109 protein-coding genes and 3 tRNA genes (1 of these 112 only partly in view) are annotated in these 108,402 nt (G+C 69.1%); 56 read left to right on the top strand and 56 right to left on the bottom strand.

Going from position 1 to position 108,402, the window contains the following annotated elements:
- A protein-coding gene (locus ACIBEJ_RS39185; protein WP_397188015.1) for an HAD family hydrolase crosses the window boundary here: on the top strand, positions 1–795 show its 3' portion. Its footprint begins 3 nt before the window's first position; the window shows 795 of its 798 coding nt (coding positions 4–798); the start codon falls outside the window, past its left edge; its stop codon occupies positions 793–795.
- Here the strand turns inward: ACIBEJ_RS39185 and ACIBEJ_RS39180 are convergent.
- Positions 786–1,298 (bottom strand): bacterial proteasome activator family protein, encoded by a 513-nt coding sequence (locus ACIBEJ_RS39180; RefSeq protein ID WP_397188014.1) that lies wholly within the window; start codon positions 1,296–1,298, stop codon positions 786–788. The genes ACIBEJ_RS39185 and ACIBEJ_RS39180 overlap by 10 nt on opposite strands.
- A gap of 5 nt (positions 1,299–1,303) precedes the next feature.
- Complete coding sequence (locus tag ACIBEJ_RS39175) at positions 1,304–2,260, bottom strand: NAD(P)H-quinone oxidoreductase (RefSeq protein ID WP_397188013.1); 957 nt, start codon at positions 2,258–2,260, stop codon at positions 1,304–1,306.
- Positions 2,261–2,421: 161 nt separating this feature from the next.
- Here ACIBEJ_RS39175 and ACIBEJ_RS39170 point away from each other — a divergent pair, with 161 nt between their 5' ends.
- Entirely contained in the window at positions 2,422–4,566 is a 2,145-nt protein-coding gene (locus tag ACIBEJ_RS39170) for an AAA family ATPase (RefSeq protein ID WP_397188012.1), read from the top strand.
- 1 nt (position 4,567) lies between these two features.
- Here ACIBEJ_RS39170 and ACIBEJ_RS39165 read toward each other — a convergent pair.
- Positions 4,568–4,654 (bottom strand) — tRNA-Ser (locus ACIBEJ_RS39165).
- A 58-nt stretch (positions 4,655–4,712) separates the two neighbouring features.
- Between ACIBEJ_RS39165 and ACIBEJ_RS39160 the strand changes: the two genes are divergently transcribed.
- Positions 4,713–5,030 (top strand): STAS domain-containing protein, encoded by a 318-nt coding sequence (locus ACIBEJ_RS39160; protein ID WP_397188011.1) that lies wholly within the window; start codon positions 4,713–4,715, stop codon positions 5,028–5,030.
- Positions 5,027–5,929, top strand: a complete 903-nt coding sequence (locus ACIBEJ_RS39155) for a BtrH N-terminal domain-containing protein (protein WP_397188010.1) — start codon at positions 5,027–5,029, stop codon at positions 5,927–5,929. Before ACIBEJ_RS39160 ends, ACIBEJ_RS39155 begins: the two co-directional genes overlap by 4 nt.
- On the opposite strand, the gene ACIBEJ_RS39150 is transcribed toward ACIBEJ_RS39155, so the two are convergent.
- From ACIBEJ_RS39150 to ACIBEJ_RS39125, 6 genes are read right to left on the bottom strand one after another with little or no spacing between them, the layout of a single operon-like run.
- A complete protein-coding gene (locus tag ACIBEJ_RS39150; RefSeq protein ID WP_397188009.1) occupies positions 5,922–6,767 on the bottom strand; it encodes an NUDIX domain-containing protein in 846 nt (281 codons plus the stop codon). The two genes, ACIBEJ_RS39155 and ACIBEJ_RS39150, sit on opposite strands and share 8 nt — an antisense overlap.
- A gap of 12 nt (positions 6,768–6,779) precedes the next feature.
- Positions 6,780–7,520 (bottom strand): M15 family metallopeptidase, encoded by a 741-nt coding sequence (locus ACIBEJ_RS39145; RefSeq protein ID WP_397188008.1) that lies wholly within the window; start codon positions 7,518–7,520, stop codon positions 6,780–6,782.
- 23 nt (positions 7,521–7,543) lie between these two features.
- Positions 7,544–8,002 carry a universal stress protein gene (locus tag ACIBEJ_RS39140; protein WP_397188007.1) on the bottom strand — a complete coding sequence of 153 codons (459 nt, stop codon included), beginning with the start codon at positions 8,000–8,002 and terminating at the stop codon, positions 7,544–7,546.
- A 13-nt stretch (positions 8,003–8,015) separates the two neighbouring features.
- Positions 8,016–8,258, bottom strand: coding sequence for a hypothetical protein (locus ACIBEJ_RS39135; RefSeq protein WP_397188006.1), 243 nt, complete (start codon positions 8,256–8,258; stop codon positions 8,016–8,018).
- Positions 8,255–8,641: a hypothetical protein gene (locus ACIBEJ_RS39130; protein WP_397188005.1), complete on the bottom strand. Its 387-nt coding sequence runs from the start codon at positions 8,639–8,641 to the stop codon at positions 8,255–8,257. Before ACIBEJ_RS39130 ends, ACIBEJ_RS39135 begins: the two co-directional genes overlap by 4 nt.
- Positions 8,638–10,416 (bottom strand): MDR family MFS transporter, encoded by a 1,779-nt coding sequence (locus ACIBEJ_RS39125; RefSeq protein WP_397188004.1) that lies wholly within the window; start codon positions 10,414–10,416, stop codon positions 8,638–8,640. Before ACIBEJ_RS39125 ends, ACIBEJ_RS39130 begins: the two co-directional genes overlap by 4 nt.
- A 102-nt stretch (positions 10,417–10,518) precedes the next feature.
- Here ACIBEJ_RS39125 and ACIBEJ_RS39120 point away from each other — a divergent pair, with 102 nt between their 5' ends.
- The 4 genes from ACIBEJ_RS39120 to kstD all read left to right on the top strand — a co-directional run bounded on the left by ACIBEJ_RS39120 (position 10,519) and on the right by kstD (position 14,220).
- Entirely contained in the window at positions 10,519–11,088 is a 570-nt protein-coding gene (locus ACIBEJ_RS39120) for a TetR family transcriptional regulator (RefSeq protein WP_397188003.1), read from the top strand.
- 53 nt (positions 11,089–11,141) lie between these two features.
- Positions 11,142–11,477, top strand: coding sequence for a hypothetical protein (locus ACIBEJ_RS39115; protein ID WP_397188002.1), 336 nt, complete (start codon positions 11,142–11,144; stop codon positions 11,475–11,477).
- A complete protein-coding gene (locus ACIBEJ_RS39110; RefSeq protein ID WP_397188001.1) occupies positions 11,468–12,397 on the top strand; it encodes a hypothetical protein in 930 nt (309 codons plus the stop codon). The genes ACIBEJ_RS39115 and ACIBEJ_RS39110 overlap by 10 nt, the downstream gene beginning before the upstream one ends.
- An 89-nt stretch (positions 12,398–12,486) precedes the next feature.
- The gene (kstD, locus tag ACIBEJ_RS39105; RefSeq protein WP_397188000.1) at positions 12,487–14,220 is read left to right on the top strand and encodes a 3-oxosteroid 1-dehydrogenase; all 1,734 of its coding nucleotides are present in this window, start codon (positions 12,487–12,489) and stop codon (positions 14,218–14,220) included.
- Between the two features lie 390 nt (positions 14,221–14,610).
- Here kstD and ACIBEJ_RS39100 read toward each other — a convergent pair whose 3' ends face one another.
- The 6 genes from ACIBEJ_RS39100 to ACIBEJ_RS39075 all read right to left on the bottom strand — a co-directional run bounded on the left by ACIBEJ_RS39100 (position 14,611) and on the right by ACIBEJ_RS39075 (position 20,288).
- On the bottom strand, positions 14,611–15,009 hold the full coding sequence (locus ACIBEJ_RS39100; RefSeq protein WP_397187999.1) for an SsgA family sporulation/cell division regulator: 399 nt from the start codon (positions 15,007–15,009) through the stop codon (positions 14,611–14,613).
- A gap of 124 nt (positions 15,010–15,133) precedes the next feature.
- Positions 15,134–15,529, bottom strand: a complete 396-nt coding sequence (locus ACIBEJ_RS39095; RefSeq protein WP_397187998.1) for a hypothetical protein — start codon at positions 15,527–15,529, stop codon at positions 15,134–15,136.
- Between the two features lie 416 nt (positions 15,530–15,945).
- Complete coding sequence (locus ACIBEJ_RS39090; protein ID WP_397187997.1) at positions 15,946–16,275, bottom strand: cupin domain-containing protein; 330 nt, start codon at positions 16,273–16,275, stop codon at positions 15,946–15,948.
- Positions 16,276–16,907: 632 nt separating this feature from the next.
- Positions 16,908–17,579: a class I SAM-dependent methyltransferase gene (locus ACIBEJ_RS39085; protein ID WP_397187996.1), complete on the bottom strand. Its 672-nt coding sequence runs from the start codon at positions 17,577–17,579 to the stop codon at positions 16,908–16,910.
- Positions 17,580–19,494: 1,915 nt separating this feature from the next.
- Positions 19,495–19,587: transfer RNA gene (locus ACIBEJ_RS39080), tRNA-Ser, on the bottom strand.
- 140 nt (positions 19,588–19,727) lie between these two features.
- A complete protein-coding gene (locus tag ACIBEJ_RS39075) occupies positions 19,728–20,288 on the bottom strand; it encodes a YceI family protein (protein WP_397187995.1) in 561 nt (186 codons plus the stop codon).
- An 89-nt stretch (positions 20,289–20,377) separates the two neighbouring features.
- Between ACIBEJ_RS39075 and ACIBEJ_RS39070 the strand changes: the two genes are divergently transcribed.
- Entirely contained in the window at positions 20,378–20,875 is a 498-nt protein-coding gene (locus tag ACIBEJ_RS39070) for a MarR family winged helix-turn-helix transcriptional regulator (RefSeq protein ID WP_397187994.1), read from the top strand.
- Here ACIBEJ_RS39070 and ACIBEJ_RS39065 read toward each other — a convergent pair.
- The gene (locus tag ACIBEJ_RS39065) at positions 20,829–21,338 is read right to left on the bottom strand and encodes a SigE family RNA polymerase sigma factor (protein ID WP_397187993.1); all 510 of its coding nucleotides are present in this window, start codon (positions 21,336–21,338) and stop codon (positions 20,829–20,831) included. The two genes, ACIBEJ_RS39070 and ACIBEJ_RS39065, sit on opposite strands and share 47 nt — an antisense overlap.
- A gap of 200 nt (positions 21,339–21,538) precedes the next feature.
- Here ACIBEJ_RS39065 and ACIBEJ_RS39060 point away from each other — a divergent pair, with 200 nt between their 5' ends.
- Together ACIBEJ_RS39060 and ACIBEJ_RS39055 are read left to right on the top strand one after the other, a co-directional pair.
- Positions 21,539–22,486, top strand: coding sequence for a hypothetical protein (locus tag ACIBEJ_RS39060; protein ID WP_397187992.1), 948 nt, complete (start codon positions 21,539–21,541; stop codon positions 22,484–22,486).
- A gap of 6 nt (positions 22,487–22,492) precedes the next feature.
- Complete coding sequence (locus ACIBEJ_RS39055) at positions 22,493–23,275, top strand: MauE/DoxX family redox-associated membrane protein (RefSeq protein ID WP_397187991.1); 783 nt, start codon at positions 22,493–22,495, stop codon at positions 23,273–23,275.
- Positions 23,276–23,378: 103 nt separating this feature from the next.
- Here the strand turns inward: ACIBEJ_RS39055 and ACIBEJ_RS39050 are convergent, their stop codons facing one another.
- Entirely contained in the window at positions 23,379–24,560 is a 1,182-nt protein-coding gene (locus tag ACIBEJ_RS39050; RefSeq protein ID WP_397187990.1) for an AAA family ATPase, read from the bottom strand.
- A gap of 272 nt (positions 24,561–24,832) precedes the next feature.
- On the opposite strand from ACIBEJ_RS39050, the gene ACIBEJ_RS39045 reads away from it, so the two are divergent.
- Genes ACIBEJ_RS39045 through ACIBEJ_RS39035 form a run of 3 tightly spaced genes read left to right on the top strand, consistent with a single transcriptional unit; the run spans position 24,833 to position 27,033 of the window.
- Positions 24,833–25,288 (top strand): MaoC family dehydratase, encoded by a 456-nt coding sequence (locus ACIBEJ_RS39045; protein ID WP_397187989.1) that lies wholly within the window; start codon positions 24,833–24,835, stop codon positions 25,286–25,288.
- Between the two features lie 39 nt (positions 25,289–25,327).
- Positions 25,328–25,804, top strand: a complete 477-nt coding sequence (locus tag ACIBEJ_RS39040; RefSeq protein WP_397187988.1) for a SigE family RNA polymerase sigma factor — start codon at positions 25,328–25,330, stop codon at positions 25,802–25,804.
- Positions 25,801–27,033, top strand: a complete 1,233-nt coding sequence (locus ACIBEJ_RS39035; protein ID WP_397187987.1) for a hypothetical protein — start codon at positions 25,801–25,803, stop codon at positions 27,031–27,033. The genes ACIBEJ_RS39040 and ACIBEJ_RS39035 overlap by 4 nt, the downstream gene beginning before the upstream one ends.
- A gap of 30 nt (positions 27,034–27,063) precedes the next feature.
- Here the strand turns inward: ACIBEJ_RS39035 and ACIBEJ_RS39030 are convergent, their stop codons facing one another.
- Complete coding sequence (locus ACIBEJ_RS39030; protein ID WP_397187986.1) at positions 27,064–27,696, bottom strand: response regulator; 633 nt, start codon at positions 27,694–27,696, stop codon at positions 27,064–27,066.
- Positions 27,693–28,823 (bottom strand): sensor histidine kinase, encoded by a 1,131-nt coding sequence (locus ACIBEJ_RS39025; RefSeq protein ID WP_397187985.1) that lies wholly within the window; start codon positions 28,821–28,823, stop codon positions 27,693–27,695. Before ACIBEJ_RS39025 ends, ACIBEJ_RS39030 begins: the two co-directional genes overlap by 4 nt.
- A gap of 136 nt (positions 28,824–28,959) precedes the next feature.
- Between ACIBEJ_RS39025 and ACIBEJ_RS39020 the strand changes: the two genes are divergently transcribed.
- Positions 28,960–29,035 (top strand) — tRNA-Arg (locus tag ACIBEJ_RS39020).
- A 67-nt stretch (positions 29,036–29,102) separates the two neighbouring features.
- On the opposite strand, the gene xerC is transcribed toward ACIBEJ_RS39020, so the two are convergent.
- From xerC to ACIBEJ_RS38985, 7 genes are all read right to left on the bottom strand, one after another.
- Complete coding sequence (gene xerC / locus ACIBEJ_RS39015; protein WP_397187984.1) at positions 29,103–30,374, bottom strand: tyrosine recombinase XerC; 1,272 nt, start codon at positions 30,372–30,374, stop codon at positions 29,103–29,105.
- Entirely contained in the window at positions 30,374–30,559 is a 186-nt protein-coding gene (locus tag ACIBEJ_RS39010) for a helix-turn-helix domain-containing protein (RefSeq protein WP_397187983.1), read from the bottom strand. The genes xerC and ACIBEJ_RS39010 overlap by 1 nt, the downstream gene beginning before the upstream one ends.
- Positions 30,556–31,782 (bottom strand): replication initiator, encoded by a 1,227-nt coding sequence (locus tag ACIBEJ_RS39005; RefSeq protein WP_397187982.1) that lies wholly within the window; start codon positions 31,780–31,782, stop codon positions 30,556–30,558. The genes ACIBEJ_RS39010 and ACIBEJ_RS39005 overlap by 4 nt, the downstream gene beginning before the upstream one ends.
- A 169-nt stretch (positions 31,783–31,951) precedes the next feature.
- Positions 31,952–32,275, bottom strand: a complete 324-nt coding sequence (locus tag ACIBEJ_RS39000) for a hypothetical protein (protein WP_397187981.1) — start codon at positions 32,273–32,275, stop codon at positions 31,952–31,954.
- Complete coding sequence (locus ACIBEJ_RS38995) at positions 32,272–32,919, bottom strand: DUF2637 domain-containing protein (protein WP_397187980.1); 648 nt, start codon at positions 32,917–32,919, stop codon at positions 32,272–32,274. Before ACIBEJ_RS38995 ends, ACIBEJ_RS39000 begins: the two co-directional genes overlap by 4 nt.
- 15 nt (positions 32,920–32,934) lie before the next feature.
- Positions 32,935–34,248 (bottom strand): FtsK/SpoIIIE domain-containing protein, encoded by a 1,314-nt coding sequence (locus ACIBEJ_RS38990; protein WP_397187979.1) that lies wholly within the window; start codon positions 34,246–34,248, stop codon positions 32,935–32,937.
- On the bottom strand, positions 34,241–34,570 hold the full coding sequence (locus ACIBEJ_RS38985; RefSeq protein WP_397187978.1) for a hypothetical protein: 330 nt from the start codon (positions 34,568–34,570) through the stop codon (positions 34,241–34,243). Before ACIBEJ_RS38985 ends, ACIBEJ_RS38990 begins: the two co-directional genes overlap by 8 nt.
- 96 nt (positions 34,571–34,666) lie before the next feature.
- Between ACIBEJ_RS38985 and ACIBEJ_RS38980 the strand changes: the two genes are divergently transcribed.
- The 3 genes from ACIBEJ_RS38980 (at position 34,667) to ACIBEJ_RS38970 (ending at position 36,714) form a co-directional block, all read left to right on the top strand.
- On the top strand, positions 34,667–34,999 hold the full coding sequence (locus tag ACIBEJ_RS38980; RefSeq protein WP_397187977.1) for a GntR family transcriptional regulator: 333 nt from the start codon (positions 34,667–34,669) through the stop codon (positions 34,997–34,999).
- 500 nt (positions 35,000–35,499) lie between these two features.
- Positions 35,500–36,234 (top strand): helix-turn-helix domain-containing protein, encoded by a 735-nt coding sequence (locus ACIBEJ_RS38975; RefSeq protein WP_397187976.1) that lies wholly within the window; start codon positions 35,500–35,502, stop codon positions 36,232–36,234.
- 3 nt (positions 36,235–36,237) lie between these two features.
- Positions 36,238–36,714 (top strand): NUDIX hydrolase, encoded by a 477-nt coding sequence (locus tag ACIBEJ_RS38970; RefSeq protein WP_397187975.1) that lies wholly within the window; start codon positions 36,238–36,240, stop codon positions 36,712–36,714.
- On the opposite strand, the gene ACIBEJ_RS38965 is transcribed toward ACIBEJ_RS38970, so the two are convergent.
- The 5 genes from ACIBEJ_RS38965 to ACIBEJ_RS38945 all read right to left on the bottom strand — a co-directional run bounded on the left by ACIBEJ_RS38965 (position 36,702) and on the right by ACIBEJ_RS38945 (position 39,751).
- Positions 36,702–37,364, bottom strand: a complete 663-nt coding sequence (locus ACIBEJ_RS38965; RefSeq protein ID WP_397187974.1) for a DUF6000 family protein — start codon at positions 37,362–37,364, stop codon at positions 36,702–36,704. The genes ACIBEJ_RS38970 and ACIBEJ_RS38965 overlap by 13 nt on opposite strands.
- A gap of 7 nt (positions 37,365–37,371) precedes the next feature.
- The gene (locus ACIBEJ_RS38960) at positions 37,372–37,932 is read right to left on the bottom strand and encodes an HD domain-containing protein (protein ID WP_397187973.1); all 561 of its coding nucleotides are present in this window, start codon (positions 37,930–37,932) and stop codon (positions 37,372–37,374) included.
- A gap of 26 nt (positions 37,933–37,958) precedes the next feature.
- A complete protein-coding gene (locus ACIBEJ_RS38955; protein WP_397187972.1) occupies positions 37,959–38,462 on the bottom strand; it encodes a GntR family transcriptional regulator in 504 nt (167 codons plus the stop codon).
- 5 nt (positions 38,463–38,467) lie between these two features.
- On the bottom strand, positions 38,468–38,875 hold the full coding sequence (locus ACIBEJ_RS38950; RefSeq protein ID WP_397187971.1) for a hypothetical protein: 408 nt from the start codon (positions 38,873–38,875) through the stop codon (positions 38,468–38,470).
- A 513-nt stretch (positions 38,876–39,388) separates the two neighbouring features.
- Positions 39,389–39,751, bottom strand: a complete 363-nt coding sequence (locus ACIBEJ_RS38945) for a hypothetical protein (RefSeq protein ID WP_397187970.1) — start codon at positions 39,749–39,751, stop codon at positions 39,389–39,391.
- Between the two features lie 141 nt (positions 39,752–39,892).
- On the opposite strand from ACIBEJ_RS38945, the gene ACIBEJ_RS38940 reads away from it, so the two are divergent.
- The gene (locus ACIBEJ_RS38940; protein WP_397187969.1) at positions 39,893–40,627 is read left to right on the top strand and encodes an XRE family transcriptional regulator; all 735 of its coding nucleotides are present in this window, start codon (positions 39,893–39,895) and stop codon (positions 40,625–40,627) included.
- A gap of 322 nt (positions 40,628–40,949) precedes the next feature.
- On the opposite strand, the gene ACIBEJ_RS38935 is transcribed toward ACIBEJ_RS38940, so the two are convergent.
- From ACIBEJ_RS38935 to ACIBEJ_RS38925, 3 genes are all read right to left on the bottom strand, one after another.
- Positions 40,950–41,447, bottom strand: coding sequence for an HAD family hydrolase (locus ACIBEJ_RS38935; protein ID WP_397187968.1), 498 nt, complete (start codon positions 41,445–41,447; stop codon positions 40,950–40,952).
- A 545-nt stretch (positions 41,448–41,992) separates the two neighbouring features.
- Positions 41,993–43,153 (bottom strand): hypothetical protein, encoded by a 1,161-nt coding sequence (locus ACIBEJ_RS38930; RefSeq protein WP_397187967.1) that lies wholly within the window; start codon positions 43,151–43,153, stop codon positions 41,993–41,995.
- Positions 43,150–43,656 (bottom strand): DUF4365 domain-containing protein, encoded by a 507-nt coding sequence (locus ACIBEJ_RS38925; protein WP_397187966.1) that lies wholly within the window; start codon positions 43,654–43,656, stop codon positions 43,150–43,152. Before ACIBEJ_RS38925 ends, ACIBEJ_RS38930 begins: the two co-directional genes overlap by 4 nt.
- 1,558 nt (positions 43,657–45,214) lie before the next feature.
- Between ACIBEJ_RS38925 and ACIBEJ_RS38920 the strand changes: the two genes are divergently transcribed.
- Positions 45,215–45,985 (top strand): transposase family protein, encoded by a 771-nt coding sequence (locus ACIBEJ_RS38920; protein WP_397187965.1) that lies wholly within the window; start codon positions 45,215–45,217, stop codon positions 45,983–45,985.
- 470 nt (positions 45,986–46,455) lie between these two features.
- On the opposite strand, the gene ACIBEJ_RS38915 is transcribed toward ACIBEJ_RS38920, so the two are convergent.
- Together ACIBEJ_RS38915 and ACIBEJ_RS38910 are read right to left on the bottom strand one after the other, a co-directional pair.
- The gene (locus ACIBEJ_RS38915; protein WP_397187964.1) at positions 46,456–46,740 is read right to left on the bottom strand and encodes a hypothetical protein; all 285 of its coding nucleotides are present in this window, start codon (positions 46,738–46,740) and stop codon (positions 46,456–46,458) included.
- Between the two features lie 488 nt (positions 46,741–47,228).
- Positions 47,229–48,515, bottom strand: coding sequence for a TIGR04013 family B12-binding domain/radical SAM domain-containing protein (locus ACIBEJ_RS38910; protein WP_397187963.1), 1,287 nt, complete (start codon positions 48,513–48,515; stop codon positions 47,229–47,231).
- Positions 48,516–48,571: 56 nt separating this feature from the next.
- On the opposite strand from ACIBEJ_RS38910, the gene ACIBEJ_RS38905 reads away from it, so the two are divergent.
- Both ACIBEJ_RS38905 and ACIBEJ_RS38900 read left to right on the top strand, forming a co-directional pair.
- Complete coding sequence (locus ACIBEJ_RS38905; protein ID WP_397187962.1) at positions 48,572–49,360, top strand: MerR family transcriptional regulator; 789 nt, start codon at positions 48,572–48,574, stop codon at positions 49,358–49,360.
- 91 nt (positions 49,361–49,451) lie between these two features.
- Positions 49,452–49,814 (top strand): helix-turn-helix domain-containing protein, encoded by a 363-nt coding sequence (locus ACIBEJ_RS38900; protein ID WP_397187961.1) that lies wholly within the window; start codon positions 49,452–49,454, stop codon positions 49,812–49,814.
- 9 nt (positions 49,815–49,823) lie between these two features.
- On the opposite strand, the gene ACIBEJ_RS38895 is transcribed toward ACIBEJ_RS38900, so the two are convergent.
- The gene (locus ACIBEJ_RS38895; RefSeq protein WP_397187960.1) at positions 49,824–50,258 is read right to left on the bottom strand and encodes a hypothetical protein; all 435 of its coding nucleotides are present in this window, start codon (positions 50,256–50,258) and stop codon (positions 49,824–49,826) included.
- 146 nt (positions 50,259–50,404) lie between these two features.
- On the opposite strand from ACIBEJ_RS38895, the gene ACIBEJ_RS38890 reads away from it, so the two are divergent.
- The 6 genes from ACIBEJ_RS38890 to ACIBEJ_RS38865 all read left to right on the top strand — a co-directional run bounded on the left by ACIBEJ_RS38890 (position 50,405) and on the right by ACIBEJ_RS38865 (position 59,100).
- Positions 50,405–51,001: an RNA polymerase sigma factor gene (locus ACIBEJ_RS38890; RefSeq protein ID WP_397187959.1), complete on the top strand. Its 597-nt coding sequence runs from the start codon at positions 50,405–50,407 to the stop codon at positions 50,999–51,001.
- Positions 50,994–52,082: a CU044_5270 family protein gene (locus tag ACIBEJ_RS38885; protein ID WP_397187958.1), complete on the top strand. Its 1,089-nt coding sequence runs from the start codon at positions 50,994–50,996 to the stop codon at positions 52,080–52,082. Before ACIBEJ_RS38890 ends, ACIBEJ_RS38885 begins: the two co-directional genes overlap by 8 nt.
- Complete coding sequence (locus ACIBEJ_RS38880; protein WP_397187957.1) at positions 52,063–52,887, top strand: CDP-alcohol phosphatidyltransferase family protein; 825 nt, start codon at positions 52,063–52,065, stop codon at positions 52,885–52,887. Before ACIBEJ_RS38885 ends, ACIBEJ_RS38880 begins: the two co-directional genes overlap by 20 nt.
- 141 nt (positions 52,888–53,028) lie before the next feature.
- Positions 53,029–54,966, top strand: a complete 1,938-nt coding sequence (locus tag ACIBEJ_RS38875; RefSeq protein WP_397188304.1) for a GTP-binding protein — start codon at positions 53,029–53,031, stop codon at positions 54,964–54,966.
- Positions 54,967–55,013: 47 nt separating this feature from the next.
- Positions 55,014–57,110 carry an NAD-dependent DNA ligase LigA gene (gene ligA, locus ACIBEJ_RS38870; RefSeq protein WP_397187956.1) on the top strand — a complete coding sequence of 699 codons (2,097 nt, stop codon included), beginning with the start codon at positions 55,014–55,016 and terminating at the stop codon, positions 57,108–57,110.
- Between the two features lie 184 nt (positions 57,111–57,294).
- Positions 57,295–59,100: an MFS transporter gene (locus ACIBEJ_RS38865; protein ID WP_397187955.1), complete on the top strand. Its 1,806-nt coding sequence runs from the start codon at positions 57,295–57,297 to the stop codon at positions 59,098–59,100.
- On the opposite strand, the gene ACIBEJ_RS38860 is transcribed toward ACIBEJ_RS38865, so the two are convergent.
- Both ACIBEJ_RS38860 and ACIBEJ_RS38855 read right to left on the bottom strand, forming a co-directional pair.
- Positions 59,061–61,028 (bottom strand): tetratricopeptide repeat protein, encoded by a 1,968-nt coding sequence (locus tag ACIBEJ_RS38860; RefSeq protein ID WP_397187954.1) that lies wholly within the window; start codon positions 61,026–61,028, stop codon positions 59,061–59,063. The genes ACIBEJ_RS38865 and ACIBEJ_RS38860 overlap by 40 nt on opposite strands.
- A gap of 238 nt (positions 61,029–61,266) precedes the next feature.
- Positions 61,267–61,443: an FXSXX-COOH protein gene (locus tag ACIBEJ_RS38855; protein WP_397187953.1), complete on the bottom strand. Its 177-nt coding sequence runs from the start codon at positions 61,441–61,443 to the stop codon at positions 61,267–61,269.
- A gap of 289 nt (positions 61,444–61,732) precedes the next feature.
- On the opposite strand from ACIBEJ_RS38855, the gene fxsT reads away from it, so the two are divergent.
- On the top strand, positions 61,733–64,237 hold the full coding sequence (gene fxsT / locus ACIBEJ_RS38850; RefSeq protein WP_397187952.1) for an FxSxx-COOH system tetratricopeptide repeat protein: 2,505 nt from the start codon (positions 61,733–61,735) through the stop codon (positions 64,235–64,237).
- Here fxsT and ACIBEJ_RS38845 read toward each other — a convergent pair.
- The 3 genes from ACIBEJ_RS38845 to ACIBEJ_RS38835 form a co-directional block, all read right to left on the bottom strand.
- Entirely contained in the window at positions 64,234–65,460 is a 1,227-nt protein-coding gene (locus ACIBEJ_RS38845; protein WP_397187951.1) for an FxsB family cyclophane-forming radical SAM/SPASM peptide maturase, read from the bottom strand. The genes fxsT and ACIBEJ_RS38845 overlap by 4 nt on opposite strands.
- A gap of 81 nt (positions 65,461–65,541) precedes the next feature.
- Positions 65,542–65,730: a hypothetical protein gene (locus ACIBEJ_RS38840; protein WP_397187950.1), complete on the bottom strand. Its 189-nt coding sequence runs from the start codon at positions 65,728–65,730 to the stop codon at positions 65,542–65,544.
- A gap of 43 nt (positions 65,731–65,773) precedes the next feature.
- Entirely contained in the window at positions 65,774–66,232 is a 459-nt protein-coding gene (locus ACIBEJ_RS38835; RefSeq protein WP_397187949.1) for a MarR family winged helix-turn-helix transcriptional regulator, read from the bottom strand.
- Positions 66,233–66,310: 78 nt separating this feature from the next.
- Here ACIBEJ_RS38835 and ACIBEJ_RS38830 point away from each other — a divergent pair, with 78 nt between their 5' ends.
- The 6 genes from ACIBEJ_RS38830 to ACIBEJ_RS38805 all read left to right on the top strand — a co-directional run bounded on the left by ACIBEJ_RS38830 (position 66,311) and on the right by ACIBEJ_RS38805 (position 70,909).
- Complete coding sequence (locus ACIBEJ_RS38830) at positions 66,311–66,820, top strand: VOC family protein (protein ID WP_397187948.1); 510 nt, start codon at positions 66,311–66,313, stop codon at positions 66,818–66,820.
- A 69-nt stretch (positions 66,821–66,889) separates the two neighbouring features.
- Complete coding sequence (locus ACIBEJ_RS38825; RefSeq protein ID WP_397187947.1) at positions 66,890–67,138, top strand: hypothetical protein; 249 nt, start codon at positions 66,890–66,892, stop codon at positions 67,136–67,138.
- An 87-nt stretch (positions 67,139–67,225) separates the two neighbouring features.
- Entirely contained in the window at positions 67,226–67,882 is a 657-nt protein-coding gene (locus ACIBEJ_RS38820; RefSeq protein WP_397187946.1) for a DUF998 domain-containing protein, read from the top strand.
- Positions 67,883–67,945: 63 nt separating this feature from the next.
- Complete coding sequence (locus ACIBEJ_RS38815; RefSeq protein ID WP_397187945.1) at positions 67,946–70,081, top strand: nitrate- and nitrite sensing domain-containing protein; 2,136 nt, start codon at positions 67,946–67,948, stop codon at positions 70,079–70,081.
- Positions 70,078–70,455 carry a DUF742 domain-containing protein gene (locus ACIBEJ_RS38810; RefSeq protein ID WP_397187944.1) on the top strand — a complete coding sequence of 126 codons (378 nt, stop codon included), beginning with the start codon at positions 70,078–70,080 and terminating at the stop codon, positions 70,453–70,455. Before ACIBEJ_RS38815 ends, ACIBEJ_RS38810 begins: the two co-directional genes overlap by 4 nt.
- A gap of 10 nt (positions 70,456–70,465) precedes the next feature.
- On the top strand, positions 70,466–70,909 hold the full coding sequence (locus ACIBEJ_RS38805; protein WP_397187943.1) for a DUF4331 family protein: 444 nt from the start codon (positions 70,466–70,468) through the stop codon (positions 70,907–70,909).
- Here the strand turns inward: ACIBEJ_RS38805 and ACIBEJ_RS38800 are convergent.
- From ACIBEJ_RS38800 to ACIBEJ_RS38785, 4 genes are read right to left on the bottom strand one after another with little or no spacing between them, the layout of a single operon-like run.
- Positions 70,906–71,478 carry a GTP-binding protein gene (locus ACIBEJ_RS38800; protein ID WP_397187942.1) on the bottom strand — a complete coding sequence of 191 codons (573 nt, stop codon included), beginning with the start codon at positions 71,476–71,478 and terminating at the stop codon, positions 70,906–70,908. The genes ACIBEJ_RS38805 and ACIBEJ_RS38800 overlap by 4 nt on opposite strands.
- Positions 71,459–71,815, bottom strand: a complete 357-nt coding sequence (locus ACIBEJ_RS38795; protein ID WP_397187941.1) for a DUF742 domain-containing protein — start codon at positions 71,813–71,815, stop codon at positions 71,459–71,461. Before ACIBEJ_RS38795 ends, ACIBEJ_RS38800 begins: the two co-directional genes overlap by 20 nt.
- Complete coding sequence (locus tag ACIBEJ_RS38790; protein ID WP_184958917.1) at positions 71,812–72,219, bottom strand: roadblock/LC7 domain-containing protein; 408 nt, start codon at positions 72,217–72,219, stop codon at positions 71,812–71,814. Before ACIBEJ_RS38790 ends, ACIBEJ_RS38795 begins: the two co-directional genes overlap by 4 nt.
- Positions 72,216–74,327, bottom strand: a complete 2,112-nt coding sequence (locus ACIBEJ_RS38785) for a nitrate- and nitrite sensing domain-containing protein (protein ID WP_397187940.1) — start codon at positions 74,325–74,327, stop codon at positions 72,216–72,218. Before ACIBEJ_RS38785 ends, ACIBEJ_RS38790 begins: the two co-directional genes overlap by 4 nt.
- Before the next feature lie 153 nt (positions 74,328–74,480).
- Between ACIBEJ_RS38785 and ACIBEJ_RS38780 the strand changes: the two genes are divergently transcribed.
- Positions 74,481–75,248 (top strand): SDR family NAD(P)-dependent oxidoreductase, encoded by a 768-nt coding sequence (locus ACIBEJ_RS38780; protein WP_397187939.1) that lies wholly within the window; start codon positions 74,481–74,483, stop codon positions 75,246–75,248.
- Here ACIBEJ_RS38780 and ACIBEJ_RS38775 read toward each other — a convergent pair.
- On the bottom strand, positions 75,229–76,068 hold the full coding sequence (locus ACIBEJ_RS38775; protein ID WP_397187938.1) for a PrsW family intramembrane metalloprotease: 840 nt from the start codon (positions 76,066–76,068) through the stop codon (positions 75,229–75,231). The genes ACIBEJ_RS38780 and ACIBEJ_RS38775 overlap by 20 nt on opposite strands.
- Positions 76,065–78,035: an NAD(P)-binding protein gene (locus ACIBEJ_RS38770; protein ID WP_397187937.1), complete on the bottom strand. Its 1,971-nt coding sequence runs from the start codon at positions 78,033–78,035 to the stop codon at positions 76,065–76,067. Before ACIBEJ_RS38770 ends, ACIBEJ_RS38775 begins: the two co-directional genes overlap by 4 nt.
- Before the next feature lie 133 nt (positions 78,036–78,168).
- On the opposite strand from ACIBEJ_RS38770, the gene ACIBEJ_RS38765 reads away from it, so the two are divergent.
- The 4 genes from ACIBEJ_RS38765 to ACIBEJ_RS38750 all read left to right on the top strand — a co-directional run bounded on the left by ACIBEJ_RS38765 (position 78,169) and on the right by ACIBEJ_RS38750 (position 80,597).
- Positions 78,169–78,369: a hypothetical protein gene (locus ACIBEJ_RS38765; protein ID WP_379611183.1), complete on the top strand. Its 201-nt coding sequence runs from the start codon at positions 78,169–78,171 to the stop codon at positions 78,367–78,369.
- A 9-nt stretch (positions 78,370–78,378) separates the two neighbouring features.
- Positions 78,379–79,431, top strand: coding sequence for an SPFH domain-containing protein (locus tag ACIBEJ_RS38760; protein ID WP_397187936.1), 1,053 nt, complete (start codon positions 78,379–78,381; stop codon positions 79,429–79,431).
- Between the two features lie 268 nt (positions 79,432–79,699).
- Positions 79,700–79,852, top strand: a complete 153-nt coding sequence (locus ACIBEJ_RS38755; protein WP_397187935.1) for a hypothetical protein — start codon at positions 79,700–79,702, stop codon at positions 79,850–79,852.
- Between the two features lie 106 nt (positions 79,853–79,958).
- Complete coding sequence (locus ACIBEJ_RS38750; protein ID WP_397187934.1) at positions 79,959–80,597, top strand: hypothetical protein; 639 nt, start codon at positions 79,959–79,961, stop codon at positions 80,595–80,597.
- A 213-nt stretch (positions 80,598–80,810) separates the two neighbouring features.
- Here the strand turns inward: ACIBEJ_RS38750 and ACIBEJ_RS38745 are convergent, their stop codons facing one another.
- Together ACIBEJ_RS38745 and ACIBEJ_RS38740 are read right to left on the bottom strand one after the other, a co-directional pair.
- Positions 80,811–81,236 carry a MarR family winged helix-turn-helix transcriptional regulator gene (locus ACIBEJ_RS38745; RefSeq protein WP_397187933.1) on the bottom strand — a complete coding sequence of 142 codons (426 nt, stop codon included), beginning with the start codon at positions 81,234–81,236 and terminating at the stop codon, positions 80,811–80,813.
- Positions 81,237–81,305: 69 nt separating this feature from the next.
- Positions 81,306–82,157, bottom strand: a complete 852-nt coding sequence (locus ACIBEJ_RS38740; RefSeq protein WP_397187932.1) for an SDR family oxidoreductase — start codon at positions 82,155–82,157, stop codon at positions 81,306–81,308.
- A 103-nt stretch (positions 82,158–82,260) separates the two neighbouring features.
- On the opposite strand from ACIBEJ_RS38740, the gene ACIBEJ_RS38735 reads away from it, so the two are divergent.
- From ACIBEJ_RS38735 to ACIBEJ_RS38715, 5 genes are read left to right on the top strand one after another with little or no spacing between them, the layout of a single operon-like run.
- The gene (locus tag ACIBEJ_RS38735) at positions 82,261–83,130 is read left to right on the top strand and encodes a helix-turn-helix transcriptional regulator (protein ID WP_397187931.1); all 870 of its coding nucleotides are present in this window, start codon (positions 82,261–82,263) and stop codon (positions 83,128–83,130) included.
- A gap of 48 nt (positions 83,131–83,178) precedes the next feature.
- Positions 83,179–83,979 (top strand): DUF1206 domain-containing protein, encoded by an 801-nt coding sequence (locus ACIBEJ_RS38730; RefSeq protein ID WP_397187930.1) that lies wholly within the window; start codon positions 83,179–83,181, stop codon positions 83,977–83,979.
- Positions 83,980–84,024: 45 nt separating this feature from the next.
- A complete protein-coding gene (locus ACIBEJ_RS38725; RefSeq protein WP_397187929.1) occupies positions 84,025–85,581 on the top strand; it encodes a phospholipase D-like domain-containing protein in 1,557 nt (518 codons plus the stop codon).
- Positions 85,581–86,288: a phosphatase PAP2 family protein gene (locus tag ACIBEJ_RS38720; RefSeq protein WP_397187928.1), complete on the top strand. Its 708-nt coding sequence runs from the start codon at positions 85,581–85,583 to the stop codon at positions 86,286–86,288. Before ACIBEJ_RS38725 ends, ACIBEJ_RS38720 begins: the two co-directional genes overlap by 1 nt.
- On the top strand, positions 86,281–86,904 hold the full coding sequence (locus ACIBEJ_RS38715) for a phosphatase PAP2 family protein (protein ID WP_397187927.1): 624 nt from the start codon (positions 86,281–86,283) through the stop codon (positions 86,902–86,904). The genes ACIBEJ_RS38720 and ACIBEJ_RS38715 overlap by 8 nt, the downstream gene beginning before the upstream one ends.
- Here the strand turns inward: ACIBEJ_RS38715 and ACIBEJ_RS38710 are convergent.
- Both ACIBEJ_RS38710 and wecB read right to left on the bottom strand, forming a co-directional pair.
- Positions 86,897–88,936, bottom strand: coding sequence for a glycosyltransferase (locus ACIBEJ_RS38710; protein WP_397187926.1), 2,040 nt, complete (start codon positions 88,934–88,936; stop codon positions 86,897–86,899). The two genes, ACIBEJ_RS38715 and ACIBEJ_RS38710, sit on opposite strands and share 8 nt — an antisense overlap.
- 74 nt (positions 88,937–89,010) lie before the next feature.
- Positions 89,011–90,141 (bottom strand): non-hydrolyzing UDP-N-acetylglucosamine 2-epimerase, encoded by a 1,131-nt coding sequence (gene wecB, locus ACIBEJ_RS38705; RefSeq protein WP_397187925.1) that lies wholly within the window; start codon positions 90,139–90,141, stop codon positions 89,011–89,013.
- 57 nt (positions 90,142–90,198) lie between these two features.
- Between wecB and ACIBEJ_RS38700 the strand changes: the two genes are divergently transcribed.
- The 10 genes from ACIBEJ_RS38700 to ACIBEJ_RS38655 all read left to right on the top strand — a co-directional run bounded on the left by ACIBEJ_RS38700 (position 90,199) and on the right by ACIBEJ_RS38655 (position 100,512).
- Entirely contained in the window at positions 90,199–91,863 is a 1,665-nt protein-coding gene (locus tag ACIBEJ_RS38700; RefSeq protein ID WP_397187924.1) for a glycosyltransferase family 4 protein, read from the top strand.
- Positions 91,864–91,978: 115 nt separating this feature from the next.
- Complete coding sequence (locus ACIBEJ_RS38695) at positions 91,979–93,241, top strand: nucleotide sugar dehydrogenase (RefSeq protein ID WP_397187923.1); 1,263 nt, start codon at positions 91,979–91,981, stop codon at positions 93,239–93,241.
- Positions 93,242–93,259: 18 nt separating this feature from the next.
- Positions 93,260–94,348 carry a glycosyltransferase gene (locus tag ACIBEJ_RS38690; RefSeq protein WP_397187922.1) on the top strand — a complete coding sequence of 363 codons (1,089 nt, stop codon included), beginning with the start codon at positions 93,260–93,262 and terminating at the stop codon, positions 94,346–94,348.
- A 49-nt stretch (positions 94,349–94,397) separates the two neighbouring features.
- On the top strand, positions 94,398–96,194 hold the full coding sequence (locus ACIBEJ_RS38685) for a DUF4434 domain-containing protein (protein WP_397187921.1): 1,797 nt from the start codon (positions 94,398–94,400) through the stop codon (positions 96,192–96,194).
- 10 nt (positions 96,195–96,204) lie between these two features.
- Positions 96,205–96,861, top strand: coding sequence for an NUDIX hydrolase (locus tag ACIBEJ_RS38680; RefSeq protein ID WP_397187920.1), 657 nt, complete (start codon positions 96,205–96,207; stop codon positions 96,859–96,861).
- Between the two features lie 403 nt (positions 96,862–97,264).
- Positions 97,265–97,630, top strand: coding sequence for a hypothetical protein (locus ACIBEJ_RS38675; RefSeq protein WP_397187919.1), 366 nt, complete (start codon positions 97,265–97,267; stop codon positions 97,628–97,630).
- 211 nt (positions 97,631–97,841) lie between these two features.
- A complete protein-coding gene (locus ACIBEJ_RS38670) occupies positions 97,842–99,092 on the top strand; it encodes an ATP/GTP-binding protein (protein ID WP_397187918.1) in 1,251 nt (416 codons plus the stop codon).
- Entirely contained in the window at positions 99,092–99,706 is a 615-nt protein-coding gene (locus ACIBEJ_RS38665) for an RloB family protein (protein WP_397187917.1), read from the top strand. Before ACIBEJ_RS38670 ends, ACIBEJ_RS38665 begins: the two co-directional genes overlap by 1 nt.
- A gap of 46 nt (positions 99,707–99,752) precedes the next feature.
- Entirely contained in the window at positions 99,753–100,208 is a 456-nt protein-coding gene (locus ACIBEJ_RS38660; RefSeq protein ID WP_397187916.1) for a GNAT family N-acetyltransferase, read from the top strand.
- 10 nt (positions 100,209–100,218) lie between these two features.
- On the top strand, positions 100,219–100,512 hold the full coding sequence (locus tag ACIBEJ_RS38655) for a hypothetical protein (protein ID WP_397187915.1): 294 nt from the start codon (positions 100,219–100,221) through the stop codon (positions 100,510–100,512).
- On the opposite strand, the gene ACIBEJ_RS38650 is transcribed toward ACIBEJ_RS38655, so the two are convergent.
- Genes ACIBEJ_RS38650 through ACIBEJ_RS38640 form a run of 3 tightly spaced genes read right to left on the bottom strand, consistent with a single transcriptional unit; the run spans position 100,509 to position 105,476 of the window.
- Positions 100,509–102,251: an ABC transporter ATP-binding protein gene (locus tag ACIBEJ_RS38650; RefSeq protein WP_397187914.1), complete on the bottom strand. Its 1,743-nt coding sequence runs from the start codon at positions 102,249–102,251 to the stop codon at positions 100,509–100,511. The genes ACIBEJ_RS38655 and ACIBEJ_RS38650 overlap by 4 nt on opposite strands.
- Entirely contained in the window at positions 102,248–104,788 is a 2,541-nt protein-coding gene (locus tag ACIBEJ_RS38645) for an ABC transporter ATP-binding protein/permease (RefSeq protein WP_397187913.1), read from the bottom strand. The genes ACIBEJ_RS38650 and ACIBEJ_RS38645 overlap by 4 nt, the downstream gene beginning before the upstream one ends.
- 1 nt (position 104,789) lies before the next feature.
- Positions 104,790–105,476, bottom strand: a complete 687-nt coding sequence (locus ACIBEJ_RS38640; protein ID WP_397187912.1) for a TetR/AcrR family transcriptional regulator — start codon at positions 105,474–105,476, stop codon at positions 104,790–104,792.
- A 107-nt stretch (positions 105,477–105,583) separates the two neighbouring features.
- On the opposite strand from ACIBEJ_RS38640, the gene hisC reads away from it, so the two are divergent.
- Positions 105,584–106,639 (top strand): histidinol-phosphate transaminase, encoded by a 1,056-nt coding sequence (hisC, locus tag ACIBEJ_RS38635; RefSeq protein ID WP_397187911.1) that lies wholly within the window; start codon positions 105,584–105,586, stop codon positions 106,637–106,639.
- 248 nt (positions 106,640–106,887) lie between these two features.
- Here hisC and ACIBEJ_RS38630 read toward each other — a convergent pair whose 3' ends face one another.
- A complete protein-coding gene (locus tag ACIBEJ_RS38630; protein WP_397187910.1) occupies positions 106,888–107,757 on the bottom strand; it encodes an alpha/beta fold hydrolase in 870 nt (289 codons plus the stop codon).
- Positions 107,758–108,402: the final 645 nt, after the last annotated feature.

The following is a 108,402-nucleotide window of genomic DNA, read 5'->3' as shown; positions in this document are numbered from 1 at the left end:
AACACCCCTCGCCTTGTCGCCACCGACCTCGACGGAACCGCCCTGCGCTCCGATGGAACGGTCTCTCCCCGTACCGCTGCTGCCTTCGCCAGGGTAGAGGAATCCGGAGCTGTGCTGGTACTCGTCACGGGCCGCCCGCCTCGGTGGATGAGCGAGGTGGCGGAGGTCGTCGGGCACCGTGGCGTGGCGATCTGCGCGAACGGGGCGCTTGTCTACGATCTACACACCGAACAGATTCTTGAATCCCACCTGATCCAGGCCGACGTGCTCGTGGAGGTCGTGGATCAGCTAAGAGCGAACATCCCCGGACTGGCATTTTCGGTCGAGTACGAAGGTGGTTTTGCGCACGAGTCAGATTTCCGGCTGGGCGGTCTGGACCGACGGGCCGGGGGCGCGGGGGTGGTCGCGCCGGGGATCCTCACCTCGCGGCCGTGCGCCAAGTTGCTCGCCCTGCACCCGCGGATGGACCCCGACCGCTTCCACGGCGCCGTGCACGACCTCGTGGGGCATCTGGTGACCGCGACCCACTCCAGCCGCAGCGCGCTGGTCGAGATGAGCGCGCACGGCATCACGAAGGCCACCGCGCTGGCGGCGCTGGCCAGAAGGCACGGGATCGGGCCCGAGGACGCGGTGGCGTTCGGTGACATGCCGAACGACCTGCCCATGCTCGCGTGGGCGGGCAGGTCGTACGCGGTGGCCAACGCGCATCGCGACGTGCTGGCCGTGGTCGGTCAGACGACCGCGGCCAACGACGAGGACGGCGTGGCCCGCGTGCTCGAAGAGCTCTACAGGTAGGGGCCGGAGCCGCCGGGCTGCTGCTGGCCCTCCTGCGGCACACCGGGCAGCGCCCTGCGCATCTGCTCCAACTGGGCCCTGGCGGCCATCTGCTGGGCGAACAGCGTCGTCTGGATGCCGTGGAAGAGTCCTTCCAGCCACCCGACCAACTGGGCGTGGGCGATGCGCAGCTCGGCCTCGCTGGGCGGGGCGCCGTTGTCGTCGGTGAACGGCAGCGACAACCGCTCCAGCTCGTTGACCAGCTCCGGGGCGAGGCCGTCCTCAAGCTCCTTTATGGAGGACTCGTGGATCTCCTTCAACCGCTTGCGGCTGGCCTCGTCGAGGGGCGCGGCGCGTACCTCTTCGAGGAGCTGGCGGATCATGCTGCCGATGCGCATCACCTTCGCGGGCTGCTCCACCAGGCTCGCGACCGAGCGCTCTTCGTCGCCGCCGTCGCCCTGCTGCCCCTGGAAGTCGGGCCCGACCACAACGATGTGGGGGGTGTTGTTCTCCTCAGCATTCATACGTCTCACCGTACTAGCAGGATCTTGCCGACGTGTTCCCCGGAATCGAGCATTTCGTGCGCCCGCGCGGCCTCGGCCAGGGGCACCTCCGCGTAGATCACCGGGCGCACGGCACCCGCGCTGACCAGCGGCCACACGTTGTCGACGACCCCGCGCACGATGACGCCCTTCTCGTCGGTGGGCCGCGAGCGCAGCGTGGTCCCGTGTACGGCCGCGCGCTTGTCGAGCAGCATCCGCAGATCGAGCTCGGCCGAGAGGCCGCCCTGCAGCCCGATGATCACGAGCCGCCCACCCGTCCGCAAAGCTTTGATATTTCGGGACAGATACTTTGCGCCCATGATGTCCAGGATGACGTCGGCCTCCGCCGTTTCGGCGAAGTCCTCCTCCCGGTAGTTGATCACCTCGTCGGCGCCCAGCTCCCTGAGCCGCTCCAGCTTCTCCGCCGTCCCCGCGGTCGCGATCACCCGCGACCCGAACGCCTTCGCGAGCTGGATCGCCATCGTCCCCACGCCGCTGGCCCCGCCGTGCACGAGCAGCGTGTCCGAGCGCCGCAGCCGCGCGGTCATGAACACGTTCGACCACACCGTGCAGACCACTTCCGGAAGCGCCGCCGCTTCGGTCAGAGAGACGTTGTCCGGCACCGGCATCACCTGCTGCCACGGCACTGTCACCTGTTCGGCATATCCGCCGCCGCCCAGCAGCGCGCAGACTCGGTCGCCGACCTTGAAGTGCTCCACGTCCGCGCCGACCTCGGCCACGACGCCCGAGCACTCCAGGCCCGGATACGCCGAATCGCCGGGAGGCGGGTTGTAGAAGCCGAGCCGCTGGAGGACGTCCGCCCTGTTGACGGCGGAGGCGGCCACGTCGATGAGCACGTCCCCCGGCCCAGGACGGAGATCGGGCACCTCGCGCCACTCCAGAACCTCCGGCGCGCCGGGCTTGGAGATCACAATCGCTCGCATGCTGACCAAGGTAGGTGCAAACTGCAACCTGTGGCACTCCGCCAGGCGCGGAGCGCGGGCGCCGGGCAAAGAAGTTGAGGGTTGCCGCCGTCCGGCGGATCGCTTGACGTTAATCTGCAATGTATTTGCTGCCCCTTTAGACCCACCCGAGGGGGAACACGGTGGCAAGGCACGATCGCGAAGAATCTCTGGAAGAGCAGCTCGCCTGGCTCGACGCCATCAAGGAGACGGAAGAGGCGCCGGTGGCCGTCAGCGCCGCCAAGGCCGAGGCCGCGCCTTCGCCGTACCCGAAGGACCCGTGGCTGTCGGTGCCGTCCGCGCAGGAGACGCCGACCCCGCCGCTGTTCCGCGCCGCCGTCGACTCCGTGTACGGCTCGGCCGCCGCGGAGGAGCTGCCCGCCACCGAGAGCGAGGCCGCCGAGTGGCTGGGTGACGAGGCCACCCCGGGCAAGGAGCCCGCAGGGTCCGGCGCCGCGTCAGGGTCCGCGTCCGGATCGGGGTCCGCGTCCGGGTCGGTGCCCGCGCCCGGGGCCGGGTCCTCCGCCGACGACGAGGCGGAGAGCTTCCTGGCGCCGCTGAAGCCGCTGCCGCGGCCCGACGACACCGACACCTACCAGCTCCTGCCCGACTCGCCGTCGGCGGAGGACGACAAGCCGGCCAAGGCGGAGTACACCGAGGCCGAGACCCAGCCGGACAATGCGTGGCCGAAGCCGCCCGAGTGGTCCAGGCCCGCCTTCGACCTGCCCAAGCCCGCCTTCGACGAGCAGAAGGCCGGCTTCGACCAGGACTTCGGCAGCCCGTTCACGCAGGACCTTCCGCTCGACTTCGAACGTTCCCGCGCGGCCGTGGACCTGCCCGGGGCCGACGCGCCCGCGGACCGGCCCGAGGTGGCGGAGGACGACGAGGAGGAGCGGCTCCAGAAGCGCTTCGAGGCGTTCAGGCCCGACTGGTCACCGCGCAACGACCCGTTCGACCAGGCCGCCGCCGAGCAGCCGGTCAAGGAGCGGCCCCGCGCGGACCGACCCCGCACCGAGCCCCACCCGCTCGCGGAGCCGAAGCCCCATCCTCTTGACGAGTCCAAGCCCCAGCACTCGCGCGCGGAGTCCAGGCCGCACCCCTTCGCCGATTCCAAGCAGCACCCGTTCGCCGACTCCAAGCCGAACCCCCTGGCCGAGCCCGAGCCGCGGCCCTTCGTCGAGCGGCCGCAGCCCTCGGAGCGGGGCTTCGATCGGCCCCAGCCCGCCGAACGGCCTCAGCCCGCGGGCCGTCCCGAACCCGCCGGCCGTCCCGAGCCCGCCGAGCGGCCCGCGCCGCGTCGCCGGGCCGCGCCGGTGCCGGTGTTCACCTCGCCGCCGCGCCCGCCGGTCACCGGCCGCCCCACCGCCGACAGCCTCGACCCCGAGTCGCTGCTGCGCGGTCGCCGCAACGCGCCGTCCAAGGGCTGGCGCAGGCTGGTGTACAAGGCGTCGGGCGGGTGGATCAAGCCCGGCGAGCCGGCCGAGGTGCGCCGCCGCCGCGAGCTGCTCAACCGGGCCAGGACGCCGGTGGCCACCGGTCACCACCGCGTCGCCGTACTGAGCCTGAAGGGCGGAGTCGGCAAGACCACGACCACGGTCGGGCTCGGCGCGACGCTGGCGCAGGTGCGCGGCGACCGGGTGATCGCCGTGGACGCCAACCCCGACCGCGGCACCCTGTCGGACAAGCTGGAGCTGGAGACCTCCGCGACCGTGCGTGACCTGCTGAACGAGCGGGACCAGGTCAAGAGGTACGTGGACATCAGGGCCTTCACCTCGCAGGCGCCCTCCCGGCTGGAGGTGCTCGCCTCCGACCGCGACCCGTCGGTCTCCGAGGCGTTCAGCGGCGCCGACTACCAGGCCGCCGCGCAGGTGCTGGAGAACTTCTACTCGATCTGCATCACCGACTGCGGCACCGGCCTGCTCCACTCGGCCATGGGCGGCGTCCTGGGCCTGGCCGACCAGATCGTCCTGGTCAGCTCGCCCTCGGTGGACGGCGCGCGGGCCGCCTCGGCGACGCTCGACTGGCTGGAGGCGCACCACTACGGCGACCTGGTCAGGGACGCCACCGTGGTGCTCTGCAGCGTACGGCCGCGCTCGAAGTCGGCCGTGGACATCAAGAAGCTGGAGGCCCACTTCGCGGCACGGTGCCGGGCGGTGGTCCGCGTGCCGTACGACCCGCATCTGGAGGAGGGCGCGGAGATCGACCTGGACCGGCTCCAGGAGGCGACGAGAGAGGCATACCTCCAGCTCGCCGCCAGCGTGGGGGACGGCTTCGCCGGCCCGGAGTGAGCGGAGGGTGTGGGATTCGAACCCACGAGACCATCGCTGGCCTGGCCGCTTTCAAGGCGGCTGCACTCGTCCACTATGCGAACCCTCCAGTGCGCACACCACCATAGCGGCTGTTCCCCTTCTGACGCGCGCGGTAAGTTCGGTGGGTGGATCTCAGGGTCGAGGTCGAACGCGCCGGTGGGCACGCTGTCGTACGTCTTGCGGGGGATCTCGACAAGCTGTCGGCCCCCCGGCTGAAACAGCGGCTCGTGGAGCTGTCCGAGGACGGCTGCCACGCCCTCGAACTGGACGCGGCGCGGCTCGACTTCTGCGACTCCAGCGGGCTGTGGGTGCTGGTCGAGCACCATCGGCGGCTGACCGCGCTCGGCGGCACCATGCGGCTGAGCGGCGTGCACGGCATCCTGCAGCGCGTCCTCGACGTCACCGGCCTCAAGGCCGTCTTCTATCCGATGAGGGCACCATGACCCACTACGAGTCGGCGCTGCTGCGCCGCGTGCTCGGCGAGGAACTGCCGGAGTCCATGTGGTTCGGCCTGGGCGGCGGGATCGGCTTCATGTACTTCGTCTTCGAGTACACCGGTGAGCCGCCGCACCTGTCGATCATCGCCCAGGCGCACCCGGAGCCGATGTTCGTGCGGGCGCTGGAGCGCGCGGGGGTGCCCCACGAGGTTCGCCGCACGGGCTCGGCCAAGGTGGCCGAGCGCAACCTGCGCGCCGCGCTCGACGCGGGGCGCCGCGTGGTGTGCCGGGTGGACCGGCACCGGCTGCCCTGGCGGCCCGACTTCCCCTTCCCCGAGCCGATCGACGTGGATGTGCTCGGCGTCTCCGGCGATCGGGTACGGCTCGGCGACGGCGAGATGCCCCTGGAGGCGTTCCTGGACGCCTGGTCGGCGGCCAAGAAGGAGCGGCACCAGCTCGTCGAGATCACCGGGACCGGCGGCGGCCGGCCCGACGTCGCCGGCGCGATCAAGGAGACCTCGGCCAGGCTGACCGGGCCGGTGCTGGGCAACAACTTCGACGTCAACTTCGGGCTGTCGGGCATGCGCAAGCTGGCCGAGCAGCTCGGCGACACCTCGACCAAGCAGGGGTGGACGCGCCGCTTCCCCGACGCCGAGGTGGCGCTGGACCGGCTGGCGGTCTGCCTGGACGTGGACTACACGGCTCCGGCGGCCTCGCGGCCGCTGTTCGCGGAGTTCCTGGCGGAGGTGGGGGAGGACGCCGCCTCCCGGATTTATCGGGCGTCGGGGGAAATATGGGCTGATGTGGTGAGTGCGGCTCGGGCCAGGGAGTCGTACCCGCGCATCGGGGAGCTGGTGGGCGCCGCCGTACAGGAGGAGGAGCGTGGGGTCGCGGCCATCAGCTGAGCTGGGAGAGCAGCCACCGCGGTCCTGACGTCTCGGCGCCCAGGGCGCTCACGCGCTCCTTGAGGCCGCGGTCGGCGGTGACGACGCGGTAGCGCTCCCAGGGCTTCGCCTGGCGGACCAGCTCGACGATCGTGTCGTCGCCGCTGCCCTCGGCCGCGACCACCTCGACCCCGCCCGCGGGCGGCGTCTGCCTGGCCGCGCCCTCCACGACCGCCACGATCCGCGGGTACCACTGCGCGAGCAGCGGGTGCGTGAGGCCGCTGCGGGCGGCCACGTCGCGCACCAGCCGGGTGGCGGCGCCGAGGCGGTCCTTCCACCAGCCGTGCTCGGCGCGGGCGCCGACGATGTTGGCCACGTCGAGCACCACGGTCTCGGGGACGAGCACGCCCTGGACCTCGGCCCACGTCTCGGCGAAGCCCGGGTGCAGCTTCCTGGCGGCGATCTCCGGCAGGGGCAGCCAGAGGAGCTCGGAGCTCTCGGAGTTGGCGGGCGCGGCGGCCAGCAGGGCCCCGGCCTCGGCGATCACCGTCTCGAACGTCCAGCCGCCGTGGTCGTCGAGGTAGACGCCGCGCACGTGCAGGCCGTCGGCGCCGAGCGCCGCCTCCTCCTGCGCCTCGCGCAGCGCGCTGACGATCGCGTCCTCGTGGCTGTCGCGGGCGCCGCCGGGCAGGCCCCACGTCCCGCCGTGGTGGCTCCACCACGCGCGCTTCTGCATCAGGACGTGCGGGGTGCCCTGGTCGTCATGGTGTACGGCCAGCAGCCCCGATGCCCCGTGCAGTCCCCAATGCCGATGCCCTCGGGAGCATTCGGCCCATCCGTCGCCGTCTTTCGCCGCCATACGAATATTCTGTCAGCCCCCGCCCTTGCTGAAATGCTGGTAGTCCTTCGTGCCGGACCAGTAGCCGCCCCACTCCCATCCGACGGCGGCGAAAGCCTTCACCACCTTGTCACGAGGATTTATGACACCTTTACCGTCCATTGGACGTTCGGTGAATTTCTTCGCGTTTTGGTGGGCCGTGCCGCCGTCTGAGGTGACGTATGGGTTTTCGCGAGGATTGATGTCGATTGCCTGGCCGTAGGCGTGCTTCGACCAGTTGCTCGACCCGGTGGCAGGGCGGCAGTTGAAGGCCGAGGTGTTGTCGGCGTCGATCGAGTCGTAGTCGTCGCCCTTGTAGGCGTCGACCAGCTCCATCTTCTTGATCGGCCAGCGCTGGTCGTACAGCTTCCTGAAGACCGTGACGATGTCGTCGGTGACCGTCTCGCGCACGATCAGCTCGCCGGTGTGGGCCTTGTCGTCGAAGCCCCAGTAGGTCATCGTGATCAGCCGCAGGTCGCCGAGCGGCACGGGGCAGCCGGGCCGCCACGAGTACGGGACCTTGTCGCGGGAGACCTTGGAGATCTTGGCGGAGAACTCCGGCGGGCCCGCAGGGGTGCTCGGGGTGCTCGGGGTACTCGGTGCGCTCGCGGTCTCGGTGGGCTCCGCGGGCGGTGTGGTCGTCGGCGGGGCCTCGGCGGCTGAGGCGACCGGTTTCTGCTGCCCGGCGCACGCTGCCGCCGCAAGCACCATGACCAGGGCCGTTACACGCTTCATCCAGCCACGATACGTGCTTTCCGCTACGGCACGATGAGGACGGTACGTCGGGAGCGACGGGCGAGTCCGACCGAGACGGAGCCGGCGAGGCTGTGCCAGACCGAGCGGGAGCGGCCGACCACGATGGCGTCGGCCATGCTGGCGTCGGCCAGCGACTCCAGCGCGCGGGTGGCGTCGCCGCGCAGGGCGACGAACTGCCAGGGCACGCCGACGCCGCGCAGTTCGTCGCGCAGGTCCTCGGCCAGGTCGCCGGCCGGGTCGGGCACGATCGGCGACCCGGCGAAGAACCACAGCGTGGCGCTGTTCAGCGACTCCACGAACGCCACCAGCAGGCCGGCGTTGTCCCTGCGGGCGAGCCCGGCCGCGTACGCGAGCGCGTTGCGGCTCGGGCCCGAGCCGTCGTAGCCGACCACGATGAGGCCGGCGCCGTCCTTGCCGATCTCGAAACCCGGCTTGGCCAGCGGCTCCCCTTGGGCGTGCACCGCGGGCCCCTGGTCAGCGCTTCTCGGCCACGTGGCGGCCGCGGCGGGCCAGTTCGCGCAGGGCGTCGGCGGCGTAGGCCACCAGCGCGGCGAACGACACCCCCGCCAGGATCGCGCCGACCCACAGGTCGTTGACGGTCGCGTCGGCGTACGCCGCTCCGCGCGGCTGGTAGCCGACCGCGAACGGGGCGGCGACCAGCCACAGGCCGCCGAGGAACAACAGCACCAGGGCGCCTACGCCCAGCTTCGCCTTCATCGCTTCTCCTCTGCCAGCGTGCCGTTCTGCCGGGTCCTCATGTCCTCGCGCAGCGCCTCGACCAGCGGGGCCAGCATCGTGGCCAGTTCCGCGGAGGACGCGCCCTGCGGGGCGGCGGGGGCGGGCTCGGGTTCGGCGGGGCGCTGCCGTACCGTCACCAGGCCGCGCGCGAGGAGCTCCTCGCGGATCGCGGCGACGAACGCGAGCGCGCCGGCGAGCGCGACGACGGCCACGCCCAGACCGGTGAAGAACTCCGAGGTGGTGGTGTTCGTCCAGTCGGCGCCCTCGGGCTGGGTGCCCAGGGCGAACGGGGCGATCATCAGCCACAGCCCGGCGAGCAGCGCCAGGGCGGCCGTGACCGCGCCTGCGAACTTGCGGATCATAGGGTGACTCTCTCTTTCTCGGGTGGCGCCGCCTGTGTGATGAGCGCCCGTGAGGTCGGGCGGAGCACGTCGTGCGCCACGGATCTGGCGCGTTCGCGCTCTGGGCGGCCGTCCGGCGGGGCCATCCTGGCGACGGCGGTGAGCAGGGCGGAGGGGCGGCCGTCGGCGTTCTCGACGCGCTGGGCGATGAGTTCGAGCAGCAGCCCGGCCAGGACCATGTCGTCCTTGGTGAGCGGTTCCTGCGTGGGGGCGGGCTGGTTGGTGCGCAGCGGCAGTTCCTTGAGGAACAGCGTGGCCACGAAGCCGAGCAGCGCGATCGGCACGCCGACCAGGAAGACGGTCTCCAGCCCGCGCGTGAACGACTCCAGCACGATGCCCTTGACCGGCTCCGCCAGGTGCTGGATCGCCTCGGGGCTGCCCAGCTTCGGCGTGCCTCCGGCGGGCAGGTTAATCCCGGCCGCCTGGAGCATCCGCGCCATCTCGTCCTTGAGGCGGTTGGTGAGGATCGCGCCGAACGCGGCCACGCCCACCGCCCCGCCGAGCGAGCGGAAGAACGAGACGCCCGAGGTCGTCGAGGCCATGTCGCGCACCTCGGAGGCGTTCTGCGCGGCGAGGATGAGCATCTGCATGGACAGGCCCAGGCCGACGCCCAGCACCGCCACGTCGAAGCCGATCAGCCATTCGCTGGAGTCGACGTGCAGCCGGGAGAGCAGGAAGAGCCCGACGGCCACGATGAGCAGCCCCGCGACCGGGAAGACCTTCCACTTGCCGGTCTTGGTGACGATCTTCCCGGAGATCACGCCGGCCAGGAACAGCGCGACCACCATGGGCAGCGTCATCAGGCCGGAGTTGGTCGGGCTGAGCCCCTTCACGATCTGCAGGTACTGCGGCAGGTAGATCATCGCCCCGAACATCGCCATGCCGACCAGCAGCGAGGCGAGGCTGGCCAGCACGAACGTGCGGTTGCGGAACAGCCGGGGCGGCAGGATCGGGTCGCCGGAGCGCTGCTCTGACAGCACCGCCAGCGCCAGCATCAGCAGGCTGATCGCGGCCAGCGCGTAGGTCCAGAAGGAGTTCCACTCGAACTCCTGGCCGCCGAGGGTCAGCAGCAGCATGAGCGCGCTCGCGCTCGCGGTGATCGTGAAGGCGCCCCAGATGTCCACCGTGGTGTCGCGCCGGACGTGCTCGATCTTCAGGAACTTCTGGATCACGAAGAACGACACCGCGGCGAACGGCACCACGACGTAGAAGCACCAGCGCCAGCCGAGCCAGTCGGTGTCGACGATGAAGCCGCCCAGCAGCGGCCCGGCGACCGTGGACAGCCCGAAGACCGCGCCCATGTAACCGGAGTAACGCCCGCGCTCACGCGGGGAGACGATGTCGCCGAGGATCACCTGCGACAGCGCCGACAGACCACCCACACCGAGCCCCTGTACGGCTCGCGCCGCGATGAGCTGCCCCATGTCCTGGGAGAGCCCGGCGGCCAGCGACGCGGCGACGAACAACGCCAGCGACGTCTGGAAGAGCAGCTTCCTGCCGAACAGGTCGGACAGCTTGCCCCAGAGCGGCGTCGAGACCGTCATCGTGAGCATCGTGGCCGAGGCCACCCACGAGTACTGATCCTGGCCGCCGAGCTCGCCGACGATCGTCGGCAGGGCGGTGCCCACGACGGAGGTCGAGATCATCGAGGTGAGCATCGCGAGCATGAGCCCGGCCATCACCTCGAGGATCTCGCGATGCGAATACTGCCGCCGTGCGGCCGCCTGGGCTGCCAAGCGCCCCCACCCCCTTGTTGTCCACGAGCTCGGGTACCCGGCGAGTATACGCCTGTTTACTAGCCGCGCGGCAAGTAGCCTCCGCGCGGGTAGAGTTCGGGCATGAACGCCGAGGCGGCCACGGAGGCCAAGCCGCGTGATCGCGAGGCCACCCGGCAGCGCCTGCTGCGCGCCGCGCGCTCGCTGTTCGCCGAGCACGGCTACGAGCAGGTGACCGTCCGCATGATCGCGGCGGCGGCCGACGCCAACATCGCGCTGGTGGGGCGCTACTTCGGGTCGAAGGCGGGGCTGTTCGGCGAGGTGCTGGCCGGCGAGCCCACCGTCGCCCGGGTCATCGAGGGCGACCGCGAGGGCCTGGCCAGGCGGCTGGGCGAGTACACCGCGGCCCGCATGCACGCCGACCCCGAGAGCCCGATCCTGCGCTCGCTCGAACGCCTGGCCGGCGACCCCGAGATCCAGGACCTGGTGCGCGAACGGCTCCGCAACGCGATCATCGCCCCGATGACCGCCGGGCTCGACGGGGCGGACGCGCACCGCAGGGCCCGGCTGGCGACCGCGGTCTTCCTGGGAATCGGCACCATGCGGCGCCTGCTCGGGCCCGAGGATCCGACCCCTGCCGACGTCGACCGGCTCACCGCGGTCTTCGAGGCGTGCCTGCGCCCGCACACGTGATCGTTACGTTCGTGGGGCGGTAGCCGTAACATCTGGGCCGGAGCATGTCCGGCATGCGAGACACGTCGATCGCGCACGAGCAGCTCAAGAAGCAGGCGGCGCCCGCCTTCGCCGACCTGGCCGACGACCTGACCGGGGCGGTGCGCAGGGCCGAGGAGATCCTGGGCCGGCTGGGCGGCTGGCCCGTGGGCGAGGAGGCGGACGAGGCGTTCGTCGCCTGGTACGGGCCCAAGCGGCGGGAGCTGCCCGACATGATCGAGGACTTCGCCGCCGCCTACCGCGACCTCGCCGAGGGCCTGCTGGCGATGCGCCACAACGTCGCCACCGTCGACTGGGGCCTCGCCGACGACCTGCGCATCCGCGACGTCCCGGTCTACACATGGCCGTGAACACGCTGCTGCTGGCCCTCATGGCCGGCGGCACGGGCTCGCTGGTCGCCCTGCGCGTCTACGCGGGCGTGACCGCGCCGGAGATCCCGCCCGGCGAGCTGCGCAAGGCCGCGCAGGCCTTCCGCGACCTGGCCGACGAGCTGGACAAGGGTGACGAGGCCATCGCCACCAGGGCGAACGCCGCCGCCTCCACGGTCTGGCTCAACAACTCGGGCGAAGGCGTGGAAGCCTTCAAGGGCATCTATCTGGGCAACCTCCGCTACTTCCCCTACGCCTTCGCCGACGACTGCCGGGTGATCGCGGTGGGCTGCGAGGCGTACGCGCGCATGGTGGAGGACGTGCGCGAGCGCCTGGTCGAGATCGAGAAGGCCATCATGCAGTTGCTCTGGCTGGTCGCCTTCCAACCCCTCACCACCGCCCTGTACGGCCTGGCCCAGGCGATGGCCGCCGCCCAGCTCGTCCGGTTGGTCAAGCTGGCCCAGACCCTGAAGTCGGTGTTCCTGTGGAATGTCGCCAGGATCCTCCAGCTCACCTTCCCGAAGTACGTACTGACCACCCTGAACTACGCCGCGGTCGACGGCGCCGCCTACGCCGCGGGCTCCCTGGCCGCCGACGCCACCGTGGACGTGGCCCACGGCCGGGACGTGAGCGCGTCGCCCGCCGAGTTCGGCAAGATCGTGACCGCCAACACCGGCTACATCCTCGGCTACGACGCCGCCAAGCTCGCCCTGCCCGGCCCGGCGACGCGCGGCGGCGAACTGGCCGCCAGGTTGTTCGGCTCCGGCTTCGGCTACACGCCGGTCAAGAGCGCGCTGGACGGCGACGGCACGATCCTGCCGACCGGCGACGAGTGGATCTCCAAGCTGGAGGGGCACGGCATGCGGGCCCTCATCTTCCCGCCCGGCTGGAAGTTCCGCTGACGGTTGACAGGTGATCGAACCAAACGCATGCTTGGGTGGCTGTGGCCCTTGGCGCGAGGCCGTACTTCTCCTTCGTGAAGGGTTCCGCCATGCCTGCACACCCCCACCCAACCCGCCGGACCGTCTTACGCGGCACCGCGGCCGGAGCCGGGCTGCTGATCCTCGGGGCCAACGCCGCCCGCGCCGAGGCCGCCGTCACCCAGGAGTTCGACGTCGTCGTGGTCGGCTCGGGCGCCGCCGGGATGACCGCCGCGCTCACCGCGGCCAAGCGCGGGCTGAGCACGCTCGTCGTCGAGAAGGCCGCGACCTTCGGCGGCTCGGCGGCCAGGTCGGGGGCGGGGATCTGGGTTCCCAACAACGAGACGATCCTGGCCGCGGGCGTGCCCGACACCCCGGCGAAGGCGGCGGCGTACCTGTCGGCCGTGGTCGGCCCCAGCGGCGTCCCGGCCGACAAGCAAGCGGCCTTCCTCACCGACGGCCCGGCGATGATCTCGTTCGTCACCCGTAACAGCCCGCTGCGCTTCCGCTGGATGGAGGGCTACTCCGACTACTACCCCGAACTCCCCGGCGGCCTGCCCAACGGGCGCTCCATCGAGCCCGACATGTTCGACGGCAACCTCCTCGGCCCAGAACTCGCCAACCTCAACCCCGCCTACATCCCCGTCCCCGCCGGCGAGGTCATCTTCAGCGCCGACTACAAGTGGCTCAACCTGGCCCTCGTCAACCCGCGCGGCGCCGCCGTGGCACTGGAGGGCGCCGCCCGATGGCTGGCCGCCAAGGCCCAGGGCATCGAGCCGCTCACCATGGGCCAGTCGCTCGCCGGCGCACTACGCGCCGGCCTGGCCCAGGCCGGGGTGCCCGTCTGGCTCAACACGCCGCTGACCGACCTGCGCGTGGAGAACGGCCGCGTCGTCGGCGTCCTCGTCACCCGCCAAGGCACCCAGACTCTGGTACGCGCCCGCCGCGCCGTCATCCTCGCCTCCGGCGGCTTCGAGCACAACGACGCCATGCGCGACCAGTACCAGGAACAGCCCATCGGCACCGACTGGACCGTCGGCGCCGCGGCCAACACCGGCGACGGCCACCGGGCCGGGCTCCAGGTGGGCGCGGCCGTGGAGTTCATGGACGACGCCTGGTGGGGACCCGCCATCCCGCTGCCCGGCGAGCCGTACTTCTGCCTGGCCGAACGCACCCTGCCCGGCAGCCTGATCGTCAACCAGGCGGGGCGGCGCTTCGTCAACGAGGCGGCGCCGTACAGCGACGTGGTCCACATCATGTACGCGCGGGACGCCATCCCCGCCTGGCTCGTCATCGACCAGAACTACCGCAACCGCTACCTCTTCAAGGACATCCCGCCCACACTGGACTTCCCCTCTTCCTGGTACGGCGCCGGCGCCGTCGTCAAATCCTGGACCTGGAACGGCCTCGCGGCCAAAATGGCCGTCCCCGCCTCAGCCCTTGCCTCGACCCTCACCCGATTCAACGGGTTCGCATGGAGCGGCCGCGACCTGGACTTCCGGCGTGGGGACAGCGCCTACGACCACTACTTCACCGACCCCGCCGTGATCCCCAACTCCTGCCTTGCCCCGTTGCTCCTCCCGCCCTTCTACGCCCTCAAGATCGTCCCTGGCGACTTGGGCACCAAGGGCGGCCTGAAGACCGACGTGCACGCTCGCGTCCTTTCCACGGCCGGGGCGGTGATTCCCGGTCTGTATGCCGCGGGCAACGCCTCTTCCCCCGTCATGGGCCGCAGCTACGCCGGCGCCGGCTCCACCTTGGGCCCCGCAATGACCTTCGCCTACATAGCCGCCCACCACCTGTAACCCCCGCCCACCCCGCCCCCGGACCCACCCCGCCCCCGGGTTCTGCCCGCGCCCCGTTTCCAAGCTCCGAGCGCCCGGATCCTTACCCGTTCCTGGCTCCTTGCCCCGCGCTCGGCCCGCGCCCTGTTTCCAAGCGTCGAGCGCCCTGCAATGACCCCCGCCTACATGGCCGCCACTTATAAGCCTTGCCCGCCCCGCCCAGGTGCGGGGCCCCGCCTGGCTCCTTGCCCCGCGCCCGGCTCCTCGCGTCGGATGCCCTGCACGTGCCCCGCGCCCGACTGGCAGGTCCGTTCGGATCCGCCCGCCATCTGTGACGCCCACAATGCGACCGTCCTTACTCCCTGCCCGGCTCCATAACTCGCGCGGCGCGATCTGTGGGCTCGACGATGGTCAGGGTGACTCGGTTCGTTCGATCAGGAGGTCGTACTCACCGTCCCAGTCGATCCGCTCGTTCTCCTGACCCGCCGGAACCAGTACATAGGTCTCTGCGAGGAACGCGCCGAGTGCCTGACGGGCTACCAAGAACGTCAGAGCCGGGTCTGCGGGAATCCCGATGAACAACACGTCCGGGTCGTCAGAAGGCGCGATCCGGAAGTCCTGAGACCTCACTGACCGGTTGAGCCCCTTGGCCAAGACGAATCTGGCGACGTCAAGGTGCCCTGGGACGCCGGGAATTTCGATCCGGACGAAGTGCGGATCCCTTCCGAGGTAGCTGAGGAAGGCGGTCAGGACATCTTCGGACTCTGCTGTGCCGCGCAGGGTCACGCAGCGGACGATGCCGGAGGACATGTCAACTCCCTGGGAATGGGGGATGGGGGCAGCGGCCACACACGTCCGGAGCGGCGCCGCGCCTCGTTGGGATGGTGTTGATCAGGGCTGGTAGACGTGATCAACGCTTTCGCGGGCGGTCGTCCTAGTCCGCGCGCATGGTCTGAAGCCAGGTGCGGGCGCCGTCTCCGTTGTCGATCACCCAGAACATCCAGCCGTTGCGGTTGTCGTTCACCTCGGGGTTGTAATGCCTGACGACAGCTCGGGCCGCCCCCGTGGGGGACTTGTAGGACTCGCCCTTGAGCGGCCCGTCGACGATCTCGACGCGGGCCGGGGCGATGAAGCGGGCGCGCGTTCTGCGTCCTGCGTAGTCGGCGTAGATGGAGAGCCCGTCGCCCTCCGTCCCGGTCGGGGCTGCGTCCTCGACCGCTGAGAAGTCGGCGATCAGGCGCCGCACGATCTCCCCTTCGGTGACGTTGGCCATACGAGCGGCGAACGCGACCATCTCCTTGGTGTCAGCCGACACCTCGATGTACACCATCAACGCCCTCCCTTCTCGTCGAAGCATACGCAGGAAAGAGAGTGCTGTCTACAGCATTCACAGCATGATCGGAGGTGTTATGCGGCTGCTGACGCACTGGCAGGCCCTACGCTTGGCGAAGTTGAGAAACCGCCAGTTCTGCAAAACGAACCCGACAGAGGGCGATGCTCCACGTCGGGCGGGGTGAAAGCCTCGGATACTTGATCTGCTGCGTTCGATGCTTGCTTTGCTTCACGAAGATGTGAGGTCGCCGCAGGAGATCGAAGAGCCTGGCGATCTCGCCGACCGCCGGGCGCATCCACCCCGAGCGCCTCACATCTGGCCGTCCGCGAAGCAGAGCCGAAACATGATCAGGAAACCTGAGCCGTGTGATCCGGCGTGAGGAGATCGGCCGACACCCCATACTCGGCGACTATTCAGGCCAGACCGCTCGCCCGCGACCCATAGGCCGGCCCGAACACCACCAGCAGCGCTAGATCCTCAGTGACGTCCACGAACCGATGCTCCTCACCCGCCGGGACGAAGATCACCGCACCGGGCCCGATCTCCGCCGCGCCATCCGGCGTCACAATCCGGGCCCGGCCTTGGGTCACCACGTAGATCTCGTCCTCGGTGTGCGGGCTCTGGGTGTCGACGCCACCCGCCGGGATGCAGTACGTCCCCACGGACAGATCCGGCACCTTGAGCTGCTCAACCCAGTCGTTGCCCGAATCCGACCACTGCCCGGCGCCTTCGATGATCCGCATGGCCGCAGACCCTATCCTGCCTGTGAACGACCCGCCCCACCCGCCGGACAAGGCGCCCTAGCCTCCCGTCTGCCCAGCCAAGCCACGTGCCCTCCGAGGTCAACCACATCTTCCCCCTGGCTCGCCTCCCTCCTTGAGCACTCGACGGGAATCACCGCCCTCGAGTCGGGCGCCGTCGGCCACTCCTGGGTGTGAGGCGCGCTGCTCGAATCGTTCCTCGGCAACGTGCGCACTCGCCTGCGGGACCTGCCCACGCCATGGCTGATCGCGGCGATCTGGCAACACCCCCACGATGTGCAAAGAGCCCGCCCTCCATCCTGCGGAGAGCGGGCACTTGCGTGAGTGTTCAGTTCGTATGCCCGACGAGGAGTCGGACAGATTCGAGCACTGCCCGCCGCCCAGCTCTGGTGATCTTCTCGAGTTGGGTCCCAGGAGTTCGCTATCGCGTAACGACATGTGGACAGGGGCGCGGTCTCTGGTAGTTGCCCCCAAGATCGGTGGCGGGTCGCTGACCGCCGCCCAACACGATGGGCATCCGAAACGCCCGGCGTCCCCCTCGAACCCGAAGCCGCCCGAGAGGCGACCTGGAGGTCCACGATGCCGACCAGGGCCGGAGCACCGGGCGGGGCGGCTCAGGGACGAGTGCCCTGGACGATGAGCGTGCCCACATGGTCGGGATCAGGAGCGGGCTCATGCCAGGCCCGGATGTCCTTAAAGCCGTGTGACGCCAGGATATGGGCCCACATCTCGGGCTCGTAGGCCCAGCGATACACCCACGTCTGCGGCCCGCGGAAGCCCGCGCCATACATGCCCTGAACACCATACGACCCGGGTACGGCCGGCGCCTGGCTGAAGACCAGCCGACCCCCGGGATTCAGCCGCCAACGGATCCGCGGCAGCAGGTGATCGGGGTCGGTGAACCAGATCGCCCCGAAGATGGAGTAGATGGCATCCCAATGCTGCTCCGTGTCATCGAGAAACTCGATCGCGTCCGCCTCGGTATAGACCGCGTTGGGCAGATGCCCCCACATCGCCCGCGCCCCGGCGACCTGGACGGGCGACAGATCCACACCGGTCGCCTGAACACCCTCGGCGGCCAGCGCCGCGACGGCATGCCCACGGCCGCACCCGAGCTCCAGCGCCGTCTCGGCCTGGCCGAGCAACTCGTGGTCAGGGCCATGGTCGTTGTACTGGGTCCAGCCGAAGGCGTTCTTCAGAGCCTCCTCGGGGGTGCTGTCATCGTCGGCGGTGACGCTGGCGGCCTGGTGGTCCCAGTACGCGATGCAGTCAGTGATCAGGGTCATCAGCACGACCTTGGGCCGGGAGGGACGGTACGCGCGTCAAGCTACTCCCGCCCGAACCGTGATCACCGGTGAATGCTGGCAGGCGTCCGGTCTACGTGCGAAATGCCGATACGACCACGTCGTACAGGCCTTTGCCGATGGTGATGGTTTGTCCCGGGCGTAGACAGGGAGCACTTGGTCGAAATGGTGCTCGCGGAATGGGGCGTCGTTGCGCGTGCCGAGGACGAACCCATGGATGCCCAAGTCGACGACCTCGCCGCAGCCGATCTCCAAGGTCTGTCTCACTCCTTCATCGCGGCGATGAGGTAGACGATGCCTGACCGAGGACGCTCGACCATCTCCGTATCGAAGAGGTGGCCGCGGGCCAGGAGGGCGCGATCTGTCGGTCCCACACAAGGAACTGGACAGCGACGTTCGAATCCCGCCAGCCGCCGGGATAGCGCTCACCTTGATGGCGCAGAGCACCGTGCATCCTGACGGCCTGCTGGCCGATGGGATCAAGTTGGTCGCCTTGGCCCGAAACCAAGTCGATCCCCTGGGTAATGGAACTACATCTCTGTCATTTGTGGCCGGTCTCTGGAAGGAGTCCGTGTGCTGATATATAAGGAAAGATGAATAGCTGATCAGCTGATCGCGAGCAGAGGTGTTCTTTAATTGGGTGCTGCGAGGAAGAACGCCAAGAGGAATTCGGCCTTCTTTGTTCTTATAATTGAAGCTGTCGCCATCGCGCTCGGCGTATATTTCGTGGGCCGGCGCGACTGGACTAGCGCTACTTGGTCCTTATCCGCTGCCGCAGCGATTCCACTCTGGATAGCTGGATTCAAAGTACGCACACGCTGTAGAGTCCTCACAGCCAAGGGGCGTCGGTGCCCGAATCCCACGACGGGAGTCGTGTTCGGTTGCAGTCAGGCCAACCACACATGGGCTAAGCTTCTCGCCCGCTTCGGGTTAGACCGGAGGCCGACGGTGAAGCTTGTTGAGGGTGGCGAGCCACGTTCAACTTCGACTGTCAGCCCTACAGGCGTGTTCGATGAATCGGCGCCTCCTATCCGAGTACGAATGGAGAGTGGTCGCAAGGATACGCTGCTGTTCTGGTTCGCGACCTGCGCAACGGTATCTGGCTTTGTGTCCGCTACGGTGGACGTCACGGGACTGCTCGTCAAATAGGAGTCGCTGGCGGGTAGTAAGAGCGCGATTAATAGACCCCACCCCCAGGGCACGATCGGCGTGGCCCAGCTCCTTCAAACCGAGGATCGCGACCCTGTGGGCCAACTGACTGACGAGTCCTTCTCCACGGTGAAAATAGCCGAATGCGACCCGTCAACGGCGGAGCTGGCTAGTCCGTTCTACCCACACGGGGAGGCGTAGGCAGCATGGGTCACCTTTGCGGCAGAAGCCGCCCCTGGATATCCCAACGAGGATTTCATCGCGGCGCCCCCGAGGCTGTCGTCTTGCTCGACGGTGCCGCACCCCAGCGGGTTCGGATTTCGGGTTGCTCGCACGGCGTGGCCTGGTTCTCTCGGACGCTCGGCTCGACGCTGCGCGCCTCAATGACCCAGCGCCGGCTCCGTGGCCGGTGCTGGCCGAAGGGATCAAGTCGGTGGCCTTGTTGCGCGATGGCACGTGTCACCTGTCCCTTCCCCACTCGCCGTCCTCGACCGTGGTCATGCTCCGCTGTATATGGGCGCTGGGCAGGATGGGGCGCAAGCTCGCTTGAGAGAGACGCGCGGAGCGAAGCGGAGCACCGATGGGTCGGGGTGGGATCCAACTGGCTGACCACTTAGCTGGGCAACGGGTGGGACTTAGGAGGGCAGTCCGACCGTAGGGAGGCCCTTCAGGGGTCGAGCTTTAGCTCGACTGGAGAAACAGTCTTGCCCCCCACGCGCGAAGCGCGCATGAGGGGCAAGTCCATGCCTGGCGGAGGCTCGGGGATTTGAACCCCGGATGGGCGGTAAACCCAAACCGCATTAGCAGTGCGGCGCCATAGACCTGACTAGGCGAAGCCTCCCGGTAGCCACGTGGCTTCCGACAGCGTACCGGCCTTCTGGCGAGGCAGCAAAGCGGTTACGCAACGCATGTTGTCCACCGCCTGTGGATAACCCTGTCCACACCTGTGGACAGGGTGGGCAAGGGCCACAAGCATGCGGCTCAAGCGGGGTTGGCCTCGCCCTCGATCTCGATCTTGATCTTCTTGCCGACCAGCACGCCGCCGGTCTCCAGCGCCTGGTTCCAGGTCAGTCCGAAGCTCTCGCGGTCGAACTCGGCGCTGATGCTGAAGGCCCAGACCTGCTGCCCCCACGGGTTGGTGCCGGCGCCGTTGTACTCGACCTTGAGCTCGATCTCCTTGGTCACGTCCCGGATCGTCAGGTCGCCGACGACGGTGAACTCCTCCCCGGAGTGCCCCGTCACGCGCGTCGTCCGGAAGGTGATCTCGGGGAACTTCTCCGCCGACAGGAAGTCGTCGCTGCGCAGGTGGCCGTCGCGGTCGGGCTGGCCGGTGGTGATGCTGGCGGTCTTGATGGTGATCTCGGCCGAGGACTCCAGCGGGTCCTCGGCGATCGTGACCGAGCCGTCGAAGTCGGCGAAGTGGCCGCGTACCTTGCTGACCATCATGTGCTTGGCCACGAAGCCCACGTTGGTGTGCGCGGCGTCGAGCTTGTAGGTGCCGGCGGCGGGAATGTCCAGGCCGTCCCAGGTGCGAGTGGTCATCGGGATCTCCTTGAAGTCAGTGCGGATGCTTGCGCCAACAAATGTCTACACGAGGAATATTCCTCACGTCAACTATCGTCGGATAAGGTATGAGCGTGAGCCCCTTTGACGACCCCCGCCTTACGGCCATGGGCCTGATCGCCGAGGTCCATGCCGGCCTGGCCGCCCGGATGAACCCGGTCTTCCAGGCGGCCGGCCTGTCCTGGATCGACTTCGAAACCTTGATCAGGCTGTCCCGGTCCCCCGAGCAGCGCCTGCGTATGACCGATCTGGCTGCTCAGACCGGTTTGTCCACGAGCGGAGTCACGCGCGTGGTCGACCGGCTGGAACGCGAGACCCTGGTCGCCCGGATGGCGTGTCCGACCGACCGGCGGGCGTCCTATGCGGTGCTGACCGACGCGGGCCGCGAGCGGCTCAGCGACGTGCTGCCCCGCCACCTCGCCGACATCGACGACTGCTACACCACCCTCCTCGACGACGACGAGCGCGCGACCTTCATCTCGGCCCTGCGCAAAATGCGCGATGTCGTACGGCCCGGCGCTACGGCTGGGGCGGCGGCTGAGCGGGAATGCACAACTCCAGCCTGAGCTTGGCCATGGCCCGGGAGACGGTGCTCTTGACCGTCCCCACACTGATCCCGAGCGCCCTGGCGATGTCGGGCTCGCTCATGTCCTCGTAGTACCGCAGCACGATCGCCTCGCGCATGCGCGTGGGCAGCCGGTCAAGAGCCTGTTCGAGCCGCACGTGGACCTCGCCGCAGGCTTCGGCCTCGGAGGAGGTCTCGGGCAGTTCGTCGGAGGGGTACTCCTCCAGCTTGCGCCGCCGCCACTGGGAGATGTTGATGTTGACCATGGCCCGCCGTACGTAACCGTCGAGCGAGCCACGGTCCTGGATGCGGTCCCACGCCAGGTACGTCTTGGCCAGCGCGCTCTGCAGCAGATCCTCGGCGTCACAGGCGTGTCCGGTGAGCTGGTGGGCGGTGCGCAGGAGGGCGGGACCACGAGACGTCACGTACTCGCGGAACTCCTCTTCCCGGCTGGCAGTCTGCATCGTGGCCAGAATCGCAGGGTGCGGGCCTGTTCGGGCTGAACCGGAATTCAGGATTCGGTCTGCCAAACATAAAGGTCGGGGCATGCCGGTGGCAGTTTGTTCGTCACCGGATGTCTCCACCTTCCCCCGGGGTTGCGTATTTTGCTCTCTTCTGGGATGTCCGGTGCCTGCCGTACCGGATCTCGTGTGAGGCTATGCGCGTGGGGTTTCCGAGTGTTGAGCGGCGCAGAGCGCTCGCCGCGGCCGCGTTGGGCCGGGAGGCGGGCGTGCCGGGCCCGGATCCTGGGGATGGTTCGCCGTTAACCGCGGTGGCCGGCGAGATCCTCGACGTGAGCCCGCATCTGATCATCATCGAGACCGTGAACGGCGAGGAAGAACGGCTGGTCATCGCGCCGTGGGCGACCGCGTGGCGAGGCGGCGACGTCGCGCCCGCCGATCTGCCCGTGGGCGGCCGGGTCATGATGCGCGCGTTGCGCGAAGGCCGGGTCGTCGAGCGGATCTGGGGTGATGTGACCCGGATGACCGGCACCATCGTCTCCATCGACGGCCGCAAGGACCTGTCCGTCGAGCTCGACTGCGGTGCGCACCGCGGCCGCCGCACCATCGTCATCCCCTACCGCACGACGGGCCGGTTGCGGGTACGGCATCCGCAGTTCGAACCCGGCTACCTCTTCGACGCCATCGGCATCAGGGACCAGGGCGAGACCCAGGCCCTGCTGCCCGCCACCTCGCAGCCCGCCTACCCGGCCAAATCTGTCCCGTCGCCGCCGCCGGCCTACGCGGGGCAGCAACAACGCATCTCGGGCACCGCGACCTGGGCCGATGCCTTCGACGAGGACGAGCGGGGCGCGGCCTATCCCATGCTGGAGCGTTCCGACGCCGGATGCCCGGATTCGGCGGTGTCGTGCGTCGGCCTGCCGTACCTGTCGATCGGATCGTTGTTGCAGGTCAAGAACCTGTGTACGACGCGCAGCGCGAACGTGCCCATCGTGGCGTGCGGCTGCCTGGCCGGTCGGTTCTGCGACCGGTGCGTGGAATGCGGCACCTCCCCGCGGGGGCGGATCACCGAGCTGTCGCCCGCGACCTTCGTGGAACTGGGGGGCGAACTGACCAAGGGCTGCTTCAATGCCCAGATCGGATTGGGGTGACCGCACATGCTCGAATCACAGTTGCCGGTGCTGATCGTCCTCCTCGTCTTGGGTACGGTCGCCAAACTCGCCACCGTGTACACCGGAGGCGAACCTGGAGCCCTCAGCCGCATGGGCCCCGCCGTGCTGGTGCCCGACAAGCTGCAGGCTCCTGCCCTGGTGTGCTGCGCCGTCGGCGAACTGGTGCTCGTGGCCGGCCTGCTGCTGACCACACACCCGCTGTTCCGCTGGGGCACGGTGCTCTTCTTCTCCCTGTCCACCTACGTCCTCATGGAACTGCGCAGGCGCCGCCCCGACGCCGGGTGCGGCTGCTTCGGCGAGGTCAGCTCGGCGCCGGTGGGCCTCCGCTCGATCGGGCGCACGATCGTGCTGACCGGGATGGCGCTCATGTCGGTCTGGGCGCCGGTGCCCGGCCTGGTGGCCTTCGCGAACCCTTCCTGGCTCCTCCTCGTGGGGGTGGCGGTGCTGGCCGCCCTCTCGCCCGAGATCGAGGAGGCGGTCGACCGGATCCGGTACCGGGCGCCGTGTGAGCAGCGCCCCGGGCCGCAGGAGAGCCACACGCTGGCCCGGCTCCGTGCCAGCGGCGCCTGGCGGGCGCACCGCGACGGGCTCGTGACGGCGGAGCCGTACGACAGTTGGCGTGAGCTGTGCTGGCGGTTCTTCGCCTTCCAGAACCAGGCGGGCGACGACGTCGTCTTCGCCGTCTACCTCAGCGGACGGCGTCCCGCCGTGCGCATGGCAGTGGTCAGCACGGACTCCATGCCGGAATATACGCCAGTCTCGGCCTGACGCTAGACCGTCCTATAAAGCGGTAGGACGGCATGACGATTTAGCTCTATTGGGTTGTCTAGCTTCCCCACTAGACAACCCAATAGAGGGCTAGGAGTGCCGGTTAGATCGGTTGGGCACGTAGGAACCTCCCGAAATGCGGCACTGTGAACGCGATCTGGCCGCGTTCGGCGCTGTAGATGAGACCCTTCTTGATCAAACTGTCGCGGGCCGGTGACAGGCTGGACGGCTTGCGGCCCAGCGCGTCGGCCACGTCGGAGGTGGCCACCGGCTCGTCGCCGATCTGGGCCATCGCGTGCATGTAGTCGCGCTCGGCCGGCGTCGCCCGTTCGTACCGGCTGCCGAAGAAACCCACCGCGAGCTCCTCCTCGGCCTCCGGCGCGGCGACCTTGACGTCGTCGGCGGTGATCGGGCTGCGCGGCGCGAGGTCCCACGCCACCTTGCCGTAGGCCTGCACGAAGTAGGGGTAGCCGTCGGCCGCCTCGTAGAGCGCGTCGAGCGCGTCCTGGGTGAACTCGACCTCCTCCTCCCGCGCCGGGAGGATCAGCGCCATGTCGGCGGCGTCGCGGTCGAGCTTGTCGATGCGGGCGTAGCGGAAGAGCCGCTCGGAGTAGCTCTTGCTGGCCGACAGCACGCTCGGCAGGTGCGGCAGCCCGGCGCCGACCACGATCAGCGGGCCGCCGGTCTGCGACAGCTCGTGGCAGGCGGCGCAGAGGGCGGAGATGTCGGCGGCCTGCACGTCCTGCATCTCGTCGATGAACAGGGCGACGCCGACGCCGAGGTCGGTGGCCACGCCGGCCGCGTCGACGAACAGCTCGGTGAGGTCGATCTCCAGGTCGCCGGAGTCGGCCCGGCCGCGGCTGGCCGGCACCTCGATGCCGGGCGACCAGTGGGAGGTGCCCTTGGCGGCGGCCGGGTCGCGCATCGCGAACGCCTTGAGCACGCCGAGGAACTCCTCGATGCGCTCGGGCGCGCGGTGGCGCGGCGCCAGCTCGCGGATCGCCATGTGCAGCGCGGCGGAGACGGGACGGCGGATCGACTGGTCGGGCCTGGCCTCGATCTTGCCGGTGCCCCACAGCCGCTGCATCGCCATGGATTTGAAGGTGTTGAGCAGGACGGTCTTGCCCACGCCGCGCAGTCCGGTGACGACCATGCTGCGCTCGGGGCGGCCACGGGCCACCCGCTCCAGCACGACCTCGAACTGGTGCAGCTCTCGATCACGGCCGGCCAGCTCTGGGGGACGCTGTCCGGCACCGGGGGCGTAGGGATTGCGCACGGGGTCCACGCTCTCGGACTTTATTGCCGGGTATAGCGGTCGTCGTAGATTTGGGAAGAAACAGCTACGGCGTGTCTGGACGAGCATGGCACCCCCTCTCACCTGGCCGAACCCGTGTTCGATTCGATACCCAGAACTGTAGCGCGCACTCGAACACCTGCGCGATGCTTTCGGGTAAAGATCTTCGCAACACCGTCCCGGACGCAAGGAAGTACTCACCCCCGCGCCAGCAAGGCCGCGAACTTGGCAGCCGCGCCGCAGGCCCAATAGCGTTCCGACCCATGCGGACCTTCGCGAACCTTCAGGAGCTCAAGGCGAGCGCCGGCGAGACCTTCGGCCCGACCGAGTGGCGCACCGTCACCCAGGAGCAGGTCAACCTCTTCGCCGACGCCACCGACGACCACCAGTGGATCCACGTCGACGTGGAGCGGGCCAAGCAGAGCCCGTTCGGCGGCACGATCGCCCACGGCTACCTCAGCCTGTCGCTGCTGCCGTCGTTCCTGGAGGAACTGGTCGAGGTCCAGAGCATCGCGATGGCGGTCAACTTCGGCCTGAACAAGGTCCGCTTCCCCAAGCCCATCCCGGTCGGCTCGCGCGTGCGCGCCACGGCCGAGCTGGCCGCGGTCAAGGGCAGCCCCGCCGGCCAGCTCACCACGCTCAACGTCACGATCGAGGTCGAGGGCGAGCGCCGCCCCGCCTGCACCGCCGAGGTGCTCTTCCTGTACGTCCCCGAATAACCGTGCAACAGAAGCGCCCGCCCTCCGGTCCTTGGATACGTGGACCACACAGCTGATTTCGACGAGTTCGTCCGAGCGAGGGGGGACGCCCTCCTCCGGTACGGCTATGTGCTGTCCGGAAACTCGGAGGACGCGGCGGATCTTGTCCAGGAGGCGCTGGCGCGCCTGGGTGACGCCTGGCATCGCGTGCTCAACAAACACAACCCCGAGGGTTATGTACGCACGACGATGACCAGGCTCCACATCAACGCCTGGCGCCGGCGGCACAGGGAGGACCTGGTCGCCGACGTACCGGAAAAGGGCAAGCCCGACAGTTACGGCGACGCCGACCTGTGGGCCGAGCTCCAGGAGCTGCCGCGCAGGCAACGGGCCGTGCTCGTGCTGCGCTATTACGAGGACCTCTCCGACGCCGAGATCGCCGAGATCATGGGCGTCTCGCGGGGGACCGTACGCAGCCAGGCGGCCCGCGCCCTGGACAAGCTCCGCATCAAGCGAGTGCTTCAGGAGGCGCGATGAGAAGCGAAGAAGACCTGGTGCGGACGTTGCGAACGGCGGCCGGTCAGGCCCCGCCCATGCCGGGCGGGCTGGCGGAGGCGGTGGCCGCGCGCCGCCGCGGGCGCAGGAACGGGCAGTGGGCGCGGATGGCGCTGGCCGCCGCGGCGGTCGTCGTCCTCGTCGGTGGTACGGCTTTCGCCCTGTCCAGCGGGGGCGTACAGGTGGAACCGGCGGTCGGGATCAGCGAGCCCGCGGAAGAACCGCGGCAATGGGAACACGTCACCGCGGCCTGGCCGGAGGCGATCGCCAAGGTCCCGATCATGGCGCCCAACGGCTGGAAGTACCGCCCGGTCGCCACGATCAGCCCGACGGAGATCCTGCTGGCCGCGGACAAGTCCTTCGAAAAGGCCGGACGCGTGGCCATCTACGACATGACGACCAAGTCCACGCGCGAACTGGGCGCGGTGCCCGAGCCCAGAAGCGGATACTTCGTCCAGGAATGGGACGCCAACGACCAGCACATCGTCTGGTACGGCAAAACGCCCAACAACAAAGACCTCTGGGCCGACATCTGGGTCATGCCCAAGACCGGCGGCGAGGCCCAGCGCCTCGCGCAGCTCACCGGCGACCAGGCGCGCATCGAGGTCATGAACGTCACCCCCGACCACGTCGTCTGGTCCGTACGCGCGGGCGGCGTCTACCGCCTCCCCCTGACCGGCGGCGAACCGGAGAAGATCCAGGGCACCGACGACCTCCACCTGAACGCCTGGCCATGGGCCTTCGCCTACGGCCCCGGCGAGCAGGGCGTACGCAACCAGACCAGGGTGGTCAACCTGGAGACGGGCACCAAACTCGACGTCGGCCTGCTCCCGGGTGACGAGGGCGTCTCCTGCACCAACGAGAAGTGTGTCGGCATGATGAAAGCGGGTCCGTTCTCGCAGGGGCTGCTGGGCGACTCGCGGAAGATCCTCCCGGATCAGGTGACCCTGCACTCGCCGGAGGAAAGATTGCAGGACGACGTCGTCCCCGCGGTCGGCCACTCGGAGCTCCCGATGGCCTACGACCTGAAGGGCGACCGGCTGGTCTCGTTCGGCAAGAAGGGACTCGGTTACCGGTACCTGCCGGGTTTCCTGGCCTGGGACGACGACGCCGAGGGCGTACAGAGGTGCCAGGACAATTCGTGCGTGAACGAGGACAAAGGCGGCGGCAAGGAGCTGACCGTCGTCAACTTCAAGGCCATCCGCAGATGACCGCGAGGCGTGCCCCGCCGGGGGCGCGCCTCACCCGCCCTCCGAGTAATAGATCGCCGCCTGTACGCGGCTGCGCAGCCCCAGCTTGTTGAGCACGCGGCTGACGTGGGTCTTCGTGGTCGCCTCCGCCATGTCGAGTTCCTTGGCGATCTCGGCGTTGGACAGTCCGCGCGCCACGCAGGCCAGCACCTCGCGCTCGCGCGGCGTCAGGGTCTCCAGTTCCTGGGGCGCCCGCCGTTCCGGCTGCTGGGCGAAGGCGGAGATCAACCTGCGCGTCACCGACGGCGAGATCAGCCCGTCACCCCGCGCGACCAGCCGCACCGCGGACACCAGCGCGTCGGCATCGGTGTTCTTCAGCAGAAACCCCGCCGCACCCGCCCGCAACGCCCCGAAGACGTACTCATCCAGATCGAACGTCGTCAGGATCAGCACGTCACTCACCCCGGCCAGCTCGCGAGCCGCCGAGATCCCGTCCATCCGCGGCATCCGCACGTCCATCAGCACCACGTCGGGCCGCAGCTCCCGCGCCATCGCGACGGCCTCCACGCCGTCGGCCGCCTGCCCGACCACCTCGATGTCGTCGGTGCCGCCGAGGATCAGCACGATCCCCGCGCGGACCGCCGCGTGATCGTCGGCCACCAGCACCCTGATGCCGCCGCTCATCCAGCCTCCTCCACCGTGGGCAGTCTCACGTGTACGCGCCATCCGCCGGCCTGCGGACCCGCCTCGATCTCCCCGCCCACCAGCGCGGCACGCTCGGACATCCCGACCACCCCGGCCCCCGCCCCCGGCAGCCGCGCCTTCCGCCCGTTGACCGGATTGTCCACGGTCAGCACCACATGCTTCGCCTCATAGACCACCCGGACCGACGTCGGCTGGTCACCGTGCTTGAGCGCGTTGGTCAACGCCTCTTGCAGGATCCGATACCCCGCCAGATCCACCGAAGCGGGCAACTCCCTGGGCTCCCCGACGACCTCGAGCTCGGCCGCCATGCCCGCCTGCCGCGACCGCTCGACCAGGCTCTCCGCGTCGGCCAGCCGCAACCGCATCGCCTCGGTCTCGTCCCCCTCCTGCCGCAGCAGGCCGATCATGGTACGCATCTCGTCCAGGCCCTTCACGCTGTTCTCGCGTACCGACTCCATGATCGTACGGATCGTCGGCGCGTCCAGGTCCCGCCGCGAGAGCGCCGCAGTGGACTGGATCGCGATGGCGCTGAAGTGGTTGGCGATCATGTCGTGCAGCTCACGCGCCATCCGATTGCGCTCGGACGAAATAGCCGCCTGCCGATCCAGCTCGACCAGCCGCGCCACCTCGTCCGCCCTGGCCCGCTCGGCCGCGGCCAGGTCCCGCTGCTGCCGCAGCACCATGGCCGTCGTCACCGGCACCACCAGCAGCAGCCCGAGCTGGATCGAGATCACGACCAGTTGCCAGAGGTTGTCGACGAAGAACCCCGCCCCCAGCCCCGTGACGATCGCGACGCTGGCGGTGACCCCGAGCAGCCACCGAGACAACCTGGCAGGCCCGTAGAGCGCAGCGGAGTACAGATTGTCGGTGAACACCAGCACGGTCCCCAGCGAGGGCCCGACCGCGATGTCGATCCCCACCCCGACCAGCCCGAGCACCAGCGACCAGATCGGCGCGTGCGTCCTGACCACCACCCCGGCGCACACGAACGCCAGCGGCACCAGCATCAGCCACTCCGGGCCGCCCCGCTGAACATGGGCGCCACCGGCGATCAGGGCGGCGCCCATGGCAAAGGCCAGGACCGCCCCGAGTGCCGCACGCTTCATGACACCATCTCACCACTGCCGACCACCGCTTCCCTCCTTCGCCCGGCCAGCCTGTGGATACACACTTCGATGTATCCACAAGAGGTATGTGGTGCGAGGCACCCCGCGGGGTCCGCTATGCTTTCTTACGAAGCAAGCGGCCGTAGCTCAATGGATAGAGCATCTGACTACGGATCAGAAGGTTGGGGTTTCGAGTACCTCCGGCCGCGCCACAGCTCAAAGGCCCTCCGGGATCATCCCAGAGGGCCTTTTTCGATCTTGTACAGCCGGGTTGTACAGCTACGGAGTCTGCAAGCTGTCATTGAGCTGGTCGAGCGCCTTGCGGGTCTCTGGGGATGGGACCTGGGTGTAGATGTCCATGGTCATCGAGATCTGGCTGTGCCTGAGGATCTGCATCGCCACGCGCGGGTGCACGCCAAGCGCGGCCAGAAGTGAGGCGCACGTGCGGCGAGTGTCGTGAACGCGGATGCGCGGGACGCCTGCCCGGTGGCACCGGCCGTCGAAGGCTCGGTTCAGGTTGCGGGGCTCTATCGGTGTGCCGTGCTTGGTCGTGAAGACGAGGTCGGATTCCTGCCAGTCGTCGCCGGCCGCCTTGCTGGCGTCGTCCTGTACGGTCTTGCGGTGCCGTAGGGCGGTGGTGCACAGCGCTGGCATCGGGAGGAACGCCGCGGAGTCTTCCGTCTTGGTCGTGTTCCTATGGAGAAGCTGGCCGGAGACTCTGGTGAGCTGGCGGGCGATCTGGATCTGGCCACCCTCCAGGTCGACGCAGTCCCACGCGAGGCCCAACACCTCACCGCGGCGCAGGCCCAGGACGAGGATCAGGACGTAGGCCGCGTACAGGGGGTCGTCGGTGGCCCGGAGATGTTCGAGGAAGCGGCGAGCCTCATCGACGCTCCAAGCCATTCTTGGGCGGCTCTTCTTGGTCAGGCTCTTGCCCGGCAACGACGTCAGGGACGCGACGTTCTTGGAGATGATCTCTTCCTTGATCGCGTGACCCAGTCCCGCGCGCAGTACGCGGCGGATGGAGGCGATGGTGCTGCGGGAAGGGAAGCTCTTGCAGCACTTGCCCACCGCGCAGCACCTGCGCTTCCTCTCCGGGCGTCGTTGATCCTTATTCTGGTCGCAGCAGGTGCAGAGCTTGGGGAGGGTGTTGAGCCAGACCTGCACCTCCCGAACGGTCAGCTTGTCCAAGCGCTTCTTGCCGATGCCGGGGACGATGTAGAGACGGACCAACGGCTCATAGGCGACGTAGGTCGTCGGCTCTCGATTGGGCGCGATCACCTCGGAGAGCCACCGCTTGAGGAAGGCGGCTACGGTCTCGTGCTTGGTGGCCACCGGCCCTTTGGCGGCTTGCTCGTGGAGCCTGAGCCACTTCTCGTGGGTCTCCTCGCGGGTCTTGCCGTAGGCCCACTTGCGCGTCTTGTCGCCTTCTGGAGTAGTGACCCAGACGTAGCCGGCCCATTGGCCCTTGTAGGGGAAGATCGAGCCTTCCTTGTTGGCTCGGGTGCGGCGGCGTTTGGGCTCGTCGGGGGTGGCGGTTCTGGGTGCCATTACGCGGCCTCCTCTCGCAGGCGGGTGATGTAGGCGTCGAGGGCGGATGTGGGGATGCGGCGGCAGCGGCGGGAGACGATGACTGACTCCAGTTCGCCGGAGCGGATGAGGTTGTAGAGGGTCCATCGGCTGACCTGGAGGTAGGCCATGGCATCGGGGACGGTGAGCATGGCGTCGCCGGTCATCGCGGGCCGCCCTGGGTGAGCGCGGCCGCGAGGACGGCGTCACTCTCGGAGTGGCCGCGGCCGGCGTACTGCCAGTGGGCGACCGCATATCCCTCCTGCTTGACGTGGTCCTGGCGGGCCGCGCGGAGGGTGCCGAGGGTGGGGCCGTAGTGGCGGGAGCGGGTGGAGAAGTGGCCGCCGAAGCCGAGCATGTGGACCCAGTGGGTTAGGCCGAGTTCGAGGCAGGTGGCGATGAGGCGGCGGGCGTGGTCGGAGATGGGGAGGGTGCTCAGGTCGGTGAGCGGGCTGATGCGCTGGTCTAGGGCGCCGACGCATTCGGCGGCTTTGGTGGCGTACTTGGCGAGGTAGGACGCCATGCGTTGGTCGGTTGGGGTGATAGGGCGGATGTCGAGTTGGCGACCCCAGCGGAGCGTTCCGGCGGCTTGGTCGGGGTGGGTGGGGGTGGTGGCGGTGGTGGTCTTTGCGGCTTCTTGTACGGCTTGCGCCAGGGCTTCGGCGGTGGCTCCTGGGGGTGGGGAGTCGGCGGGTCCTCTGGGGCCGTCGAGGCGGAGGATGGCGTGAAAGTGGATGACGCCGCGGCGCTGGTATTCGGCGACCTTGGCGTAGGAGAGCCTCATGTCGTTGCCGAGGCGGCGGCGGATGGCGTTGACGAAGTGCTTCCATAGCAGGGGTGCTGTGGCGTTGAACAGGACGGTGCCCTTGTAGTCGTAGCAGTCGGGGCAGAGGGGTTGGCCGAGGCGGTGGTCGTTGGGCTGGTGGCGGATTGTGCAGGACAGGGTTCGGCCGTGGGGGCAGGTGGGGGCGTTGCGGCGGGGGCGGCAGGGCGTTCCCCGTTGGTGGTGGGTGTGGACTGGGCCGAAGCTGGGGGCGGTCAGGGTGATGAACAGGGTGGGGTGGGTGCTGACTGTTTCGGGGATGCCTTTGCCGCCGATCAGGCCAGCGCGGATGAGGTGGTAGGTGTCCTGGCGGTAGGTCTCGGCGCAGGACGGGCAGCGGGAGGCCCGGCGGGTCTTGCAGGGGACGCGTAGGACGCCGTCCGGTTCGTGGGTCGTGGTGTAGCGGTGGGTGATGGCGCCTGTGGCGTCGTGGTGGGTGATGCGGCCGCGTAGGTGGATGGGGTTGCGGCAGCCGTTGGCGTTGCGGATCTGGGTGGCCCAGCGGGCGTACTTCGGGTGGTTGAGTCGGGCGATCATCCCCGCTTTCTTGTGCAGGTTGATGGGCAAGGTGATGTCCTCCTTTCACTCGGTTGTGCGTGGAGGGTTGGCGCTGGTCAGGCGCCGTGGTTGTCGATGCCGGTGCCGTCACAGTCTTGGCAGCGGGCGTCTTCCGCTAGGCCGGTGCCGTGGCACGTGCAGCAGCGGTAGTGGATCACCAGGTCGATCTCGTCGGGGGTCACGGGTCTACGCAGTCGCGGTAGCTGGTTTCAGCGCGGTAGCGGGCCATGGTGGCGGCGGGGATGGCGACCGCTTCGTAGGCGATCGGGCCGAAGGTCAGGGTCGTGCTGTAGTGCTCACGTGGGGTGGCGTTCGAGGTCACCTCGGTGCCGAGCTGGGCGGCGATGCGGTCGATCTCGGCGAAGGCGGCGGCGTCGGTGTCCTGGGTGGGGAAGTACCGGATGGACATATCGCCGTTGCTGATGGGGAGGGTGGGGTTGGCCTCCAGGAAGGCGGCCAGGTTGATGAGGCCGTTGATCACCTTGGTTCGGTGCTCGGTCATGGTGGGGCTCCCTTCTGGTCGGGTGTTCGTAGTGCGCGGAGCAGGTCGGAGGCGAGTTGGTTGGAGACGCCCAGGCGGGCGCGGAGGGCGTCGCGGGTGATGGGCTTCGCGTGGCGGGTTTGGTGTTCTGTGGCGATGCGGCGGGCGTAGTCGAGGAGTTCCGGGGACGGTCCTGGCCCGTCGTCCTGGCCGTCCTGCGGGTTCGGGACGGGCGGGGATCTGGCCGGTTCGTCCGGGACGGAGGGCGGTGACTCGGCGGGTGCCACGGACGTGCGGCGTTCGAGCATGGAGACGGCGATGAGAAAGGCGCCGGCGGGAGTGGCCGCGGTGATCCAGCCCCACGGGGTTGGGGTGGCTTGCTGGAGGTTGGCGGCCAGGCTCAGGACGACGCCTCCGGTCAGGACGAGGGTGGGCCAGGAGGCGGGGCCGCGCCGTACACGGTGATGGTGTTTGTCGCGGCGGCGTTCGCGGGCGGCCATGACGCAGGTGAGGTCGACGCAGATGGCTACGGCCCAGGACATCCAGCCGGGTTGGCCGTGTTCGGTGGCGGTGTCGCGGATGTGGGTGAACGATCCGGCGCCGGCGATGGCGGCCAGGACGATGATGGGGCCGGTGTCGAGGAGCCAGGTGGCCAGGCGTCGCATCGTTGTGTCCCCCTTTCAGGCGGCGATCGGGTGGCGGGTGAGGTCGGTCCAGAGCGGGGTCAGGTGGGCGTGCTGTTTGGCGGCCTGTTCGACGGTGTGCTCTTCGATGAGGTACGAGCGGGCGCGGTACCAGTGGCCGTCTTGTCCGGCGACGATGGCGACGCCGGGTTGTTCGGCGGGGATGGCGCGGGCCGAGATGAGGGCGGCGGGGTCGAGGTCGCCGAGGGTCATGGTGGCGGTTTCCGGGTCGTTGACGCGGTGGCAGATGCGGCCTGAGCACTGGGCTCTGAGCGCGGTTACTCCGGGGCCGAGGTCGGAGCCGATGCGCTGGCCGCAGCAGAACAGGTAGAGGCCGAAGGCGCGGCCGAGCTGGGCTATGCGGAGGAGGGCTGTCGAGGTGGCGGCGATCTCGTTCTTCTCGGATTTGTCGGCCATCAGGTACAGCTCGGCGATCTCGTCTATGAAGATCACGATGGGGGTCGGGCGTTCTGTGGATGGGAGTTGCCAGATGTTGCGGGCTCCTGCGGTACGGCACCGCCCCATGCGGGCGATCATCAGGGCGATGAGGTCGGTCAGGAGGTCGGTGGATTCGGCTCGGCTGGTGGCGAGGGCGGACAGGCGGGCCGCGTAGGGGGTGAATTCGACGCCTCCTTTCAGGTCGAAGCCGACGAGCGCGACGGGTTGCGGGGCGAGGCCCGCGAGGACGGCGTTGGCGAGGTTGGATTTGCCGGACTGGGTGGCGCCGGCGGTGAGCCAGTGGGGGATGGTTCGGAAGTCGATGGTCCAGGGTTGGCCGGTTTCGAGGCGGCCGACGGTGACCTTGAGGAGGTCGCCTGAGGCGGGGAGTTGGTCGATCGTTGCCAGGGGGTCGGTCAGGGTGACGTGGAGGACGACTCGGCCGGGGCGGGGTGAGGAGACGCGGACGGCGTGGACGCCCCAGGAGTGGGCTAACGCCTCTGCGGCTTCTGAGTAGTCGGTGGGGGTTTGGCCCTCCAGGGTGTGGAGGGTGACGCGCCAGCCGTACCGCGTGGGGAGCGGGAGCCAGATGAACGGTTTGGTGTCTACGGCGACGCGTTGAAAACGGCGCTTGACCTTGACGATGCCGGTGGAGGCGATGGCGCCAGGGACCGTTGTGAACCACCACTGCTGCCGCTTCTTCGTCAGGCCGCAGCCGAGGGCTACGCGGCGCCAGGTGAGGCGGACGTTCAGGGCGGTGAGGGGGTAGCCGATGATCCACCAGAACGAGCGGGGGTGGAGGGCTCGCCAGGCCCAGAGGATGCCGGTTGCGGCCGAGATGGCGATCAGGGTGAGGGTGAAGGTGTCAGGCATGGGTGGCCTCGATGGTTGAGGCCTTGTAGCTGATGCCCCAGCGGGTCTGGCCGCCCTGGGCGATCTCCCAGACATAGCCGAGCAGGTCGCGAGGGGTGACGTCCTGGCCCTGGGTGATGGCGGGTTCGCCGGTGGTGTTGACCTTGACGAGTTCGATGCGGCCGAGGGTGTCCTCTGCCATGAGGATCGTCTCGTAGAGCGTGTTGCCTTCCTTGTCGGTCTTGATCTGGCCGGTGTCCTTGCTGACGAGGCGGGGGCGTGGGGCTTTGGCGCAGGTGAAGGTCAGGCGGGTGGTGTCTACGGGGATCGGGATGGTGCGCATTCGGTACCTCCATATCCGTCGTAGCCAACATAGTTAACCTAGTTGGCTCGGTTGTCAACGTTGGCGTGGGTGACTTGGTGTGGTGAGATTGGGGCGATGGTCAAGCACACCGGGCGGCCGGGGTATCTACAGATCGCCGATGATCTGCGGGAGCAGATTCGCGGTGGGTCTCTTGCGCCTGGGGCGCCGTTGCCTTCTACAACTCAGCTCGCCGAGCAGTACGACGCTTCGCTGTCGGTGGTGAAGATGGCGGTGGGGTTGCTGCGGAACGAGGGGCTCGTGATCGGGCAGCAGGGGAAGGGCGTTTACGTCCGGGATCTCGACTCGGTGCCGGGTGTGGATTTGGCGGCTGAGGTCAGCGAGTTGCGTAGTGCGGTGCGAGATCTAGGGGAACGTCTCGCTCGGGTAGAGAAGAAGCTGCGGAGTTAGCGCCTCTGGCGTAGCAGCCGGTGACCATGCGGGTCATCGAGTTGGCCGCGGTCGCTGGTCGGTGGCGGAGGCTCATGGCCTTGTCTTCGCGGCGGATGTTGATGACCAGGGTGGCGAAGCCGTACGTGAGCGCGATGCCGATGACGGCGGTGGCGATGAGTGGGATCCAGGTCATGGCTGAGGCTCCTTACGGGGGTTTCGGGGTGGGCGGTTCTTGCGGCGGCGGTCGGCTCGGCGCTGGTTCGCGGCTTGTCTTCTGTGCCAGAGCTCGCGGTTGCGGCATTTGGTGCAGAGCGTCTGGCCTGGTTCGAGGGCGGCTTCGCATGCGCAGATCTGGGGATCGTTCATAGGCATTCCTCCTTCGGTTGCGGGCTTGCCGGGCTTGTGCAACCGAGGATGCGCCGGGTGATCGGGACGGGATCACTACACGACGGGACATGTTCAAGACGTCCCGCTTACGATGGCCAGGTCCCCGGACGTCCCCCATGCGGGCAGGTGAGATGGCGAACGAGCGACTGCGGGCTGCGCTGCTGGCCAAGGGTGTGGGTGTGGGTGACCTGGCTGAGGCGATTCAGGTCGATCCGAAAACCGTGGAGCGGTGGGTCACCAAAGATCGCGAGCCGTATCGGAAGCATCGTTACGCTGCGGCTTCTTACCTTGGGGTGGATGAGAGCTATCTCTGGCCCAAGGCGTTGTCGCGGGAGCAGGTGGCGTCGGCTTCCGAGAGCGAGATCGTCACCGTGTATCCGCACCGCTGGGCCGTACCTCGGGACGCTTGGGGACATCTCTTCGAGAAGGCGTCCCAGGAGATCGGGATCCTGGTCTACAGCGGGACGTTCATCCATGACGACAAGGGGCTGATGCGGCTGCTGGCCGATCGGGCGGGGGCCGGGGTGCGGGTTCGGATCTTGCTGGGTGAGCCGGAGAGTGCCGAGGTCGCTCAGCGTGGGATCGATGAGAACATCGGTGACGCGATGCGCGATCGGTGCAAGCAGGCCATCACGTACTTCCGCAACCTGGTGCCCGGGGCTGAGATTCGGCTGCATCGGACGGTGCTGTACAACTCGATCTTTCGCGGGGACGATCAGCTTCTCGTCAACACTCACGCGTACGGCCAGCCCGCCGGCGACGCGCCCGTTCTGCATCTGCGTCGGGTGGCCGGTGGGGACATGGTGGGGCTGTACCTGGGGAGCTTCGAGAAGACGTGGGACGGGGCGGTCCCGCTAGAGTCCTGACCCATGGCTACGCGGATCGACTACTTCGACGACCCCGACGCGCCCGCGGCCAACAGCCTGGTGCCGTCCGTGAACGTCATGGTCACCAATGCCGAGGGCGCGCTGCTGATGATCCGGCGCAGCGACAACGACAACTGGGCCGTCCCCGGTGGGGCCATTGATCTTGGGGAGTCGATTCCGGACGCCGCGATCAGGGAGACGCTGGAGGAGACCGGGATCACCTGTGAGATTACCGGCCTGTCAGGGACTTACAGCGATCCGCGGCACGTGATCCTCTACACCTCGAACGGCGAGGCCCGGCAGGAGTTCTCCCTCGTGCTCATCGGCCGCGCCGTCACCGGAACGCCCACGCCGAGTGACGAGTCGCGCGAGGTTCGATGGGTGCCGCGGGACCAGGTGATGGAGTTGCCGATGGACCGGTCGATGCGCATGCGCATCGAGCACTTCCTGTCGACAAAGTCTTCTCCCTATATCGGATGATCTTGCTCTTCCATGAAGCGCCGGCGATGCGGCAGCCATTGCCGCAGGCTCTTGGTCATGCATGCGTCGGCGAACGAGCACTGCACATCCATCAACGCCTTGGATTCGGCCGGGTCCATGTCGGACACCGCCGACCCTTCCCACAACCCGCCGGGTTGAAGGAACCGGGAGGCATGTTCGGTGCCTAGGCGCTGGTCGAGGTGGAGGAGCGCGCCGATCGCGTCATTCTGGTCGTAGCGACAGTCCAGTTGTGGGAGGTAGTGATCCAGGTAGGCGACGAGGATCTCGGCATCGCGCTCCTCGGCGAAACGGGCCAGCGCGAAACAGTAGGCGCCCCCGGCGTAGACGGCCTTACTCTCCAGAAGCAACCGGCCGAGCTGCTCGCGAAACTGAGTTCGGCGGTCGAGGCCGATCAGCCACGCGGCCGTGTACCTGGATCGCCACTCGAAGCCGAGCAGAAACCTGAGATCGTCATCCGAGGTCCGCCGCGCGTCTCTGGCCAGCAGGCGCCCGAAGCGGACCAGCTTCCGGTCTTGTAGCAGCATGTACGAGCCCATGAGCTGGAGATACCGCCGCCGGCTTCCCCGGCCCGTCGCCACGTAGCGCCTGATGAAGAGCGACTGTCTGAGTGACAGCTCGGCGAATCCCATAGGTGCATCATGCTCGGGAAGCCATCGCAACCTCCACGGCCCGGACGGCGGCCGTGATGCACGGCGTCGAGGCGGTGATGGAGCGGCTGACCAGATGCTCTGGGCCGTAGCGTGAGTGGATCTCGGTGAGGCGCTCCTCGACGTCGAGGTGTTGGCCGTCCGGTCCCGTGGTCATGTCGCTATAGGTCAGCGCGTCCATCAGATGCGGGCGCTCTGTGCTGAACTCGTTGATGAGCGCGTCATACAACGAGCGCTCAAGGGCTTCATTCACGGCGCAGGAGTGGTGGGCGACCAGCCGGCACAGGATCTCGTCGGCCTGGTGGACATCGCGGAGATATCGGGCGCCGTCGAGGGGGTGGAAGCCGGTGTCCACAAGCCGTGGAGAGTATCCGATGTCGTGGAGGTAGGCCGCGGCCACGAGGGTGTCCGCGTCGGTGCCCAGGATCGGGGCGAGCGTCTCGGCGCGCCGGCCGACGCCTTGCGTGTGTGCCCATCTGCGCGGCAGGGGCTCTTCCAGCAGTTGTTTGGCCAGGTCATAGGCCCAGGCAACTTGTCCCACGCGGTTCACGATAGGCAGTGAACCCCTGCCGCGGGCTAGAGGAAGAGGTGGGACGTCCCGGGACGTCCCACCTGGAAGTCATTCGGCTGGATGAATCGCCCCCTCCCCTGTTGTGCGTGGATAAGACCTTCCTGCTCCAGTACGGCCAGCGCACGCCGTACCGTGTTGCGCGACGCCGAGTACCGGCGCCGGAGGGTGAGCTCGCTGGGCACCTCAGCCAGCTCACCCCGCTTGATCGCGTCCCGCAGGTCGCCGGCGATGACCTCATAGCGGTAGGACTTGCTCTCGTCGCCGCCGCCGGTCACCACACGGCCCTTGGAGGGGACCGTGACGATCAGGCCCTCGCTCTCCAGGATCGCCAGGCCGCGCCGTACCGTGTTGCGCGCGACCCGAAACTCACGCCCAAGCTCAGCCTCGGACGGCAGGACGCTGTCCACCGGGTAGACGCCTGTGGTGATGCGGGTCCGCAGGCGTGCGGCGAGTTGGGGGAAGACGCGCTTGCCGGTCAGCCATGGCCGGTCATCGTCGGCGGTGGGCATCGACGCTATGGGTTCGGGTCGGTGAGGGCCGCGTCCCATGCGTCCGGGGGAACCGGCGGGAGCGTGGTCTGGTAGCGGAGGAACACGTTGGCCCCTTCGAGGGTGGCGCCTTCGCCGGCCCAGGTTCGGATCTTGTGCTGCGATTCGGGCGAATGCCAGAGGTCGTGAGCGTGCTGAGCTGGGCTTGCGGGGATGTGGATGGGCGTCTCGGCTTTGGCCATGTCCCAGGCGGCGTCCGGGATGGTGGGGATCTTGAGCAGGACCAGAGCGGCGTTGACTTCACGGTGAGCCGCACCCGTGCGGAGCAGGAACCTGATGTGGCACTGCCAATCGTCGCTGTACCAGACGTCCGGGAAGGTGGCCGATTCGATGTCGGGGAACATCACCTTGCGCTGGGTTGCGTAAATGTCCATGGGTGTCCGATCTCGGCGCTGGTTGGATGGTGGGGCCTCCGGATGGAGTACCAGGCGATAACCGGAGGCCCCACTTGACCCCTGGCCTGGGCCTTGCCAGGGGGTGAGCGACCGCCGCAGAGATCGCGGTCGCGCGGATTCGCCCCCGCTTCGGGGAGGAGGTGACCGAAGCGGGGTGCGCACGTTCCTCCCGCAGCAGACAGAGGTACGCCCGGCTACGCCGTCGCGTCCGTACTCCTCTTGGCAGGCGAGACGGCGTAACCCGGGAAGGGTGTGTAGATCTGGGGGTTGGGCGGCTTCAGGTGCCTCTTCGCCTGGGGGCGGGGAAGCAGGTGCCGCAGATGAGGTCACCGCACTGGTTGAGACAGTGGCGCAGGCCGCACCAGTGGGTGGCTTCACATCGATGCAGGCTCGCGCTGGCGTTGGGATTGCCCAGGCAGACCGGAGGGCAGGATGTGAGCTCTTGGTCTGGGCCCCATGCCGGCGGGATGAACGGGACCATCGGATAGATCGTCATTGCGGAACCGCCGCTCGGAGGTCGGCGACCTCGGGCAGGGGGCGACCGTGGGTGGGGTGCTGAGCCCGAAGCTCGTCGTAACGGGTGACGAGTTTGGCCGCCGCGGTGCTCGGGTCGTCGGCGGGAGCGTAGTCCCAGATCGGGGTAGCGCCCCTCGCGCCGGTGATCCAGGAGAAGAGCAGGCCATCGCAACTGACGAGCAGGCCACCCCAGAGTGACACCCAGGCCCGGCCCTGGAAGAACGGCTGTAGGTCAGCGTCAACGCCTCGGGCGGCGAGCTCGGCGACGCGGAGCCGGGCGGCGTCGTGCGGAAGGACTCGGCGTCCGGCGTATTCAGGGGCTTCATCTGTCGCGCTCATGATCAGGCCCTTCGGTGGCGGATGTCGTGCGAACGAGCTTCGTTCGCGGCCATCGACATCGGCACCGCGTCTCTGGGACGTCTAGGGACGTCTTGTGTTACCGTCCGCGTAGGAGCCTGCTGCGTGGGAGGGAACGTCCCCGTGAATGACTACCTGCGTGCGGCCATGGCCCACGCCCGGTTGCAACCGCTTGACCTCGCATCCCGCCTCGGCGTCGACCCCAAAACCGTCAGTCGCTGGCTACACGGCCGCATCCCGTACCCACGCCACCGCGCAGCCGTAGCCGACTGCCTCCAGGTCGACGAAGCCGACCTCTGGCCCGAAACCGTCGGCACTCACCGGATGATCAACCACGAGGTCCGCGCCATCTACCCACACCGCTGGGCCGTCCCACATGCGGCATGGCGAAACCTCCTCGGTGCGGCCACGAGACGGATCGACATCCTCACCTACAGCGGGCTGTTCCTCGCCGAGGACGCAGGACTCATGAACCTGATCACCGAGCGTGGTCGCGCCGGAGTGCAGCTCCGCATCCTCCTGGGTGATCCCGACAGCCCCGAGGTCGCCGCACGAGGGTCAGACGAGGGAATCGGCGCCCACATCATGGCCGCGCGCGTCCGCAATGCCCTCACCCTGTTCAGCCCTATCCGAGAGGTACCGAGCGCCAGCATTCGCCTCCACCGCACCGTGCTCTACAACTCGATCTACCGAGCCGACGACGACCTCTTCGTCAACACCCACGCCTATGGCACGAAAGCACCAGACGCACCCGTCATCCACCTTCACCACGCCAGCCCGCACGGCACAACGGCCGTCTACCTCGCCGGCCTCGAACGCATCTGGAGCCGAGCGAGTCCCGTCCGGAGAACCTGTTGAGCCTGCAACCCAAATATCTTTACGTCTATCAAGGCCGCCCGCCTACGGCGGCCGGCGCGCGTCGGGGCGGTCGCTGGCCGCGCTGCGGCTCTTCGGCCGGTCGCGGCCAGCGCCGCCCACGCGCTAGCCACCCCGCAAACAGCCACGACGAGAGGCCCTCTCAGCTCCCCCGAACGGTCAATCAAGGGACTTCAGCAGCGCCAGCGCGTCCCTCATGTGCCCAATCACCCGATCAGGCACCACCTCACCCGGGCCGGAGTCCTTGAGGGTTGACCCACACCACCTTCAACCCGGCCCGCTGTCCCCCGCCCTACGTCCTTGATCAGGCTGTCACCAACATCCACCCGCCATTCCCCAGCGAAACACCGCATCGGTCGGCAGCGATCTCGAACAGACGCCGGTCCGGATTGCGCACGCCCTCAACCCCGGAGCAGGCGTACCCATCGACAGCGTCCACCAGGCCGGTGCACCTGATCTTTCCGATCTGGCTATCCGCGCTCCCATTCGTGACAATTCCCACCCGCCGTCCCAACGTCCGCAGCTTCGCCAACCCGTCGAGCACCTCAGGAGCGCACTCCACCAGGCGCGGCATACGCCCGCGATAGTCTGCCCACAACTCCACCGCCTCAGACCTCAGCCCGAACCGCGCACGAACCCGGGCGAAGAACTCGCCACGATGCGCCAAGCCGTCGCCGTCCAGCGCAACCAGCCAGCCGACCGCCTCGACATCGAGGCTATGGTCACCGGCGAACTCCGCCGCCCAGACGCGAAACCCGGCACGCAGATCGATCAGAGTGTCATCCAGGTCGAAAAGCGCCAATCGCCGCACCCCACACCACCCTAGGCTTCAGCCCTCCTGCACCCGCGCCGGCCACAACGACGCCATCATCGGGCCAGGCTGTCCGATCGCCACACTTCGGTTCCCGCCGTACATGGCCGGGGGCGATCGCTGCCGCACCGCTTCCGGTGCTCGGGCCTTGACGGCCCTGCGCTCCAGGTCGGCTTGCCAACGAGCCGACCCGGTTGCTCGTCTGAGGTGCGCCCGAGCACGATCCCATCTGAAATCCCCAGACGCACCGCGCTCAGTGCACCCGATAGGGCCCTGACGCATGGCCACGAGGACCGACTATGTCGACGAACCCCAACGCCTTAGAACCGGACGGCCCGGCAATGAATGTCATCGTCACCAACGTCGGCGGCGAACTACTGATGGTCCGACGCAGCGACGACTGGAGTTCCTCCGGACCTTCCGAACTGGCTGAAGACGACGATCCACAGCGAGAACCCAGTCCACGCGGCGGGAGCGGCATCCCACTCGACTGTCAAATTCCCCTCGCCGAATGCAGCGCTGACAATGACCGGGATTCAGTCTGCCGGATTAGCGAGCAACGATGGCTCACTGAGGGAATAGTCCGGCTCAAAGTGACTTACGTCCATTGTGGCTGGGCGGCCCATTCGAAGGACTCCCCTTAAGACGATTCTTGTCCTACTTCCATGGTACCGAACTGCCTCTTGATATGCTTCTTCGCCAAGTTCCATCCATACGACTCTGCGGCGTCGCTCGATAATGGTCTCTACGCCGATTCGACCACCACGCGATTCCTCATCTGCACCGCGATGAAGATCAGTAATTACCCCAAAGAGTACGTGCTCACGCTCTCGACGAATGGTCTTTAACTTATCAGCCACATGCTCCACTACAGCCGATGATTCCTTAGGGAAAGTCAGCAGCGCAACTTCGGGTCCCATCGGCTGCGATACCCGAGACCAGTTGAACTCGAAATCAATCTCACTAATTTCCGTCGAGCTAAGTATGGAATCCAGGGCGGTGCAGAGTTCGCGCGATACACCTTCGCCAACAGAGTCCGCGATTTCAGATGAAGACGGCAAACGATCTCTGCTCACCATCTCTTCGAGAGTCTTAAGCGCACGGGCCATAGTTGTCATGACCCGACGGTCAAATAATGTTTCCTCGACATTGACATCAAGGTGCAACTGTTCATCGACTAGGGGAGGTGGTGCAGGCCTGGCTGGACTAATGACGGGCAGAATGTATGACCCACGCCGGGTCTGACCGAGGCGAACATGCCTGGCGTGCTCGCGAGCCTTTAAGGGAACACTCTGCCCGAAGTGGCCTTGCCGTCGTATTGTTGCAGCAGCAGCGGAGATGACTATCTTGCGTGCCGACTCGAAAAGTTGATAGCCCGCATCCAACGGAATCGAATCGTCTATAAGTTGCGGATGGTCCGCCCTCAATTGCGTAACATCGTAATAGATGAGGGAAATTTCGCTAGCTATATCCTGCGGGTCTCGACGCTCAAGCTGAGCAAGCTGCTGGATGAGGATACGCATGCGCTTACCGTAGTCACTGGCGGTGCTGCGAAGCGGAACCAGGAGCGTCTCTTCTTCAAACTGAGGATGGGACCAGAGCTGGGCAATACTCCCACTCATCGTTGGAGCCCAGCTAGTAAGGCGCAGGTAGGTAGTGAGTTCATCGATTGGCACTGATGGGACAGGCTCGCTCATGCGGAACCTCCCTCGGTGGCGCCATTCAGGATACGTTGACGAGAGACCTCGAACATACGTTCAAGGGACTGGACGGTCAAGACCTGGCGGCGTGGCAGATGGATAGCGGTTGTCCTAGAGGCGGCCGGGGCCGGCTCGTCCTGGAGCTTCGCCCAGTAGGTGTGACACGACATCAGTAGTCGCTCAGCTGCATGAAGAAGCCACTTGTCCAGCGCCTTAGGGACTACGGCCAGGGCCATGTAGCCAGGCGCCGACCTCTCAGGATCGCGCAGCTTGTTGTAGGTAGCTAGGTCTAGATCGAAGACGTAATCGTCCTTCACCGCCCGTGGGCTCTGTGTGCACTTCAACTGGAAGTCCACCATCAGCCCCTTCCAGCGCAGAGTGACGTCCACTCCGTCCTTGTCAACGTTCCAATCTGCCAGCGTATAGCCACCTCTCGTGGCAACGGCTAGCACATAGGCCCTACTGAACTGCTCTTTTTGCCAGCTAGTCGCTTCCGTCATCCCGATTCCCCTCTACGGGTAACTTCCGACATCTGGCATATTTTGTTACATGCACTCCCCTTGGCGAGCTAGGCGGATCCACTTCTCGAACTGATGTTGCCATTCTCTGTGCCACACAAAGACACTGAGGCCGCTCCGGCCATGCGGCGGACGCGTGGAGAGCTAATTCCGGAACACGTCTATGACCAGTCCATGTTTACTTGCAAAGGTCGCATTTGTGATTCTAAGTCCGATTTTCAAAAATAGAAAGATCTAGATTCGGTGGATGCTTGGAAAAGGCTTGCTGTTGCCTCGGCTCACTCGAAGCACAACGAGCACTCGGGAGGCTTCGTGAACGCATCAAAGAAGCAGCAATGAGGCCGCGCATGGAGATTGTGTCATCGATGCGGCATTGGAACCCTACGCGCCTGCTGCATCACAACATCCGCAAGCGGCGCTTACGACGTCTTCCGTCCTGAAATGCGAGAAGGACGCTTCACTCCGACATGACTCATCCGCACAAGGCCTAGCACGGCCCCCCATTTGCATGGACGATGAAAGGAGCCAGCCACGATCACACGTGGCTGTGCCTGCTCGACACCGACCGACAGGAGAAGCGCATGATCGAATCGCAAGCCTCCCAGCAAATGCTCCCCCAGGGCTACCCACTCTGGCTCATCCAAGAGTCGTACAAGGGCGAGGGCGCCGATCGACATCTCGACGCCACTGCCTGCCGCCTCGTAATCGGCTGGGTAAGTGGAAGGGATCCGGATGGCCTTCATTGGGATCCGGTAGTAACGATAGACGGGGGCTTGGCCATTGTGGAGTCGGTAGACGATCCCACCAACCACATGTGGGACGTGGCATGGTTCACCACTGTGCCGCCAGTAGATGGCGGTCGCGGTAGCTACAAACGGCGAGCGCCCATGAAGAGGCACCCGAACACAAACGGCGATTGACGACGAAGTTTCCACAAATTTGCCCTCACCCCTCGATGTACCATGTTCTTTGAGGGAGCCATTGGAAATATCAGTGGTAGATCAGCAAACGCGTGGTTCGTAGGAGCTACCGCTCCACCACAACATCCCTCAATCAATTCCCTCGGGCCACGATCAAACGTGTGGCGAGTTCAAGCGTCAGCTCGCCAGCGCGGTTCAACAGCTCGGTGAACCATTCTCGTTGGCCCCCCAGCGAATCCCATCACGAAGGGGTACTTGACGCCCACGGATCAACGATTTGGCGCTCCGTATGATTCGCTGCGTCGTCGACGTCTGACACCGCTGTCGACCCCGCAGCGCCTTCGTGAGAAGCCACCTCGCTCGTTCATCCCACAACCGGCCGCCAGAGCGCGCGATCCGCCCTCTCTCGGAGACGAACAACCCCGCCGGCCACACGAGTTCGTAGGAGCTCAAGTCCACCGCCACAGTCCTAATCTTCCAACACTGAACCCTTTTCATCCCCTGGCGAGAGGTGCTGATCACAGCATGATCGCGGGTGGGGCGTTCGCCTGATGACGTAGCAGAGCCCCTGGTAGACGGGTTGATCACCACAATCTTCGCCGTCACACCAGGAGCTCTGGGTGCTGTTCTACCGTGCCGCGGTCGATTTGTCGCGTTCAACGCTGAACTACGTGGCCGGGCTGATTCGCCGGCACCGCCAGGCGATCGGGTCGGCCTGGCGGCTGCTGAACCCGGGACAGCAGGCGTTGCTGGTACTGGTCTACCTGCGTAAGGGCGAGACATTCGACGAACTCGGCGCCGGTTTCGGGGTATCGACGGCGACCGCGTGGCGGTATGTGGAGGAGACGGTGATGCTGCTGTCGGCCCGTTCGCCCAAGCTCGGGCAGGCGCTGCGGAAGGCCACGAAGCATGGCCTGCACTATCTGGTGCTGGACGGCACGCTCATCCGTACCGATCGGATCAAGGCCGACCGGCCGTACTTCTCTGGCAAGCATCGCGTGCACGGGATGAACGTCCAGGTCATCGCCTCACCGGACGGGACGATCCTGTGGACCTCGGGCGCGCTGCCGGGCAAGACGCATGACCTGAGCGCCGCCCGGATTTGGGGCATCCTGCGGGAGCTGGAGCGGGCCGGGATCATCGTCTTGGCGGACAAGGGGTACCAGGGAGCCGGAGGCCCGGTCATCACCCCGTACAAGGGCATGCACAAGCCCGTGTCCCAGAAGCAAGCCAATCGGTCACATGCCCGCCTCCGCGGACCGGGTGAGCGCGCGAGTGCCCAGCTCAAAACCTGGCGTGTCCTCCGCAAGCTCCGGTGCAGTCCCAGCAAGGCCGGACATCTGTGCAAGGCCATCGCCGTCCTTCAGAATCACCAGGTGACCCGAGGATGAAAAGGGTTCACTGTTCGGTTTCTTGGGGCGAGACATGGATAGCAACTCCCGGATGAAGCCGCAGCCAGCCCACGTCCGGCTGACCATGTCCTTATCTGCCAGACGATCACCGCGGTTGGTTGGCCAATGGGCGCGAGTTCGCAGCTCCTAGTGAGCGCATCCAGCGCCTGGCGGACGGCCAATCCCGTCCTCAGTCGATCTGCTGACTTCGTACGACGCCTCCAAAGGTTGGGGAGGCGGAGATGATCGCGTCTGCTGTACAGCACGGCAGTACAGCAACCAGCACCCACGACAGCACATCGCGCCGAACTCCATCACATGCGTGACCAGGTCGAAGGCCGTCCGACCTTGGTTACGCCGTTGCCTACGGATCAGAAGGTTGGGGTTTCGAGTACCTCCGGCCGCGCACGGCTTGACCAGGGCGTCCCTTGAGTGCAGGGGGCGCCTTGATCGTTTATGTGGCAACAGGCTCACGACGCCTGCTCATGGTGCGCGGTGAACGACAAAGTCGGCCTGATATCTGCCAATCCAGCTAGATCGTCGCGGGACAGACTGAGGCGTACTTGGCTTCCCCGATGGGTGGGGTGCCAGCCCGATTGGAGTGCTCTGGTGATGGCCATGGCGACGAGGGCCGGGCGCACCGTTGCGGGTTCTTCGCCGATGCCCTGTCCGTAGCTGGGCTTGTGACGGATTCGCCAGCGGTAGCGGACACCATCGACGGTGATGAGCCGGGAACCCTTCTTCGGTATGGCCACACACGCCTCCGATCATGATCTGCTCCGGTCGTGCCACAGCTCAGTAGCCCTCTGGGATCATCCCAGAGGGGCTTTCTGTTAAAACCGCTTGTGGGCTCGGCTTATCAGGAGGGGAAGCAGCCGGTCGCGCCAGGTTGGGAGGTGGACGCAGCCGCTTGACATGCCTCCGTGAGCGAATTCCTCCCTGTACACCTGTTCCTCCTGGGCAGTTCTCAGGTCGACTCCCACTACGTCGACGAATGCACTGACCAGCAGGTTTTCCACATGTTGGACGTCTACCGGAATGGGAGTCGGGCTGAGGTGGTCGGGGAGGGTGGCCCATACGTGCGGGTCGCCTCTGAGGCCCCATTGCTCAGGCTCAGGATCGAACAGCTCGGCCATCGTCATGGAAGCCATACTGGTGCGCCACGAGCAGTCGGCGTCAGCCGCTTGAGCGGCAATCGGGTGAGTCTGGCGGAGCAGACGCGCGGTTCTGGAGGGCGACGGGTTCAGGTGCGGCGGCGGGGGGTTCGGCGGGGGTAGGACTTGGCTGTTTCGGCCAAACGGGTGGCGTGTTCGGCCTGTCGGCGCCAATGGCCGTAGGCGTCACCGCGCTGGGCGAGGCGGTCGAGTTCGGCCCTTGTCGAAAGAGGGATGAGTGCGGGCGAGGCGTCGCGCCACGGTGTGCCGGGCAGCGGCATGAACGTGTGCGTGTGGATCCGGGCGCCCATCGCGGCCAGGTCGGCGGCCAGCTTCAGGGAGGCGGACTGGTCGGCGGCCGACTCGCCGGGCATGCCGAAGATGAAGTCGACGTTGGGGCGGAAGCCGTACTCGATGGCTGTGCGGACGGCGGCGCGGACGGGCTCCACGCCGTGACCACGGCCGGACGCTTCGAGGACGTGGTCGGAACCGGACTGGGCGCCGATGATGATGTTGTCGTTCGCCACGTACCGCTTCAGCAGGCGCATCGCCTCCGGCGTCACGTGCTCGGGACGGATTTCCGAGGGGAAGCTGCCGAAGAAGACGCGGCCGTGGGCGGGCAGCTCGGCGCGTACGCCGTCCAGGAGTTCCTCGACGCGGTCCAGGTCGGGGCCGGGGCCGGGCGAGCCGTACGAGAGGGGGGGGGTGATGAAGCGCACGTCCTTGAGGCCGTGTGCGGTCATCAGCCGGACGTGCTCGCGCACCGACGCCACGGAGCGGTGGCGGAACTGGGCGCCGAACATGAAGGGGGTCTGGCAGAAGCGGCAGGTGTAGCGGCAGCCGCGGGTGATCTCGATGGGGCCGAAGTTGCGGCGCCGGTCGGGGAAGGACGGGTAGGCGTCGAGGGGGAGCTGGGGCGCGGGGCGGGTGCGCAGGGCGACGCCGTCGTGGTCGCGCAGGGCCAGTCCGGGGACCTCGCGCAGTGGGGTGTCCTCGCGCAGAGCGGCCACCAGCGCCACGATGGTGGATTCGCCTTCGCCTATCGCGGCGAGGTCCCAGCCCGCGTCGATGACCTGCTGGGGCTCGGCGGTGGCGTGGACGCCGCCGGCGATGTGGAGGGCGCGGGGGTCGGCGGACAGTTCGCGGACCGTCGCCAGTTCGGCGGCCATCGCCTCGGCGTCGGGGGAGTAGAACGACCACAGCACCAGCACGCGCTCGCCGCCGCTCGCGGTGATCCGGGCCGCCGTCTCCTCGGCGGTCGTGCCGAAGAGGATCTCGCACTCGGCGCCCGCGTGGTCGAGCGCGGCCAGCAGCGCGTGCACGCCGTAGGTGACCGCCTTGCGGTAACGCACGACCACGCTCACTCGGTACGGCATGCCGGCCAGACTACGCGGTTGACCCTCACGCTACGTGAGGCCGCAGACTTTCCCGCATGGGCTACTCGGTCGGTCAGGTCGCGAGGCTCGCCGGTGTGACCGTGCGCGCCCTCCACCACTACGACGAGATCGGGCTGCTCAGTCCGGGCGAGCGGACGGCGGCGGGGTATCGCAGGTACACCGATTCCGACCTGGACCGCCTCCAGCAGGTGCTGTTCTACCGCGAGCTCGGGTTCCCCCTGGAGGAGATCGCGGTCATCCTCGACCGGCCGGGCGCGAACGCGATGACGCACCTGCGCCGCCAGCACGAGCTGCTGGTCCAGCGCATCGACCGGCTGAAGGGCCTGACCGCGGCGATCGAGAAGGAGATGGAGGCACGGACGATGGGCATCGACCTGACGCCTGAGGAGCGGTTCGAGGTGTTCGGGGACTTCCGTCCCGAGGACCACGCGGAGGAGGCCGAGCGGCGCTGGGGCGGCAGCACCGCCTTCGAGCAGTCCAGGCGGCGCATGGCGGGGATGACGAAGGCCGACTGGGTGCGGTTCACCGAGGAGGGCGGGGCGGTGGCGCGGGCGCTGGCCGAGGCGTACAAGGCGGGCGAGCCGGCCGACGGCGCGCGGGCCATGGACCTGGCCGAGGAGCACCGGCAGCACATCACCCGTTGGTGTTACGACTGCACGTTCGAGATTCACCGCGGCCTGGCCGACATGTACGTGGCCGACCCCCGCTTCGCGGCCAACTACGAGCCGCTGGCCGAGGGCCTGACCCGGTACATCAGGGACGCCGTCCACGCCAACGCCACGCGGCACGGCGCCCGACCGGCGCCCGTACGCCGACCGGAGTAGCCCCGGGTTGGCCGGGCAGCGGATGCGCGCGCCCGGCCGGTCGAGGAGAGTGGCAGGCAGGAGCTCTCCAGGGACGAGGGGCGGGAACGGCATGTCAGGAGGCACGCGGGAGGACCAGGGGGCGTTGCTGCGCCGCTGGCGGGAGCGCGCGTTGCTCACCCAGGAGGACGTGGCGGAGCGGTCCGGGCTCAGCGTCAGGACCGTCCGGCGGCTGGAGGCGGGCGGGCTGCCGCGTGCCCGCAGCACGTCCTTACGGTTGCTGGGCGAGGCGCTGGGCCTGGATCGGGCGGAACGGGCGAGGATCGCGGCCCTGGCCCGGGCCGCCGGGCACGAGAGGAGCGCGCGGACCCGCGACGATCTGGCCCGCGCGCACGACGCGCTCGGTCAGGCCGAGCGGGCCTGCCGGGAGGGACGCGCGGCGTTGAGCGTCCTCATCGCCGACGAGGTCCTCTGACACACAGGATCAGGCGATGACGCCGAGCCGGTATCTGCTGGAGCCGTTGTCGAAGTACTCGTCGTAGTTGATCTCACAGCAGATCGTGGCGATGCCCATGAAGTCATCGGGGTTGACGGGCCCGTCGTCGTCCCAAAGCCGGAGCGTCTCGCCGACCGGGACGCATTTGTCCACCTCGACGCGCTGGCCCTCGGCCATCGACACGTACGCCGCGGTCGTCGGCCAGAGCTTCGAGCCGTTCTCCCGGCGGATGTAGACCTCGTCGCGGTCGCCTTCCTCCAGGACGTCGACGGCGCGGAGGCCGTCGAGGAACACCGACCCCACACCGCACGCGGCCGCGCCCCGGGCCTCCTGGGCGGCCGCCGCGGAGGCCCCGGTCGCGGCGAGGGTCAGCGCCGCTGCGACGGCGGCCGCGAGCTTGGACAGTCTGAGCCATGTACGCATGTCGATTCCCTTCTAGCTGCCTTTTCGGCAGTCTGTCGCAGGCAAAAAGCGCTCACCAGGACACCGACCGGCCATAAACGGGGCGGAAAAAAGCGTGAAGGCGAGTCGGGGGTCCGGGTGTAACCCACAGAAGGGACACCATGCGAATGGCCGCTCCCCCGGACGTGCCTGTGGCCGTCGATGACGCGGCACTCATCGAACGGTCGTGGCGGCGCCCGGACGTGTTCGCGGTGCTCTACGACCGGTACTTCGACGAGATACACCGCTACCTCGCCGGCCGGCTCGGGACGCACATCGCCGACGACCTGGCCGCCGAGACGTTCCTCGTCGCCTTCCGCAAGCGGCGGACCTACGACGTCGCCCGCGGAGCCGTACGGCCGTGGCTGTACGGCATCGCCACCAAGCTCCTCGCCCAGCACCGCAGGAGCGAGACCCGCAGGCTGGCCGCCTTCCAGCGTGCCCCCGCGGACGTGCCGGCCGACGACGGCCCCGAGGACCGGGTGACCACGCGGGTGGCCGCCGCGAGCGCACAGGGGCGGCTCGCGTCGGCGCTGGAGCGCCTGTCCCACGGGGACCGCGACGTGCTGCTCCTCATCGCGCTGGCCGATCTCAGCTACGAGGAGGTCGCCCAGGTGCTCGACATCCCCTTCGGAACGGTCGGATCCCGCCTCAACCGGGCCCGCAGGAAGTTACGGGCGGCGCTGGGCGGCACCAATCCCATGATCGGAGGGTCCGATGGATGACGACCTGACCGCGGTGCGCGATCTGCTCTCCACGCCCGGCCCCAGCGCGGAGACGACGGACCGGGGCCGCGAGCGCCTGCGGGAGGCGGTGTCGCGCCGGCCCAGGACGTGGGTGACGCCGCTGCGTACGGGGCTGGTCGCCGCCGCGCTGGCCACGGCGCTGGGGACAGCGGTCCTCGTGCCCTCGGGCGACCTCGTCCTGACGCGGGATCCGGCCGTCTCGGCCTCCAACGCGCCGACCGCCCGCCAGATCCTGCTCGCCGCGGCCACGGCCGTGGCCAGGACGCCGTCGGCGGGCGACTTCTGGCGGGCGCGCACGGTCACCGGCAAGCTGATCGTCAGCCCCGACCGCCGGTACGTGCTGCGCCGCGACTCGGCCAGCGAGACCTGGCTGACCAGGGCCACGGGCGGAGGTAGCCGGTCGTTCAACCAGTACCTGGGCGCGCGGCCGGCCTCGGTGGCGGACGAGGCGGCCTGGCGGGCCGCGGGCGCGCCCCTGAGCTGGCGTTACCCGGACGACGTCACCGGAATGGGTTTCATCGGCGCGGGCGAGAGCGTGCAGTCGGCGGCGGGCGCGCGCGTCGGCGGCCCGCTCAAGGAGCCGGTCGACTGGGACGAGGTGGACAGGATCCCGGCGGGCGCGGCGCCGCTGCGCTCCTACCTGGAGGCCAGGATCGGGGCGGTCAGTCCCCGCGAGCGGGACTCGCGGCTGCGCAAGGGCTGCATGGAGATCCTCTCCGGGCTGCCGGTCTCGCCGGAGGTACGCGCCTCCGCCTACCAGGTCATGGCCTCCCTTCCGGGGATGACCGCCGAGGGCGAGGTGACCGATCCGCTGGGCCGTACGGGACAGGCGCTGCGCTACCAGGTGAACCGGCCGGAGGGGCAGGTCAGCGACGCCCGCTTCGTGGTCGACCCGGACAGCGGCTTCCCGCTGGCGAACGAGACCAAGGGCGTGGGACGCCTGGCCGACGGCAGGAGCGTCGAGGTCAGCTCCTTCACCGCCTACCAGCGGATCGGCTGGACCGACGAGGAACCGGACTGGGAGAGCGCGGAGGTTGGCGATGGCATTCACGCTGGATGAGGTCAGGGAGCGCACGTACAAGCCGCGCGACGCGTGGTGGACGGTGTTCCTGGTCGATCCGCTGGCCGGGCGGCTGGTGGTGGTGGCGGCCAACCGCACCTCGGTCACGCCGAACCAGGTCACGTGGGCGGCGTTCGCGCTCGGGCTGGGGTCGGCGGCCTGCTTCCTCGTGGGTGGCTGGACGTGGCCGGCGGCCGGGGCGCTGCTGTACCACCTGAGCTTCGTCCTGGACTGCGTGGACGGCAAGATCGCCCGGCTCAAGGGGAACGGGACGGTCTTCGGCGGCTGGCTGGACTACGTCTTCGACCGGGTCCGGGTGCTGGCCTGCGCGGTGGCGCTCATGTGGGGGCAGTACCGGCTGACCGGCCAGGACCTCTACCTGCTCCTCGGCATCCTGGTGGTCTTCCTCGACATGCTGCGCTACGTCGACGCCTTCCAGGTGGCGAAGGTGCGGCGGGCGATGCGCCGTACGCTCGACGAGGTGGTCGGCGGCGGCGCGGACGAGGAGCACGACGTCGAGCCCGAGGAACTGATCGACCTGCAGCGCGGCTTCCGCAGCCGCTTCTCCTGGTACCCGGTCGCGCGCGACTGGCTGCGCGCGCACCGGGTGCGCACGCACCTGATGAGCGGCATCGAGTTCCAGATGGCGGTGTTCATCGTGGGGCCGCTGCTGGGGCTGGTGGTTCCGGTGACGCTGGCGGCGGCGGGGCTGCTGCTGGTCTTCGAGGTCGCGATCATGTACAAGCTCCGGCTGTCCTCGCGCGACCTGGACAGGGCGCTGAGCGGCATGAGGGCGGGGGGTTAATTGCGTTGAGGGCGGGGGTGGCCGTCTGCTCTACTCGAAAACGGACGGCCGCCCACCTCAAGGAGCCCGGAATGCGCGAAGCGTACATGTTTCCACAAAAGGTAAATTTCACCTCTTCTAGGGACATGACGCTTCGTGAGAATGCTCAACTTGGGGATTTTGGCGCATGTAGACGCCGGTAAGACCAGCCTCACCGAGCGGCTCCTCTACGCCGCCGGGGTCATCGACGAGGTCGGCAGCGTCGACGACGGCAGCACTCAGACCGACTCCCTCGCGCTCGAACGCCGCCGCGGCATCACGATCAAGTCCGCGGTCGTGTCCTTCGCGATCGGCGACGTCACCGTCAACCTGATCGACACGCCCGGCCACCCCGACTTCATCGCCGAGGTGGAACGGGTCCTGAGCGTGCTCGACGGCGCCGTGCTGGTGATCTCCGCCGTGGAGGGCGTGCAGGCCCAGACCCGCGTGCTCATGCGCACGCTCAAGCGCCTGCGCATCCCGACGCTCCTGTTCGTCAACAAGATCGACCGTCGCGGGGCCCGCACCGACGCCGTGCTGCGCCAGATCGCCGAACGGCTCACCCCCGCCGCGATCCCGCTGGGCACCGCGCGCGACCTCGGCACCGCCGCCGCCTCCTTCCACCTCGCGTACGGCGGCGCCGACGTGCTGGCCGACAACGACGACGCCCTGCTGGCCGCCTACGTGGCCGACGCCGTGCCCGAGGACCGGCTGCGCCGCGAGCTCGCCGCCCAGACCGGCAGGGCACTGGTCCACCCGGTCTTCTTCGGCTCGGCCATCACCGGCGCCGGCGTACCCGAGCTGACCCGCGGCATCCGCGACCTGCTCCCCACCGCGAACGGCGCGGCCGACGGCCCGGTCTCCGGCACCGTGTTCAAGATCGAACGTGGCCCGGCGGGGGAGAAGATCGCCTATGCCCGCCTGTTCACCGGGGCTGTGCGCGTACGCGACAAGCTGCCCTTCCGCGCCGCGCACGAGGGCAAGGTGACCGCCGTCGCCGTCTTCGAGAACGGCGCCGCGCCCCCGCGGCAGGAGGCGCGCGCGGGACAGATCGCCAAGCTCTGGGGCCTGGACGACATCAGGATCGGCGACCGCATCGGCGCGGCCGGACCAGACACGGACGCCCACCACTTCGCCCCGCCCTCCCTGGAGACCGTCGTCGTTCCCGCCCGCCCCTCGGAGAAGGGCGCCCTGCGCGCCGCGCTCGCCCAGCTCGCCGAGCAGGACCCGCTGATCGACCTGCGCCAGGACGACCTGCGGCAGGAGATCTTCCTGTCCCTGTACGGCGAGGTGCAGAAGGAGGTCATCGAGGCCACGCTGGCCGACGAGTTCGGCCTTGAGGTCACCTTCAGGGAGACCACCACGATCTGCGTCGAACGCCCGGCCGGCACCGGCTCGGCCGTGGAGTTCATCGACAAGGCCCCCAACCCGTTCCTGGCCACCGTGGGGTTGCGCGTGGTTCCCGCGCCGGTCGGCAGCGGGGTGAAGTTCCGGCTCGGGGTGTCGCTGGGCGACATGCCGTACGCGTTCTTCAAGGTCGTCGAGGACACCGTGCACGAGACGCTGCGGCAGGGGCTGCGCGGGTGGCAGGTCGTGGACTGCGTGGTGACGATGACGCACTGCGGCTACTGGCCCCGGCAGAGCCACGCGCACCAGGGCTTCGACAAGAGCATGTCGAGCACCGGCACCGACTTCAGGGGGCTGACGCCGCTGGTGCTGATGAGCGCGCTCAGGCGGGCGGGGACCAGGGTGTGCGAGCCGCTGCACCGCTTCCGGCTGGAGATCCCGGCCGACGCGCTCGGGCCGGTGCTGCCCGTGCTGGCGAGGCTGCGGGCCGTACCCAGGACACAGGGCGAGGGCGTGATCGAGGGAGAGATCCCGGCGGCGAGGGTGCACGAGCTGCAGCAGCAACTGCCCGCGCTCACCCGCGGCGAGGGCGTGCTGGAGAGCGCGTTCGAGCGCCACGAGCCGGTGCGCGGCACGCCGCCGGAGCGCGCGCGCACCGACCACAACCCGCTCAACCGCAAGGAGTACCTCCTCCACGTCGAGCGGCGGGTCTGAGCAGCTCAGAGGCCGGAAATGTCGGTGCCGACCGGCATGATGAACCCATGAGCGACGCGCCTCCCCTCACCCTCCTCGCCGACCACACCGCCTACGCGGAGGCGGTGCAACTGGCTCTCGACGCCTCCGCTGCCTACTACTCCGACGGCACCTCCACGCTCGACGACGACTCCTACGACCGGCTGCTGCGCGGCATCGCGGCCTACGAGGAGGAGCATCCCGAGGAGGTGCTGCCGGACTCGCCCTCGGGCAAGGTGGCGGGCGGCGCCGTGGTCGGCGACGTGCCGCACAGCGTGCCCATGCTCAGCCTCGACAACGTCTTCGGCGCCGAGCAACTGGCCGAGTGGGCCGCCTCGGTCGAGCGCAGGATCGGCAGGCCGGTCGCGGAGTGGAGCGTCGAGCCCAAGCTCGACGGCCTGGCGATCGCCGCCCGCTATCGCAGGGGCCGCCTGGTCCAGCTCATCACCCGCGGCGACGGCACCGCGGGCGAGGACGTCAGCCACGCCGCCGGCACCATCGTGGGGCTGCCGGAGCGGCTGGCCGAGCCGGTCACGGTCGAGCTGCGCGGCGAGGTCATGATGACCGCCGCCCAGTTCGAGGACGCCTGCGCCAAGCGCCAGGCCCACGACGGCACCACCTTCGCCAACCCGCGCAGCGCCGCCGCCGGGACCCTGCGCGCCCAGGATCGGCCCTACGTCTGCGAGCTGACGTTCTTCGGCTACGGCGCGCTGCCCACGCCCGACGACTCCTCCGAGCTGGCGGTCAGGTTGCGCGAGCTGCCGCACAGCCAGGTCATGGAGTGGGTGGCCGCCCAGGGCGTGCAGACCACGGCCGCCACTTCGGTCGCCGGCGTCGTGGCCCACAGCCTGGAGCGGGTCCAGGAGCGCGTCGAGCAGATCGCCGCGGCCCGTGCCGAGCTGCCCTTCGGCATCGACGGCATCGTGATCAAGTGCGACCTGGCCGAGGACCAGGCGGCGGCGGGCTTCAGCTCCCGCGCCCCGCGCTGGGCCATCGCCTACAAGCTGCCCGCCACCGAGAAGATCACCAAGCTGGTCGCCGTAGAGTGGAACACCGGCCGCACCGGCATCATCGCGCCGCGCGCCGTGCTGGAGCCGGTCGAGCTCGACGGGTCCGTCGTCACCTACGCGACCCTCCACAACCCCGCCGACATCGCCCGCCGCGGCCTGATGCTCGGCGATTCGGTGGTCGTCTACAAGGCCGGCGACGTGATCCCGAGGGTCGAGGCCCCCGTCGTGCACCTGCGCACCGGCGAGGAGCGGCCGATCGCGATCCCGGAGGTCTGCCCTTCGTGCGGCGACGCGATCGACGCCTCCCAGGAGCGCTGGCGGTGCGTGCGGGGCCGCGCCTGCCGCGCGATCGCCTCCATCCAGTACGCCGCCGGCCGCGACCAGCTCGACATCGAGACCCTGGCCGAGCAGCGCATCCAGCAGCTCCTGGACGCCGGGTTCATCACGGACTTCGCCGACCTGTTCTTCCTGACCCGCGAGCAGGTGCTCGGCCTGGAGCGCATGGGCGAGACCAGCACCGACAACCTGCTGGCCGCGATCGAGCAGGCCAAGGGCAGGCCGCTGAGCCGCGTCTTCTGCGCGCTCGGCGTGCGCGGCACGGGCCGCTCGATGAGCCGGCGCATCGCCCGGCACTTCGCCACGATGGAGGCCATCCGCGCCGCCGACGCCGAGGCGATCCAGCAGGTCGAGGGCATCGGCCCGGAGAAGGCGCCGGTGGTCGTGGCCGAGCTGCTGGAGCTGGCGCCGCTGATCGACAAGCTGGTCCAGGCGGGCGTCAACATGACCGAGCCGGGCGCCGTCCCGCCCGGCGCCGCAGCGGAGGGCGAGCAGGAGGGCGAGCAGGAGGGCCAGGCCGAGCAGGGGCCGCTGGCCGGGATGACCGTGGTGGTGACGGGGGCGATGTCCGGGGTGCTGGAGTCGCTGTCGCGCAACCAGATGAACGAGCTCATCGAGCGCGCGGGCGGCAAGGCGTCGTCGAGCGTCTCGGCCAAGACGTCGCTGCTGGTGGCGGGGGAGAAGGCCGGATCCAAACGGGCCAAGGCCGAATCGCTGGGCGTGCGAGTCATGACGCCGGAGGAGTTTGCCGCTCTGGTGGAAGGGGTTTACCCCGGGTAGGGAGCAGTTCCCAATCTGATGAAAGGGGTTTGCCGGGGGGAGAGAGCAGTTCCCAAGGGCTCCGGGAATACAGTAGATTGACGCCCGTCTATAGGGGCGCTACGTCTTTGGGCCGCTACGTAACCACGCTCCAGGGGCACTTTTACGGCAATTGTGGCGTTTTGCACCTGGAGCGGGGATTGAGGTGGCCGACAGCACCAGAGGCGTCCAGTCCGGCGCCGCTCGTGACTCCGCCTGGAAACGCGATTTCCGGCTGCTCTGGACCGGCTCGGCCTTCTCCCAGTTCGGCACCGTCAACGCGACCCTCGCCGCGCCGCTGCTCGCGCTCGCGCAGACCGGGTCGCCGGTCTTCGCCGGCTGGGTCACGGCCGCGGGCACGCTGCCGCGGCTGTTCCTCTACCTGCCGGCGGGCGTGATCGTCGACCGGTCCAACCGCCGGGCGATCATGGTGATCAGCGCGTTCCTGCAGATGGCGCTGGCGTTGGTGCTGGTCGTGGGGCTGCTCGGCCGGTGGGACGTGACCCTGCTGCTGCCTCTGGTGGCCGGGGCGCAGGGCGTCTGCGCGGTGTTCTACTCCACGGCGGAGCTGGCGGTGGTGCCGAGGCTGGTGCCGGAGGAGAGCCTGCCGAAGGCGATGTCGCGCAACGAGGCCCGCATCCACGGGGCGGGACTGCTGGGGCGGCCGTTCGGCGGGCTGCTGTTCGATCTCATGCACGGGCTGCCGTTTCTCCTCGATGCCATCTCTTCCGCCCTTTCGGCTTTTTTCCTCCTGAAAATGGACAAGAAGGCATTCAAGGCACCGGAGACGCATCGATCCGCCATGGCGAGTGATATGCGGGAAGGCGTCAGGTTTCTGCGGCGGGATGCGTTTCTGTTCCTTGTGGTGATTGTTTGCGCTCTTGCTAATTTTTTCTTCCAGATTGTCGGACTTTCTCTGGTGCTGCTGGCGCACGCGCTGGCGCTGCCGTACTGGCTGACGGGGGTGCTGATCGCCGCCTCCGGGTTCGGCGGGGTGCTCGGGTCGCTGGTCGCGCCGAGGTTCCTGAGAGGGCGGCAGCCGCGGGCGGTGATCGTCGTCTGCGTGTGGGCGTGGCTGGCGCTGAGCGCGGCGCTGGTGGTGGGCGACCACGGCTCCGTGCTCTACGTCGCGGTGCTGCTGCCGCTGGTCTGGGGCGGGATCGGGTTCACCGGGGCGTGCCTCAACGTCGCGCTCTCGGTGCACTACGCCAAGGAGGTGCCGGTCCGCCTGCACGCGCGGGTGGTGAGCGTCAGCCGGTTCTTCTCCGGCGGGGCGGTGCCGCTCGGCGCGCTGGCGGCCGGGTACGTGATCGCGGGGCTCGGCACCCACCTGGCCGCCGTCCTGGTCGCGGGCGTCATCCTGGTCCTGGCGCTGGCGGTCTCATCCGGGTCGCTCGCCTGGACTCTCCTGGTCGGGCTCGGGCTGTGGAAAGATCGCGTCGCAGAGCGCGTAAAGCTCGTTCTCGAGGCGGGGGCGCACCGGCTGCGCGACGCCCTGGGGGCTCTGGATCTCGCCGTGTGCCGCGGCCCAGCTCAGCGATTCGCCGAGCGCCTCCAGGCGCGCGTGGCACGCGCGTGGGCACAGTGGGCGCAGCCTGGCCACCGCGGTCTTGGCGGCGCCCGCGCCATGCCTGACCTGCCAGACCTGTTTGCCCAGGTCGGCGGGGTCGAAGCGCGTTGTGCCGCCACGGCGGAGCTGCTGCGCGTACTCAACGTTCATCGCCAGGTTCATGACGGCCTCGGCGGCGGTGGCGAAGGTCTCCCTGAGCTCGCGGTCGAGCGCGTCGCGCCGGTCGCCGGCCCGCTGCTCCGCGGCGGCGAGCCGGGTGTGCCGCGCGCGGGTCCGCTCGGTGAGGACCGCGGTGAGCGTGCCGGTCAGCGCGCCGAACACGGCGGCGCACGCCGTGATGACGGCAACGACGACGACGTGGTTCAGGGCTCCTCCGACAAGCGTGTGGCCGTGCCGTGCTGATGTGGCGGCAGCGGTGGGTGCTGGGCGAGGATCGCGAGCTCGGCGTACCTGGCCGCGTCCGACGGGTCGCCGGAGATCATCCGGACCCGGGCCGCGCGCAGGTAGACCGGCCCGCTGTCGCCCGCGTCGGCGACCGCCCCGGCCAGCTCCCGCTCGGCCTCGTCGGTACGTGACAGCGTGGCCAGGGCCAGCGCCCGCGCCGCCCGCGCGGACGGCTGCGGCCAGCGGCTACTCGCCTGCCCGATGTCGCGCAGCGCCGACTCCGCGTCGCCCAGGTCGGCCAGCATCTCGCCGCGCGTGCGCCTGGCCTCGGGCACGTTGCCCTCGCGGTTGATCACGTTGTTGAGTACGGCCAGCGCCGCCTGCGGCTCCCCGGCCATCCAGAAGTTCTGCCCGAGGCTCGTCTGCAGGGTGACGTCGTGGGGGACCCGTTCGACGGCGGCGCGCAGCATGCCGGTGGCCTGGCGTTGCCTGCCCTGGTCGAGCGCGACCCGGCCGGCCGCCGTCAGCAGCCAGCCCACGGCGGTGTTGTCGCGCAGCGCCTCGTACAGCTCGCAGGCGCGCAGGTAGTGGTCGGCGGCCTCGTCGAGCCGGTGCTGCTCGTAGGCGATGCTGCCGAGCAGCGACTCGATGGCGGCTCCGGCCCGCAGCTCGTCGGGTGCGCAGACCTCGGCGGCCTTGCGGGCCAGGCTTCTCGCCCGTTCCTGCTCGCCGTCGAAGGTGGCGGCCATGGCGGCGCGTAACCGGTCGGCGCTGGCGGTCGCCGGGCGGGGCCATAGGCCGGGGTCGAGGCGCCTGAGCGGGGCCATCAGCCTCGGGTGGCGCAGGATGTACATGCGCAGGCCGTACTTCTGGGGGGCTCGGATGAGGTGGCGGTCCTCAAGGGAGCGCACGACGGCGGCGGTGACGCGCTCGGACGAGCCGAGCCTGCGGGCGACGCCGGAGACGACCGTCTGGTGGAGCCAGGCGTGGAAGGCGGCGGGCAACAGCTCGAAGTCGGCGGCGATCGAGGCCAGCGTGGCCGAGCAGTACTCGGTGAGGGCGGCGTCGACCTCGTCCTCCATGCGCGCGATGGGGTGGTCCTGGCCGGGCGGCCGGCTCCACAGGCGCCTGCCTGCGACCTGGAGCAGCATCGGGTCGACGGTGGACACGGGGCGGTGCGGGCGGCCCATGGCGTCCCTGATCGTGCGCAGCTCGTCGAGCAGTTCGCGGGTGCGGGAGGGGGCGGGGCGGTAGCCGGAGCTCTCGATCGAGCGGCGCACGACCTCGGCGGCGGCCTCCGGGGTGAAGGGGCTGAGTGCGAACTCCTCGTACTGCAGGTCCTCGAAGCCCTTGACCACGCGCAGCAGCTCGTCGAGGTAGTCGGTCCGCACCGACAGCAGCAGCCGCAGGCGGGGCCGCTTGGCGGCGGTGGCCAGGAGTTCGCCGAGGAAGGCGCAGCGCTCGTGCTCGTTGTCGCCGGCCGGGCGCAGGAACAGCTCGACCTGGTCGATGGCGGCCAGCGTCGGCGCGGGGCGGCCCTGCCTGTCGACCTCCTCGCGGCGATGCAGGAAGTCGTCGATGGACAGGCCGGGGACGTGGGAGTGCGCGCCGGCCGCGTGCCAGGACGACAGCAGCGCCAGCACGTACCTGTTGTGGTCGGGCAGGGCGGCGACCGGCCACACGCGCGAGGGCGCGGTCATGCCGATGGGGAGCACGTGGGCGTTGCCCGCCTTGAGGGCCGGCACAACGCCCGCGCGCAGCAGCGAGGTCTTGCCCGCGCCGGCGTCGGAATGGAGGATCGTCAGCCGGCGCTGCTGCCAGATCCGGGTCAGTTTCCGGACTTCTTCCGCGCGTCCGAACAACAGCATCTCATCGTGGGCTTCGAAAGGCCGTGCTCCAATGAATGGTCCGCGCGGAGCTGCGGGAACCGCTGAGAAAGCTGTCATTAGCCAGACCTCGCTCATGGAGGACGGTACGGATCAACCGCCTTGAGATCGCGCCGCTGTCGCCTGGCGACGATGCTGCCGTTTGAGGCGAGACCGAAACCCTCCCGCCGTCGCGACGCGCCCGTCAAGGGGCTCCGCAATAATACGGCAATTCCTCGATTTCGAAAGGGCTCTATTGGGGTGGCCGAAATCACCTATTGGGCGTGCACGTCCGACGACTTTGGCGCTTCGAGATCCGCTAGGAAGCGGTGCTGTTGTCGAAGCGCGCGAAGGCCTCCCCTTCGTCGAGATCGGGTTCGAGCAGCTCACGAAGGGCCTGGGCGAGCACGGTGTCCCCGAGTCCGTCCAGGTCGGGATGGGAGAGCAGGGAAAGATCGACGAAATCGCTGCGGTGCTCGGCAAGCTGTGGTCGCACGGACATTCCCCTATCGTCGCCTGCATACGGCCTGCTGTGTCGCCGCCCGGAGCGCACTCCTCCCTGCCCGGCGCGGCCGTTCCGGTGAATGTTCTAACTGGCATGTATCACATTCGCGACCCGCGGTATACCCTGCACAAACGCAAGGCTTTTTTGGGCGACGCCGAATGTGCCGATAGGGCCGCTACTGAGCCTGTCCGCACACCGGCGTTGCGGCTATCGTTTCCTTGCTTGTCCATTCTCTGCGGACGGGAGGGCGGAGCGCGTGACGGATTCTGAGCGTCCCATCATGCGGGGGGCGACCGGCGGCTTTCCTGAGGTTTGGAAAGTCCCCCCGCGCAACACCAACTTCACCGGGCGCGACGAGCTCATGGGCAGCCTGCGCTCCAGCATCACGAAGAAGACCACCGCGGTGGTGCCGCACGCCCTCCAGGGGTTCGGCGGCGTGGGCAAGACCCAGATCGCCATCGAGTACGCCTACCGCTTCCGCGCCGAGTACGACGTCGTCTGGTGGATCCCCTCCGACCAGCCCGGCCTGGTCCGCTCGACGCTGGCGCAGCTCGCGCCGAAGCTGGGCCTGCCCGACCCGACCACGACGGGCATCGAGGAGGCCGCCAACTCGGTGCTCGACACGTTGCGCAGCGGCAAGCCGTACGACCGGTGGCTGTTGATCTTCGACAACGCCGACGAGCCCGAGGACATCAACGACATCCTTCCCCAGGGCGCGGGCAACGTCCTGATCACCTCGCGTAACCACCGCTGGGCCAGCCTGTACGAGACGGTGGCCGTGGACGTCTTCCCGCGCCCGGAGAGCGTGGAGTTTTTCATCAAGCGCATGCGCCGCTCGATCTCGGAGAAGGACGCCGACCGGCTGGCCGGCGCGCTGGGCGACCTGCCGCTGGCGCTGGAGCAGGCGGCGGCGCTGCAGACCGAGACCGGCATGTCGGCCGACGACTACCTGCGCATGCTGACCGAGCGCACCGCGATCCTGCTGGGCGAGGGCAAGCCGAGCGAGTACCCGCTGCCGATGACGGCGGCGTGGAGCCTGTCGGTGAACGAGCTGAAGGAGAACCTGCCCGAGGCGATGGAGCTGCTGCGCTGCTGCGCCTTCTTCGGGCCGGAGACGATCCCGCGCTCGATCTTCGTCTCGGTCGAGGGCCCGGTGCGGCCGGTCATCGCCGGGCTGCTGGCCGACCCGATCCGGCTGGGCACCGCCATCCGGCGCCTGGGCAAGTACGCGCTGGTGCGCATCGAGTCGGAGCCGAGCCGTCCCACCACGCTCCAGGTCCACCGGCTGATCCAGGCGCTGCTGCGCGAGGAACTGGGCCCGGAGACCCAGGAGGAGATCCGCTCGGAGGTGCACTCCCTGCTGGTCGGCGCGGCGCCCGACGCGCCGGACAACCCGACGAACTGGGCGACGTACGACGCGCTGCTGGCCCATCTCGAACCGGCCAAGCTCGCCGACAGCGTCCGCGACGACGTGCGGGGCTTCGCGCTCAACGTCCTGACGTACCTGAACGCCTCGGGCAACCACCAGGGGCTGCGCGACCACCTCGACACGTTCCTGCAGAAGTGGACCGACGCGTTCGGCCCGGACGACCTCTACGTGCTGCGGGCCCGGCGCGTGCAGGGCGACCTGCTGCGCAGCCTGGGCCAGTACACCGAGGCCCACCGGCTCAACACCGCTACGCTGGCGAAGATCCAGACGAGCGTGGGCGTGGAGCACCCCGACAGCCTGGTGCTGCTCAACGGCATCGGCGCGGACCTGCGCGCGCAGGGGCTGTTCACCGAGGCGCGCGACCACGACACCGAGTCGGTCCGCCTGCACCGCGCGGTGTTCGGCCCCGACCACGTGAGCACGCTGCGCGCGGTCAACAACCTGGCGCTCGACTACGGCCTGACCAGTGACTACCTGGGCTCGCGCGCCCTGCTGGAGGAGGCGCTGCGCTCCGGCGGCACCGCGGTCAACCGGATCACGCAGCTCAACCTGTGGGCCGGCCTCGGCCGCTCGGTACGGCTGTGCGGCTTCTACAGCGAGGCGTGCGACCTCGGCGAGGACGCCCTGGCCTTCGGCCGCGAGCTACTGGACGCCGACCATCCGCGCGTCCTGCTGACGCAGAAGGACCTGTCGATCGCCCTGCACCGCTACGGCGAGTACGAGCGGGCGCTGGAGCTGGCCCAGGACGTCCACGCCCGGTACGTGCGCCTGTACGGCCTCGACCACCCGGGCACCCTGGCCGCGGCGACGTGCCTGTCCAACGCGCTGCGCGTGAACAACTTCATCCAGGAGTCGTTCGACCTGGCCAACGACACGATGCAGCGCTACCCCAAGCTGTACGGCCCCGAGCACCCCTACAACTACGGCTGCGCCAGCAACGTGGCGCTGATGCACCGGGTGCGCGGCGAGCCGCTGGAGGCCAGGCGGCTCAACGAGCGCGCGCTGGAGGGCCTGGACCTGCGGGTGGGGCGCGACCACCACTTCACGCTCACGGTGGCCGTCAACCTGGCCAGCGACCTGGCCATGCTGGGCGAGCTCAAGGAGGCCTGCAAGCTGGGCGCCGACACCCTCGAACGGCTGCGCCGCCTGCTGGGCGAGGACCATCCCACGACGCTGGCCGCCGCGGCGAACCTGGTCGTGGACATGGCGCAGTCGGGCCAGACGGAGAAGGCGGAGGCGCTGTCGGCGCAGACGATGGACCGCTACCGCGACACGCTCGGCCTGGACCACCGCGACGCGATCGTGGCGTTGGAGGGCCGGCACCTCGACTGCGACTTCGACCCGCCGCCGATCTAGGCGCGCGGGCGCGCCAGCAGCGACACGTCCTCGACCATCACCCGCCTGATGTGGGAGATCAGCCGGTACAGGTCCTGGCAGTAGACCGACGGATTGCGGAAGCCGCTGCCGGGGCGGTACCGGTGGGGGTAGAGGCCGCCGCCGCACACGCGGACCAGGTCGCACGACAGGCAGGCGCCGGACATGGCCCGCATGCCGATCTGCCGCGCCGCGATCGCGGGCAGGGTCAGCACCGCGTCGAAGGAGTCCCTGAGCACGTGGAGCAGGGTGCCGGCGGCCCCGTCGTAGGCGGACTTGAGCGTGTCGACCTGCTCGACGGCGCCGCTGGTCTCGACCACGACGACGGCCACCGGGGACAGGCCGATGGCCTCGCTGCGCGAGGTCCTGCCGCACAGCAGCCTGATGATCTCGCTGAACAGCCGGATCTGGGTCTCCCGTTCCGGGGCGGCGTACCAGCGGTCGAAGACGGCGGCCAGGTAGTCGCCGTACGGCGTGGCCGTGGCCGACCAGCCGGGCGGCGGGCTCTCCCAGTTGCCGTGGGGCAGCAGGAAGTCCACCATCGGCGGCCGGAACTCGATCAGCGCCTCGTAGGTCTTGACCGGGTCGTTGGCCAGTTCGAGCGTGCACAGCAGGCCGCCGAACAGGTGGCGGTAGGCGGGCGCGGACAGGCGTTCGATGCCGGCGCGCACCTCCTCGTAGGTGCCCCGGCCGGAGGCGCGGCGGCGGTGGAGGTCGTGGCCCTCGGCGTCGCCGTCGAGGCTGACGCCGACGTGGACCTCGTGCTCGGCGAACAGCTCCAGGAACGCCTCGTCGATCAGGACGCCGTTGGTCTGCACCCGCAGGACCAGATCGGTCTCGCCGAGGGCGGCGCGCAGCGTGGTGATCGCGTAGCGGGTGTGCTCGACGCCGGCCAGCAGCGGCTCGCCGCCGTGCAGGATGACCTCGACCTCGCCCAGGCCGTGCTCGCGGGCGTGCTCGGCGATGCGGGCGGCCACCCGGTCGATGGTGGCCTTGGCCATCCGCCTGGGCTGGCTGCGCCAGCCCTGGTCGGCCATCTCGTAGACGTAGCAGTAGTCACAGGCGAGGTTGCAGCGGCTGTGCAGCTTGACGATGAACTGCCGGAACGGCGTGGGCCGCCAGCCGGATTCGAGGAGCTCCTGGACGTCGAGGGGCCCAGGCCACTCGAGCTCGCCGGGCCTGATGTCCCCCGCGCTTTCTCCCACGCTGATCAGCTCCCACGGATGAGATTAGAGCGCAGAGATTGGCCCCGGTATGCCCGGTTTTGGCGGTCGGCAAACGCGTGTTCACAGACCTGAGGGATCACGTCCCACGCTGATCTCCTCGGCGATCCTGCGGATCTCCGAGACCTCCAGGCCGGGCGCCTTGGGCAACTGCCGCAATAGCGCGTCCATCACCACCGGCACCGGCTGGCCCGCCAGGCTGCCCGCGATGCCGTGAACGGCCTGGAACAGCGCTGCGTCCGTGTCGTGCATGCGACCCCGTCTCCTCGTCGACAGATTTTCCCCGGGGGTCACGCTACGACGAGCCGCCGACAGTTTTGGTCCGCACCGCCGTACAGATCTCGTCGAGGGTGCGCAGTTGCGCGGGGGTGAGGGCGTCGAACAGGCTCCGCCGTACCTCTTCGACGTGGCCGGGGGCGGCGGCGGCCAGGGCGGAGAAGCCGTCGTCGGTGAGGACGGCGAGGTTGCCGCGGCGGTCGTCGGGGCAGGGGGCGCGGCGCACCCAGCCGCGCTCCTCCAGCCGGGCCACGGCGTGGGACAGGCGGCTCTGCGAGGACTGGGCCCGGTGGGCGAGGTCGGACATGCGCATGGAGCGGCCCTCGGCCTCCGACAGGGCCACCAGGATCATGTAATAGGCGTGCGGCATGCCGGAGTCGCGCTGGAGCTGGCGGTCCAGGCGCTCGTTGACGAGCTGGATGGTGGCCAGGAAGTTGCGCCAGACGCGCTGTTCTCCGTCGTCGAGCCATCGGGTCATGCCGGCCAGTTTACTTGAACTCTCATATATCTCAGGGTATGTTTGCTTGAGAGTTCAAATTTCCGAGGAGGGATCGTCATGCCGGTCCAGCGGCTCAACCACGCGGTGCTCTACGTCCGCGACGTCGAGCGCAGCGTCGCCTTCTACCGCGAGGCGCTCGGCTTCGAGGTCGTCATGGAGATGTCGGGCGCCGCCTTCTTGCAGGCCGCCGGCTCGACCAACGACCACGATCTCGGGTTGTTCCAGATGGGGGCGCAGGCGGGTCCGACGACCGCGGGGCGTACCTCCGTCGGGCTCTACCACCTGGCCTGGGAGGTCGACACGCTCGACGAGCTGGGGCGCGTCGCGGCCAAGCTGAGCGAGCTGGGCGCGCTCGCGGGCGCCTCCGACCACTCCACCACCAAGGCGCTCTACGCCAAGGACCCCGACGGGCTGGAGTTCGAGGTCTCCTGGCTCGTCCCCGCCGCGCTGGTCACCGACGAGGTGCTCGCCGCACGCACCGGCATCCGTCCCCTCGACCTCGCCAAGGACATCGAGCGGTACGGCGGGCAGACCCGCGGCGGCGTGGGCGTCTCCATCCCCGCCTGACCCTTTCCGCGTACTTGGTGCTTTCCGGGTTACCGTGGCCTTATCCGCTGACTCGCTTTGGAGAAGGTCATGCAGAGCGACCCTGAGCACATCGTCGACGCCATCGACGGGGTGGTCGACGACTGGGAGGCGATGAGCGCCGACTCGATGCGGTGGGCGCCTCCTGAGACCAAAGAGCCCGACCTGTTCGACGACCTGACCGAGATCGTGGCGCCGCTGCTCAACGCGGCCGGCTCCGTCCTGCGCCCGGTGGGAGAGGCCATCGAGCGCGCGCTGGACCAGCTCATCGAGGGCGGCCCCGACAACCGCGACCGCTGAACCCCGGCTACCCCTGAGAAGGGATCAGGGTCGGGTCAGGGGTGTGGCCCGATGTCCGCGCCCGCCGATCCCGGGCAGGCTGGGGTCATGGCCGCAGTGAAGAAGTTCTATCCCCACGTCGCGTTCTTGGCGATCGCCTTTTCGGTGGTCGCCGTCGTGGTGGGCCAGATCGTGCCCGACCCGTATCTGGACCCGATGAACGTGACCGTCAGCGAGTACGCCGTGGCCGACCGCGGGGGCGTCACGGAGCTGGGGATGGCGGTTCTGGGGCTGGGGTCGTTCGTGCTGCTGGCGGGTCTCAGGGCGGCGGGGGCGCCGATCAGGGGACTGCCGCAGTGGTTGCTGGGGGTGTGGTCGGGAGCGCTGCTCGTCGCCGCGGCGGTGCCGACCACGCCCATCGGGATGGACATGACCACGACCGCGCTGATCCACCGCTACGTCTCGATCGCGGCGTTCGTCAGCCTGCCCGCGGCGGCGGCGCTGCTCGTGCCGAGGTTCGCCGCCGACGCCCGGTGGAAGCCGATCGCGCGGACCATGGAGTGGCTGGCCCTGGCGGGCGGTCTCGGGGTGCTGGCGATCGCGTACGTGGCGATGCCCGGTGACCGGGTGCTGATCGGTCTCGTGGAGCGCGTGCTGCTGGGCGCGGAGGTCGCGGTGCTCGGGGTTCTGGCCGCGTGGTTGGTCAGGCTGGCCTGGGGAAAGCGTGTCCAAATCCTGACATATCACAAGTTTCTCACGAATTGATCATAAAGAGCTACTACTTCGGTGCTATCCTCTCCCGCGATCTTCTATCCGGGAGCAGGTGTCATGGCATCGGGCAGATCCATCCGATTCAAGATCTCGGCGCTGCTCGTGATCCCCCTGGTCTCCCTCGTCGCGCTCTGGGGTTTCGCCGCCGGGACGACCTCTGGCGACGCCCTCAACCTACTCAAGATCGACACCCTCTGGCGTGGTGCGATCGACCACGCCGACGGTCTGGTCACCGCCCTCCAGCAGGAACGGCTCGCCTCGGCCGAGAAGGTGGCGGGCGACCGGAACGACCCCGCGGCGCTGGCCGCCGCCAGGGCCAGGACCGACAAGGCCCGCAAGACCTTCACCGAGCAGGCCACGTCGGAGGACACCACCGCCGCCCTGAGCCCCGAGATGTCGCGCCAGCTCAAGGACACGCTGGAGGCCGTCGGCGACCTGTCCGACGCCCGGCGGCTGGTCGACGGCGGCACCGCGACGGCGGCCGAGCTGATCTCCGCCTACGGCGAGATCTCCGACTCCGTCCACCGCCTGTACGCGGCCTTCGCCCTCGGCACCGACCTCCAGCTCTACCAGCAGGCCCGCGGCCTCATCGGCGCCGACCAGGTGCGCGAGCTGATCAACCGCGAGCACGCGCTGATCGTCGCCGCCGCCGGGGCGCCCTCGGAGGCCGACCGCCTGCTGCTGGCCCGCCTGGACGGCGCCAGGTCCTACCAGTACCCCCGGGCGATGGCCGACCTCGAACCCGGGCTGCGGACGCCGTTCCTGAAGATCGACACGACCGTCATGGACCGCATGATCAGCGGCTACATCGCCGGCGGCAAGAGCGACGTCGAGTTGTGGAACGGCGTCGTGGAGCCGGTGCTGAAGGGCTACAACCAGGCCATGGGGGTCAACGGCGAGGCGCTGCTGGCCCGGATGGAGCCCGCGGGCTACGCCATCGTGCTGCGGGCCGTCGCCGCCGGAGTGCTCGGCCTGGTGGCCGTGGTCTTCTCCATCTTCGTCTCCGTCCGGGTCGGCCGCAGGATCACCCGCGAGCTGGCCACCCTGCGCCGGGGCGCGCTCGAACTGGCCGAGCTGAGGCTGCCCGAGCTCGTCGGCCGCCTGCGCAAGGGCGAGAGCGTCGACCTGGTCGCCGAGGCGCCGCCGGTCGCGGTGCAGGCGGGGTCCACCAACGAGGTGGTCGACCTGGCCGCGGCCTTCGACAGCGTGCAGAGCACCGCGATCGACGCCGCCGTCGAGCAGGCCAGGCTCCGCCAGGGCATCTCCGAGGCGCTGCGCAACCTGGCCCGCCGCAGCCAGTCGCTCGTCCAGCGCCAGCTCAAGCTGCTGGACGAGATGCAGAGCCAGACCGAGGACCCCGAGGCGCTGGAGCGCCTGTTCCGCCTCGACCACCTGACCACCCGCATGCGCCGCCACGCCGAGGGCCTCGTCCTCCTGTCCGGCGGTACGGCCGGCCGCAGATGGCGCTCCACGATCCCGGTCGAGGACGTGCTGAGCGGGGCCGCGGCCCAGGTCGAGGAGTACACCCGGGTCCGCGTCTACCCGATGCCCGAGTGCGGCGTCACCGGGACCGCGGTCGCCGACCTCATGCACCTGTTCGCCGAGCTGATGGAGAACGGCGCCGCCTTCTCCTCACCCGGCAACGAGGTCTCGGTCCGCGGCGAGCTGGTCGGCAGGGGCTTCGCCGTCGAGATCGAGGACCGCGGCCTGGGCATGACCGAGGAGGCCAGGACCGCGGTGAACGAGCGGCTGGCCAGGCCGCAGGAGTTCGACCCCGCGCAGACCGAGCGGCTGGGCTTCGCGGTCGTCGGCATGCTGGCCGCCAGGCACGGCGTCGTGGTGACGCTCAAGCCCTCCCCCTACGGCGGCACGACCGCGATCGTGCTCCTGCCCTCGGCCCTCATCGAAGCGCTGCCCACCGTGGCCGACATGCCGCCCGAGCTGGAGTCGGTCTCCGTCTCGGTGGTGCGGACGACCGATACCGGGCTGCCGCGCCGTACGCGGACCACGGCCGCCAAGAAGGCGCCGGAACTGCCCCGCCGAACGAGGCAGGCAAACCCCCCACAACGGGTACAGCAGGAACAGGCGGAGGAACGCTCGCCCGAGGAGACGAGGGCGCTGCTCTCCTCGCTGCAGTCGGGCTGGCAGCGCGGGCGCCAGGACAGCGACAAGGACGGGGGATCTGAATCGTGAGTCGCGAGGACGAGTGGGTGGATGAGGAGGCCGGGCCGGTGGTGCGGCCGTACGCGGTGGCCCGCGGCCGCACACGTTCCTCTTCGGCGGCTCTCGACCTGCTGGCGACGGTGGCCGCGACCGGGCTGGCCGCGCCCGCGCAGGCGGAGCTGAGCACGCAGCACCGCAGGCTCCTGGGACAGCTCGCGCAGGGGCGCGGCGCGCCGGTCGCCGAGGTCGCCGCCGACGTGGGCCTGCCGGTCGGCGTGGTGCGGGTCCTGCTGGGCGACCTCATCGACCACGGCCTGGTCCAGGTACGCCAGCCGCTGGGCAAGGCCGGCTCCCCGACGGAGAACCTGCTCAGAGAGGTCATCAGCGGCCTGAAGGCCTTGTAGAAATCCTGGGGTGGGCTTCGGCGCCGACCCCGTCGTCGTCCGGCAGGGCTGGCTGACGCTCTCCGTGGGCCTGCGCAGCGGCCCCTTGTTCGCCGACCTCGGCGGCATCGGAAACGACCTCACGTGGACCGGCGACGACACCGTGGCCGGCCACAACGTGATCAGCATCGCGATGGAGATGCCCGACGAGATCCTCGGACAGGCGCCGTTGATCGGCCTGTGGGGCCGCGTGAGCGTCGAGCGGGACGGCCGGTGGGTCTCAGTGGACCGGGGCGCCCATCCGTCGCTCACGGCCTATTTCAACGCCGAGGAGGCGTACGACGCGAGGGAGCCCGACGACGTCACCGACCTCCGCCTGCGGATGATCAGCAACGGGAGGATCCGGGGCGACGGGATCGGGCCGCATGCCGACCTGCTGCCCGGCTTCCCGTACACCGGACCGCCGCACCTCTAGCCGGCGGCGGTCAATGTGCGCAGCGAGTGCTCCACCAGGGAGACCATGACCTCCTTGGCCGAGGCCCGCCGCCGCACGTCGCACAGCAGCACCGGCACGTCCTCGTCCAGGTCCAGCGCGATGCGCACGTCCTCGACGCTGTGCCTGGAGGCGCCGTCGAAGCAGTTGACGGCGACCACGAAGGGCGTGCCGCGCTGCTCGAAGTAGTCCACCGAGGGGAAGCAGTCGGTCAGCCTCCTGGTGTCGGCGATGACGACCGCGCCCAAGGCGCCGTGGGAGAGCTCGTCCCACATGAACCAGAAACGCTCCTGACCGGGCGTGCCGAACAGGTAGACGACCAGTCCTTCCCTGATCGTGATGCGCCCGAAGTCCATGGCCACGGTCGTGGTCGTCTTGGCCTCGACCCCGTCGAGGTCGTCCACACCGATGCCGATGTCGGACAGCACCTCCTCGGTCCGCAACGGCTTGATCTCGCTGATCGAGCCGACGAGGGTGGTCTTGCCGACACCGAAGCCGCCCGCGATGAGGATCTTGAGCGCTACGGGGTCGTCAGAGAGCGCGGAGTCCATTGATCACTTCCTTGAGAAGTCGCTCACTGGGCCGCGGCCCTGCCGCGTTGGGAGCGGTCACCGAGATGAGTCCGTGGTCACGCAGGTCGCTCAGCAGCACGCGGACGACGCCGACCGGAAGGTCGAGCTCGACCGCGATGTCGGCGACCGAGATCGGCGAGCGCGCCGCCCGCAGGATGGCGAGCTGCTCGGGGCCGAGTCCGCCCGGGGGATCGCCGACGGCGCTCACCATGGCGATCAGGTCGAGCGTATCGCCGGAGGAGGACCGCGTCCTGCCTCCGGTCAGGGCGTACGGGCGGACCAGCGGCCCGGCCTCGTCGTCCATCCACATCGTCATGACAGGCCCGATCGGGGATTGGTCGTGATGTGCTGCCCGACCCGTTTGACCAGCATCGCCATCTCGTAGGCGATGTGGCCGACGTCCACGTTCGCCTCGGCCATCACGGCCAGGCAGGTGCCCTGGCCGGCGGCGGTGACGAACAGGAACGCCTGCTCCATCTCCACGATGGTCTGGCGCACGTCGCCGCCCTCGAAATGGCGGCCGGTGCCGCGGGCCAGGCTGTGGAAACCCGACGCCACGGCGGCCAGATGCTCGGCGTCCTCGCGGGTCAGGCCCTTGGAGTAGCCGACCGCGAGACCGTCGGTGGACAGGATCACGGCCTGCCTGACGGCCGCGACCCTGGTCGCCAGGTCGTCGAGGAGCCAGTTGAGCTCCCCGGTGTTCGTGATGGGCGTGCTCATGAGTCGTCCCCCTCGTTGTCTGCTTCTTCTCGGGCGCGCTGGGTTCCCCGCTGGAACGCGGAGAACAGGTCGCGTACCTCGTCGGGAGAGCGTTCAGTGGTGGGCGGCGGCGGCGGTGGTGGTTCCGGCGGCTGGCTGAGCTGGGCGGGCAGGTTGGCCTGCCGTACCCGCCTGGGCAGGCCGTTGTGCGGCTGGCCCACGACGGCGAGCGGTTTGGGCCTCTTGCTCGAACGGCTCGGCAGCTCGATCGGCTCCTCGTCCGGCGCGGGCGGCAGCGCTTCCCGCTCGGTGACGAGCCGCTTGGGGATGAGCACGATCGCGGTGGTGCCGGTGAAGGGGGAGGCGCGCAACGTGACCTGCAGCCCGTGGCGCTGGGCGAGCCTCGCCACGACGAACAGGCCGAGCCGGTCGCTGTCGGCCAGGTCGAACTCCGGCGGGTCGGCCAGCCTGGCGTTGATCTCGGCGTACTCCTGGGGGCTGAGGCCGAGCCCGCGGTCCTCGACCTCGATCACGTAGCCGTTGCTGACCAGGTCGCCGCGCACCTGCACCGAGGTCTCCGGCGAGGAGTAGATGCTGGCGTTCTCGACCAGTTCGGCCACGAGGTGGGTGAGGTCGGCCGCGGCGGCGCCGTCGAGCGCGGCGGCGGGCATCGACTCGACCTTGATGCGGGCGTAGTCCTCGACCTCGGCGATGGCGGCGCGCACGATGTCGAGCACCGGCACCGGCTTGCGCCAGGCGCGGCCGGGGGCGGCGCCCGACAGGATGATCAGGCCCTCGGCGTGCCTGCGCATGCGGGTGGTCAGGTGGTCCAGGCGGAACAGCTCGTCCAGCCGGTCGGGGTCGTGGGTGCGGCGCTGCATGGTGTCCAGGAGCGCGAGCTGGCGGTGGAGCAGGCCCTGCTTGCGCCGGGCGAGGTTGAGGAAGACCTGGCTGACGCCCTGGCGTACGGTCGCCTGGCCGACGGCGGCCTCCACGGCGGTGCGCTGCACCGAGCCGAAGGCCCCTGCCACGTCGGTGATCTCGGCCGAGCCGCTGACCTTGAGCGGCTGGGCCTCCTTCCTGATGTCGATCTCGGCGCCGTCGCGCAGCCGCTGGACCAGGCGCGGCAGCCGTACCTCTGCCAGGTCGAGGGCGGCGGTGCGCAGGCCGGCGAGCTCGGCGGCGAGGCGGCGGCCGAAGCGCACGGAGATGAGGATGGAGGCGACGACGGCGATGAGCCCGACGCCGCCGGCGAGCGCGATGCGCACGATGATCGCGGTGGCGCCGTCGGTGGCGCGCTCGGCGATGACCCCGGTGGAGGCGGCGCCGATCTTGTCGAGCTGGTCGGCGAGCTTGGTGACGGCGGTGTTCCACTCGTCGGCGTCGGCCGGCGGCCGCCCGGTCCCGACCACGCTCAGCTCTGCGGCGCTGAAGCTCAGGAACGCCTCCCCGCCGAAGACCTCCTCGTACGGCTGCCGCAGCGACACGTCGAGCCCGGCCAGCCCCCGCGCGTGCAGGAACTTGCGCGAGGAGACGTACTCGGTCATGGCGGTGACCTCGGCGGGGCTGAGGTCGCCGCTGAGCAGGGCGCCGCCGACGAGTGCCTGCTCCCTGGCGATGAGCTCGCGGGCGTTGCTCATGGACTGCAGCGAGGAGGCCTGCTGGAACAGGGCGAGGTCGGGCACGGTGACGAGGTGGTCGTAGAGGCGGAAGAGCGCGTCCAGGACCCGGTTGTACTCGTTCATGCCGGTCAGCCGCGAGCTGTGCCCGGCGTCGATGCCGCCGCGGATGGACCCCAGCCGGGCGAGCTCAGTGTTGAGGGCGTCGAGCGTGGGGCGCATGTCCTCGGTGACGGCGTCGCCGGCTTCCCCTGCGGCCCTCTGGAAGCGCAGGACGGAGGTGTCGGTGCGGGCGCGCTGCTCGCCCAGATCCTCGGTGAGCTTGCGCGTGGTGGCCGCGGCGACGGATCGTGTCCGTTCCGCCTGAAGCTGGAGCCCTAGATCGGTGGAGGTCACGCCGATCGTCTGGTAGAGGGTGTTGGCCCGAAGAAGGTTCTGTCCGTCACCGACGGTGAGGTTGAGGACGAACCCCCAGAGCGCGCTCAAAGACAGCAGGGGGAGCAGCAGCAATAAGAAGATCTTGAACCGAATTGACCGGTTTCGCGAGCCCATGTTCCAACCTCGGGGTCGAGGCGTATATCCACACTTTGTGTAAATACACCTCCGGAAGATCGCACAGGAGACTAGCACCTATTAAGGTTCCGGCGCAGTGGGAGGAACGTGATGATTACCGTGATAACTGGGGCCAGTGCCGGCATCGGAGCCGCCGCGGCCACGCGGTTGTCGGCTCTCGGGCACGAGGTCGTGCTGGTCGGGCGGGACACGACCCGGCTCAAGGCCGTCGCCGCCGGGCTGAGCGGACCCAAAGCCGAGGTCCTGACCTGCGACTTCACCTCGCTGGACGACGTGCGGCGCCTGGCGGAGGCGTTACGCGGCCGCTACGAGCGCATCGACGTGCTGGCCAACAACGCGGGGGTGCTGAGCAAGCCGCGGCAGGTGACCGGAGACGGCCACGAGCTGATGTTTCAGGTCAACCATCTGGCGCCGTTCCTACTGACCCATTCTCTGACCGACCGGCTTGACAGGGTGGTCACGACGACCTCCATGGCGGGCAACACCGGCCGCCTGGACCCCGGCGACCTGAGCAGGGAGCGGCGCCGGTGGAACGCGTGGCTGCAGTACGGCGACACCAAGCAGGCCAACATGCTCTTCACCCAGGCGCTGGCCACCCGCGGGGTGCACGCGACCTGTTTCCATCCGGGCGTCATCCGCACCGGGTTCGCGGGTGACACGCTGCTGATGCGCTTCTACCTGGCGGTGCCGGGCGTGGCCAAGCCGCCCGAGACCGGCGCGCGTACCCTGGTCCGCCTGGCCGCTTCGGCGGGCGAGCCGGGCCGCTACTACGTCAAGGACAAGCCCGCCCGCGGCAGGACCGACCCCGGCCTCGCCGAGCGGCTCTGGGCCGCCAGCCTCAGCGCCATCGGCGGTTGACCGCGCCCATGACCGAGCGCAGCCACAGCAACGCGAGGGCCGAGATGATGATCAGCCCGCCCCAGTTCAGCACCGTGTAGAGGTGGACCTGCCCGTCGGTGACGCCGGGCACCTTCCCGATGCGGATGAGCTGGAACTGCCACGGCTGCCCGGTCAGCAACAGCGTGATCGCGATCGCCAGGCCGCTCATCGAGTCCCAGAGCGCGTGAAGGGAGACGCCCAGGTACGTCAGGATCACCTTGCCGGCCAGCCTGCCGCCCGCCGAGAACAGCACGCCGCCGATGATCGCGCTCCAGAGGCCGTGGCCGACGGGCGCCAGCACGCCGCGCAGGATCTCGGTCTCCACGAGCTGCACCACCGAGACGCCCTCGCTGGTGAACATCGCGTTGAAGGCGTAGCCCGCGCTCTCGAAGGCGGCGAAGCCGAAGCCGACCGTGGCGCCCAGCACGACGCCGTCCCTGACGTCGTGCCGGCGCAGGCCCCGGGTCAGCAGCATCAGGGCGGCGAGCTTGACGCCCTCCTCGATGAGGCCCACGCCGACGAACATGACCAGCGACGGCTTGAGGTAGCTCTCCAGGATCGAGGCGCCGAGCACGCCGAGGACGCCGCCGATCACGAACGCCTTGAACAGCAGCTCGACGGTCACCTCCGACGAGCGCTCCCGCCCGTACGCCCAGACCACGAACGTCACCGGCACCAGGAAGCTGCCGAGCAGGACCACCGTGGGGACGAGGTTGGAGTTCTCCGTCCAGATCGTGACCAGAACCGAGGCCGCCCACAGGGCCAGCCCGATGAGGAAGATCCTCAGCCAGGGTCTCATGTGGACAGCTCCGCGACGGCTCGGTGGGCGGCGGTGACGGCCGCGTCCGCGTACGCGGCCGGGATCGAGTCGGAGTTGGCGATCGCGATTCGCCCATGCCGCCTGCGGGCGATCTCGGCCGGGAAGGGGCCGTCGGGGTAGAAGGCGTTCCACGGGCGGCAGTACTCGGGGGCGTAGCCGTGGCCCCAGCGGTTGACCGTGATCGCCTCGATGTCCTTGCCGGGGTCGAAGCCGCCGGGTGCCAGGAGCCTGGCGAGCTGGTCGCGGATCGTGTACTCGAAGAAGGAGAAGTCCGTCTTGAGCAGGTTGTGGCGGCCGGCGATCGCGCCCTCCGCGGGCCCCATCTCCGAACGGCACGGCGTGGCGATCATGTGCACGTTGATCGGCTGGGAGGGGTCCTTCGGGCACTCGTACCCCGGCATGCTGACCGGGTAGTCGAGCTCGGACACACACCAGTACGCGCCGGTCCACCGGGTGTGGTTGATGCCGACCTTGCGCCACGCCTCCCAGTCGCGGAGCTGGACCATCGCGTAGAGCAGCGGCATCTTGACCGCCTGGTGCAGGGCCTGCTTCTGCTCGGGCGGCAGCGCGGGCACCAGGTAGGGGATGACCATGTTCCAGCAGGCCATGACCACCGCGCCGGCGCGCACGGTCCTGATCTGGTGGCCGTCGAAGTAGCCCACGGTGGCGGTGGTCGCGGTGTCCGGGTAACCGTCGTTGTGCGCCATCACCACGGGGCTGGACAGCCGGAAGCGCACCCGGTTCGAGGGCAGGTCGAGCTTGCCGTAGTCGAAGGAGGCGGTGGTGATGGCGTCCATGCCGGTCGCGCTGGCGAAGCCGGGGATCATCCGGCCGAGCATCATCCTGACGAGGGCCTGGTTGCCCTCGGGGAAGTGGTAGATGTACGGGTCCTCGGCGTCCCATTCCTTGATCATGCTGGGGGAGTTGAACCTGGACGGCTTGTCGGTGCTGAGCTTCATGCCCTGGAAGCCGGGGTACTCCAGGTCGCCCGCGCTGCCCCAGGCGTCGATGGCCCCGAACGCCTGGGTGCTGTAGGCCCACTCGTCGCTGGACTGCGTGCGCAGGAACCGCTCCACGTCCGGGTGGACCTTGCACACCTCCAGCAGGAACCGCGAGTACGTCAGGTCGGCCAGCCTGCGCTCCTTCTCGGCCGGCGACAGGCCGGGGAACCAGTCGGGCGGGTTCTTGTACAGGCGCAGCAGGTCCTTCTTGGCCTGCTCGGCGACCGGGAGCTGCGGGATCCACTGCTCCGGCTTGATGCCCGGCGTGTACCTGACCAGCCGGTCCACCGGGAAGGTCTCCCGGTCGCACATGACGCTGTCGTACATCTTGAGGCCGGAGTAGAGCTTCTGGTCGAAGTACTTCTCGAACTTGTCCACCTGGACGCCGAGCTGGTCCAGGAGCTTCTTGCCCTCGGGGGTCCAGACAGACGGGGCCTCGATCGACTGCGAGCCGCCGTAGCCGATGAGCGGGCCCTTGCGGCCCGGCGGGCGGAACTCGTTGCGGCGCGCGTGGCCGCCGATCTCGTCGTGGTTGTCCAGGATCAGGATGCGGGCGCGCGGGTTGACGCGCAGCCACTCGAAGGCGGCGCTGACCCCGCTGATGCCGCCGCCGACCACGACCAGGTCGTAGTTCTCGCCGGTGAACTCGGGCGTGCCCGCGTACTGCCAGAAGCGGTCGTCGCGCAGGGCGTGCGGCACGCTGAGCGCCTGCGCCGTGTTGCCCTGGAGGCCGGTGAGCGTGGGCGGGAACCGTACGTCGCCCGGGACCTGGAGATCTTGAGTGCCGATGACACCGGGTTCGCCGGAACTCGGTCCCGTGCAACCCGCCGCGGCGCCGAGCGCCGCCACCCCCGCGGCCATCGCCACACCGTCGAAGAAGTCGCGGCGGGTTATAGGCCGTCCCATCCCGAGCTCGTGTGCCCTGCGGGGGTTGATGTCACTCATGGGCGCGATCATCACTACGGGCGGTAAATACCGCTCTAAGGCGCGCAGCCCCTCGACGAACATTTTGCGCGGCCTATTACCGCGAATGCCTGATTGGAGTACCGTCCGGAATATCACCAACAGGGGGAGTCCTATGGTCGGCAAGCAGGGACGGGTCACGGGGAGAATCGGCCCGGGTCTGGTCGGCGAGGTGATGGTCCAGGTGCGGGGCGGCGTCGAGGCTTTCTACGCCCATCCGAGCGTGGCCGACGAGGAGTTCCCGGTAGGGACGATCGTGGTGGTGGTGGAGTACTTCCCGCCGCGCACGGTCTATGTGGCTCGGGCACTGGTCTAGGGAGGTCTGATGTCCCCTGAGCTCTTCATCGCCGCCGGCGGGATCCTCGTCGCCGTCGTCGTTCTCATCCTCGTGTTCAAGGCGGTCTGGCGGGTCGCCGAACCGAACGAGGCGCTGATCATCTCCGGCCTCGGCGCCCGCCGCCGCGGCGACGGTCTCGACTCGCTGGGCTTCAAGATCATTACTGGCAAGGGTACGGCGGTGCTGCCCGGATTCCAGACCGCCAGGCGGTTACGCCTCGACACCCGATCCGCCAACCTCCAGGTCTCCTGCGTCACCCAGCAGGGCATCCCCGTCCACATAAGAGGCGTGGTCATCTACAAGGTCGGCGACGACCTCACCTCCATCGCCAACGCCGCCCGGCGCTTCCTCGACCAGCAGGACTTCATGACGGGCGCGATCCACGAGCTGTTCACCGGCCACCTGCGCTCGATCATCGGCGGCCTCACCGTCGAGGACCTCATCCTCAACCGCGAACGCCTGACCAGCGAGACCAGGGCTTCGGCCGCCGACGAGATGAGCAAGCTCGGCCTGATCGTCGACTCGCTGCAGATCCAGGAAATCGACGACGAGACCGGCTACATCGCCAACCTCGGCAAGCCGCACGCCGCCAAGGTCGCCGCCACCGCCCGCATCGCCGAGGCCCAGCGCGACCAGGAGGCCACCGAGGCCGAGCAGGTCGCGGCGGCCAACAAGGCGGCGGCCTGGCGCGACGCCCAGATCAAGCAGGCGTCCTACCAGGCCGAGATCGACCGCGCCCAGGCCACCTCGCGCCAGGCGGGGCCCCTGTCGGAGGCGAGCGCCCGGCAGGAGGTGGTCGTCCAGGAGACCAGGGCGGCCGAGCTGGAGGCCCAGCTCTCGGAGCAGCGGCTCCAGTCGCGTACGCAAGCCCGCCGACGCCAAGGCGTACGAGACGGTCACGCTCTCCCAGGCCGAACGCGATGCCCGCATCGCCCAGGCCGAGGCCGAGGCCAGGGAGACCGAACTGCGTGCCGTCGCCCAGGCCTCCCAGGTCAAGCAGGCCGCGGCGGCGGACGCGGAAGCCGTACGGCTGCGCGGTGAGGCCGCGGGCGCGGCCACCAAGGTCGCCGGAGAGGCGGAGGCCGCGGCGGCCAAGGCGCGCGGTCTGGCCCAGGCCGAGGCGGCCAAGGCGCTGGGCCTGGCCGAGGCGGAGGCCGAGCAGGCCAAGGGCCTGGCGGAGGCGGCGGCGATCAGGGCGCGCGCCGAGGCGCTGGCCGAGAACCAGGAGGCGGTCATCGCCCAGCAACTGGCCGAGCGCTGGCCCGAGGTGGTGAAGGCGGGCGCCCAGGCGTTCGGCAACGTGGACCACATGGTCGTGCTCAACGGCGCCCAGGGCGTCGAGGAACTGCTGGCCAAGGCGCTCACACTGGGCGGCACCGGGCTGGGGCTGGCTCGTGCCATTCTCAACGGCGCGACGCCCAATGGAAGCGAAGAAAAGCCACAAAAGCCAGTGAAGCCGTAAAGGCGGGGCGTTCCGTCAAGAGCGGAAAACGGGTGACCCGATTCGTCTAGCGTGCTGAGAAATGCCGCTGGTGCGTATTGGGGAATTCATGCATAAGGCCTTTTCTGTGGTTTTTCTCGGAATGGTGGTCATGGCGGGTTGCTCCAGCGGGCAGGCCGCCGGACCGTCCCCTTCCGCGACCCCCTCCGACGCGGCCCGGCTCGGGGCGGGGCTGCTGTCCGCCCCCGACGGCATGAGCGTCGCCTACGGTCCCGAGACCGGCGCCTACGGCTCGCTCAAGGCCACCCGGCAGGGCATGGCCGCGCTGAAGGACGCCAAGGTGTCCGAGCCGGGCTGCGCGGGGGCGGGGCAGCTCGACCCCGCCAAGCTCGGAGCCGCGCCCGCGGCCGTCGTCGCCTACTCCTCCAAGGACGGCTCCATCACACAGGCGATCGTGGCCACCGACTTCTTCCCCGGGCCGGTGCCCGCGCGGTGCGCCTCGTACAAGGCCGAGGTCTCCGGGGCCAAGGTCACCTACCGGACCGTTCCCCTCAAACTGCCCGCACGCGGCGAACGCTCCTTCGCCTTCCTCACCACCGCCGTCAGCGACGGCGAGGCCGCCCAGATCGGCGCGGTGGTGATCGGCAGGAAGGGCGTGGTCACGAGCCTGCTGGTGATCGGGGCCAAGGTGAAGAAGGAAGGACTGGCCGAGCTGGCCCGCCTGGCCGACGAAAAGCTCGCCCGGATCACCAGACAACCGTCCTGAAAACCACCCTCCCCTGGTACGGCCCGCCACCACGCCACGGGCCTTGGGCGAGTCCACCGCGCCACCACCGGCAAGCACACCGCCGCACGTCCCGCACGCCGCTGAGGCCCGCGCCCGGAGCACGACGGGCCCGGCTCCGCGGGCCGTCGTGCGGCACTGGCATGTCGCCCCCGGAGCGTGTCGTTGCGGGGTGTGGTGTGCCGGAGGGGTGGGTCAGGGGGTTGGGGTGGGGGTGCGGAGGGCGGTTACGGTGGGGGCCAGGCCCTCCTTGGCGGCGCGGTCCAGGGCGGTGGTGAGGGTGGTCTCGTAAGTGGGGGCGGCGTCGGCCTTGCGGGCTCGGCCCTCGTCGGTGATGAGGGTGTAGACGCCGCGCCGATCCTGGTCGCAGAAGTCGCGGCGGCTCAGCCCGCTGCTCTCCAGGCGGCCCACCAGCCGGGTCACCGAGCTCTGGTTGAGGCCCAGGAGGTCGGCCAGTTCCTGCATGCGCAGGTATCCACCCTCGGCGATCGACAGGTGGCACAGCGCCCGGTACTCCGACAGGCCGAGGCCGTGCTTCTGCAGGGCGGCGGCCAGCTCGTGCTCGACCCTGGCGTGCAGGCGGATCACGCCCACCCACATGTCGTCGTCGTCCGTTGCCATCCGGCGCCTCCCTCCGTGCGGAACCCCAGTGTACATGCACGTACAGAATATGCATGTACATGGAAGAGTCTACACCTGGCGGGTTGGCACCACCGTGATCTCGGGGAGGCTCACGTGGATCGGGCGGCTGACCGCGAACGCCACCACCTCGGCCAGGTCGGCCGCGGCCAGCGGGTCGATCCTGGTCTTCATGTCCTCCAGCCAGGCGGTGCCCAGTTCGGAGGCGGAGAGGAGTTCGGTGACGACCACGCCTGGTTCGAGGTTGGTGACGCGGATGTTCCTGGGCGCCAGCTCGTTCCGGATATTTCGGGAAAGGTGGCTGACTGCGGCCTTCGTGGCTGCGTAGACCGCCGCGCCCGGCTCGATCCTGGAGGCGGCGACCGAGGAGATGTTCACCAGGTCGGCGGGCACGCCCGCCGCCGCGGCCGCCTGGAGGTCGGGGAGGAAGGCGCGGAAGACGTGCAGCAGCCCCGCGACGTTCACGTCGAGCTGCCGGCGCCAGTCCGCCGGCATGCCGCCGGTCCGCGGGCCGGTGGTCGAGGTGTCCGGCAGGCGGGAAGCCGATAGGCCGGGGGTTGGGGTATCCGGTAGGCCGGGGGCTGAGGTGTCCGGCAGGTCGGGGTCCGGGGTGTCCAGGAGGCCGGGGACGAGGATGCCCGCGGCGTTGACCACGAGGTCGACTCGGCCCAGTTCTCGCGCCACCCGCTCCCTGGCCGCCGCCACCTCGGCGGGGTTGCTCACGTCGGCGGCCACCGCGACGGCCCGCTCGCCGATCTGGTCGCGCAGGGCCTCGACGCGGTCCTTCCTGCGGGCCACGAGCGCCACCCGGGCGCCCTGCGCGGCGAGCTTGACGGCTACGGCGGCGCCGATGCCAGAGGAGGCGCCCGTGATGACCGCGGTGCGGCCGGTGTTGTCATCCATGGGCCTCATCCTGCGAGCGCCCCCGGCGGCGTAGCCAGGACAGCGCTGAGGGTGGTACTGGCAGGGTCAGGCAGCGCATGGGGAGATGTCCGACAATGGGGTCATGGCGAATGAGCTCGGAGAGTTCCTGCGATCGCGCCGCGCGAGGGTGCGGCCCGAGCAGGCCGGTCTGCCCACGTACGGCGAGCGCCGCCGGGTGGAGGGCCTGCGCAGGGAGGAGGTCGCGCTGCTGGCCGGGGTCAGCGTGCCGTACTACGTCCGGCTGGAGCAGGGGCGCGCCGGGAACGTCTCGGCCGAGGTGCTCAACGCCGTGGCCCGCGTGCTCGGCCTGGACGACACCGAACGGGCCCACCTCCACGACCTCGCCCGTCCCGCCACGGACAAGACCGTGACGCGGGCCAGGCCCACGGCCGAGACCGTGACCAGGGAGCCGGTCAGGCCCACGGTCAAGAGGGTGCTCGACTCGCTGGCCGACACGCCCGCCTTCGTCATGGGCCGCAGGACCGACATGCTGGCCTGCAACCGCCTGGCCTCGCTGCTGTTCTGGAACCGGCCCACTCCGCCGGACGGCCCGTTGAACTGCGCCCGCCTGGTCTTTCTCGACGAGCACACCCGGACCCTGTTCCGCGACTGGGACGACAAGGCCCGCGAGACCGTGGCGTTCCTGCGCCTGGACGCGGGCCGGCACCCCGACGACAGGGAACTGGCCGCGCTGGTGGGCGAGCTGTCGGTCAAGAGCGTGGACTTCCGCCGCCTGTGGGCCGAGCACGAGGTGCGGGAACGGTCGGCCGGGCGCGTCACCCTGGACCACCCGCTCGCCGGCGAGCTGTTCCTCGACTACGAGAGCCTGCGGCCGGGCGCTCATGCCGACCAGGTCCTGGTCACCTACCTGGCCCAGCCGGGCTCGCGGACCGAGGAGGCGTTGCGGTTTCTGGCGAGCTGGCACGCGGCGGAAGCCGTAAGAGAGGTCTAAAGGGTTTCATCTCGGGCACTTGAAGGTCTTCAACGACCTTCAGGAGGAATGGTGAGCCACGCTGAGACAGCGGCCCGCCAGGCGGCCGACAGTCCCGCCATGGTACGGCTGGCCCGCATCGGCCTGGCCTGTCGTGGTGTGCTCTATGGGCTGATCGGCGTCCTGGCCATCCAGATCGCCCTGGGCGACGGCGACCAGGAGGCCGACAAGAACGGCGCCATCAGCACGGTGTCCGACCTGCCCTTCGGCGCCGTGATTCTATGGATCATGGTTGTCGGGTTCGCCGCGCTGGCGCTCTGGCAGCTTTCAGAGGTGTTCTTCGGCAGCAGAAAGGCGCTGGACCGCGCCGAGTCGGTGGGCCGGGTGGCCGTGTACGCGTTCATCGTGTTCACGTTGATCACCGTGCTGACGTCGGGGAGCGCGAAGTCGGAGGACAAGAAGTCGCAGGACGTCACCGGAAAACTTCTCGAACTGCCCGCCGGCCCGATCATCGTCGCCCTCATCGGCCTCGGGCTGATCGCGCTGGGCGCGTACTGGGTGTACCAGGGCGTCAAGAAGAAGTTCCGCGAGGAACTGGACACCGGCCGGATGTCGCCGCGCGCCCGCAAGGTGATGGACCGCCTGGGCCTGGCCGGATACACCGCCCGAGGGCTGATCGCCGGGCTGGCCGGGATCTTCGTCGTGCAGGCGGCGCTGACCTTCGACCCCGACAAGGTGAGCGGCATCGACGGCACGCTGAGGGCCTTCGCGAAGACCCCGGCGGGACCGTGGCTGCTCGTGGTGGTCGCCATCGGGCTGCTGCTGTTCGCCGGTTACTGCTTCGGTGAGTCCCGCTGGAGGAGGACCTGAGAGCGGGGACCTGAGAGCGCGGGAGACGAGAGCTGGCACAAGCACATGAGACTCGACGACTGGTTCCTCACCGAGGACGAACGGGGCAACCCCGAGACCAAGCTGGAAGCCTGGACTCGGGGCAACCTCGTCCGCCCGCTCATCCACGGCGCCACGTACTTCGCCGAACTGCGTGAGCGCCTGGCCGACCTGGACCGCGACGACCTGCTGCTGTTCGCTGACTGGCGCGGCGACCCGGACGAGCGCCTCACCCAGGACGGCCCGGCCGTGGCCGTCGCGATGGCCGCGGCCGCGGAGAAGGGCGCGCTGGTCAGGGGCCTCATCTGGCGTTCACACCTGGACGCCCTGCGCTTCAGCGCCGAGGAGAACCGCCACCTGGGCGAGCGGATCGAGGCCGCGGGCGGCCAGTGCCTGCTCGACACCCGCGTCCGGCACGGCGGCTCCCACCACCAGAAGTTCGTCATCCTGCGCCACGACCAGGGCCCCGAACGGGACGTGGCGTTCGTCGGCGGCATCGACCTGTGCCACAGCCGCCGCGACGACGCCTCCCACCGGGGCGACCCCCAGACCACCCCCATGCCCGACGCGTACGGCTCCCGCCCGCCCTGGCACGACGCCCAGGCGGCGATCAGCGGCCCGGCGGTGGCCGAGGTGGAGAAGGTGTTCTGCGAGCGCTGGGAGGACCCGGCGCCGGAGACCCGCCACCCGCTCAAGCGCCTGCGCGACCGCCTGACCAAGATGGACGACGCGCCCCCGCTGCCCGAGCCGGGCCCGCCGCCGGAGCCGGTGGGCACCCACGCGGTGCAGCTCCTGCGCACCTACCCGCACCTGCCCCACGCGCTGCCGTTCGCGCCGGAGGGGGAGCGCAGCGTGGCCCGCGCGTACCACAAGGTGCTGGCCAGGGCCAGTTCGATGGTCTACCTGGAGGACCAGTACCTGTGGTCGACGGAGGTCATCGAGCCGTTCGCCGAGGCGCTGGAGCGCGAGCCCGGCCTCCACATGATCATCGTCGTGCCGCGCCACCCCGACCAGGACGGCTGGCTGGCGGGCCCGGCCAGCCTGATCGGCCGGGCGGAGGCGCTGGCCAGGCTGATGCGCGCGGGTGACGGCCGCATCGCCATCTACGACCTGGAGAACCACGAGGGCACGCCCGTCTACGTGCACGCGAAGGTCTGCGTGGTGGACGACGTCTGGGCCACGATCGGCTCCGACAACGTCAACCTGCGCTCCTGGACGTTCGACTCCGAGCTGAGCTGCGCGGTGGTCGACGAGGAGCCCGACCCGCGCCCGCCCTCGGGAGCACGCCGCTTCGCCCGCGACCTGCGCCTGACGCTGGCCGCCGAGCACCTGGACCGCGACCGGGACGACGTGCTCGACCTGTGCGACCCGAAGTCGGCCTTCGAGGCGTTCGCCGAGTCGGCCGCGCGCCTGGACGCCTGGCACGCCAACGACCGGCGCGGACCCCGCCCGCCCGGCCGCCTGCGCCGCCATACCCCTCCCGAGCTGGGGCGGGTGAGCAAGGCGCTGGCGATGCCCCTTTACCGTCTCGTCGTCGACCCCGATGGCCGGCCGCCTCGGCTGCGCCGTACCAAGGACTTCTGATGCCACGCTTCGGTCTCCGGCTCACGCTCGCCGCCGCGGTCGCCCTCTTCGCCGGGGGGCTCTTCGCCGCGCTCGCACTGCTGGTGGAGACGGCTTTCCCGCCGCTGTGGCAGCTCGACCGCTCCACCGCGTACGGCCTGCACGCCGTGGCCAAGGGCAACCCGGAGCTGACCATGTGGATGCTGGGCTGGACGGAGGTGTTCGGCCCGTGGCCGTGGCGGGTGGCGGTGATCGCGGCCGCCGGATACCTGGCCTACCGGGGCGCCACGCGGCTGGCCGCCTGGGCGATGGTCACGATCACCGCTGGCGGGCTGATCGGCCTGCTGCTCAAGATCGTTATCGGCCGGATCAGGCCCGAGCTGCCCGACCCGGTCTCGACCGCGCCCGGCGAGGCGTTCCCCTCCGGGCACGCGCTGACCGCCACGCTCGGCGCCGGGATTCTCGTGCTGCTGCTCCTGCCTCGGCTGCGGGCGGCGGGCAAGGCGCTGGCCTGGGGGATCGCGGCGTTCCTCGCGGTTTCGGTGGCCTGGACGCGCGTCGCGCTCGGCGTGCACTGGGTGAGCGACGCGGTCGGCGGGCTGCTGCTCGGCCTGCTGGTGATCGCCGCCACGACAGTGGCCTTCGAGGGATGGCGCCGTGACATGGGCAGGCCACCGGCCGAGCCGCTGGTCGAGGGCGTGGAGCCGGAGGTGTCGCGGCGTGCGTGAGGTGCTCGCGCGGCTGTGGCCCGCAGTTGTCTGGCTGCTGCTCATGACAGCGGCCACGTTCGCTCTCGGAGAGCTGGTCGAGCGTTCCGCCAGGATGGAACCCGGTGTGATGGCGGACATCGCCTCGGAACGCCTGCCGTACCTGAACTGGCTCTCCGACCTTGGCAGCAAGCTGTCGGACACGCCGGTCATCGTGGTGCTCACCGCGCTGGCGGCGATCGGGTTCCGGCTCGCGCTGGGGCGCTGGCGGGAGTCGGTGTTCCTGGTGGCGGCGGTCTGGTCGCAGTCGCTGGTCTTCCTGGCGACCAGCGCGCTCGTGGCCCGCCGCCGTCCCCCGGTGACGCATCTGGACGCCGCGCCGCCGACGAGTAGCTGGCCGTCGGGGCACGTCAGCGCCGCCGTCTGCTTCTACGGCGGGCTGGCGATCCTGCTGGTGGCCCACCTGCACGGGCACCGGGTGCTGTCCGGGCTGGTGTGGGCGGTGGGCCTGGGGGTGCCGATGATCGTCGCCGCCTCCCGGATCTACCGGGGCATGCACTTCGTCACCGACGTGGTGTGGGGGCTGGTGCTCGGGGTGTTCTGCCTCGCGGTGATGATCAGGGCGGTGCTCAGATGAGCACGTGCGGACCGGGGTGGCCGACGAAGGAGAACTGGGCGTTGCGGGTCAGCTTGATGTGGTCGGCCTGCCAGGTGTGCATGCTGGCGTCGGCGCTGCGCCAGTAGACGAAGTTGAAGCGGTCGGCCGAGTAGATCTTGACGCCGTCCTCCTTCAGCCGGCGGACCAGGTGGGTGTCCTCGCCGCGGGTGATGTCGGCGAAGGGGTAGGCGCGGAACATCTCGGCCTTGCCGAGGAACGTGCCGCCCTGGACCAGGAAGGAGTAGCGGTGCTCCAGGCCGGGCAGGCGGAGCATCGTGGTGTTGGAGCCCTCGAAGTAGCTGTAGTGGGCGCCCTTGCCTACGAGCTGGGCGTCGGTGTAGTCGAAGGCGCGGGCCAGGTCGGACAGGTAGTGCTCGCCGTAGAGGTTGTCGTCGTCCATCTTGGCGATCAGCTCGCCCTCGGCGGCGGCGATGCCGAGGTTCATGCACGCGCCGAGCGACAGCTCCGCCGCGGCGGGCAGCACGGTCACGTCGCTGATGCCGGCCATGCGGGCCTTGTCGGCCACCACGACGGGGTCGATGTCGAGGCCGTGCAGCACCATCACGAGCTGCAGCGGGCGGTGGATCTGCCGGGCCACCGAGGAGATCGCGTGTTCGATCTGGGAGGCGCGGTTGGTGGGCAGCACGACCGAGACCGAGCGCTCCCGGGGACTGACCGGCCGGCCCAGCACCTGGAGGATCTGGTCGACGCGGTGGGAGAACAGGTGCTTGTCGAACACCTCGCGCATGGCCAGGTGACCCATGCGGGCGCGCAGCTCGGGGCTGTTGATGAGGTGGAGCACCTGGTTGTAGGACTCGATGGGCTCGCGGGCGATCGGGATCAGCTCGCCGAACGTCTCCTCGACGGCCCGCGACCAGCCGGTGACGACCGGCGTCGAGCAGGCCGACAGCTCGAAGACGCGGCGGGCGCACATGGTCGGGGAGTCGAGCACGGAGTTGACGTTGAGGAAGACCTTGTACATGCGGTACGCGGCCAGCATCTGGTCGTAGGGGAGCTCGCCGACGATGTGCGGGCGGTACTTCTCCGGCCAGGCGTACTTCTCGTCGACCTCGCCGTTGCGGGCGAAGATGTGCAGCCCCAGCTCACGCACCGGGTCGAGGACGGTCTCCATCTGCTCGCGGCGCTCGGGGTGCTTGTCGCGGAAGTACATGCCGGCGAAGACCACGTCGTGCAGGCGGCCCTGCTTCTGCTGGATCGGGTTGTGCACGCGGGGCTGGGCGGCGAACTGCAGCACGTCCACCCGGTCGTGTCCCAATGTTTCGCGATATTTCGGCAGCATGTCGCCGTCGCAGGTGAACACGTAGTCGAACAGCTTGGCCGTGTCGATAAAGAAGTCGAAGTTCGGCGGGTCCTCCTTGTTCCAGAAGACCGTGGGGATGCCCTCCTGCTTGCACCACGCCACCAGCTCCTGCAACGGCTCCTTGGGGGCGTTGGTGCCGGTCATCTGGTAGCGCCAGCGGCCCTGGTTGCCGTGCCAGGCCGACTCGCAGAACAGCAGGTCGGGCCGCTTCTCCGCGAAGATCTCCGGCCAGTCCTTCAGCCCGAACTCGATCTGGTCCCACTCGTAGCGGAAGGCCATCCGGGAGAAGTCGTCCAGGATCACGGCCACGCGCAGGTCGGGGCGGTTCACCGGGCCGAGCGGCCACTTGACCGCCGGGACGTCCACGAGCGGCGGCCGCCTGCCCGCCTGCTCGATGATCTCGGTGACCGCCTGCTCGGGCGCCTTGGGCGCCCTGTCGTGCGAGCGCACGGCCTTGATGATCTGCCCGGGGCTCTTCGCGCCCAGGGCCTCGCCCAGCTTGAACGTCCGCTTGGCCTGCGTGGCCTCCAGCTTCCAGGTGGCGTAGGCGGCCTTGGCCTCGGCGATCTCCAGCCGCCTGCGCAGCTCCCTGATGTCGGCCTCGTAGCGCTCGACGAGCTTACGCTCCTCCGGGAGCCAGTTGACGGGACCGAGCCGCTGGTAGGTCGGCTCTTCTGGGGTTTCGGCCATGGTGCTCGCCTATCGCTTCGCGGGGGTCAGTCGATGGTACGGCCGTGCCGTACCCCTTGTCTGAGTTTGTGGGGTTATTCGCCCCGAGTGCCCTGCGCGGCCGGGGACAGGTTGTCCCCCTTCAGCCACGCCGCCACGACCCGGGCGATCCGCGGACCGGCGGCGCCGTCCCACAGGGGCGGCAGCTCGCCCGAGGGCGTCGCCGCGCCGTCGGCCAGCGCCTTGTCCGCGGCGGCCGGCAGCGAGGCCGGGGTGACCAGGCGGTTGGTGCCGTGGGTGATGGTCACCGGGCGCTCGGTGTTGGGCCGCACGGTCAGGCACGGGACGCCCAGCATCGTCGTCTCCTCCTGCACGCCGCCCGAGTCGGTGACGACCAGCGCCGCCCCGCGCACCAGCGAGAGGAAGTCGACGTAGCCGAGGGGGTCCACGACCTTGACCGTCGGGCCGTCCACGAGCCCGGCCTCGGCCAGCCGCGTACGGCCCCGCGGGTGGATCGGCACGACGAGCGGGAGGCGCTCCGACACCGACAGCACGGAGTCGACCAGTTCCTTGGCCGCGGCCGGGGTGTCCACGTTGGCCGGGCGGTGCAGCGTGGCCACGGCGTAGCGCCCGTCCAGGCCCAGCCGCGCCGCGATCGGCGCCGGGTCCAGCTTGGGCAGCGCGGAGAAGAGGCTGTCGATCATCGGGTTGCCGACGAAGTGCACCTTCTCCGGTGCGACGCCCTCGCGGGCCAGGAACTGCAGCGCGTCGGGCGAGGTCGTGAACAGCAGGTCCGACAGCGAGTCGGTGACGATCCTGTTGATCTCCTCCGGCATGCCGCGGTCGAACGAGCGCAGGCCCGCCTCGACGTGCGCCGTGCTGATGCCGAGCTTGGCGGCGACCAGGATCGCGGCCAGCGTCGAGTTGACGTCGCCGTAGACCACGACCAGGTCGGGGTCGTGCGTGGTGAAGACCTCTTCGAGGCCGATCAGGAGGGCCGCGGTCTGCTTGGCGTGGGTGCCGGAGCCGACGGCCAGGTTCGCGAGCGGTTCGGGCAGCGCGAGGTCGCGGAAGAAGACGTCAGACATCAGCTCGTCGTAGTGCTGACCTGTGTGGATGATGCCCTGACGCACACCGAGTTCGCCGAGTGCTCGGACCACCGGGGCGGCCTTCACGAAGTTGGGCCGGGCGCCCAGAACGTGAAGGACCAGGGGGTTCTCCCTCATTGACCTCGCCTTTCATCGCGAACGGGGGAAAAACGTTGCCTATGGTACGGTCACCGCGTGGTATCCGACGCCAGACGTAAGGTTTCCGCCAAGTCGGCCCGAGCGGGCGTCGGCGGACTGCTCAAGGGCTTCGTCCAGCACCCGATCATCGTCTCCCGCGTCGTCGTGACGAAGGTGAAGGCCGATCCGGTGCGCGTCGCCCAGGCCGCCGCGGACGCGCTTCCGCCGGCGCTGCGTCCCATCGTGGGCAAGGTCGCCTGGCCCGCGGCGCGCAAGGTGCGCTGGGCCGTGCGGAAGATCAGCATGCGCGCGGTGCAGGCCCCGTGGAACGAGGCAAAGGCCCACTGGGACGCCGGGCGGATCACCGAGGCCGCCCGGGTGCTCGACCCCCACGTCAAATACCCCTTCGTCAAGCGCAGGGCCGCCTACTACCGGGGCGAGCTGGCGGCGATCAGCGCGGATCCGATCCCGCCGAAGCCGGCCGTGGAGATCGGGGAGCGGGTTCCGGGGCGCGTGCTGCACTGCGTCACCAACGCCCTGCCGTACACGCAGGCCGGATACACCGTGCGGACCCACCGCATCGTCACCGCGCAGAAGGCGGCCGGGCTCGACCCGCACGTGGTGACGAGCTGGGGCTGGCCGATGCTGCAGGGGCACGCGGACGCGACGCCGTTCGAGGAGCTCGACGGCATTCCGTACTACCGGCTGCTGCCGGACGGGCGCGGCGAGATGCCGTTCGAGACCACCGGGCGGATCATCAGGGGCGCCGACGAGGTGACCCGGCTCGTCGAAAAGTTGCGGCCCCAGATTCTGCACGCGGCGACCGACCATCGCAACGGCTCGGTGGCGCACGCCGTACGCCGGCGGACCGGCACGCCCTTCGTCTACGAGGTGCGCGGCTTCCTGGAGGAGACCTGGGTCTCGCGTGACCCGGAGGCGCGTACCGGCAGCGAGCGCGCGGTGCTGCAGCGCGAGCGCGAGGCGTTCCTGATGCGCGAGGCCGACGCGGTCGTCACGCTCGCCGAGACGATGGCCACGGAGATCGTCGAGCGCGGGGTGCCGCGCGAGAACATCTACCTGGCGCCCAACGCGGTGGACGACTCGCTGCTGACCGTCTCCTACGACGGCGCCGCCTTCCGCCGCGACATGGGGATCGCCGACGGCGAGATCGTGGTCGGATCGGTCTCCAGCATCGTCGGGTACGAGGGCTTCGCCACCCTGCTGCGGGCGGCGGCGTACCTGCGTGACCAGGGCACTCCGGTGCGCGCGCTGATCGTCGGCGACGGCAGCGAGCGGGAGAATCTCCTCGAACTGGTCAAGGAGCTGCGCCTGGACAGCGCGATCCTGCCGGGACGGGTCGATCCTGAAGAAGCGCTGAAAGCTCAGGCGGCGATCGACATCTTCGTCTGCCCACGCGAGGACCTGCGAGTTTGCCGACTCGTTACGCCATTGAAACCCGTCGAGGCGATGGCGCTCGGCAAGCCCGTGGTGCTCAGCGATTTGCCCGCTCTGTCCGAGCTTGTGGGCTCGGACGGCGCCGGCCTGCTCGTGCCGCCCGGAGACCCGGAGGCGCTCGCGAAGGCGCTGGCCGCGCTCCGCGAGGACCCCGCCAGACGTGCTGTGATGGGTGCGGCGGGACGGGCGGAAGTGGCGGCCAAGCGCACGTGGAGCCGCGTTGCCGAGACTTATCGAACGCTCTACCGATCGCTAGACGAACGATGACCGGGGTTTTGCCTGCCGGTTGTGACGGGTTCGCTCGCATTAGGCGTGAGCTGAGTGGACTTGAGATAACCTTTGCGACCATGAAGTGTTGTTTCCGGCTCGCCAAGGTACAGCTGTGACAGAAATCGACTTGGCTGTCATCGGTCTCGGATACGTCGGCATGCCACTGGCCAAGGAGGCCGTGGCCGCTGGTCTGCGGGTCGTCGGCGTCGACGTCGACCCCCGCAAGGTCGACGCGCTCAACGCCGGTCAGTCTTACATCGATGACCTGACCGACGCCGATCTCGAGCACATGCTGGCCAACGGCTTCAGCGCCACGCTCGACGAGTCCGTGCTGGCCAAGAGCAACACGATCGTCATCTGCGTGCCCACGCCGCTGGACGAGGACCACCGCCCCGACCTGTCCGCGGTCGAAGGCGCCACCGCCACCGTCGCGCGCAACCTCACCAAGGGCACGCTCGTGGTGCTGGAGTCCACGACCTACCCGGGCACCACCGACAACGTCGCCCGCCCGCTGCTCGAATCCTCGGGCCTGCTCGCCGGCCAGGACTTCCACCTGGCCTTCTCGCCCGAGCGCATCGACCCGGGCAACCCCAAGTTCGGCCTGCGCAACACCCCCAAGGTCGTCGGCGGCTACACCACGCCGTGCCGCGACCGGGCCGCCGCGTTCTACGCGCAGTTCATCGAGCAGGTCGTGCCCGTCAGCGGCACCCGCGAGGCCGAGATGGCCAAGCTGCTCGAGAACACCTACCGGCACGTCAACATCGCCCTCGTCAACGAGATGGCGATCTTCTGCGACGAGCTCGGCATCAACCTCTGGGAAGCCATCGAGGCCGCGGCCACCAAGCCGTTCGGATTCCAGAAGTTCCTGCCGGGTCCGGGCGTCGGCGGGCACTGCATCCCCGTCGACCCGTCCTATCTGTCCTACACGGTACGCAAGCTCGGCTACCCCTTCCGGTTCGTCGAGCTGGCCCAGGAGATCAACGAGCGGATGCCCTCCTACGTGGTGGCCCGCGCGCAACGCCTGCTGAATCGGCATAAGAAGGCCGTCAACGGCGCCAAGGTCGTCATGCTGGGCGTGACCTACAAGGAAGACATCGCCGACGAGCGGGAGACGCCGGCCCTGCCGGTGGCCAGGGCCCTGCTGGAACTGGGCGCCGACCTCTCCTACGTCGACCCGCACGTCAAGGAATGGCTCGTGGACGGCACTCCGGTGCCGCGTGAGGAGGATCTGGCCCAGGCCGTAGTGGAGGCGGACGTGACCCTGCTGCTGCAGAAGCACGCCGCCTTCGACCTCGGGATGATCGAGGAGAAGGCCCGGCTCGTGCTGGACACCCGCGGTGTGCTCACCGAGGGTGAACGCGTCGAGCGGCTGTAGCGACGGAGGCTGCGCGCAGTGCACGTGCTCGTCATGACGGTGGTGCATCACCCCGAGGACGCCAGGATCCTGCACCGGCAGATCCGCGCGCTCGTCGATGCCGGTCATGAGGTCACGTACGCCGCGCCGTACACGGCGCGCGGAGTCGTCCCCCGCTCGTGGGTGAACAGCGTCGACCTGCCGCGCGCCGCCGAGCGGCGGCGGATCTCGGCCGTGCTGGCGGCCCGCAGGCTGTTCAAGCGGATGCGGTCCAAGGTCGACCTCGTGCTGATCCACGACCCCGAGCTGCTGTTCGCGATCTGGGGGGTGCGCAAGCGCCCGCCCGTCGTCTGGGACGTGCACGAGGACACTCCGGCGACGCTCTCGCTCAAGCACTGGCTGCCGTCGTTCCTGCGGCCGCCGGTGCGCTTCTTCGCCAGGCTGCTTGAGGGTACGGCGGAGCGCCACCTTCACCTGCTCCTGGCCGAGACCGCGTACGCGGGCCGGTTCAAGCACGCCCACCTGATCGTCCCCAACGAGACCTGGGTGCCCGACACCGTCACCGCCCCCGGCGACGACCGGGTCGTCTACCTCGGCTGGCTGTCGTGGGCACGCGGCGTACGCGAGGCCGTCGAGGTGGCCCGCATCCTGCAGCCGTACAAGGTGGCGGTCGAGCTCATCGGCTACGCCGACCCGCAGAGCCGGCCCATGCTCAACGAGGCCGTGGCCGAAGGCGTGCTCGAATGGCGCGACTTCATGCCCAACGACGAGGCGCTCAAGCGGCTCGACGGGGCGCTGGCCGGGCTCTCGCTGCTCCACGACGAGCCCAACTACCGCCACTCCATGCCCACGAAGATCGTGGAGTACATGGCGCACGGCATCCCCGTCATCACCACCCCGTCGCCGCGCGCGGTGGAGCTGGTGGAGCGGTACGACAGCGGTGTCGTGGTGCCCTGGCAGGACCCCAAGGCGGTGGCCCAGGCGGTGCTGACCCTGCGCGACGACGTCCGCGAACGGCAGGGCCAGGGCGCCCGCGGCTACGCGGCCGCCCGCGCCAACCACCACTGGCCGAACTCCGCCAAGCGGTTCGTGGCCCAGCTTGAGGCGTGGGCCGGGGTGAAGAAGTAGCTCTGGCTGTTTATTTCCGGCACATCACGAGGGCGGTAGGTTCCTGAACGTGCGCTGGCTCCTCGTCCTCCTGGGCGTAGCGGTCCTCGCCGCGGTCGCGGCTGTGGTCCTCGTGCTGCCCTCGTCCTCGGAGAAACCGGTCAAATCCACCGGCAAACCGGTCGCCAGCCCCACGAAGGAGCAGCCGACGCCACAGGTCAGCGAGTTCAGCGACCCGTGCGGTACTTTCGACACCGACGAGAAGTACACCTACGCCGTCACCGGCTACTGGATCACGCCCAAGTCGAACCCGTGCACCTGGCGTCACCAGTTCCAGGAGATCCACCGGGTCGGCGGCGACACCGTCATCAGGATCGGGTACGGCATGCAGTACCGGCCGATCGACGACCAGGGCCGCATCCTGCGCCGCGACAACAACCAGGTCGACGACCTCTACGAGAGCTGCGTCCAGGACGGCAGGACCTGCCGGCAGGCGGCGGAGGACGACCTCAAGAAGTTCAACCCCGGCAACCGGATCGCCAGGACGTTCGTGTACCGGACCGACGAGGCGTACAGCACGAGCGTTTTCCGTTGCACCGACGTGGAACGGACCATCGAGACCGACAAGCGCGTCTACTACCGGCTGATCGCGCCCATGGACGGCTCCGACGACGCGAGCTGCAACTTCGAGGAGGCCGGAAAGTACGACCTCATCCTCGTCGCCGCCTCCAAGGTCGACAGCCTCACCACGCTCCTCAAGCTGGGCGACCAGTTCGGCGTGCGCGTCTTCCCCGCGCTGCCGCTGGCCCCCCGCGACCAGAAGACCCCCACCAGGGCCAACCCCGACCACATCGGCGCCCTGACCACGCTCACCCGCCGCATCCTCCAGGACTACGGCGCCCGCTTCGAGGGCCGTGACGCGCTCGGCGGCGTCTACCAGCCCTTCGAGGTGCAGATGGGCGCGACGCTGGCCAGCAACCCCACCCTCGCCGTGTACGCCGACCAGCACGAGATCGTCGAGCAGGAGCTTCCCGACAAGCCCATCCTGATCAGCCCGTACCTGGACGCCAGGAAGCGGGTCGGCTTCGGCCAGACGCCGCAGCAGGTGGCCGAGGCGTTCAAGGCGCTGGCCAGGACCGGCGTGGGCATCATCGCCCCGCAGGACAGCCGGGGCACCGGCAAGGTCGGACTGTTCTGGCCCGACCAGCGGGACGACGAGGTCGATCCCCGGCTGCGGCCGGTCGTGGGCGAGAGCACGTACGGCGACGCGTACCACGGCTCGACCCGCGACTACTACCGCGAGATGTCCACCGCCCGCGAGCAGATGGTCGCGCAGGGCTTCGAGGTGGACCTGTGGGCCAACGTCGAGGCGTTCGAACCGTCGGGCGAGCAGCCCTGCGCGCCCCAGGGCACTCGCGGCAAGACCGACAAGAAGCGCCTGGACCAGGCGGTGACGATGGCGGGCCGCTACGTGCAGAAGGTCGTCTCCTACATGTGGAGCGACTTCATGACCTGCGGCGAACCCTCCCTGGAGCAGGAGATCATCAAGGACTACGCCCGCCCCATCGCCGTGGACGCCATCCGCCGCAACCGCGACATCCAGGACGGGGTGGAGGTACGCGGCTACAACCTCGAAGGCGGCACCATCACCGTCGAGTGGAGCGGCGGCGCCAAGGACCTCGACATCGCCGCGGTGGGCTGGCTGGACAAGGCCCCCCAGGACGCGGGGCTGGCCAAGGGGTTGCAGACCGCGTGGGTGCCGTTCGACTGGTCGCAGGTGCCGCCGGGCGAATGGCTCCGCATCGGGGTGAAGCTCCCCTCCGGGCAGGCGGCGACGGAACCGCTGCGGGTCCGGATCAGCGTGTAACGTGCGGAGCATGGTGCCGAGCGTCCCGGTGAGCGTGGACTTGGTCGTCCTCACGGTGCGCTGCCAGGCACTGAGCGCGCTGGTGTGGCGCCGCGACAACCCACCCTTTCTCCGCCGATGGTCCCTTTCCGGCGGCTTCATCCAACTAGACGAGGATTTGCCGGACGCTGCCCGACGAATCCTCGCAGAACGGGCAGGCTTGCCCGGCGCGCCGGTGCACCTGGAGCAGTTGCAGACGTATGGTTACCCCGACCGGGACCCCAGGCAGCGGGTGCTGAGCGTGGCGTACCTGGGCCTGGCCCCCGACCTTCCGGCGTCGGAGAAGGCGCACATGGCATGGGTACCCGCGGCCGAACTGACCGTGATGGCCTTCGACCACCGGCGCATCATGCTGGACGGGATCGAACGGGCTCGGGCGAAACTGGAGTACACCTCGCTGGGGGCGGCGTTCTGCCCGCCCGAGTTCACGGTGGCGGATTTGCGGCGCGTGTACGAGATCGTGTGGGGCAGAGTCCTGGACCCGCGCAACTTCCACCGGAAGGTCACCAAGGCGGAAGGCTTCCTACTGGAAACCGGCGCCACCACGACCCGGGACGGCGGCCGCCCAGCCAAACTGTACCGCCGCGGCCCAGCCGAACTCCTCCACCCCCCGATGCTCCGCTCCTAAGGACTTCGCTACGCTCTTCTTGGGCCCCACCCGTTGCCCAGCCGGGGTGTTGACCACCTGATTCCCGCCCGGCCACAAAGGACTTCGCTTCGCTCAGGCGCTTTTCCTGGCTCCCACCCGTTGCCCAGTCGGAGTGTTGACCGGCTGACTCCCACCCCGCCACAAATGTGGTCGCTCCGCTCCCGCGTCTTTCCAGTCGGGCCGGGGGCCCGACCCCTGGCGGCGCTCGCTCCGCTCGCCCGTCCTTCCTTCAAGGGGGCAAGCCCAAGCATGGAAATGCGCAGTTAGGCGGGACTGCAAGGACAGGTCGCTCAACCAGTGGGACCAGGGTGGTGAGGCATAGAATCCCTGGTGAGTCGGCGGACATCTCGGCTGAGGAGGCGCTCCGGTGGGGTATCGGCCCATGACCATGACCGAACTCGGTGACCGGCTGACAGCCGCCCAAGACGAACGAGTGCGTTGGAAACTCGTCTGGGAGTTCCTGGAGGAGTACCGCTGGGAGGAGCCGGAGCGCCAGTTGCCACTTCTGCGGGACGAGCCTGCGCCGATCGGCGATGAGCGCTGGGATGTCCTGCTGGCCGCGCTGGCCGAACACCTGGCGGCTCGGCATGACGCGGCTCCGCCGGCGTGGACGGTGCCGCGGGTCCTGCGGACGCCATGGTTCGTCTCCGACCTCCCGTCCAAGCGGGCCGAAGCACTCGTCCGGGCACCGGCGGCGTTCCGCAAGCACGGCGTGTTCCTGGCCGGCAGTGACCTGGAAGCGGCATGAAGCCGGACGGGCTGCTCGGGCGACCGGATCATCCGGGCCTGAACGTGACGGCCGCGTGACCAGACCATGTGTTGACGATGCAAGAGCTCGCGGTACGAACACCCGAACCAGACCCCAGTGGACGCATCGCCTGCTAGCAGAGCCGCGTTCTCGTGCGAACTTTACGAGAAAGCCCCTGTGTCAACGCTAACCGTGCAGGTAGGGTATGCATGTGTTGATCAGGTTCAGCGCCGCCAACTACCGTTCGATCAGCGAACCCGTCGAACTCTCCATGGTCGCGATCGATCGAGATCGTGAGGAGGCGCGTCCGGTCAGCCCGTTGGGCGAAAGCCTTCTGCCGATAGCGGCGATCTACGGGCCGAACGCCTCAGGCAAATCAAACGTGATCGACGCGCTCGTCTGGCTGCGCAACGCGGTACGGCACTCCCTGCGCGTCTGGGAGGACGAAATACCGATCGAGCCCTTCGCGTTCGGCGAAGGACCGGTCTCTCCCAGCAGCCTCAGCGTCGAGATCGCAATCAAGGGCGTGCGATTTGAATATCTGCTCGAACTGGATAGCGAGCACGTCGCCTACGAGGGGCTTTTCCACTACCCGGAGAAGAAGCGCAGGAGGATCTTCGAGAGGGAGGACTCGGAGCTCAAGCTGCAAAGAGGGCTCGGCGGGCTGTCCGGCACGCGGGAGTTGATGACGCAGCGCACTTTGGCACTGGCCGTCGCGCGGAGGTTCGACGAGCCGCTCGTGACGGACTTCGCCGCACACTTCATGAGCATGCATGTCCTGGGGCAGACGTCCAGGCGCAGAGTGGATGGCCTGCTCGACGGCGGTTTTCCCGTGTCAACGCTGCGCTGGTTCGAACAGCCGGGTGAGCAGGACGCGACCAGCGCACCGGACCGCGACCTGGCACTGTCACTGCTGCGGCTGGCCGACCTGGGGATCGAGGACGTCGTCATCGACGATGAGGAAAGCTATTCGGACTCCGACGCACGCCGGGGTTACCGCCGCTTCCGGCTGCTCCACCGGACGCAGAACGAAGTCCTGCCGTTCGAATGGCGCGCCGAATCGCAAGGCACACGTACGTGGTTCGAGCTGATCGGGCCCGTACTCACGGCGCTCAGGGCGGGAACGGTCGTGCTTTTCGACGAACTGGACGCGAGCCTGCACCCGACGCTGTCCGCAGAGTTGCTCCGGATCTTCCACAGCCCTGTGACCAACCCGCATGGCGCCCAGCTCGTCTTCACCTCCCACGACGCCAGCCTGCTGAACAGCCTGAACAGAGACGAGGTCTGGCTGACGGAGAAGCACCTGGACGGGTCCACCCGCCTCGGCGCGCTGTCCGACTTCGCGGGTGAGCGGGTACGGAAATCGCAGAACCTTGAGAACGCCTACTTGCACGGCAGGTTCGGTGCGCTTCCCCAAGTGGACCAGTCCGCGCTGTTGCGCGCGCTGGGACTGATCGGCTGATGGCGCGGGGTCGGAACCGAGGCGGCAGGCCGCTCCGGCGTCAGGCTGAAAAGCGTCCCGAGCTTCGAACGATCGTGGTTTTCTGCGAGGGACGGAACTCGGAGCCGGACTACGTCAACGGCTTGAAGAAGCTCACGCACATATCGGAGAACACCGCTCTCAGCATTCACATCCATCCCGATCATGGCGTTCCGCTGACCCTCGTTCGCAAGGCAGTGGAGTGGAACAGGGATCCCGAAGTGGACGAATGCTGGTGTCTTTTCGATGTCGAGTGGCCGTTGAACCATCCGAACCTCGCGCAGGCGGTGAACCTCGCGGAGTCCAATGACATCAGGCTGGCGATCTCCAACCCGTGTTTCGAGATCTGGCTGATGCTGCACCATCAAGCCTGTGGCGCCTTCATGGACACCGAGTCGGCGGAACGGTCATCGCGCAGGCTGGACGGCAGACCCGGCAAGAGCATCGACGCCGGAATGTACATGCCGTTGCGGAAGACGGCGGCGCGTCACGCCGAAAGCCTCGACCTCCGGCATGACCAGAACGGCACCCGATTCCCTCACAACAACCCGTCCTCGGGGATGTACAAGTTCCTGCGGAGCCTGGAGGGTCCGTAACCTGGCGACATCTGGATGTAACGGCGTGGCCGTACTGTGGGCTGGTATGAGGATTGTGGTGGATGATCTGTCCGGGCCGGAGATCGCCGCGTTCCTGGAGGAGCATGTGCGGCAGATGCGGGCCATCTCCCCGCCCGGAAGCTCGCACGCGCTGGACCTGGACGGGCTGAGGGGTCCCGAGGTCACTTTCTGGTCTGTGCTCGACGGTGCGGAAGTGGTCGGGTGTGGGGCGGTCAAGGAGTTGGATGCCGCTCATGCCGAGCTGAAGTCGATGCGCACGGCGGTGGATCGGAAGCGGAGCGGGATCGCCTCCCGGCTGCTGGAGCACATTCTGCTTGAGGCCAAGGGGATGGGGTTCGAGAGGATGAGCCTGGAGACGGGGTCGGAGGAGTTCTTTCTGCCGGCGCGCAGGCTTTATGAGCGGTTCGGGTTCGGGTACTGCGATCCTTTCGCGGGGTATCGGCCCGATCCCAACAGCGTGTTCATGACGAAGGCGTTGTGAGGTCCGGCGCATGAGACAGCGGACGCCGCAGGAGAAGAAGCAGCTCAGCTATGCCAAGGATCACCGCAACGCCTACGGCGAGAACGACAAGAGTTCGCGCAAGAACATCCGGCGTAACAAGCGGGCCCCGCATCGGGCCAACCGGCATCGGGCTCACCAGGTTCTCGAAGCGGCCGTCGGGGTTGTGGACGAGGTTGTGGAGGAGCAGGTCGAGGAGCGGGTCCGGCGGCGGCGGCCCAAGCGGTGGCGCAAGGTGCCGGATGTCGCGCTGGGGGAGATCGTGCGGGTGAGGAGCGTGCTCTAGCGGGTGGGTCCGGTCAAGGTCCAGGTGGCGGCTTGTTCGCGTTGACGCCAGTAGCTTGCGAAGCGGCCGTCCAGAGCGAGCAGGTCGGGGAGGGTTCCGGACTCCACCACGCGCCCCGCCTCCAGGAAGATGATCTGGTCGGCGCGGGCGATCGTGCTGAGGCGGTGGGCGATGATCAGGGTCGCGCGGTCCCGGCCGGTGGTGTCCAGGGCGCCGACCACGGCGCGTTCGTTGGTGGTGTCGAGGGCGGCTGTGGCTTCGTCCAGCAGGAGTACGGGCGCGTTCTTGAGCAGGGCTCGGGCTATGCTGACGCGCTGGCGTTCGCCGCCGGACAACGAGGTGCCGCGTTCGCCCACGCGGGTGTCCCAGCCGTCTGGGAGGCGGGCTATGACCTCGTCGAGCTGGGCGGCTGTCGCCGCGGCTTGGACCTCCTGGTCGGAGGCGGCGGGGTTGCCCAGGCGGACGTTGTCGTGGAGGTTCGCGTCGAACAGGTACACGTCCTGGAAGACGATCCCCAACTGGCCCATCAGCACGGCGGGGTCGTAGTGGCGGACGTCGTGCCCGTGGACGTGGACGCTGCCCGAACCCACGTCGTGGAAGCGGGCGATCAGCGAAAGAAGGGTGCTCTTGCCGGCGCCGGAGGGGCCGACCACGGCGGTGGTGGTGCCGCGTTCGAGGGTGAAGGAGACGCCGCCCAGGATGTCGTGGCCGGGTTCGTAGGCGAAGTGGACGTCGCGGAACTCCAGTGCGGGGGCGTCGTGGCGGGGCAGGACCTCCGCGTCGCGGGGGAGCGGGTCCAGGGCGGGGGCGTCCAGGATGGCGTGGACTCTGGCGAGCACGCCGCGCATGTTCTGCAGGGCGGGGGACAGGTCGGCCAGCGTCGTGAACGGCTCGATGAAGCGGACGATGACGATGATGACCGCGACGACCTCGGCGGCGTTCAGGTCGCCGGAGACGCCCAGGGTGACGGCGGTGGCGGCGAGACCCAGCAGCGCCACCTGCGTCGCGAACCCGAAGACGAGCTGGCCGGGGATGCCCAGTCCGATCAGGCGCAGTGCGGCCTTGCGCTGGCGGGTGAGTGCCCGTCCGATCGCGGTGCCCTCGACTCCGGTACGGCCCGCCGTACGCAATGCCGGTTGTGACTGCGCCAGCTCGATGATGCGCTGCGCGAGCTCACCGGAGGCGGCGTCATAGGAGGCGTCGGCGGCGCGCAGCCAGCGGCCGCTCAGCCAGAGCGCGCCCAGCAGCAGCGGGACGGCGGCGAGCGCGACCACGCCCAGCGGCCAGGCGACGAACAGCAGCCCCACCCCGATCAGCGCCGGCAGCGCGAGCGCGTTGGCGGCGGGGGTGAGCAGGTGGGTGATGCCCTGGCAGAGTTCGCGGCCGGAGGAGGTGAGGGTGCGCTGCGCGCCGGTGCGGCGTTCGCTGGTGAACCAGCCCAGCGGGATGCGCTGGAGCCGGTCCACGACCCGCGTCTCCAGGTTGTTGAGCAGGCCGAAGCCGATGGCGAACCCGGCTCCGGTGACGGCGTAGTCGCTCGCCCACCCGGCGGCGACGAGCGCGGCCAGGGCGGCGATCCACGGCAGCGCGTCGGCGGGCGTCGCGGAGAACAGCGCGGACAGCAGCGGCACCAGGCTCAGCATGGCGCCGGCCCGCAGGAGTGTGCTCAGCGTGAGCAGGCTCGCGAACCGCACGGCGGCGCCGCGGTCCCCGGCCAGGCGGAGGGTCTGGAGGATCATGCGGTGGCCTTCGGCTGTTCGGTGAGGGAGGCGGCCTGCCACAGTTCGCGGTAGAGGCCGGGTTCGGTGACGAGGCGCTGGTGGGGGCCCTGCTGGACAATCCGCCCGCCGTCGAGGACCACGATGGTGTCGGTGCCCGCCACGGTGTGCAGGCGGTGCGCGATCACCACCACGGTACGGCCGGCCACCAGGTGACTCAGGGCCTCCTGAACCTGGTGCTCCGATTCCGGGTCGGCGTAGGCGGTGGCCTCGTCGAGCACGAGCACGCCCGGGTCGGCCAGCAGCGCCCGCGCGATCGTGAGGCGCTGCGCCTCGCCGCCGGACAGCCGGGCCTCGTCGCCGAGGACGGTGTCGTAACCGAGGGGCAGCCGGACGATCCGCTCGTGGATCTGGGCGGCACGGGCCACCCGCTCCACCTCCTCACGGGTGGCGTCGGGGCGGGCGAGCGCGATGTTGTCGTGGACGCTGCCGCGCACGAGCGCGACGTCCTGGAAGACGAAGCCGACCGTGCGGTAGAGCTCGGTGAGGGGGAGTTCGCGCAGGTCCACGCCGTCGATGGTGATACGGCCGGCCGTCACGTCGTGGAAGCGGGCCAGCAGCGCGGCGAGCGTGGACTTGCCCGCGCCGCTCGGGCCGACGAGGGCGGTGACGGTGCCGGGACGCAGTTCGAGATCGATGCCGGACAGCACCTCGTGGCCCGGGGTGTAGGCGAACGAGACGCCCTCGAAGCGGACCGGGCGGCCCTCGCCGGTGGGGAGCGCGCGGGGCTGGTCGGGTTCTGGCAGCTCTGGCTCGTCGAGGAGCAGTCCGATCCGCTGGGCGGCGTCGAGGGCCTCGCGGGCCGAGCCGAGCCCGTACCCCGCGGCCAGAAGTTGCGCCCCGAACGTCACCCCGAGCAGCAGGAACGGCAGCAGATCAGCGGCGCTCATCACCCCGCCCGCCACCATCAGGCCGCCGGTCACGATGATCAGCAGCAGCGAGGTCAGGGGGCGGGTGACCAGGTCGACGACGGTCTTGCGGCCACCGAGCGGGCGCTGCCAGGCGTCGAGGAAGCGGGCGCGTTCCTCCAGGGTGGCGCGGAAGCCGCCGGCGGGTCCGGCGTCGTAGGTGCGCACGACGGCCAGCCCGTCCACGTACGCCACCGCCTCCGAGGCGACCCGCGTCTCCCAGAGGGTGAACCGCGGCAGCGCCGCGCTGGAGGCGGCTATCATGCGGCCGGTCAGCACGCCGTACAGTGCCAGCGGCACCAGCAGGATCGCGGCGAGTCCCGCGGAGACGGAGAACAGGTAGGCCAGCACGGCCAGCGGCGTGACCACGGCGGCCACGATGTCGAGCACCGCGTGGGTGACCAGGTAGTGGACGCTGGCGGCGTCGTCCTGAACGGCCTGTTTGATCCGGCCGGAGGTGCGGTCGGTGAACCAGCCGAGCGGCACCCGCGCCAGCTTGCGCACCACGCTCGTCCGCACGTGATGGCCGAACCGGGCGTCGAGCACGTGCATGGCCAGCACCAGGAGCCCGGCCAGCGTCGTGCCCACGCCGAGCAGCACCACGGCCAGCAGCCCGAGCTCCGTCACCCCCGCGGCCAGGGCGCCGCCGGTCAGCAGGCGGCGGCACAGCTCGGCCAGGATGAGGTACGGCGCGAGCTGCAGCAACGAGACGACGGCCTGGAAGACGCCGGCGAGGATGAGCCGCGACTTCAGCGGCGCCAGCAGCCGGGCGCCGGCCCGCGAACGCCACCGCCCCTGGACCGCGGGCGGCTGCTGCTGTTGGACGGGCGGTTCCTGGCTCTCGGCGGAGCGGTCCACGCCCATGGCCTTGCCCTTGATCCAGTACGCCCGCGACTTGACGTCCGTCTTCGGGAAGCCGAGTTCCTTGAGCCGCTCGCGCACCTTCTTGGTGGCGGCCGACTCGGCGGTCACCCATGCGTACCAGTCGGACCAGTCGCGTTCCTCGACCGCGCGGGCCAGCACGGAGTCGTCGCCCGTGGACGGTACCCACGTGATCGTGGCGCGGGGGTGGGAGGTGAGCGGGATGTCCAGGTCGTCCTCGTGGAAGCGCTCCAGGATGACCTCGACCGGCGTCGTCTCCGGCAGCGCCGCCAGGATCGCGTTGATGCCGGGCAGCGCCGCGGCGTCGCCGACCAGGAGGTATCCGTCGGGCTCGGGCGTCGGCGGCGTGAACTGGCCGGAGGACCACCGGCTCACCTGGATCGTGTCGCCGGCCTTCACCTCGCGGGCCCAGATGCAGGCGGGGCCGGCCGGTTCGTGCAGCACGAACTCCATGCTGACCTCGCGGGCGTCCTGGTCGGGGGCCACGAGGGTGTAGCCGCGCTGGTGCTCGCGGCCCGGGCGTTCCGGGTCGGGGGCCCACAGGCGTACCCAGCTCGCGGGCTCGATCGGCGGGCCGTCGAACAGCGTCGGCGCGTGGAAGGTGATGCGCCGGAAATGCGGGGTGATGTCGGTGTACGACACGACGGTGAGCGTGTGCTCGTCGGCGCCGAACGCCTTCATCACCACCCCGCCGTAGCCGCGGGCCATCTCAGCGTTCCTCTCGTAGAGCTTCGGCCAGGTCGGCCACGTCCCGCCCGGGCGGGAGCTTGGCCACCAGCCCTTCGGCGAGCGAGGTCAGGACCAGCTCGAAGTAGTCGTCGGCGGTGTGGGCGGGGATGCCCAGGGTGGCGGCCTGCACCAGCGGCGAACCGGCCATCGCGGCCAGCGCCTCGCGCGTGCTCTCCTCGGCGCCGGGAGGGTCGAGCCGGGTGTGGGCCTCCTGGGCCTGGCCGGCGGCGACGATGCCGATCGTGACCGTGGCTATGGCGGAGCTGAGGACGGTGGCCGCGGCGGGGGCGTACCCGCGATCGGCCAGGGCTCTGATCTGCGTTTCCAGCAGCCGGACGCCGGAGGGGCCGCGGGGGAAGAGGCGCTGCAGGTACTGGGCGGTGCCGGGGTGGTCGAGTGTGAACCGCCTGAGCTGGCGTCCGAACGCCACCAGGTGCGCGGCGGTGGAGTGCCCGGGGTCGTCGTGGAGCGTGAGCCCGTCCAGGACGGCCTCGCCGACCAGGGTCTCCAGCGCGGCGCGGCTCGGCACGTGGCGGTAGACGGCGGCGGGGGTGACGCCGAGCGCGTCGGCGACCGCCTGGACGCTGAGGTCCTGCAGGCCCAGGCGTACGCCCGCGGCGACCACGTCCGCACGGCTGAACGTGGCTGTCCGGCCACCGGTACGCATGGGCTCACCCCGCTCCTATAGGTAAGGCTTACCTTAGTTATGGGGCATAACTTAGGTGAGGTCATGCTGGAGCGCAAGAGGGGCGGGACGGGGATTACAGTGTGGCCATGCCTCGTTTCCGCGCCATTCTGGACACGATGCCCGCGTACAAGGCGGGCAAGGCCGTCGTCAGCGCCGACGGCCGATCCCACAAGCTGTCCTCGAACGAATCCCCCTACGACCCCCTGCCCTCGGTCGTCGAGGCGATCGCGGAAGGCGCGCGGCAGATCAACCGCTACCCCGACCCGGCGTCCGTCGCGCTGACCGAGGCGCTCGCTCAGCGCTACGACGTGCCCGCCGAGCACGTCGCCCTCGGGCCCGGCTCAGTGACGGTGGCGCAGCAGTTGTTCCACACCGTGAGCGAACCGGGCGCCGAGGTGATCTACGCGTGGCGGTCGTTCGAGGCGTACCCACTGCTGGCCGACCTCGCCGGGGCGGTGTCGGTGCGGGTGCCGCTGGTCGACGAGGAACACGACCTCGACGCCATGGCAGACGCCATCACCGACCGGACTCGGATGATCTTCGTCTGCACGCCCAACAACCCGACCGGCGTGCCCATCCGCCGCGACCGGCTCACCGCGTTCCTGGACAAGGTGCCCGCGAACGTACTCGTGGTGCTGGACGAGGCGTACCGGGAGTACGTGCGCGACCAGGACGTCCCCGACGGCCTCGACCTCTACCGCGAGCGGCCCAACGTCTGCGTGCTGCGTACCTTCTCCAAGGCGTACGGCCTGGCCGGGCTGCGGGTCGGATACCTCATCGGGCACGAGAGGGTGGCGTCGGCGGTGCGGAAGGTGACCGTGCCCTTCGCCGTCAACAGCCTCGCCCAGATCGCCGCCATCGCCTCACTGGAGGCCGAGGACGAGCTGCTGGCCAGGGTGGATGTGGTGGTCAAGGAGCGTACGCGGGTTCGTGAGGCCCTGATCGCACAGGGGTGGGAGGTGCCGCCGACCGAGGCCAACTTCGTGTGGCTGCGGTTGGGGGAGCGGACGATGGAGTTCGCTTCGCTCTGCGGGCTGGAGGGCGTGGCGGTACGGCCGTTCGCGGGCGAGGGAGCCCGGGTGTCCATCGGCGACCCGGAGGCGAACGACACCTTCCTCAAGGCGGCGGCCTCGTTCCGCTGAATAAAGGCGAGGTGCTCCGCTTCGCGCGTTCCTCCAGGCCCACCCGCTGCCCAGCTAAGTGGTTGGGCGGTTGGAGCCCGCCCTGAAAGCGACGTGCTCCGCTTCGCTCCGCGCGTTCCCCAGCCGGGGCGAGCCCCGGCCCCTGTCGGTCCTCGCTCCGCTCGGGGTGCCTTCCTTGCGCGCGCCTTCGGCGCACGGCTGGCGCGAAGGGAGAGCAGAGGGCGCCGCTCCCGTCGGCCGGAGGCCCCCTATGAGGTGTGGACGCGGCCGAGGAAGTCGCGTACTAGCGGGACGATCTCCCCGAGGCTGGTCTCCAGCGCCCAGTGCCCGGCGTCGAGCACGTGCAGTTCCGCGTCCGGCAGGTCGCGCAGATAGGCCCGGGCGGACTCCTCGGGCATGTAGCCGTCGTGGGGGCCCCAGACGATCAGCGTCGGCGGGCGGTTCTCACGCAGGTACTGCTGCTCCTTGGCGAACCAGTCCAAGGTCGTCGCCTGGTCCTCGAACAGGGTCACGACGTTCTCCCGGCGCCCCGGCGTGTCCATGAGGCTCCAGTGCAGCTTCCACAGGTCGGGGCTCACCCGTTCGGCCAGGTGTGCGGGCAGGTCGCCGACGAACTCGTCGCGGAATCCCTCCTCCGAGACGTTCGCGGCGAGCTTCGCCCGGCCCTCCGGCGTCGGGTCGGACCAGTACGCCCTCAGCATGGCGTACTTGGGTCCCATGACGTCCTCGTAGATGTCGCCGTTCTGGATGACGAGCGCGGCGACCCGCTCGGGGGCGCGCAGGGCCAGTCGCAGGCCGAACTGCGAGCCGTAGTCGTGCAGGTAGAGGGCGTACCGCGACAACCCCATCACGTGGGTGAAACGTTCGAGGAAGTCGGCGTAACCGTCGAAGGTCCACGAGAACCCCTCGGGAGCGGCGCTGTAGCCGAAGCCGGGCAGGTCGGGGGCCAGCAGCCGCCAGCGGTCGCCGAGTGCGGGCATCAGGTCGCGGAACTCGTAGGACGAGCAGGGGTAGCCGTGCGGCAGCAGGAACACCGGAGCGTCCGGCGGGCCCGCTTCCCGGTAGAAGGTCTGGATGCCGTCGACGTCGATCGTCCGGTGGGTGACTGGCGCGTGCATGGGGCATTCCCTGCCCGTTCCGGCTCGGGGCTACCCACCGGCGCTTCGAAAGGGCTCACGCCAACCGCTACCGGCGCTGCTGTCCAGGACGCAGTGCCGGCGAGGAAATCCCGAGGGCCGCCCGGCACCTTCGGCGGGCGCCTGGGTGTGCGCGCTGCCGGGGACCCCTCGCCAGGCCGACGCGGCTCAGGAGGCGGGCCGTCAGGGGAGGAACCCGCCACCCCCCACGATGACGACTCCCGACCGGAAAGCGGCCGCTCTGGTGAACCCGTAACCCAGCCGAGTCCCTGCCATCCGGGGGCAGGCCGCGCCACCGGGCGGCGATGGGGTCGGCCGTGTCACCGAGCGGCGATGGGGTCGGCCGTGCCGCAGAGCGGCGACGGGGCGGGCCGTGCCGCTGAGCGGCGACGGGGCGGGCCGTGTCACTGAGCGGTGGCGGGGCCGGCCGCGCGACCGAGTAGCGGGGGAGACCGCGCCCAAGGCTCCTCCAGCTGCACACCCTGGGACTCGGTCGGCCGATGCGCGTGGCGGCGAACACGCTCGATGCCGCCTAGATCGTTGATGTGAAAGTCGGTAATCGTCTGCGAGCATGGCGAAGGGCGTCCATGGTCGGTGTGTGAAGACAGACTTAGACGCCCTTCTGAT

It is taken from the genome of Nonomuraea sp. NPDC050790 (assembly GCF_044456745.1).
Lineage (GTDB): Bacteria > Actinomycetota > Actinomycetes > Streptosporangiales > Streptosporangiaceae > Nonomuraea.
The sequence above is the reverse complement of the archived record's forward strand: the minus strand, read 5'-3'. Positions and strand labels throughout refer to the sequence as shown.

What these genes read in the sequence shown, in the direction of transcription:
- ACIBEJ_RS39180 (WP_397188014.1), bottom strand. Translation starts at nt 1,298, where the DNA reads ATGAATGCTGAGGAGAACAACACCCCCCACATCGTTGTGGTCGGGCCC.
- ACIBEJ_RS39175 (WP_397188013.1), bottom strand. Translation starts at nt 2,260, where the DNA reads ATGCGAGCGATTGTGATCTCCAAGCCCGGCGCGCCGGAGGTTCTGGAG.
- ACIBEJ_RS39155 (WP_397188010.1), top strand. Translation starts at nt 5,027, where the DNA reads ATGACCCACTACGAGTCGGCGCTGCTGCGCCGCGTGCTCGGCGAGGAA.
- ACIBEJ_RS39150 (WP_397188009.1), bottom strand. Translation starts at nt 6,767, where the DNA reads ATGGCGGCGAAAGACGGCGACGGATGGGCCGAATGCTCCCGAGGGCAT.
- ACIBEJ_RS39145 (WP_397188008.1), bottom strand. Translation starts at nt 7,520, where the DNA reads ATGAAGCGTGTAACGGCCCTGGTCATGGTGCTTGCGGCGGCAGCGTGC.
- ACIBEJ_RS39135 (WP_397188006.1), bottom strand. Translation starts at nt 8,258, where the DNA reads ATGAAGGCGAAGCTGGGCGTAGGCGCCCTGGTGCTGTTGTTCCTCGGC.
- ACIBEJ_RS39130 (WP_397188005.1), bottom strand. Translation starts at nt 8,641, where the DNA reads ATGATCCGCAAGTTCGCAGGCGCGGTCACGGCCGCCCTGGCGCTGCTC.
- ACIBEJ_RS39120 (WP_397188003.1), top strand. Translation starts at nt 10,519, where the DNA reads ATGAACGCCGAGGCGGCCACGGAGGCCAAGCCGCGTGATCGCGAGGCC.
- ACIBEJ_RS39115 (WP_397188002.1), top strand. Translation starts at nt 11,142, where the DNA reads ATGCGAGACACGTCGATCGCGCACGAGCAGCTCAAGAAGCAGGCGGCG.
- ACIBEJ_RS39110 (WP_397188001.1), top strand. Translation starts at nt 11,468, where the DNA reads ATGGCCGTGAACACGCTGCTGCTGGCCCTCATGGCCGGCGGCACGGGC.
- kstD (WP_397188000.1), top strand. Translation starts at nt 12,487, where the DNA reads ATGCCTGCACACCCCCACCCAACCCGCCGGACCGTCTTACGCGGCACC.
- ACIBEJ_RS39100 (WP_397187999.1), bottom strand. Translation starts at nt 15,009, where the DNA reads ATGTCCTCCGGCATCGTCCGCTGCGTGACCCTGCGCGGCACAGCAGAG.
- ACIBEJ_RS39095 (WP_397187998.1), bottom strand. Translation starts at nt 15,529, where the DNA reads ATGGTGTACATCGAGGTGTCGGCTGACACCAAGGAGATGGTCGCGTTC.
- ACIBEJ_RS39090 (WP_397187997.1), bottom strand. Translation starts at nt 16,275, where the DNA reads ATGCGGATCATCGAAGGCGCCGGGCAGTGGTCGGATTCGGGCAACGAC.
- ACIBEJ_RS39085 (WP_397187996.1), bottom strand. Translation starts at nt 17,579, where the DNA reads ATGACCCTGATCACTGACTGCATCGCGTACTGGGACCACCAGGCCGCC.
- ACIBEJ_RS39075 (WP_397187995.1), bottom strand. Translation starts at nt 20,288, where the DNA reads ATGACCACTCGCACCTGGGACGGCCTGGACATTCCCGCCGCCGGCACC.
- ACIBEJ_RS39070 (WP_397187994.1), top strand. Translation starts at nt 20,378, where the DNA reads ATGAGCGTGAGCCCCTTTGACGACCCCCGCCTTACGGCCATGGGCCTG.
- ACIBEJ_RS39065 (WP_397187993.1), bottom strand. Translation starts at nt 21,338, where the DNA reads ATGCAGACTGCCAGCCGGGAAGAGGAGTTCCGCGAGTACGTGACGTCT.
- ACIBEJ_RS39055 (WP_397187991.1), top strand. Translation starts at nt 22,493, where the DNA reads ATGCTCGAATCACAGTTGCCGGTGCTGATCGTCCTCCTCGTCTTGGGT.
- ACIBEJ_RS39045 (WP_397187989.1), top strand. Translation starts at nt 24,833, where the DNA reads ATGCGGACCTTCGCGAACCTTCAGGAGCTCAAGGCGAGCGCCGGCGAG.
- ACIBEJ_RS39035 (WP_397187987.1), top strand. Translation starts at nt 25,801, where the DNA reads ATGAGAAGCGAAGAAGACCTGGTGCGGACGTTGCGAACGGCGGCCGGT.
- ACIBEJ_RS39030 (WP_397187986.1), bottom strand. Translation starts at nt 27,696, where the DNA reads ATGAGCGGCGGCATCAGGGTGCTGGTGGCCGACGATCACGCGGCGGTC.
- ACIBEJ_RS39025 (WP_397187985.1), bottom strand. Translation starts at nt 28,823, where the DNA reads ATGAAGCGTGCGGCACTCGGGGCGGTCCTGGCCTTTGCCATGGGCGCC.
- xerC (WP_397187984.1), bottom strand. Translation starts at nt 30,374, where the DNA reads ATGGCACCCAGAACCGCCACCCCCGACGAGCCCAAACGCCGCCGCACC.
- ACIBEJ_RS39010 (WP_397187983.1), bottom strand. Translation starts at nt 30,559, where the DNA reads ATGACCGGCGACGCCATGCTCACCGTCCCCGATGCCATGGCCTACCTC.
- ACIBEJ_RS39000 (WP_397187981.1), bottom strand. Translation starts at nt 32,275, where the DNA reads ATGACCGAGCACCGAACCAAGGTGATCAACGGCCTCATCAACCTGGCC.
- ACIBEJ_RS38995 (WP_397187980.1), bottom strand. Translation starts at nt 32,919, where the DNA reads ATGCGACGCCTGGCCACCTGGCTCCTCGACACCGGCCCCATCATCGTC.
- ACIBEJ_RS38990 (WP_397187979.1), bottom strand. Translation starts at nt 34,248, where the DNA reads ATGCCTGACACCTTCACCCTCACCCTGATCGCCATCTCGGCCGCAACC.
- ACIBEJ_RS38985 (WP_397187978.1), bottom strand. Translation starts at nt 34,570, where the DNA reads ATGCGCACCATCCCGATCCCCGTAGACACCACCCGCCTGACCTTCACC.
- ACIBEJ_RS38980 (WP_397187977.1), top strand. Translation starts at nt 34,667, where the DNA reads ATGGTCAAGCACACCGGGCGGCCGGGGTATCTACAGATCGCCGATGAT.
- ACIBEJ_RS38975 (WP_397187976.1), top strand. Translation starts at nt 35,500, where the DNA reads ATGGCGAACGAGCGACTGCGGGCTGCGCTGCTGGCCAAGGGTGTGGGT.
- ACIBEJ_RS38970 (WP_397187975.1), top strand. Translation starts at nt 36,238, where the DNA reads ATGGCTACGCGGATCGACTACTTCGACGACCCCGACGCGCCCGCGGCC.
- ACIBEJ_RS38965 (WP_397187974.1), bottom strand. Translation starts at nt 37,364, where the DNA reads ATGGGATTCGCCGAGCTGTCACTCAGACAGTCGCTCTTCATCAGGCGC.
- ACIBEJ_RS38955 (WP_397187972.1), bottom strand. Translation starts at nt 38,462, where the DNA reads ATGCCCACCGCCGACGATGACCGGCCATGGCTGACCGGCAAGCGCGTC.
- ACIBEJ_RS38950 (WP_397187971.1), bottom strand. Translation starts at nt 38,875, where the DNA reads ATGGACATTTACGCAACCCAGCGCAAGGTGATGTTCCCCGACATCGAA.
- ACIBEJ_RS38945 (WP_397187970.1), bottom strand. Translation starts at nt 39,751, where the DNA reads ATGAGCGCGACAGATGAAGCCCCTGAATACGCCGGACGCCGAGTCCTT.
- ACIBEJ_RS38930 (WP_397187967.1), bottom strand. Translation starts at nt 43,153, where the DNA reads ATGAGCGAGCCTGTCCCATCAGTGCCAATCGATGAACTCACTACCTAC.
- ACIBEJ_RS38925 (WP_397187966.1), bottom strand. Translation starts at nt 43,656, where the DNA reads ATGACGGAAGCGACTAGCTGGCAAAAAGAGCAGTTCAGTAGGGCCTAT.
- ACIBEJ_RS38910 (WP_397187963.1), bottom strand. Translation starts at nt 48,515, where the DNA reads ATGCCGTACCGAGTGAGCGTGGTCGTGCGTTACCGCAAGGCGGTCACC.
- ACIBEJ_RS38905 (WP_397187962.1), top strand. Translation starts at nt 48,572, where the DNA reads ATGGGCTACTCGGTCGGTCAGGTCGCGAGGCTCGCCGGTGTGACCGTG.
- ACIBEJ_RS38900 (WP_397187961.1), top strand. Translation starts at nt 49,452, where the DNA reads ATGTCAGGAGGCACGCGGGAGGACCAGGGGGCGTTGCTGCGCCGCTGG.
- ACIBEJ_RS38895 (WP_397187960.1), bottom strand. Translation starts at nt 50,258, where the DNA reads ATGCGTACATGGCTCAGACTGTCCAAGCTCGCGGCCGCCGTCGCAGCG.
- ACIBEJ_RS38890 (WP_397187959.1), top strand. Translation starts at nt 50,405, where the DNA reads ATGGCCGCTCCCCCGGACGTGCCTGTGGCCGTCGATGACGCGGCACTC.
- ACIBEJ_RS38885 (WP_397187958.1), top strand. Translation starts at nt 50,994, where the DNA reads ATGGATGACGACCTGACCGCGGTGCGCGATCTGCTCTCCACGCCCGGC.
- ACIBEJ_RS38880 (WP_397187957.1), top strand. Translation starts at nt 52,063, where the DNA reads ATGGCATTCACGCTGGATGAGGTCAGGGAGCGCACGTACAAGCCGCGC.
- ACIBEJ_RS38875 (WP_397188304.1), top strand. Translation starts at nt 53,029, where the DNA reads ATGCTCAACTTGGGGATTTTGGCGCATGTAGACGCCGGTAAGACCAGC.
- ligA (WP_397187956.1), top strand. Translation starts at nt 55,014, where the DNA reads ATGAGCGACGCGCCTCCCCTCACCCTCCTCGCCGACCACACCGCCTAC.
- ACIBEJ_RS38860 (WP_397187954.1), bottom strand. Translation starts at nt 61,028, where the DNA reads ATGACAGCTTTCTCAGCGGTTCCCGCAGCTCCGCGCGGACCATTCATT.
- fxsT (WP_397187952.1), top strand. Translation starts at nt 61,733, where the DNA reads ATGCGGGGGGCGACCGGCGGCTTTCCTGAGGTTTGGAAAGTCCCCCCG.
- ACIBEJ_RS38840 (WP_397187950.1), bottom strand. Translation starts at nt 65,730, where the DNA reads ATGCACGACACGGACGCAGCGCTGTTCCAGGCCGTTCACGGCATCGCG.
- ACIBEJ_RS38835 (WP_397187949.1), bottom strand. Translation starts at nt 66,232, where the DNA reads ATGACCCGATGGCTCGACGACGGAGAACAGCGCGTCTGGCGCAACTTC.
- ACIBEJ_RS38830 (WP_397187948.1), top strand. Translation starts at nt 66,311, where the DNA reads ATGCCGGTCCAGCGGCTCAACCACGCGGTGCTCTACGTCCGCGACGTC.
- ACIBEJ_RS38825 (WP_397187947.1), top strand. Translation starts at nt 66,890, where the DNA reads ATGCAGAGCGACCCTGAGCACATCGTCGACGCCATCGACGGGGTGGTC.
- ACIBEJ_RS38820 (WP_397187946.1), top strand. Translation starts at nt 67,226, where the DNA reads ATGGCCGCAGTGAAGAAGTTCTATCCCCACGTCGCGTTCTTGGCGATC.
- ACIBEJ_RS38815 (WP_397187945.1), top strand. Translation starts at nt 67,946, where the DNA reads ATGGCATCGGGCAGATCCATCCGATTCAAGATCTCGGCGCTGCTCGTG.
- ACIBEJ_RS38800 (WP_397187942.1), bottom strand. Translation starts at nt 71,478, where the DNA reads ATGGACTCCGCGCTCTCTGACGACCCCGTAGCGCTCAAGATCCTCATC.
- ACIBEJ_RS38795 (WP_397187941.1), bottom strand. Translation starts at nt 71,815, where the DNA reads ATGACGATGTGGATGGACGACGAGGCCGGGCCGCTGGTCCGCCCGTAC.
- ACIBEJ_RS38790 (WP_184958917.1), bottom strand. Translation starts at nt 72,219, where the DNA reads ATGAGCACGCCCATCACGAACACCGGGGAGCTCAACTGGCTCCTCGAC.
- ACIBEJ_RS38780 (WP_397187939.1), top strand. Translation starts at nt 74,481, where the DNA reads ATGATTACCGTGATAACTGGGGCCAGTGCCGGCATCGGAGCCGCCGCG.
- ACIBEJ_RS38775 (WP_397187938.1), bottom strand. Translation starts at nt 76,068, where the DNA reads ATGAGACCCTGGCTGAGGATCTTCCTCATCGGGCTGGCCCTGTGGGCG.
- ACIBEJ_RS38770 (WP_397187937.1), bottom strand. Translation starts at nt 78,035, where the DNA reads ATGAGTGACATCAACCCCCGCAGGGCACACGAGCTCGGGATGGGACGG.
- ACIBEJ_RS38765 (WP_379611183.1), top strand. Translation starts at nt 78,169, where the DNA reads ATGGTCGGCAAGCAGGGACGGGTCACGGGGAGAATCGGCCCGGGTCTG.
- ACIBEJ_RS38760 (WP_397187936.1), top strand. Translation starts at nt 78,379, where the DNA reads ATGTCCCCTGAGCTCTTCATCGCCGCCGGCGGGATCCTCGTCGCCGTC.
- ACIBEJ_RS38755 (WP_397187935.1), top strand. Translation starts at nt 79,700, where the DNA reads ATGGTCGTGCTCAACGGCGCCCAGGGCGTCGAGGAACTGCTGGCCAAG.
- ACIBEJ_RS38745 (WP_397187933.1), bottom strand. Translation starts at nt 81,236, where the DNA reads ATGGCAACGGACGACGACGACATGTGGGTGGGCGTGATCCGCCTGCAC.
- ACIBEJ_RS38740 (WP_397187932.1), bottom strand. Translation starts at nt 82,157, where the DNA reads ATGGATGACAACACCGGCCGCACCGCGGTCATCACGGGCGCCTCCTCT.
- ACIBEJ_RS38735 (WP_397187931.1), top strand. Translation starts at nt 82,261, where the DNA reads ATGGCGAATGAGCTCGGAGAGTTCCTGCGATCGCGCCGCGCGAGGGTG.
- ACIBEJ_RS38730 (WP_397187930.1), top strand. Translation starts at nt 83,179, where the DNA reads ATGGTGAGCCACGCTGAGACAGCGGCCCGCCAGGCGGCCGACAGTCCC.
- ACIBEJ_RS38725 (WP_397187929.1), top strand. Translation starts at nt 84,025, where the DNA reads ATGAGACTCGACGACTGGTTCCTCACCGAGGACGAACGGGGCAACCCC.
- ACIBEJ_RS38720 (WP_397187928.1), top strand. Translation starts at nt 85,581, where the DNA reads ATGCCACGCTTCGGTCTCCGGCTCACGCTCGCCGCCGCGGTCGCCCTC.
- ACIBEJ_RS38710 (WP_397187926.1), bottom strand. Translation starts at nt 88,936, where the DNA reads ATGGCCGAAACCCCAGAAGAGCCGACCTACCAGCGGCTCGGTCCCGTC.
- wecB (WP_397187925.1), bottom strand. Translation starts at nt 90,141, where the DNA reads ATGAGGGAGAACCCCCTGGTCCTTCACGTTCTGGGCGCCCGGCCCAAC.
- ACIBEJ_RS38680 (WP_397187920.1), top strand. Translation starts at nt 96,205, where the DNA reads ATGGTGCCGAGCGTCCCGGTGAGCGTGGACTTGGTCGTCCTCACGGTG.
- ACIBEJ_RS38675 (WP_397187919.1), top strand. Translation starts at nt 97,265, where the DNA reads ATGACCATGACCGAACTCGGTGACCGGCTGACAGCCGCCCAAGACGAA.
- ACIBEJ_RS38665 (WP_397187917.1), top strand. Translation starts at nt 99,092, where the DNA reads ATGGCGCGGGGTCGGAACCGAGGCGGCAGGCCGCTCCGGCGTCAGGCT.
- ACIBEJ_RS38660 (WP_397187916.1), top strand. Translation starts at nt 99,753, where the DNA reads ATGAGGATTGTGGTGGATGATCTGTCCGGGCCGGAGATCGCCGCGTTC.
- ACIBEJ_RS38655 (WP_397187915.1), top strand. Translation starts at nt 100,219, where the DNA reads ATGAGACAGCGGACGCCGCAGGAGAAGAAGCAGCTCAGCTATGCCAAG.
- ACIBEJ_RS38650 (WP_397187914.1), bottom strand. Translation starts at nt 102,251, where the DNA reads ATGATCCTCCAGACCCTCCGCCTGGCCGGGGACCGCGGCGCCGCCGTG.
- ACIBEJ_RS38645 (WP_397187913.1), bottom strand. Translation starts at nt 104,788, where the DNA reads ATGGCCCGCGGCTACGGCGGGGTGGTGATGAAGGCGTTCGGCGCCGAC.
- ACIBEJ_RS38640 (WP_397187912.1), bottom strand. Translation starts at nt 105,476, where the DNA reads ATGCGTACCGGTGGCCGGACAGCCACGTTCAGCCGTGCGGACGTGGTC.
- hisC (WP_397187911.1), top strand. Translation starts at nt 105,584, where the DNA reads ATGCCTCGTTTCCGCGCCATTCTGGACACGATGCCCGCGTACAAGGCG.
- ACIBEJ_RS38630 (WP_397187910.1), bottom strand. Translation starts at nt 107,757, where the DNA reads ATGCACGCGCCAGTCACCCACCGGACGATCGACGTCGACGGCATCCAG.